The sequence below is a fragment of the Methylobacterium planeticum genome, assembly GCF_008806345.1.
Lineage (GTDB): Bacteria > Pseudomonadota > Alphaproteobacteria > Rhizobiales > Beijerinckiaceae > Methylobacterium > Methylobacterium planeticum.
The window spans coordinates 1-111271 of record NZ_VZZJ01000013.1 but is presented as its reverse complement, the minus strand read 5'-3'; the positions used below and the strand labels follow the sequence as shown (position 1 = coordinate 111271).

Genomic DNA, 111271 nt, shown 5'->3' with positions numbered 1-111271 from the left:
GGTCACGATAGCCGTGGCCGCGGCATCGTCCGAGGCGCGGCAGCGACAAGGCCGAACCACGGCTCGGGCCTGGGTCGCCGGATCGGCCCTCCTCGGAGCTCTCCTGCTCGGCGTCCTCGTCTGGCGCCTGCGAGGCCGTAGGATCGCCCGCTGGCGCCCCTGGCGGACGAACCGCGCGGCCTCCGGGGCGGCAGCGCTGTCGCAGCTGCGCCGGGTGGCGCAGCGTGGCGACCCGGGAGCGACCTACGCGGCCCTGGCGACCTGGCTTGGCCGGATGCCGGCCGACACCCGGCAGCGGATCCGCGCAGACCGACGCATCGCTCCGCTGATCGATCAGCTCGAGCGGGCCCTGTTCGGGCCGGACGGCGGCTGGTCGGCAGAACAGGGACATGCGCTTCGGAACGCCGTCATCGAGGTCCATCGCACCGTGAGGCGACCGTCGGATCATCCGCAACGCGTCGATCTGCCGCCGCTCAATCCGCCATGGCCGAGATCGAAGGCGGGGCACTCCTGAGCGCAGGGCCTCCGCGTCTGCCTTTGGATCCTGAGCGGAGCATCCCGCATGGGTCGCGTCCCCTCATCGCCGATGGGATCGGCGGCGCGGCTGGTTTATCGCCTCTCGACGTTCGGAAGCTGGTACACGCCTGCGAGAACCGCGCTCGTCGGCACGTACGCCCGGACGATCAGCGCGAACTGACCCTCCGGCGCCGGCAGCCAGTTGGCCCGCTCGTCCGCGCCGGCCGGCTGCTCGCGTGACAGGGTGAGGGTGAGCGAGCCATCAGCGGCAAAACGCAGTTCGTTGGCGTCGAGGTCCACGGTCCCGATATTGGTGCGGCCGTTGGGTGGGTTCGGCAGCATGAAGTTGTCCTTGTCGTACATCGTCAGCGACCAGAAGCCGCCACGCGATCGATCCACCGGAGGCAGCGCATCCTTCGGGAACGTCATCGTGTAGGTGTGGCGGCCGTCGAGGAGCGTTCCCTTGGCGTCGGTGCCCCTGATGAAGTAGGTCGCCTCTCGGTAGTCGTTGACGTAGATGTAGATGACGGTCGCCTGGGCGCGGCTGAACCAGTCCGTGCCCCAGCGGCCGGCACCCTCCTGCCGCTGCCAGCCGTTGCCCGCGTCGACGCCCACCTGCACGTAGGTGCTGCTCGCATGCAGGGCCGCGTCGGAGGCCAGCGCCGCCCGGTCGAGGAGGGCCTTGTAGCGCGGGTCGGACCGGCGGAGGGCGATCAGGGTGCGTGCCTGGTCCGCCATCGCCGTGTCCGAGGGACCAACGGTCGGGTTTGCATTGAGCATCCTGGCGAGATCCTCCCAGAAGGTCTTCGGGTTGACCCACTGGGGCCGGCTGGCATCCGGATCGGCCGCGATCATCTGAGCCGTCACGCCCGGAGGGTAGACGGCATTGCGGGCCGCGGCCTGGCAGTCGAAGCGGCGTGGACCGGGCTGATCCTTGCTCAGGGGATACATCCCGATCTGATCGAGAACGGCGACCGCCCTGACCTTCGCCTCCGGCGAGCGCGCCGCGAAGCTGCGCGGGAGGACGCCCGCGATGTTGGTCGGCATCCGCAGGATGCCGAGGAAGCCGTCCGGCGTCGCGCCCTGCCAGTCGGGACCGACCAGCAGGAACTTGCCGCCCGGCGTGGCCGATGCCGAGCCGAACTGGTGGACCACGTTCGTGAAGACGTCGACGATCTGGATGGTCCAGTAGTGACCCTGGGGCGCGCCGACCGGCGTCTGGATGACGGCCGGCTCGACCGCGAGGTTGGCAAATCCCGCCCCGTACACCGTGTCGTTGTTCGGCGTCACGACCCAGCGCTGCGACGGTGAGATGTAGTCCGCGAGGCAGCCCGTCGTGTTCATCGGCGCGCCGGGGAGAAGCCCGAGCATGGCGCCGGGCTTCTCCTTCATGATCTCCCACATGTTGGTGCGGCCGAAGCCGTCGACCGCGGGATAGCCCCAGTAGTAGACGACGCGGGCGAGCGCCTCGACGTATGCCTCGTTGGCGAGCAGGGCCGGGACGCCGGCCGAGCGGGCCAGGTCGGCGTGGGCCGGCGTCAGGGCGCGCACCGGATAGGGAACTTGCGATCCGGGTCCGGCAGGTGCGGCCACGTCCGGTTGCGCCTTGGCAGGCTTCGCGGTCGCCACCCGCTCCACATCGGGCAGCGTCCAGGCCTTCTCGAACAGGGCCTTCGTTGGCGCGTAGAGGCGGAACATCAGCTCGAACTTGCGGGTCGGGTCGGTCGGTATCCAGTTCGCCTCCCGGCCGGCGAGGGGCCGCGGGCCGAAGTCGATGTCGACCGAACCGTCGGCGTTCTTCTGCATCTCGGCGGCATTCGAGGCCCGGCTCGCGCGGTCGACGTTCCTGATGAGCGCATGGGTCTGCCGGTCGTAGGCGGTCACCGACCAGTATTGCTCCACGGGCGCGTCCGGCGGGACGGTCAGGCGGTAGGTCGTCCCGCCGTCGTAGTCCTGGCCGTCCTTGTCCTTGATCGAGATCAGGTAGAACTGACCCGCGCCGAGCCGTTTGATGCCGATATAGGCATAGTGGTAGGCGAGTCCGCGCGCATCGACCGGGTAGCTGTCGGGCGCCGCGAAATTGTCCGCGGCGGCCTGGAGGAGGTCGAGGGGCGCGGGATACGTCCAGCGCGTCCCCGGGAAGTAGGGTGGCAGGCCGGCATCGTATCGCGCCGCGAGGACCGTCTCCGCCTCCTGGATCCCGGCGGCGAGCGCCTGCCTCGTCTCGGGGGCGGGCGCGAAGGGCTTGCCCTTCTCGATGCCGAGCGACTTGAGCGCGTCGATCATCGCCCGGTCGCGTTCGAACCACGGCTCGTCCTGGACGATGCGATTGAGCCCCTCGAAGAAGCTCCCGTCATAACGGATGGTCGAGTCGAAGAGGACGTCCTTGACGTCGGTGAAGACGGTGGACGGCGGCTTGGCGGCTTGGCTCAGCGGATAGACCCTGATCCGCTTGCCGTAGGCCACGGATCTCGCGACGTCGGCGTCGCCGTGGCTCGCCAGGTTCGAGCGGATCAGGGCGTAGCTGCCATGGGTCTGGGGCCGCAGCGTGGTGTAGCCGTCCGGCACCTTGCCCGCATGGTCGGGCGGCAGCACCACGAGCTTGAGACCCGCGCCCTTGTCGACCCCGAGCAGCCCGGCATCCTCCAGTGGCTGCTGCCACAGGTTGACGAAGTTGGCGTTGAGGGATCCATCGGGACCCGCCGCCGGAACCTCGATCACGATGGGTCCGACCTCCCTCGTGTCGAGGAACGTCATGAAGTAGAGCGTGTCGGGATTGGGCGTGAGGGTCTGGTTGCGCCAGTCGAGCGGTCGGCCCCAGTAGATGACCTGGTTCACCTTGCCGGACGTCTTGCTGAGCATCTGCTGCAGCATGAGGTCGTAGTTGACCACCGGCATGCCCCAGATGACGGCCTCGACCGCGCGGCGCTCGGTGGTGCGGCGGACGATCTCGTCCGGAGACGCGACCTGGGCCGATACCGGCAGCAGCGTGACCAGGAACGCGAGCGCCGCAAGGGTTGCTCTTGTCATGACCCTCTCCTTCCCGGTGACAGCCGCGCTCAGAACGGGTTGACGTAGTTCAGGATGGCCGATTGCCGGAGGACGATTTTCCGGACCACGTGCGCCACCTGCACGTGCTCGGTGAAGATCGCGGCCGTGCCGGTACTCCCGGCCGGCAGGCGGCGCGCCAGGGTCTCGTCGTCCAGGCGGAAGCGCACCACGAAGGGCGCGGCCTGAACCTCGCTCGGCGAGACCGCGAACCCGCCCGGCTGCGTCTGCCCGGTCGCGATGGCCTGCAGCACCGCCTCGACGCGGCCGGAATAGACCGCGCCCGGGGATGCCTTGAAGGTGGCCTCGACGGCCTGCCCGGGCTCGACGTAGCGCGCGAAGACCTGCGGGATCTCCGCTCCGAAAATGGTCTCCGAGGTATCGATGAAGGCCATCACCGGCGCCTGGGCGGTGACGCGCGCGCCCTTGCGAAGGGCCAGATTGGTCACGTAGCCGGCCGCGGGCGCACGCACGGTGGTCTTGTCGAGGTTCCACTTCGCGCCGTCGAGCTGCGCGCGCAGCTGATCGACCTCGGCCTGGCGCTGCTCCACGTCGAAGGCCCGCCCCGTTCCCCGGCCCTGCAACTCCGACATCTGGGCGAGACGCAATGCGGCGAACGTCAGCTGCGCCTCGATCGCCTCGACCTGCGCCCGGTAGGTGGTCGGGTCGATGCGGAACAGGACCTCGCCTTCCTTGACGGGCGTGTTGCCCAGGACGGGCACCTCCACGACCTCACCGGCCACCGAGGGCACGATCTGGACCGAGTTGCGCACCACCGCCGCGGGCCCGGCCGGGGCGCCCCACTGCATCGGGATGAACAGCCCCACCAGCAGGATGATCAGGACGATCGCCGGCGACAGCTTCCAGAACAGGTTCCAGCGGACGAAGCCGAGCCAGACGAACAGGACCAGGAGGGCGATGTAGGCGTTCAGCAGGACGACGATCATCGGGACGTCTCCCGCCGGGCCGGAGCGTCGACATAGGCCCAGGTCAGGATGAGCGGCCAGAACACGAAGCCGCAGATCAGGGTGGCCCAGCTCCCGATGGCCACCGCCTCAGCCCAGGGGTGGCCACGCCGGCGGGCGATGCGTCCGGGCATGACCCCGAGCGCGACGACGCACGCGACGAGCGTCGCGGCGACGACCAGCAGGACGATCCAAGCGAAGATGTCGAGGAAGGACATGGCTTCGCTTTCGAAAGCTCACCTGAAGGCCGTGTGCGCGTATCCGCTGAATGGAGCCAGGCAGATCGCGGCAGCCGGGACTAGGGAGATAGCGTGATCTCGCATCGCCGAACCCCTCCTGGCCGGGAACCCCTTGCAGGAGCCAACACTCCGTCGAAGCCGCGCCGAGCCCGTCCTTCATCGACCATCGCACGCGCCGGACGGTCCTCTGAGGCTGTAACCGTTACAGCTCGCCAGCTGCCGGCGGCTCATGAAATCCAAGCACCACCACGCCCGGGGCCGTTACGGTTACGGGCTTGAGCCGTCGTCGAAAGTGTTGCAGTCGATCTCAGCCGGCAGCGGCCGCGACCCTCTGCGCAACGATCTCGGCGAGAGCGTCGATCCTTGCGCCGATGGGCAGGTTCTCATCGGATCGGTCGCAGATGTCCGTGGCCTTGACCTCGCCGCTGCGGAAGTCGGACAGCGACCACGAATAGCGCTGGCCCTCCGCAATGCCATGGACGGCAACATCGAGGGCAAAGACCGCGTCTGATCGCGCGACCAATCCCCTGATGACCTGTACGGAGCCGTTGCGGTCCGGGAGTGGCGTGAGGAACACCTTGATCTCGCGCCCGGCGACGGCCTTCACGATCGCCTCGACGTACAACTCGCCCCGCACCATCGAACATCGATCCCTCCGGTCGGTCCGGTGCGTGACGACGACGGCCACGCCGGCGGGCCCGACCGAGCCGATCCTGCCGGAGGGCGCGGGCGCGGCGCTCTCACCCACCGGCGGCTCCTCCGAGCCTGATGGCGGTCGCGGAAACTCGAAGGTGGGAACGTAGGAACCCGGTCGCAGGACAAACCTGACCGCATCCCGCGCGCCGAAGCCGCCATAATACGCGGCAAGGGCCGCCCGCAGCCTGGTCGCCTCGATGCGGACGATGGGGTCGCTATCCGGGTCGAAGGTCCTGCCGCGCCCGAACACGTCGACGCCGATCGCATAGGCCTTGATGCGTCCGCCGCGGCCGGCCAGCGTCTCGGCCACGACGAAGGACAGGAAGCGACGATTGCGCTCGGACAACCGGATATGGCCGCTTGCGATCAGGGCACCGAGAGCGGTCTCGACTGCCGTTGCCTCGTTCGGCTCCAGGGGCGAAGCCGGTTGACGATCCAAGGCCATGGTCCCCTCGCAGACTGCGAACGAATCAGCTCTGATCATGCTAGGTATTTTAACGCATATCATAGATTAACAGATGTAAGAATTACATATTTGCTGGACAGTCACGAGATCGCGTGGAAGATGTCCTCCTCCGTTGCTGTGGCGAGTTCGCGGTACTCTTCTGTACGGGCAGGTCCGACAGGATCTGACGACTTTGCCCAGTACTCGGCTGCTTCGCATGCAGCCTCGTAGGCCTCGCAGAGTTCCCTGAGCTGGGCGTTCTCGGCGAACTTGCGACGAAGCTCCTGCCGGCGCTCGGGATGGCGCAGCAACAGTCTCGCAAGGCCGCGTTGCTGGGAACGCTCCATCGCAGCCTCCGGGCGCGGCAATCGCGGTCCCCCCGATCGGTCGCCCGCATGATGCGCGCTTCGTCCGGATCCGGGAATTGTAACCGTTACAGGGCCGTGGCTGACAGACGAGATCTCTGTCGCCGGATCGAAAGGCGCCGCACGGATCGGCCCGGCCCGCACGGGCGGGGTTTGCGACGGGATCACCCATGCCTGCGATGGCTGGGATCAGGCGCCGACGGGTCTTGAGGACGGTACCCAAAGGCGCGGGTGCCGGTCGCTAGCCGGATGGGCGCCGGCGGGCCAGCGCCCCCCTGAGGGCCTGGGCGACCCGCTCGGCCGAGTAGGGCTTGCGGACGAGCTCGAAGCCGTGCGCGTCGTCCGTCGCCAGCGCGTCGCTGTAGCCGGTCGTCAGCACCACCGGCAGTTCCGGATGGCTTCCGCGCAGCCGCCGCGCGAGGGCGACGCCACCCATGCCCGGCATGACCACGTCCGAGAACACCGCGTCGAACCCGGCCGGATCCCGTTCCATCTCGTCCAGCGCCGCCTCGGCATTGTGCGCCCAGACCGTCGCGTGGCCGAGATCCTGAAGGAGCTGCACGCAGAAGCGACCGACGTCGAGGTTGTCCTCGACGACCAGGAGGCGCAGCGACCGTTCCTCGTGCCGGATCGCGGGCCTGCCGTCGTCGGCCTCGTCGGTCCGGACCGGCGGCTCGACCTGGGGCAGGTAGAGGACGAAGGTCGTGCCGCGGCCGACCTCGCTCGCGACCTTCACGTCGCCCCCGGATTGCTTGGCGAACCCGATGACCTGGGAGAGGCCGAGGCCGGTGCCCTTCCCGACCTCCTTCGTCGTGAAGAAGGGCTCGAAGATCCGCTCCAGCAGGTCCGGCGCGATGCCCGCGCCCCCGTCCGCGACCGACACCGCCGCGAAGGGCCCGCGCGCACCCGCGTGGCCGCGGATGCCGGGAAGCGCGGCCCCGCATTCCAGCCGAAGCGTCAGCGTGCCCGCGCCGTCCATGGCGTCGCGCGCGTTCACCGCCAGGTTGACCAGGGCTGTCTCGAACTGGCTCGGGTCGGACCGCACGTGGCAGGGCACCTCCGGCAGCTCGGTCACGATGCGGATGCGCGCGCCCGTCACGGCGTTCAGCATGTCCGAGACGCCGCGCAGGCGCACGCCGACGTCGAACACCTCGGGCTGGAGCGCCTGCCGCCTGGCGAAGGCCAGCAGCTGGCTCGTGAGCTTCGAGGCCCGCTCCACGGTGTCGGAGACCGCCTCAAGGTACCGCCTGCGCCGCTCCTCGGCGAGGTCCGGCCGACGCAGGAACTCGACCGACGAGCGGATGATGGTCAGCAGGTTGTTGAAGTCATGCGCCACGCCGCCCGTGAGCTGTCCGACCGCATCCAGCTTCTGGGCGTGATGGAGGGCCTCCTCGGCCCTGGAGAGGCGTTCCTGGTCGCGCAGCCGCTCGGTCACGTCCTGGACGTACTGGAAGGCGCCGAGCCGGCGCCCCTCGGCGTCGCGCAACGTCGTGAACTTGATCTCGTAGCAGGGACGCTTCCTGTCCGGGTCGCCGAACGCCTCGACCACCGTGAACTCCTCGCCCGCCAGCGCCCTTGCCCAGGTCGCGCGCACCGGGGCGACGTGCTCGGGCCTCTGCGACAGGAGGTCGAGGATGTCGTCGCCGACACGGGGGCGGATGCCGAAGACCGCCTCGAACTCCTCGACCCAGGCCCGGTTTGCCGCCAGCAACCGGAAGTCGGTGTCGAGCGCGCCGACGAGGGCGTCGGTGGTCTCGAACACCTCGGCCCAGAGCTTGCGCTGCAGGAGCACCTCCTCGACGCGCCGCTCCAGCGTCTCGTTCATCTCGCGCAGCCGGCCCTCGGCGAGCTTGCGGTCGTGGACGTCCTCGACGACGCCGTACCAGCGCACGATGGCGCCGTCGGGGTCCCGGCGCGGCTGGGCGCGGGCGCGCATCCAGCGGTACTTGCCGGTCGCCGCCATGCGGAGGCGGTAGTCCACGTCGACGGGCTCGCCCGACGAGAGCGCGGCCGCGAACGCGTCCATGGTTCCCGGCAGGTCGTCGGGATGCAAGACCCTGGTCCAGCCGGAGCCGTCCGGTTCGCCCGGGGCCTGGCCCGTGAGTTCGAGCCAGCGGTTCGAGTACGAGGTGACGTTGCCGTGCGGGTCGCAGGTCCACGGCACCTGCGGGTTGAGCTCGACGGTCTGGCGGTAATGCTCCTCGCTCTCGCGCAGGGCCCGGTCGCCGAGCACGCGCTTGGTGGTCTCGTTGGTGAAGATGAACAGCCCCGCGACCACCCCGTCGCGGTCGAGCACGCGCGAGTAGGAGAACGAGAACCAGGTGTCGGCGAGGCCGCGGTCGGTGTCGAGCTTCCACGGCAGGTCGTCGAAGCGGCGGCTGCGGCCCGCGAAGGCATCGTCGATGATGGGCTTGGCCTGCTCCCAGGCATCGGCCCAGACCACGTCGAAGCGCTCGCCCATCGCCCAGGCCAGCCGGGGGCCGAGCAGCGGGAAGTAGGTGTCGTTGAAGAAGAAGCTGAGGTCCGGCCCCCAGGCCAGGATCATCGATTCCGGGGAGTTCAGCACGAGGCTGAGAGCCGTTCGGAGCTCGACCGGCCAGCCTTCTGGCGGCCCGAGGGGATGGTCCGACCAGTCGCGCCCGCGGATCAGGCGCGCGGCCTCGCCGCCGCCCGCCAGGAAGGCCAGGGCGTCGCTCACCGCGTCATGCCCCTTGGGGGTGCCGCCGTCCTTCCGCACGACCCGATTCCCCCGGCCCTTCCCTGAGATGCGTGCCCGCCCGCGGGATGCGGGCATGGTCGCGCGACCGGGACCGGAACCCTTCGGCGCGCCGCCGCGACCGCGGGCCCAGCCGCAGGCACATCGCGCGCAACCTATCAGCGCAGCCTCGCCCGCGGCAATGCCGGGCGGGTTCGATCGAGCCCCCCGCGACAGCTTGTACCTGGCCGCCCTATCCGTCGGCCCTGTTCGCCGCGCGCGGTCCGCCCGAGACGAGCCGCAGGCCGGGCGGGGAGCGCCTCGCGATGGCCTCCGCAGCCTTGCGCGCCGGCTCCTCGAGGGAGCGGGCGAGGGGTCGGCGCCGCACGATCGGGGTGGCCGAAGGTGACACCCGCATGGGCGCCGTGCTACCCGGCCCGATGGCAGCCAAGCACTCCCAGCACGTCGCCCTGACGGCCCCGCTCGCGCGCTTCGTCGCGGACCAGGTCGCCGGCGGCGAGTACGCCTCGGCCAGCGAGGTGATCCGTGCGGGCCTGCGCCTGCTCATGGAGCGGGAGGAGGGCAGGGCCCTGGCGAGGGCGAACCGCGGGAAGCGGCGTCCCGGCGAGGCCGGGCTTTCGCAAGAGGGCGCTTGAGCCGATGCCGTCCTTCGCCGCCTTCGATGGCTCCGACGCCGCCCGCAGGCTGGTCGAGCGCGAGCGGCAGGTCCTGGCGCAGATCGCGTCCGGCGTGCCCCTCGGCGCGGTGCTGGAGGACCTGCTTCGCGCGGTGGAGGAGCAGACCGACCAGCACATGATGACCTCGGTGCTGTTCCTGAGCGAGAACGGGCGATCCCTGCGTCACGGGGCGGCCCCGAGCCTGCCAGCCGCCTACAACGAGGCCATCGACGGCATCGCCATCGGCGAAGGCGTCGGCTCCTGTGGCACGGCCGTCGCCCGGGCCGAAGCCGTCTACGCGAGCGACATCGCCGCGGACCCGCTCTGGGAGGACTTTCGGGACCTGGCCCTGGGACACGGCCTGCGGGCCTGCTGGTCGACCCCGATCCGGGCCGCGGGCGGGACGGTGCTCGGCACCTTCGCGGTCTACTACGCCCAGCCCCGAACGCCGACGCCGTGCGACCTCGAAGCCATCGCGCTCATCACGCAGACCGCCGCCCTCGCCATCGAGCGGCACAGCTCGGACCAAGCCCTGCGCCGGAGCCAGGACGAGTTGCGGCGCCTCAACGAACGGCTCGAAAGGGACGTCGCGGCCCGGACCCATGAGCGCGACCGCGCCTGGGGGCTGTCGCAGGACCTCCTCGTCGTCGCGCGCATCGACGGCAGCCTCGAAGCCGTCAACGAGGCGTGGACGCGCCTGCTCGGCTGGGAGGACCGGGAGTTGCTGGGCGTCCCCTTCGTCGACCTCACGCACCCGGACGACGTCGAACCGACGCTGGCGGCCTTCGCGGACGTCCTGCGCCGGCCGTTGACGACGCCCTACGAGTACCGCCTCCGGCACAAGGACGGCAGCTACCGGTGGTTCGCCTGGACGGGAACCTTCGAGGACGGTCACGTCTACGGCAGCGGCCGGGACGTGACCGCGCACAGGGAGCGGGAGGGCATCCTCCGCGACACCCAGGACTTCGCCCGCCTGGCGCTCTCCGCGGTGGGGGGCGTGGGGGCCTGGACCTACGAGGTCGCGAGCGACCTCTTCTTCTACGACGCCGCCATCGCCGAGCTCTACGCGCTCGATCCGGCGCGGGGGCCGGGCGGCGTGACGCGGGCGGAGTTCCTCGGCAACGTCCACCCCGACGACCGGGCCTCGCTGAAGGCCACGATGGCCGGCGGCTTGGCCAACCCCGGCGACATCGAGCTCGAATACCGCATCCTCCATCCGAACGGGGCGGTCCGCTGGGTGAATTCGCGCGGCCACACCTATCACGACGCGGACGGCACGCCGATCCGGCGGACCGGGGTCGGGGTCGACACCACCGGTCAGCGGCAGACGGAAGAGGCCCTGCGCCAGGCGCAGAAGATGGAGGCCGTCGGGCAGTTGACCGGCGGCGTGGCGCACGATTTCAACAACCTTCTCACCGTCATCAAGTCGTCGACCGACCTCCTCAAGCGCCCGAACCTCTCGGACGAGCGCCGCGCCCGCTACGTCGGCGCGATCTCCGACACGGTCGAGCGCGCCGCCAAGCTGACGGGCCAGCTCCTTGCCTTCGCGCGGCGGCAGGCGCTCAAGCCCGAGGTGTTCGACACTTGCGACAGCGTGCGGGCCATCGGCGACATGATGGGCACGCTCACCGGCTCGCGCATCGTGATCGAGACCGACCTGCCCGGGGAGGCCTGTCACGTCGACGCCGATCCGAGCCAGTTCGACACCGCCCTGGTGAACATGGCCGTCAACGCCCGCGATGCCATGGACGGCGAGGGCCGCCTCACCATCGTCGTGCGGCCCGTAGAGGGAATGCCCGGCCTGCGCCGGCAGCCCGCCATCAGGGGCGCGTTCGTGGCCGTGTCGGTCTCCGACACCGGCTGCGGCATCCCCGCCGACCGGCTCGAACGGATCTTCGAGCCGTTCTTCACCACCAAGGGCGTGGGCCAGGGCACCGGCCTCGGGCTCAGCCAGGTGTTCGGGTTCGCCAAGCAGTCGGGCGGCGAGGTGGCGGTCGCCAGCGTGCTCGGCGAGGGCGCCACGTTCACGCTCTACCTGCCGCGGGTGCCGGGGTCCGAAACGGCGGCGTCCGCGGCGCGGGAACCGGAGTTCCTGGCGGATGGTCACGGCACCTGCGTCCTCGTCGTCGAGGACAATGTCGACGTGGGCACCTTCGCGACCCAGACGCTGGCGGAGCTCGGTTACGGGACCGTCTGGGCCGCGAGCGCCGAGGAGGCGCTGGCCGAGCTGGCGAAGGACGCGGACCGGTTCGACGTGGTGTTCACCGACGTGGTCATGCCCGGCACGAACGGCATCGACCTCGCCCACGAGATCCGCCGCCTGTACCATGACCTGCCGGTGCTCCTGGCGTCCGGCTACAGTCACGTGCTGGCGCAGAACGGCACCTACGGGTTCGAGCTGCTGCACAAGCCCTACTCGGTCGAGCAGCTCTCGCGCCTGCTGCGCAAGGTCGCGACCTGGCAGCGTCGGAAGCGCATCCTGGGCGCGTAGCCGGGCTCGCGTCCCGACGGCGAAGCTTCCGCAAAAGGCCCGCAATCGCGGGGTATCGTGCTAGACAGTGCCTGCAAGCGCGCACGCGACTCCGGGTCATCGGCGTTCGAGCAAGCTCCGCGGCGGCGCGGCCCGACCCGGGCCACGACGCGGGCGGCGGACCTCAAAATCATGTCGAAGCGCATCGTCGCACGCGCGAACCTCCTCGGCTTCGGGGTGCTGCTCGCCATCCTGGCCCTCGTCGGGGCCGTGACCTGGGAGCGTCTCGACGCCTCGCGCGAGGCCCGCGCGTGGTCGCAGCACAGCTATCGCGTGCTCGCCACCCTGAAGGACCTCGCCATCGCCCTGCGCGACGCGGAGACCGGACAGCGCGGCTACATCATCACGGGCAGGGACGATTACCTCGCGCCCTACGAGGCCGCCCGCGACCGGCTCGGCATCCTCCAGGGCGAGTTGCAGAAGATCACCGCCGACAACCCGGCCCAGCAGGAGCGCCTGCATGCCCTGGCGCCGGTCGTGCAGCGTAAGCTCGAGGAGCTCGCCCAGACGGTGCGACTGCGCCGCGACGTCGGCGTCGAGGCGGCCGAGCGCCTCGTCAACACCGATGCGGGCCGCGGCTTCATGAAGGAGGCCGAGGCGACGCTCGGAGCCATGCTGGCCGAGGAGGAGGCGCTCCTCGCCCGACGCCTCCGCGAGAACGACGCACGCGCCACCTGGGTGCACTGGCTGACGCTGGGCGGCTTCCTCCTCGCCGTCCTGACCCTGCTCTGGGCCGCCCGCCTCCTGAACCACGCCGTGTCTCGCTCGAACCGGACCGAGACCGAGCAGCGCACGCTGGCGCTGCGCCTGCGCACGACCCTCGACAGCCTAAGCCAGGGCGTCGCGGTGTTCGGGCCGGACGGGATGCTGAAGAACTGGAACGCGTGCTTCGAGGTTCTGCTCGATCTGCCCAAGGCCCTGGTCCGGCCCGGTACGGCCTACGGGGCTTTCGCCGAGCACACCGCCGAGCCGGGCCGCCCCGGCCTGGAGAGCGAAGACCAGGTCCGGCACGGCGGGCAGGGCCCCCGCGAGGCGGTGACGTACGAGCGCGAGCGATCCGACGGGCACCACCTCGAGATCCGCCGCACCACGATGCCGGACGGCGGCTTCGTCCTGACCATCTCCGACATGACCAAGCGCGCCCAGGCCGAGGGCGTGCTGCGCGAGGCCCAGAAGATGCAGGCCATCGGCCAGTTGACCGGGGGCATCGCGCACGACTTCAACAACCTGCTGCAGGTGATCCTCGGGAACCTGGAGTTCGTCCGCGCAAAGCTGGCGGACGACGCCAAGCTGCAGGAGCGGATCGAGCGCGCCGCCTGGGCGGCCCAGCGCGGCGCGACCCTGACCGGCCAGCTCCTCGCCTTCGCCCGCAAGCAGCCGCTCGCTCCGGCCGCCGTCGACCTGGCGGCGACGATGCCGGACTTGGTCCCGCTGCTCCGGCGCACGCTGGGCGAGCACATCGCGGTGCGCTACGTCGAGACCGCCGGCCTGTGGCCGGCGATGGCCGACCCGGCACAATTGGAGAGCGCGGTCCTGAACCTCGCCCTGAACGCCCGCGACGCCATGCCGGGCGGGGGTCGCCTCACCATCGAGCTCGGCAACACGGTGCTGGACCACGCGTATGCCCGGCACCATGCCGAGGTCGTGCCCGGCGACTACGCCATGCTGGCGGTGTCCGATACCGGCCACGGCATGACGCCGGAGGTGGCGGCCCGCGTGTTCGAGCCGTTCTTCACGACCAAGCCCGACGGCAAGGGCACGGGGCTCGGCCTCGCCATGGTGTTCGGCTTCGTCAAGCAGTCGGGCGGCCATGTGAAGATCTACTCCGAGCCCGGCGAGGGCACGACGGTGAAGATCTACCTGCCGCGCGCCATCGGGACGGCGGCGGTCGGCGGCCGGCACGCCGGCGCACCCGTGGAGCTGCCGCGGGGCTCCGCCACCGTGCTGGTGGTGGAGGACGAAGCGGCGGTCCGGGAGATCGCCTGCGCGATCCTGGGGGACCTCGGCTACCGGGTGCTGGAGGCCGCGGACGGCGAGGAGGCGTTGCGCGTCTTCGGGGCGAACACGGCGTCCATCGACTTGCTGCTCACCGACGTGGTCCTGCCCGGGAAGGTGCGGGGCCGGGAGCTCTCCGAGCGCGTCCTGGCGCTGCGGCCTGAGGTGAGGGTGGTCTTCATGTCCGGCTACACCGAGAACTCCATCGTCCACCACGGCCGGCTGGACGACGGGGTGCAGCTTCTCGGCAAGCCGTTCAAGCGCGAGCAACTCGCCCGCAAGGTCGCCGAGGTGCTGGGGACGGCGGCCGCGCCCGCGCAAGCCGGCAACATCGTTGCGTTGCGTCCCAGGCGGGAATCGTGAGGCTCCGCGCCTAAGGCGCCGGCGATCCCGTGGGAACCACCCGGCGGCACCTGGACCGTTCGTGCGACCCCGTCGAGCGCATCGGAACGGCTTGCCGCGGAGCGCGAAGGATCGGTCGCCCGGTCGCGACATCGCCGGATGGTCCGGGCGGCGGGACGCGCTATCTAGGGACCTCCGTCGAACAAAGGCCGGCCATGGCGGTCGACCGGGCCGGCGCGGGGCAAGGTTGCGGCTTTTGAGGTCAGGTCCCCCGACGTCGCCCGGTCCCTCGGTGCGGTTGCGCCCGGCCCTCGAAGGCGGGGCATGATGCACGGACAAGCCGAGGGTTGGCCCCAGGATCCGCCGCACGAGGCGGGCGCGCTCCCGTCGGATGTGCTCTACCGGTCCGTCTTCGAGAGCCCCGTCGACTTCGCCATGATCGTCACCGGCCCGGAGGGCCGGGTCACCGCCTGGAACACCGGGGCCGAACGCGTGCTCGGCTGGTCGAGATCGGAGATGATCGGCGAGCCGGTCGACCGGTTCTTCACGCCCGAGGACCGTGCCGAGGGGCGTCCGGCCACCGAGATGCGCCTTTCCCTCGCGGACGGTCGGGCCGCCGACGAGCGCTGGCACCTGCGCAGGGACGGGACCCGCTTCTGGGCGAGCGGCGAGATGATGCCGCTCCGGGATGCCCTCGGCGGGCACATCGGGTTCCTCAAGATTCTGCGCGACCGGACCCGGGCACGCGAGTCCGGGAAGGCGCTGCGCGAGGCCGAGAGGCGGCGCACGACCCTGCTGGACCTGAACGACAGGCTGCGCGACATCGCCGACCCGGCCGGCCTCAGCTACGCGGCCTGCGCGGTGCTCGGGACCGCCCTGGAGGTGAGCCGCGTCGGTTACGGCATCATCGACAAGGTCGCCGAGACCATCACCATCGCGCGCGACTGGAACGCCCCCGGCATCGAGAGCCTCGCCGGCGTGCTGCATTTCCGCGATTACGGCTCCTACATCGAGGACCTGAAGCGAGGGGAGACCGCCATCGTCACCGATGCGCGGCTCGATCCGCGCACGCGGGACTCCGCCTCCGCCCTCGAGGCCATCAGCGCCCGGGCCTTCGTGAACATGCCCCTGGTCGAGCAGGGCTCGTCCGTGGCCCTCTTCTACGTGAACCACGCGCTCGCCCGTTCCTGGAGCGAGAGCGAGGTCGCGCTGATGCGGGAGGTCGCCGACCGGGTCCGGGGGGCGACGGAACGCCTGCGTTCGGAACGGGGGCTGCGCGAGAGCGAGGAGCAGTTCCGCGTCTTCGCCCAGGCCGTCCCCAACCAGGTCTGGGCATCCCGGCCCGACGGATACCTCTACTGGTTCAACAGCCAAGCCTACGCCTACGCCGGCACGCCGCTGGGCTCGATGGACGGCGCCACCGCATGGGGCAGCCTCGTCCATCCGGACGACCTCGTCGCGGCGGGCGAGGCCTGGACCCGGTCGCTGGCCGGCGGCGCGGTCTACGAGACCGAGTTCCGCATCCGGCGAGCCGACGGGGCGTACCGCTGGTTCCTGGTCCGGGCCGAGCCGGTCCGGGCGTCGGACGGGGCCATCACGCACTGGGTCGGCACCAACACCGACATCGACGACCGCCGGCGACAGGCGGCCGAACTGGCCGCCCTCAATGCCAGCCTGGAACGGCAGGTCGCCGAGCGCACGACCGACCGCAACGCGTTGTGGCAATTGTCGACCGACATCATGCTCCGTTGCGGCTTCGACGGCCGCGTCGCCGCCGTCAACCCGGCCTGGACGACGATGCTCGGCTGGCGCGAGGACGAGCTCGTCGGCACGTCGCTGTTCGACCTGCTCCATCCCGACGACGTCGAGGCGACCCTGGCCGGGGCGAGCAGCTCCGCCGAGGGACATTCCCTGGCGCGCTTCGAGAACCGCTATCGTCACAGGGACGGGAGCTATCGCTGGATCTCATGGTCTACCCGGCCCGACGAGCGCCTGATCAACGCGGTCGGTCGCGACGTGACGGCGGAGAAGGAACAAGCCGAGGCATTGTGCCGGGCCGAGGAGCAGCTCCGGCAATCCCAGAAGATGGAGGCCGTCGGCCAGCTGACCGGGGGCCTGGCGCATGACTTCAACAATCTGCTCGCCGGCATCTCTGGCAGCCTGGAGCTGCTGCAGACCCGGATGAGCCAGGGGCGGCTCACCGAGATCGACCGCTACATCAACGCCGCCCAGGGCGCCTCCAGGCGCGCCGCCGCGCTGACGCACAGGCTTCTGGCCTTCTCCCGCCGCCAGACCCTCGACCCCAAGCCGACCGACGTGAACAGGCTCGTGGCGGGCATGGAGGAACTCCTCCGACGCACGGTCGGGCCGTCGGTCCATTTCGAGGTGGTCGGCGCGCCGGGGCTATGGCCGGCGCTGGTCGACCCGCCACAACTTGAGAACGCGCTGCTCAACCTGTGCATCAACGCACGGGACGCCATGCCGGACGGGGGCCGGATCACCATCGAGACCGCCAACAAGTGGCTCGACGAGCGGGCGGCGAAGGAACGCGACCTGCCGCCCGGGCAGTACCTCTCGCTGTGCGTCACGGACACCGGCACCGGGATGACGCCCGAGGTGGTCGAGCGCGCCTTCGACCCGTTCTTCACCACCAAGCCCATCGGGCAGGGCACCGGCCTCGGCCTCAGCATGATCTACGGCTTCGTGCGCCAGTCCGGCGGACAGGTGCGGATCTACTCGGAGCTCGGCGAGGGCACCACCATGTGCCTCTACCTGCCCCGGTACTATGGCGAGACCGAGCAAGCCGAGGTGATGCCCTCGCTCGGCGACGCGCCCCGAGCCGGGCAGGACCAGACGGTGCTGATCGTCGACGACGAGCCCACTGTCCGCATGCTCGTCACCGAGGTCCTCGAGGACCTCGGATACACGGCCATCGAGGCCGCCGATGGGCCGTCCGGCCTCAAGGTCCTTCGTTCGGACGTGCGCATCGACCTGCTGGTCACCGATGTGGGCCTGCCGGGCGGCATGAACGGGCGGCAGATGGCCGATGCCGGCCGCGTGTCGCGCCCGGACCTGAAGGTGCTGTTCATCACGGGCTACGCCGAGAACGCGGTGGTCGGGAATGGCTACCTCGAACCCGGCATGGCCGTGCTGACCAAGCCCTTCATCATGGAGGCGCTGGCCTCCCGCATCCGGGACCTGATCGCGGGAGATTAGTGATTGACGTCTGACTGTGGGCACGAACGCCGCTGGCCCGAGGGGGCATCGCAGAGCCGCAGCGACGGAGGCAGCCCCTTGCTGAACCTCCCGAGACAGCCCCCCTGCGCCGGGCTTGAGGCCCTGCCGCGACGGGAACGGGTGACCGGCCTACGGGGCAGGGCGCGCGGGGCAGGGGCAAGGCGGCACCGGGGCGGGGGCGCCGGCCGCGGCATCGCGGAGGACGGTGACGGACCGGTGACCGACACCCTGCCTTTGCGCGGGTCGGGCGCAAGGGTCATGCTCCGCACCGGCTAGCGCGGCCGGTCGTCTTCGCCTTGATGATCTTGAGCGCCCACCGCGCGCCATGCGGGCCGACGCGCGGAAGGAGCCCCGGCCGCTGGCTGTCCAGTGAGGTCGTCGGTCCGGCCGCCCTCAGCGACGTCGCGGAGGGCCTTGCAAGGACCTTGCAAGGGCCTTGCAAGAGTGCGGTGCCTCGTGCTGATCCTACCGCATGGTCATATCTCCTAGGATCGCGCTCGCGGCCGGGCTCGCGAGCATCCCCTCGGCCGGCCTGGCAGAGCCGTTCGTGCAATCGATCACCATCGGGCATGCGAGCTTCGCGGCCTGCGCCTTCAGCGTGCTCGACCGGACTTATCCGACCCGTGTGCGGATGACGGAGCTGCGTCGATCCGATCCCATCCGGATCACGTTGAGTGACGCCATGGAGATGGATGTGCGGAGGGCCGGGCGCGGCGGCACGGTGGAGATCCGCTCGGCCTGGTCGTTCGGCGGCGAGCAATTCTATGCCCAGCGCACCTGGCGCGAGATCCAGGGATGCCTGCCCGCGGGCCCCTGAGGGCGCGGAGATGGCCGGCGCGGCATCTGGCGACCGGGGTGATGGTCGCGGCCGCCCGACCGACAACGGAAGCGGAGGAACCCTGACGTGAAGGGCGGCGCGCTCACCGCCGCGCTCGTTGCGCTGCTGGTGACCGGCGCACTGGCGCAGCAGCCCGCACCGGACGAGGCGATCGAGCGCGGCGTCGGTGCGTTCGCCGCCACCGTCCGGCGCGGCTCCCTGGCCGATGTGACCCGGAAGATCCAGGAATGCTGGGAGCAACTCGCCCACGCGCCGCGCGACCTGCAGGGCGCCTTCTACTGCGCGGCCTTCCACTTCGCCGCGGAGGAATTCGACAAGCGCGCCTCCTCGACCTTCGGCGCTGGCCAGACGATTTCGATCAACGACGCACGGGTGAACGCGCGGCGGGCGCTGAGCGCGGCCGGCATCTCGCCCACGAGCGCGGCCGGTATCATCGAACTCGTCCGTGAGCGGTCGATCGCCGCGACCTCCCGCCATTTCTGAGGACGGCGCGGGTCATCCGGAAGGCCGTGCGCTCCCTCGGCGACGTTCAGGCCGAGACCAGGGACTGCTCGACGTGGAACACCCGCTGCATCACCGGACCAGAGGGGAGGTGCATCCCCTCGCTCGCACCGGAGAACCGCTGGAACAGATAGTAACCCAAGAGGAGCGCAGCCTCGCTCGCCGCCTCGAACTGGAAGCCGAGCGGTGCCGAGACAGGATCGCTCACCGTCCCGTCGAAATCCCAGATCTCGCCCTGGATGAAGCTGGGTACGGGCTGGCTTTGCCTGACGGCGCAGCACATCGTCGGGTTTCGCTTACGATGGAAGACGTTGAATGTTTCGCCCGTCATCACCGATTCGCTCCCGCGAAGATGATTCGTTAGGCTTTTGTTAACCATTTCCACGTCGCTTGTACAGCGAACCACACACCGGGGCCGCGGCGCCGCATCGCCGCGCCCTACGCGGCCGGGGAGCAGGCGTCGGCTTGCCGAGGAGGCAACGGCGTTCCGAGCGCCGCCCTTGCCATGTGACGGACGAGGGCGTCTCGTTGGGCCTGCCGGATGACGATCCAGGCGGCGGCGCGGGCATTGGCCGCGCGTAGCGCCCCGTTCGGATGGCCGTCACGCAACGCTCGCCAGGCCAGGGCACGAAACCATCTCGCGTTGGCGGCGGCCACGGCGCGCCGGCCTGCGAGGCCCTGGGGCTCGATCCGAGGTGGTGCTTGAAGGACAGGCATCGGCTCAATCCTGGACAGCCGACCGGGACTCGTCCGCAAATGGCACGAGGACGGGCGGCGCTTCCCGATATCGGCAACGCTGATGCCAGCGACGATGGACGAGATCGACGCGACGCCGGCAGGCGAACCGCAATGGCTGATCGCCTTGGTGGGCGCTTCGGCGGGCCGGATCTGTGACCGATGTCACACTCCGTCCGTCGCCTCATGCGGATCGCGGGATTTCGGCCGCGGGATCGTCGGTGTCCGACCCGATCCCCGCCATGCTGCGGCGACGCTCTCGAGGGGACCTCCGGCGCGGCTCGGCCGTTCTGCCGCACACGGACACGCCGAGGAGCCAGCGCGCAACGCCGGCCTGCCTGTCCGCGGAAGGCGTTCGTGCACAGGCTGCTGCTCGCCCGGCCTCGCGATGCCGCCCAGCCCTCGGGCGCGGTGCCTCAGGGCAGCGGCGGTGGCAGTGGCGGGAGCGGCGGCGGCCAACGCCGGGCGCTGCCGCGCGCAGCCGGGATGCGGTTCCCGTCGGGGCGATCGATGTCGGGGGGCCGTGACGGCGCTTCCTACCAGCGATAGGTCAGGGTTCCGAATACGCTGCGCCGGAAGCCTTCGAAGACGTAGCCCGTGTAGAAGCCGGAGGTGAAATACCGCTGATCGAACAGGTTGGTCGCGTTCACCGACAGGGTCGCCCCCTTCCACGAGGGGTCGATGCGGGCGAGATCGTAGCTGAGCGAGGCGTCGACCAGGGCGTAGCCCGGGACGTAGTCGACATTGGTCGCATCCGTGCGGGCGCCGACGTAGCGCACGCCCGCGCCCGCGCGGAAGCCGCCGAACGGCGATCCGATCGGGAAGGTGTAGTCCGCGAAGAGCGAGAGGGTGTTGGCCGGGGCGTTGGCGAGCCGGTTGCCGACGAGCGTCGGATCGGACGGGTTCCTGGTCACCTTCGTGTCGAGATGCGCGAAGCCGACGATGAGGTTGAAGCCTTCGAACAGGTTGGCCTTGCCCTCCAGTTCGAAACCCTTGGCCACCGCCTCGCCGGTCTGGATGAAGAAGCCGGGGTTCAGCGGATCCGCCAGCGGAATGTTGGTCTGCGTGATCTCGAAATACGAGGCGGTGTAGAGGGCGTTGCTGCCCGGGGGCTGCCATTTGACGCCGCCCTCCACCTGGGTCGCCTCCCGCGGGCTCAGCGCCGATCCGTCGGCGCGCTGCCCCGCGATCTGCGGGTTGAACGAGGTGGAGTAGGAGGCGTAGGGCACGACGCCGAAGTCGAACTCGTAGCCCAACCCCACGCGGTAGCTCAGGGCCGAGAAGCTCTGCTGGTCGATCGTGGTCCGGTTCAGCGTCGGCAAGGGCAGGTTCGGGAAGTTGAAGGTGCTGCGGATCTCCTGGTCGACCCAGTCATTGCGCAGGCTCCCCGTCAGGATGAAGCCGTTCCACCGCATCTGGTCCTGGGCGTAGAGGCCGGTCTGCTGCTGGAGCGCGCGGGCCGAGAAGTTCGTCCGCTGCGGGAAGGCGATCGCGAGGTTGTAGATCGGATTGTAGAGATCGATCAGGCGGTTGGCCGCGGCCGTGGGATAGCCGTTCGGGTAGGTGCGCGCGTCGCGGCGGTAGTAGTTCTGGAAGTCGACGCCGAAGACCACGTTGTGCTGGATGTCGAGCGTCGCGAACTGGCCCTCGACGTGGTTGTCGGCGAGCAGCCCCTGGCTCGATTGATCCCTGAGATAGGGAAAGACCGAGACGGCGAGGAAGCTCGCGGGGGTCGTGGCCGGGGATGCGCCGACGGCATCGAATTTCGAGGTGGTCTCGAAGGCCCGGAAGGCCGAGTGCAGGAGCCATCCGGGCGCGAAGGTATGGTCGAGGACGTAGCCGATCTCCTTGTTCTCGAGGAAGCCCGTGTTGAAGTTCGGTTGTCCGACGAAGAGGTCGCGCTGGTAGAAGCCCCGGCTGCTCGGGATGATCGAGCCGACGATCGGCAGGCTCTGCTCGGAGCCCCCGCCGCGGAACTCGGCGTATTTGGCCAGCACCGTCAGCGAGGTGTCGGCATCCGGCCGCCACGTCACGGCCGGGGCGATGAAGGTGCGGTCGTCCGGCGTGTAGCGGAACTGGCTGTCGGCGTTCCGGATGAGGCCGGTGATCCGATAGGCGAATTGCGGTGCGCCCTCGACCGGCCCGGTCAGGTCGAAACCGGCCTGGATCCGATTTCGGTTGCCGCCCTGAAGGAACACCTCGTTGAAGGGCGTGAAGCTCGGGCGCTTCGACACGAGGTTGATGATGCCGCCGGGCTGGCCGGCACCGTAGAGCACCGAGATCGGGCCCTTGATCACGTCGATGCGCTCGTAGGCGTAGGGCTCGACGTTCTGGTCGAACGAGTTGAAGCCGTAGCGCAACCCGTCCTCGTAGACATTGTCGAAATTGTTGGCGTTGAAGCCGCGCAGGGTGAAGGTCGGGCCGCCCTGTCCGCCGGGATAATCGACCGCCTGGATGTTGGGCGTGTAGGCGACGGCCGTGTTGAGGTCCTGCACGCCGCGGACGTCGAGCTCCTCGCGGGTGATGACGCTGACGGTGGCCGGTGTCTGCAGGATCGAGTCGTTGCCCTTCATGCCCGCGGTCGAGCGCGTCGCCACGAACCCCGTCGTGCCGAAGGTCGGCTGCTGCGCCTCGACCGACAGCTCGTCGAGCCTGACCGACCCGGCTTCCGCAGCCCCGGCCGCGCTCGGGGTGTTCGAGGTGCCCGGCGGCTTCGAGGCCTGCGCCTCGGCCGAACCGATCCCCGCAAGCAGGACCGCGATCGCGATGCCTGTCGGCAACGTGCGCTGGGCGCGCGGGATTCGGCGGCTGACGCCTTCCGTTGGAAGCATGATGCGAATACCGGTCATGTGGTCGCCACGACGCAACGATGGAAACTAATCTTGTTTCGCTGCTAGTCAGACGTGATTTCATCCGCAACGCCGGTGTTTTAGAGCCGGTATAAACTGGTCTAGATTCGAATCTTTCAAAGAAACGGGTCTGATCGCTTAAGTCTCTGCCCGGCAAGTTGCTTTTATCGAACCGATCGCGTCCGGACCCGGATCTCCCGCAGGGCGGCCGCGTTCCGGATGTGGGGATTGTGGCAAAACTGCAACTGAGCCTTGAGACCTGGGGGCTGGCGGGTTGTCCGCGCTCGGCCCGTCGGTTCAGCGCCGTCGCCAAGCGCGCCTGGGCACCCGCCGGCTGCCGCGCCGTCGGGGCCAACGCGCGGAGGACCGGGGACGGTTTCGACGGCACGTCGCCGGATCGACGCCAAGGCCCTGCGCGATTTGCGATTTTGAAGGGCATGCGAGGATCAGGCGCAGGCCCATCCGCGCCCATGAGGCCGTCCCATGAGGCCGCACGCATGAGGCCGGGGCACCGGGTGGCGCCCTCCGGCCGGTCGGTCGGTGCAGCCGCCGCCACGCGAGTGGCCGAACAAGGCCACCCGACCGTCCGGCATCCGGCGGCCCGTCGCAATCCCGCCTCCGTCGTCCCTTGTCATCGCACGGGGGATTGATCCGGCGAGGGATCTGATGAGACCGGAGGTTGCATCCTCGCCCCACGATCCCGGCCTCTCGAATAGCGGAACAGGAACGATGAGACGTCGCGCGGTCACGCTCCTCGTGGTGGGCCTGGTCATCCTGGGCTCGGCCGCCGCCGCGGCGGTGATCCACCTCCTGCTCGGGCTGCTCACCCTCAGCATCGCGGTGCCGGCGAACCCGGAGGGCCGGCGCGCCGCATCGGCCCTGGCGCAGGTCTTCGCGGCCGAGCACCCGCGCGTGCGGATCCGAACCGCGCCGGTGCCCGACCTCGCGGCCGCCGCGGCGTCGCTCGACACCCGCAGCAGCGATCTCGCCATCGTGCGCAGCGACGGGGCCGGCCAGAACAGCCAGACCCTCGCCATCCTGCGCCGCGACGCCGTGGTGTTCGTGGCCCCGGCCGGCCGCATCGACGGCGTGCGGGCGCTGCGCGGGCACGCCGTCGGCCTGCTCGACGGCCGGCCCCTCGATGCCAAGCTCCTGGATCTGATCCTCCAGCACTACGCCGTCCCGCCGGAGACCGTGCGGCGGCGCGTGTTCACCCTGGAGCAATTGCCGGAGGCCGTGCGGCGGCGGGAGGTCGACGTGCTCTTCGTCGTGGCGCCGGCCGCGAGCGGGGCGTGGCTCTCGCTCTACGCGGCCCTGCGGAAGGGCGGCGAGGACCGGCCGAGGACCTTCGAGATCGACGAGGCTGCGGCCATCGCCAAGGAGCAGCCCGTCCTGGAGACCCTCGACGTCCCCAAGGGCACCTTCCAGGGCTCGCTGCCGTCGCCCGGCGACGACATCACGACGCTGTCGGTGAGCTACCGGCTGGCCGCCACCGCCGCGATGCCGGACTGGTTGGCCGGCGAGATCACCCGCGAGGTCCTGACGGACAAGTCCAGGCTCGCGGCCCTCGACAGGGATTTGGCCGGCATCGAGGCACCGGACCCGGATGACAAGACGCAGGCGCTGCCGATCCACACCGGCACCGCGGCCTACCTCTCCGGCAACCTGCCGAGCTTGTCCGACCAGATGCAGAACGCGGTCTACTGGCTGGGGCTGGTGGCGAGCGGCATGGCCTCGATGGGCGCGGCGGGGGCCGCCCTGTACCAGCGCCTGCGCCCGCGCCAGCCGCCGACCCGCGTCATGCGGCTCCTGGAGATCTGGCTGGCCGTGCCCGATGCGGAGCCGCGCGCGCTGGACGACCTCGTCGCCGAGGCGGACGCGATCGCGGCGGCGGCGATCCGGGCCGAGGCGCTCGGGCGTGCGGAGAGCACGGAGATGCGCCTCGTCACCCTCCTCGTGTCGCATGTGCGCGAGGCCGTGCGGCGGTGCCGGATGCCGGCGCGGGAGCATCCGCAGGAGCGCGAGGCGGCCTCCGCGACCGCACGGTGAGCGAGGATCGATGCTCCCTGTCGTCGCGGCCGTCGCAGCCGGACCTCGGAGCCTGCGCGAGCGGATCCGGCGGATGGCGCGCGGCCGTCTCCGCGCGCCGGGGCCGGCCGCGCCGTCGCGCCCCGGTTCCGGACACATGCGGGCAACGCTCGCCCCCCATGCTGCTGCGCGCACCCCGGCGACGCACCGGGGCGGCAGCCACCGGTCGCGCGCGCTTTCCCCTCAACACGGCGACGCGCGGCCGGTGGCCATGGTGCCCTGCTCGGCCGCCAGGCCGCGATGCCGGAACGCGTGCGGGGACGGGCGGCGCGGCAATCCCGGGCCGACGCTCGGGGGCCTGTGCCGATCCGCGGATGGGCGGAGGAGGCCGCCGGTCCGGTCGCCGTCCGGCGTCGAACTCCGGCGGGCCGCGGCGTGTCCGGGCGCACGGGGATGCGGCCGGCCCGGGCCGGCTCAGGTGAGGATCCGCACAGCGTCACGGCCCCGTCTGGGCCACATCTCGCCGCGTCTCCCCGGAGGACCGGATCATGTCGGACGTCCACGATCAGCTCGTTGCAGCGCTCCGCGTCATCGTCGCCCAGAACGCCGACGCCCACGCGCTCGTCGTCCACGCGCTCGAGGATGTCGAGCGCGAGGCGCCGGCCCCGCAGGTGCCGGCCGACGCCGAGGTGCCGGGCCCCTACGCGCCGAACCCCTGGTCGATGTACGCCGGGCGGACGCACTGAGCCCGCCGCCCGCGATCGGCACGGCGACCTGCCCGGGCATCGCGCGGGTGCCGGCGGGGGCCCTGCCACCACGGGGCGCCCGATCTCCCCGAAGGAGCGGCCGATCCGCATCGTGGTGCCGGGCAGCGCCGCGACGTCCGCGCCGGCCGGTCTCGGGTGCCGGGGTCGGCATCGCCGCGGCCCGGGCACGAAAAAGCCCCGCCGGGAACCCGGCAGGGCCGATCGTCAACCGGGCTGCGGAAAGCCCTTGAAACGCGGCGTCGGCGCGCTCAGGCGGCGCGGGCCGCGGCCGCCAGGGCATTCTCGTTGCCGGCGAAGGCGGGCTTGGCTGCGATGGGCTTGGCCGGGCCGGACGCGGCCCCGTTGAGGGCGACGAGCTCGCCGGCCGCGGCGGACGCGTCGGTCTTCGGGCCGAGGCGGTCGGCCAGGACGGCGACCAGGGCGACGTTGACGGCGCCGGCAGCGACGGTGGCGAGGATGAGAGCGATCATGGTGCGGATCCCGTGAGGCGTTTGCGTTGCAGCATTCATGACAGCCCGCGCCCCGTTTTGGCATACCAGATCCCACATTCCAGTCATGCAGAGCGCGCATGCGATGGCGCGTCAGGACGCCGAGACCTGTCTTCCTTGCATTATGGTGCTTGAGCGGACGTGATCCCGGCGCGCTATTCTGCAGCCCGCGGGGACAGGGTCCGGATCACCCTGGCCCGTGGCGCCCGGATCCCGTCGGACCGGCCGGGAACCTGCCCGATGCCGGCGCGTCGTCGTTGCAGGCCGCACACCAAACCAGGAGGGCCGCCATGCGCGCGCCAACACTCGTCGCCTTCGCGCTTCTCGGTGCCGCCGCGGCGGCCTCGTCCGCCCCGGCCCTGGCCCAGGGCGCGCCGAGCTCGAACCTCAACAGCATCAACAATTCCCTGGCCGGGCAGGCGCAGGGCACGGCGAGCCAGCAGCAGCAGACCTCGGGCGCCAACACCCGGATGATGCAGAACAACCGCAATCGGATGACGCAGCCGGCCCCGACCGGGGCGACCGGCACGATCGTGGCACCCGCGCGCCGCTAGGCCGCCTCGCGGACGGGTCAGGACGGGAGGCGTCTGGGAGGCGCCGGGAACCGGGTGCCGGCCCGGCGGATCACTCCGCGTCGGGCGCGACCTCCGCCGGATCCGGAACGGGGGCGGGCCGCGTCCGCCTGCCGCGGGCCGGGGCCGGCCCGCATTCCGCGCAGACCGAGGCGGTGACGCGCCGCACCTCGGAATCGAAGCGCTTGTTGCGCTGGTCCTGCGCCCGCTGCTCCTTGGCGGCGCGGGCCTCGACCGTCGCGGTCGGGCCGGAATGGATCGCTTCCGCCTGCGCCACGGCGGTGCGGGCCGGCGCGCCGCCGGGCGCCATCGCCATCATGTGGCCGAGGCCGGCGGCCGGGACGGGCTGCTCGGGATCGGCCGAGGCGAGGGCCGAGCCGCTGACGGAGCGCCGCGCGGGCGGGGTGTCGGGCGGGGCCTCGTAGGTCGCCGCCCGGGTGGAGACCCGGGCCTGGATCGCGTCCGCCCGCGACAGGGCGGCGTAGGGATCGACCCCGGCGACGCGGGACGGGGCATTGGCCTGCGGCAGGAGTTGCCCCGGCATGGCGGCGGCCGGCTCCGGCGGCGCGGCCTGTGCCAGGGCGGCCGGGGCCACGCCCGGTGCGCCGCCGCGGCCGAGGGCCAGCGGATCGGAATCGGTGCTGATGCAGCCGCCGAGGAGCAGAATCGGCAGCGCTGCGACGAGTAACGACTTCACCATGAGCCCCCGTTCCGAGGCGCGAGACGGCGCAGCGAACCGCTTCCGCACGCGAAGACCCAGCAATACCCGATCACTCGCGCGCAAAATATGGCGCCGCGCGGGGGGCGGGGCGCGAAATTTCCGCGGTCGCGCCGGCGGCCCCGGACGGGGAGGGCCGGCCGCCCGATCACAGCAGCAGCCAGGCCGCCACGCCGTAGGTGATCGGCGGCAGCAGCAGGAGGAACAGCAGGAGGCCGATGCGGTGCGCCGAGCTGAGGGTCATGGGCGGGCGTGGGAGCAGGAGGGCAGGGCGATTGGGCAGGGTGAGGATTCAAGACGGGGATTCGGGCGGGTGGCGGTCGGCGCAACGGGGCCGCGGCGAATCACCCGCGGCTGCGGTGCCGCCGCGCCGGCGCAGCCGGTCCCGCGGGTCAGGCATCGGTGATCACGGCGTCGAGGGCGATGTCGTGGGGCTGGGGGTAGATCGTCTCCAGCTGCCCCAGCGCGAAGCCGACCCCGAGGGTGCGCGGCCGCGCCGGCATCGCCGCGATGGTGCGGTCGTAGAAGCCGCCGCCGTAGCCGAGGCGGTAGGTCCGGCGATCGAAGCCGACGAGGGGCACGATCAGCAGGTCGGGCTGGACGGTGTCGCCGGCCTCCGGCACCGGGATGTTCCAGACGCCCTCCGTCATCAGGCTCCCGGGCGCCCAGGCGCGGAAGACCAGGGGGCGCCCGCGCTCGACGATCACCGGCAGGGCGAGGTGGGCGCCGCGCTCGCGCAGCGCGGCCAGGAGGCCCCGCGGGTCGTACTCGCCGCGGAAGGGCCAGTAGAAGCCGATCAGCCGGCTGGGCCGGGCCTCGAGGGCGGCGGCGAGGGCCCGGTCGATCCGCTCGCTCCGGGCGGCACGGTCCGGGGCCGGGATTGCGATGCGCTCGGCGATCAGCCGGGTCCGCGTCGCCTTGCGCCAGTCGCGGATCGCGGGCCAGTCCGCGTCCGGGTCCGGGGGGGCCGGATCGTGGTCCGGGGCCTTGGTCAGGTCATCCATCGCGCCGCTCCCATCCCGCCTCTGCGCCCTGCGCGACCGCTTCGTGCGCTCGCAAGCGCCCGCCCGCGACCCGAGGGGCTCCCTATTGTCCGCCGAAGGCCCGCAAGGGCCGCCCCGCCTCCGAGCGGTGCGCCATGACGGCGGCCCCGGCCGCGTCGTCGATCGCGGCGAGCCGCGGTCCCACCGCCGCATGCAGGGACATCTCGCCCCGGTCCAGCACGAGGTTGACCCGCTCGCACCACTCGGCCTCCGCGGCGCCGGACGCCTCCGCCTCCCGGACGGCCTCGACCACGATGCCGCGCACGTCCTCGAGGAGCTGGGGCGTCAGCGGCGGCCGGGTCTGGGCCGCGTAGGCGTCGGCGATGATCCGGCCCCATTCCTCGGCGGATCGACTCGGGTGCGCACTCATCGGCCCTCACCTCGCCGTGCGGCGCGGGGAAAACGCCCCGGCATCGAGGCCGCCAGCCGCGGCCGATCCGGGCAGCCTAGCACCGGCGGCGGGCCTGACAACGTCGCGGCGCATACGCAGGGTGCCGGCGGCGAGGCGCCGCCGCGGGCGAAGAGGCGCCGCCGCGGGCGCAACCTCGGTTTAAGCAGTTCCGCCTACGGTGGACGTCGTTCCTCGGAACCACAGGGATGCGCTGGGCCACGCGATGCGAAACGATCCGGGTTCAGTCGAGGCGGGGCGCTCCCTCCGGCAACACAAGCGGCTCTACGAGCAGGCCGCCCGGCTCGTCCGGATGGGCGCCTGGGAATGCGATCTCGCCACCGAGCGGCTGACCTGGACGGCGGGGGTCTACGATCTCTTCGGGCTCCCGGCCGGCGCCCGCCTGACCCGGTCCGCGATCGTCGACCGCTACGCCGAGGCGTCGCGGCGCGAGCTGGAGCTGGTGCGGGCCGAGGCGATCCGGTTCGGCCGCGGCTTCGTCCTGGACAGCGAGATCCGGACCTGGCGCGGGGAGACCCGCTGGATCCGGATCACGGCCGACCTCGCCTTCGCGGAGGGCCGGCCGGTGCGCCTGTTCGGCGCCAAGCAGGACATCACGGGGGAACGCGAGGCCTGGCACCGCCTGCGCCAGCGCGCCGAGCACGATTCCCTGACCGGATTGGCCAATCGCGGCGTCTTCGACGCGCATTACCGCGCCATGGTCGCCGACGCGCGCGACCATGCGGGCGTCGCCGCCCTGGCGCTGATCGACCTCGATCACTTCAAGGCCGTCAACGACCGGCTCGGCCACGCCGCCGGGGACGAGTGCCTGCGGCAGGTCGCCCTCCGGCTGCAGCGCCTGTTCGGCGACGCGGTCCTGGTCGCCCGCATCGGCGGGGACGAGTTCGCCGTGCTGCTGCGAGGCCCCCTCGGGCCGGGCCGGATCGCCGCGATGCTCGCCCGCGCCTCCGCCGCCCTGTGCCAGCCGATCGCCTGGAACGGCGCCCGCCTGGCGATCGGGGCGTCGATCGGGGCGACGATCCTCGGCCGCCGCCGGGGCCGGGCCGGCTCGGAGGTGTTCGCGGAGGCCGATGCGGCCCTGTACGACGCGAAGGCGGCGGGCCGGAGCGCCGTCCGCATCTTCGGGGCGGTGTCCGCGCCGCACGAGACGCGCGCGCGCCGGAGCGTCGGCTGAACCCTGGCGCCGGGCGCGGGCGCAGGCCGCGACGCCTTCCTGCGCCATGTCCTTGCAACACCTCGCTGCGACGCCTGCCTGCGACGCCTGCCTGCGACGCCTCCCTGCGACACTTGGCTCCGACACCTCGGCGGCGAGGCCCTGCCGCGGCCCTCGATTCGGTGCGGCGCCGGCGGATCGCCGAGGCCCGGATTTTCAGGCATAGTGTCCTCCGCACGAGGCCGTGAGCGCCATCCGGGGAGGCATGCTGATGAGAGCCGATGATCGTTACGCGAGCCTGATCCCGATGGTCCGGGCGGTCCTCGAGACCATGGAGCAGGCGATCGCGGCCGACGAGCGATCGGCGGCCGACATGGCGCGCCTCGCCCACGACGCGGCGGGCCAGCCCGGCGGGGTCGGCGAGATCTTCGCGCAGGCGGGCCGCCACCACGCGGTGCGCGCCCTCGCGGCCCGCGGCCGGCGGGCGGCCCTCCTCGCCCAGTACGGCCTCGCGGCCCCGGACGGGGACGAGACGGATCCCTGAGCGCGCGCCGGCGACGCGGATCCCGCGCGGGCCACCGGCCCGGCGGACCCGGCACGCGAAACGCCGCCGGCATGCAGCGGGATCGCGCCTTCCGCGTTGACGCGCGGTGAGGGGGCCCGCGCCGGTCCCTCGCCCCGCCCCGAGCGCCGGTGCCGCCATGTTCGTCCTCGCGTGATGCCCCTCGCATGATCGCCCCTGCATGATCCTCCCGGCGCGGATCCCCGAAGCCGCCGGCGCGCCGCGCGCATGAGCGCCGCCCCGCCTCCGGGGTGGCGGGGCGCGGTCTTCCGCGCCCTGCGCCTGCTCACCCGCCCCGTCCGCCGGGCGCAGGGCGAGGACGGGCTCGTCCTCGAGCCCTATCGCGGCTACGGCTCGACGACCGAGGTCTTCCTGATCGGCCGCGCCTTCCGGCAATCCCGGCCGGACGGGGCCGGCGAGAGCGGCAGCCTGCGGGTGCTCCTGCGCGACGTCCGGCGCCGCATCACCCGCCGCCCGATCCGGGGGGCGGGCATCACCGCCCGCTTCGGCGGCTCCGAGGCCGCGGTGACGGCGGACCGGGACGGCTACTTCCGCATCCACCTGCATCCGCGCGCGGTTCCGCCGAGCCGGGACGGCTGGCACGCGGTCGATCTCACCCTCGCGGCCGACCCGCCGGTCCAGGCGCGGGGGCAGGTCTTCATCCCGCCGCCGCAATGCCGCTGCGTCGTGATCAGCGACATCGACGACACGGTGATGCGGACGGGCGTCGCCAACAAGCTCAAGATGCTCTGGCGCCTGTTCGTGGCCGACGCCGCGAGCCGCGTCGCCTTCCCGGGCGCCGCGGCCCTCTACCGGGCCCTGCACGCGGGCGCGGCGGGGGACGCGGCCAACCCGATGCTCTACGTCTCGCGGGCGCCCTGGGGCATCTACGAGATGCTCACTGAGTTCTTCCGCCAGCACGCGATCCCGGAGGGGCCGGTCCTGTTCCTGCGCGAGTGGGGCCTGTCCTGGCGCCACCCGCTGCCGCGCCGCGCGGAGGACCACAAGCGCGACCTGATCGGCCACATGCTGGGGCTCTACGCCGACCTGCCCTTCGTGCTGATCGGCGATAGCGGGCAGCACGATCCCGAGGTCTATGCCCGGATCGTGGCGGACCACCCGGGCCGGGTGGTCGCCGTCTACATCCGCAACGTGTCGCGGGACGCGGCCCGGATCCGCGAGATCGAGCGGCTCGCCGTCTCGGTCACGGCGGCGCGGAGCAGCCTCGTGCTGGCGGCCGACAGCGTGGCGATGGCCGAGCACGCCGCGGGGCTCGGGCTGATCGCCCCCGAGGCCGTCGCCGCGGTCGCGGCCGAGCGGCTGACGGCGGACGGGGCCGGACCGGCTGGAGAGATCGCCGGGCCGGCGCTGGAGCGCGTGCCGGGGGAGCGCCTGCGCGACGTCCTCGACGGCGCCCCGGAGCCGCCGAACGTGGTGATCGAGCCGGAGGGACGCAGCCCCCGGGTCGGGCCGGGGACGTAACCGCGCCGGATCCCGGCCGAATAGCCCGGGCATCGGCCAAGTGCGCTTCGGTGCGCCTCGGCGCGCTTCGGTGCGCGGGGCCCCGGAAGGGCGGTCGCGGAGGACCAGGCATGCGTGAGGGGATCGACGGGCACCGGCAGCCCCACCTGCCCGCCGGCGGAAGCGCATGAGTGCGGGCCTGCCGGAGAGCGCGGTCCCGGGCGTCGGGCCGCGAGGGCTGCAGCGGATCGTCCCGTCGCGTAAGACGGCGGGGATGCGCTACCAACGGCTCCGGTTCTGCTTCGTCGCGCCCCTGCTCGGGGCCCTGGCGGGCCTCCTCTACGCGTTCGTCTTCGCCGCCGACACGCTGACGGCCTCGGCCCTGCGCGGCGCCTTCATCGGCGCGCCGATCCTGCTCTACGAGCGCGGCGTCCTCGCCCCGCGCTGGCGCAACCGGATCCGGCAGGCCGCGACCCCGCTCTTCGCCGCCGCGACGCTGGCGACCTACGCGGTGATGATCGTCGTCGGCAACGCGATGGCCGGCACCGTGCTGAACCGCGTCTTCGGCCACATGCGCAGCGCCCGCGAGGCGATGATCATGTCCGAGACCGGCTTCGCCTACGCCCTCGGGGTCTCGGCCGTAATCGTGTTCGTGTTCCGCGTGCGCGACCTGATCGGCCCGAGCGTGTTCACCAACCTGCTGATCGGGCGCTACCATCGCCCGATCAGCGAGGAGCGGATCTTCCTGTTCCTCGACGTCGCCGGGTCGACGCGCTTCGCCGACCGGCACGGCGACCTCGCGGCCCAGGCCTATCTCGGGCAGATCTTCAACGCGCTCGCCCTGCCGGTGCGGCGCTCGGGCGGGTCGATCGACGACTATATCGGCGACATGGCCCTGGTCACCTGGACGCTGACGCGCGGCAGGCGGGACGCCGCCTGCCTGCGCTGCGTCCTCGACTTCGCCGCCACGATCGCCGCGGAGGCGGAGGCCTGGCAGGCCCGGTTCGGGCAGGTGCCGGAATTCCGCGCGGCCCTGCATTGCGGCTCGGTCGTCACCGCCGAGATCGGGTTCGAGCGCCACAAGATCGCGTATTTCGGCGACGTGGTGAACACCACGGCCCGGCTCGAGGCCCTGTCGAAATCCCTCGGGGCCGACCTGCTGGTCTCGGCCGACCTCCTCGCCTGCCTCGGCCCGCTCCCGGACGACCTCGTGGCGGAGGATCTCGGCACCCACGCCATCCGGGGGCGCGACGAGCCCCTCGCGGTGGCGACGGTGCGCCAGCGCTGAGCCCGGCGTTCGAGGGGAGCCGCGGCGGGCGCGGGCGTGCTAGAGGGCCCGGATGGCCCAAGAGTTCCCCGCCTCGCCCCCCGCCGACCGCGAGCCAGGCGCGCGCCCGGCCACGGGCGCCTACACGCTCCTGACCCTGACGGCCCTGATCTGGGCCGGCAACGCGGTGGCGGGCAAGTGGGCGGTCGGTCAGGTCTCGCCCTTCGCGCTGACGAGCCTGCGCTGGCTCGTCGCCTGCGCGGCCCTGATGCCCCTGGCCTGGCGGCAGGTCGCCCGCGAGGGGCGCCTGCTCCTGCCGAGCTGGCGCCGCATCCTGCTCATGGGCGGCTGCGGCTACACCGCCTTCAACGCCCTGTTCTACGTGGCGGGCGCCTATACGAGCGCGACCAACCTGACCCTGTTCCAGGGCTCGATCCCGATCGTGGTCCTGGCCTTCAGCTTCCTCGTCTACCGCACGCCGGTCGGGCTGATCCAGGGCATCGGGGTCCTGTTCACGCTCATGGGCGTCGCCCTCGCCGCCACCCACGGCGACCCCGAGGTGCTGCGCACCCTCGCGTTCAACCGCGGCGACCTGTTCATGCTCGTCGCCTGCCTGCTCTATGCCGGCTACACCGTGGCCCTGCGCTCGCGCCCGGCGGTGTCCGGGATGACCTTCTTCACGGCGCTCGCGGTGGCCGCCCTCCTGACCTCCCTGCCGCTCCTCGCCTTCGAATGGGCCACCGACCGCCTGATCTGGCCGACCCCCCTCGGCTGGGGGATCGTCGTCTTCGTGGGGCTCGGCCCCTCGCTGATCTCGCAGCTCTTCTTCATGCGCGGCGTCGAGCAGATCGGCCCGAACCGGGCGGGCGTGTTCGTGAACCTCGTGCCGGTCTTCGGGGCGTTCCTGGCCGTCGCCCTGGTGGGCGAGCCGTTCCGCCTCGACAACGCCCTGGCGCTGGTCCTCGTCCTCAGCGGCATCTTCATCGCGGAGCGCCTCGGGCGGCGCGGACGCACCTGACCCGGGGCGAGCTTCCCCGGGCCGGGGACCGGGCGGCGGCCGGGACGGCTCTCAGCCCGCGGCGGCGAGGCGGGAGAAGGACGCGATCAGGTTCTCGGCCTCCTCGGCCGAGAGGTCGCTGATGCACAGGCTCGCACCGACGAAGACCGTCCAGACGCCGTCATAGGTGGTTTCCGTGCGGATCTGCAGGGCAGCCCCCCTCGAGGACGGCGTTCACCGAGGGCGCCTGCATGGATCGGGCCACCGCCCGCCGGAGCGGGCCGGAACGGCGCCGGACCCGCGGGCCGGCCCCGGCGCGGGCCGCGGGTCCGGCGCCCGTCAGCCGCCGGCGGCGCGTCCCGCCGGGGCCTCGCCAAGGCCGGCCCGGAGGGCGGCGGCGCAGACCGTCATCGCCGGCAGGCCGCAGCGGGGGCAGGAACCGGACAGGCCGACGAAGCCGGAGGCGTGGACGCGCCCGCACCCCGCCGCGCAGGCGCCGCGCGGGCTGATCCGGACCCGGTAGAGGAACCGGCACTGGCCCTGGTACTGCATCGGGGCTTCCGCGCCGCGGCGGTCGATGCGTCCCGCGCGCATCAGCCCGCGCAGGTCCTCGCGCGCGACGAGCCGCCCGTCGGGGCGCCGGAAGACGTTGATCCAGTAGCCGCCCATCCGCCGCCGTCCGCCCCGCTCGCCGCCCCGGCGCAGGCCTGTTGGCATCCTGCATCCCATGACCGCGATGGCAAGCCGGCGGGCCCGCGCGCAAGGGAGCGTCCGAGAGGGCGTCCGAGAGGGTGTCCGCTCGAAGGATCGTCCGGCGAGAGGTCAGAAGCGGGCGGTGAGGAAGAGGCGGACGTTGCGGCCGGGCAGCAGGATCTCGTCCTTCTTGAACGAGGCGGAGTTGCGGATGTCGTCGTCGAGCAGGTTGCGTCCCTGCAGCCCGAGGGTGACCTCGCTCGCGCCGTAGACGGCCGGGTCGAGGGGCTTGGTGTAGCTGATCTCGGCGCGCAGGTCGTTCCAGCCCGGCGTCGTCGTCTCGAGGGGCGCGATGGCGGTATGCGCGAAGGCGTGCAGCAGGTTCACGCGGGCGAACCAGCCCTCGGCCCGCAGGAAGACGCCGCCCCCGACCCGGTAGGGCGGGATCCGGGGCACGTTGGTGCCGTCGTCGAACTGCGCCCGGACGAAGTCGAACTGGCCCTCGAGCCCGAACCAGCCGTTGCCGACCGGGATCGCATCGTACTGCGCCGCGATCTCGGCCCCGTAGAAGGTCGCGTTCTGCTGCTGGTAGACGATCTGGCGCAGCCCGTCGCCGCCGCCGCAGGAGGCGAAGTCGTCGCCGCAGAGGATGCCGGTGTAGTTCCGGTAGATGAAGCCGGTGTAGCGGGTGTAGTAGCCGGTCGCGTCGAGGCGCAGCGGACCCTCGGCCCGGCGCAGGCTCATCTCGACGGTGCGGGCCCGCTCCAGCTGCAGGTTCGGGTTGCCGATCTCGAAGGTGGCGGTGGCGTCGTGCGGCCCGAACGAGAACAGCTCGTAGCCGGTGGGGGCCCGCTCGACGTAGGAGCCGTTGAGGCTCGCCACGAAGCCGTCGGGCAGGTCCTGCAGGACGCCGAGGCTGAGGCTCTTCGGGGCGAAGCGCCGCGTCCGGGCGGTCTGCGCCGGGTCCTCGCCGGGGATCGGCAGGAAGTCGGCGGGGAACTGCGTGACGCTGCTGCTCAGGCGGTCCCCCTCGATGCGGCCGGCGGCCTGGACGCGCAGGCCGTGCCCGATCGCGAGCTGCTCGAACAGGTAGAGCGCGTCGGCCCGGCTCTCCGTCGGCGGCAGGAAGGATTCGAGCTGCGTCGTGATCACGCGCCGGCCGCTCTGCAGGCCGAGCGCCCCCGTGAGGGTGCCGAGCGCGGTGAAGACCGGCACGTGCTGGAGCTCGACCCGGCCCTCCGCCTCGCGGTTCTTGAACACCGCCTGGATGCCGTCGATCCCGGTCTCGCCGATGCCGATCTCGTCGTGGCGGTAGACCGAATAGCCGGCCCAGTAGCGGATCACCTCGAGGGGGCCGCTCGACGGCCGGTACTCGCCCCGCGACAGCACCCGGTCCTGGCGCGGGTCGAGGCGCGTGCGGTCCCGCTCCGCCTCGCCGCCCGGGATCTGGTAGAGCGCGTCCTCGTGGCTGAACGAGAGGCCGACGAAGCCGCGGTCGCCGATCGCCGAGATCCCGACCGCGCCGCCCTGGGCGGCGGTCGCGGCGTTGCGCTGGATGCCGCCGGGAATCGCGTAGCTGTCCGCCGCGGTCGCGAAGCCGTCGGCGTGGACGGCGATGCCGTCCCGTCCGGCATCGACCGTGGCGGCCCCGAGCCGGCCGTTGTCGACGCTCGAGAACCCCGTGGTGACCTGGCCGCTGAGGCCGTTCGGGGGCATGACGGTCGGCACGCGGTTGTTCTCGGCCGAGACCACGCCGCCGATCGCCCCGGAGCCGTAGCGCAGGGTCGCGGGGCCGCGGATGACCTCGATCCGGTCGTTGACCAGCGGGTTGACCGGCACCGCATGGTCCTCGCCGAGATCCGACACGCCGTTGTTGACGACGCCGTTCTCCTGGATGCGCACCCGGGCCTGGTCGAGCCCGCGGATGATCGGCCGCGAGGCCCCGCCGGGGGCGTAGGTCGAGGCGGAGATGCCGGGCCGGTCGAACAGGGCGTCGCCGAGGGTCCGCGGCTGGTCGCGCGCGATCTGGGCCTGGGTCGCCACCGTCACGGGGGCGTAGGTGCCCGTCACCACCGGCAGCACCCCGGGCGGAAAGGGCGAGCCGGTCCCCGGGCCGCCGCCCTCGCGGAGCGGCCCGATCGGGCTCGGCGAGGTGACCTGCAATTCTTCCAGCGTCACGGCCTGCTGGGCCGCGGCCGGTCCGGGGAGGCCGGTGAGCGCAAGGACCGCCAGGGCGGTGCCGGCGATGGGCGATGATCGACGCATGACGGTCCAAACGATGTTATATCGTTACATTAAGGACCGTCCGGCCGCTCCGTCGCAAGGCCCGAATCCGTCCCGGGGCTCGACGGCGCCGAGACGTAACATTGTTACAACAGCGGATGCGGGCGCCGCGCGGCCTGCGCCTCAGAGGGGCAGGCGGGGCCCGAACGGACCGGCGCAGGCCGGATTGCGGGGATGCCGGGACCAGGCCGGCTCGGGCAAGGCGCCGGCCGGCATGCCGCCGGGCAGAATGACCTCGGCCGAAATGCCGGCATCGTCCGGCATGATGGCCCCACCCGGCGCGGCGCCCGCGCGCAGGCCGTCCCGGGGCCAGACCCGAGCGGGGTTCGGGCGGACGCGGCTCCGGGCGCGCCGGCCGCGGCGGAGCGCGGGGCCGGCCGCGTCCCCGAGGGTGATCGGCTGGTCGCCCGGGGCCGTGAGCGCCGCGAGGGCGGGCGTCCCGGCCTCGGAGCCCGGGCCCGCGTTCTCGCGCAGGAAGGCCGTGATCCGCGGCACGATCTCGGTCCGGAAGCGGGAGCCGTTGAAGATGCCGTAATGCCCGGCGCCGAGCTGGAGGTGGTAGCGCTTCTTCGCCTCGGGCAGGTTCAGCGCGAGGTCGAGGGCCGCCCGGGTCTGGCCGATGCCCGTGATGTCGTCCTTCTCGCCCTCGATCGCCATCAGGGCGCAGCGGCGGATCGCCCCGAGATCGACGCGGGCGCCGTGGTGGCGCATCGCGCCCCGGGGCAGGGCATGGCTGATGAAGACCGTCTCGATCGTCTCGAGGTAGAATTCGGCGGTGAGGTCCATCACCGCGAGGTACTCGTCGTAGAAGGCGCGGTGCTTGGCCGCCGAATCGCCGTCCCCCTCGACGAGGTGGTTGAACAGGTCCCAGTGCGCCGACAGGTGCCGGTCGGCGTTCATGCCCATGAACCCGGCGAGCTGGAGGAAGCCCGGATAGACCGCGCGCCCCTGGCCGGGATGCCCCCACGGCACCGTGTGGATGCAGTGCCGCCGGAACCAGTCGAGGCCCCGCTCGGCCGCGAGCCGGCTGACGGCGGTGGGGGAGCGGCGCGTGTCGATCGGGCCGCCCAGGATGGTGGCGGAGCGGGGCACCAGCGGGTGGTCCTCGGCCTCCATCCGAGCGATGGCGGCGAGCACCGCCACGGCGGGCTGGCAGACCGCCATGACGTGGAGGTCCGGCCCCAGCGCCTCCATCATCGCCCGGCAGACGTCGATATAGGTGTCGAGGCCGAAGCGGCCGGCCGCGGCCGGCACCGCCCTGGCGTCGATCCAGTCGGTGATGAAGACCTGATGCGTGTCGAGGAAGGCCGCGACCGTGCCCCGCAGCAGGGTAGCGTGGTGGCCCGACATCGGGGCGACGAGGAGGAGCTTCGGCTGATCCGAAGGCTCGCCGAAGGCGACGACCCGGCAGAAGGGGTGCTCCCAGACCACGCGCTCGGTCGCGGGCAGGCCGAAGGCGGGCTTGGCGTAGGTCCGGGTCGCGCGCTCGAACATCTCGCACGAGGCCGCCAGAGCGCGGCCGCTATAGATGTAATTGAGAGGGTTGAAGGGATTCTCGCAGGCAAGCTTCGTCACGTCTGCGGCAATGCGGGCCGGGCTCAGCATAAGGTTCCACGTGTCCCGCATAGCGTACATCATGCAGCTACTCCTTGGAGTAGCCCGTCATTCAGACTCTCCGCTCCGGCATCATTGTGCACGGCAACGCCCGGCCTCGGCGAAAAGTTTCCTGAGGTGGCGGAATGTCCCGTCGCCGCTCCGGCCGAGCTTCGGGGCAAGACATAGTTCCGGGCAAGGTTCGCTTCCGGGCAAGGTTCGCTTCCGGGCAAGGTTCGCTTCGGGGCAAGGTTCGCTTCGGGGCAAGGTTCGCTTCGGGGCAGGAACCGCGTCGGGGCGCGAAACCGCGCCCTCCCGCCGATCGGGGGCGGAGCCCATGTTTTGATGTGGCGGGGCGCGCCGCCCGATGGTCACGTCCCCGGGCTCACCTCCGCGGGCCGCGCGCCATGTTCCGGATCCTCGCAGCCTGCGCCGCCCTCCTGATCGCGGCGCGCCTGCACGCCGCCGACGTGCCGCCGGCGACGCCCGAGGCCGCGGCCCGCATCGAGGCGATGGTCAACAGGGCCGCGGCCCTGGTCGAAGCCGAGGGCGCCGCGGCCTTCGCGGCCTTCCGCAAGCGCGGCAGCCCGTGGCGCTTCGACGACATCTACCTGTTCGTCTTCGACCTCGACGGGCGGGTTCTCCTCAACGTCGAGTTCCCGCATCGGGAGGGCACCAACCGGCTCAAGGAGCGGGACGCGGACGGCAAGCTGTTCCACGAGGACTTCATCGCCGTCGTCCGCAGCGACGGCTCGGGATGGGTCGATTACATGTTCCCGAAGCCCGGGCAGAAGCAGGCCTCGGCAAAGTGGAGCTACGTCCGGGCGGTGACGATCGGGGGCAGGCCGGGGCTGATCGGCGCCGGCTTCTACGCCGACTGAAGGCCCGGGCCGGCGCGGCAGGATCACGCCGGCACCCGGGGGGGCGTCGCCGGCCGGCAGGCCGGGGGAGGGCGGCCCCGTGCGGGTCCGGCCTGACCATCTGCTGCTGCGGCCGGCGCCCTGACGGTGCTGCAACCGTCCCCCCACGGCAGCGTCCTTCCCGCCGCGGGCCGGCCCGCTATGGTGCGGTGCATCCAAAAGCAGGCGCCGCGCTCCCCCGCGCCCCGGCCCGACCCTCGCGGGTGCCGGCGCCGCGGGAATGCGCGGCCAGCGATCCGAAGGCTGACCGATGAGCGATCTCCTCACCCGCCCGGACGTCGCGGACGTCGGGGCCGCCGGGCAGGCTGCCGGCACGCCCGTGCCGCCGCTCGCGGCGCCCGGCCGCCATCCCGGCCTCGTCCTGGCGGCCCTGGCGATGGGGGGCTTCGCCATCGGCACGACGGAATTCGCCGCCATGAGCCTGGTGCCGGATTTCGCCCCCGACCTCGGCATCGACGCGCCGACCGCCGGCCACGTGATCAGCGCCTACGCCCTCGGGGTCGTGGTCGGCGCGCCGGTCATCGCGGTGCTGGCCGCCCGGATCGCCCGGCGCACCCTGCTGGTCGGCCTGATGGTGCTGTTCGCCCTCGGCAACGGCCTGTCGGCGCTGGCGCCGAGCTACCACGGGATGCTGGCCTTCCGCTTCCTCGCGGGCCTGCCGCACGGCGCCTATTTCGGCGTCGCCGCCCTGGTGGCCGCCTCGCTCGTCCCGCGCGAGCGGCGCACCCAGGCGGTCTCGCGGGTGATCGCGGGGCTCACGGTCGCCACCGTGGTGGGCGTGCCGCTCGCCAACACCATCGGGCAGCTCGCGGGCTGGCGCTGGAGCTTCGGCCTCGTGGCCCTGCTGGCCGTGATCACCGCCACGCTGGTGCGCATCCTCGCGCCGCTCGGGGCGCCGGCCCCGGGGGCGAGCGCCCTGCGCGAGCTCGGCGCCCTGCGGCGCGGGCAGGTCTGGCTCACCCTCGCCACCGGGGCGATCGGCTTCGGCGGCCTGTTCTCGGTCTACACCTACCTGGCCTCGACGATGCTGGAGGTCACCCATGCGGGGCCGGCCGCGATCCCGCCGGTGCTCGCCCTGTTCGGCCTCGGCCTCACGGTCGGCAACCTCGCCTGCGCCTGGGCGGCCGACCGCGCCCTGATGCCGGCGGCCGGCGCGACGCTGGTCTGGAGCGCGGCGGCGCTCGCCCTCTATCCCTTCGCCACCGGCAGCCTCTGGACCCTCGGGCCCGTGGTGTTCCTGATCGGCTGCGGCGGCGGCCTCGCCACCATCCTGCAGACCCGCCTGATGGACGTGGCCGAGGAGGCGCAGACCCTGGCCGCGGCCCTGAACCACTCGGCCTTCAACGTCGCCAACGCCCTCGGCCCCTGGCTCGCCGGCCTCGCCCTCTCGGCGGGCCTCGGCCTGCCCGCGACGGGCTGGGTCGGCGTCGCCCTGGCCCTCGGCGGCCTCGCGATCTGGGCCGTCTCGGCCCTGGCGGAGCGGGCCGGCCCGCGGGTCGCCGGGCAGGTGTCCTGAGGCGGGCCGATCTTCCGGGGCCAGCAAGTCTTCCGGAGCCAGCAAGTCTTCCGGGGCCAGCAAGTCTTCCGGGTCAAGCGGGCGCGTCCCGATAGGGGGGCGCGCCCGCCTCCGGGCAAGCCCTGCCCCGGGCATAAAAAAGGCCGCCCCGGTGAGGGAGCGGCCCGAAGTCTAGGGAGGAAACGCCCAAGAAGGGCACACCGTCGCGACGCCGTCGCGGCGGTGCATGCGCATCTTCTCCCACGGCGCGCTGCACCGCACAATCCGCCCTCGGCGTAGGGCTGGCATGCCAGCATTGCATGGAAACGTTTCCAGCTTGGCCGAACGGGCGCCCCGGAGGCGCGCAACGCATGCTCGCGAAAAAATCAAGGCGGGATGAGTACTCGTAATCCTTTTGCCTCGGGCGACAAACGGCCGAGCTTCATCGTATGAAGGGCCCGAGATGTCGCGACGGCCGCTGCCGTCCGAGGGGAATCGATGGGCGTGGTGATCCGGACCGCACTCGGGGTCGGCCTCCTGCTGGCGAGCGCATCCCCCTCCTGGTCGCAGGCGAAGCGGTCCCTGATCTGCAAGGAGCAGGTCTCGGTCGGCCTGACCCAGGGCGAGCCCGGCAACGCCCTGAAGGCCGACGCGGTGCCGCGCCGGACCTTCTCGCTGATCCTCAGCCGCGACATGCTGAACATCATCCTGGCGGGCCGGACCGAATTCTACGAGTGCCAGGACGTGACCTACCGGACCGACGGACGGCGCCGGTCGAACACGATCAAGTGCCAGAACGCGACCTACTTCTTCACCCTCGACCTCGTGAAGCTGACCTTCGGCAAGGCGCAGCTCAACCCCGAGGACGAGACCGACGTGAAGTTCAGCTACGGGTCCTGCGCGCCGATCTGAGGCGGGCCCCCGTCACTCGACCAGGATCAGGAGCGTGGCGTAGCCGGCGATCGCCACCAGGACGAGGCCGAGGAGCACGGCGAGACGGCCGAACGTCCTGTGCCGCGCCGCGTCGCCGGGATCGGCCGGGGGGTGATCCTGCCGGCGCTCCCCCTCGGGGCGGTCGCCTGGATCCTGAACCGGGTCATCGCTCATGGCATCGCCCGAGATGTGCCGCGCAAGCTCCACGCCCCCGGCGGGGAGCCTAGCGTCGGCGGGCGCGGCCGGCAGCCTCATTTGAGGGATCGGCGGGGCAGGGCGCCGGCTCGGCCCGGGCGGGGGCCTCAGGCGGCCTGCCCGGCGACGTCCAGGGCGACGCCCTGGCCCCGCAGGACGTTGTGGATGCGCCGCGCGAGGTCGGGGGTGAGGCCCGCGATGCGCAGGTGGATGGTGCTGCCGCGGGCGCTCCCGCTGACCCACAGGACGTAGCGCAGCCCCTCGGACCGGAGTTGCCGCAGCATCTGCTCAGCCCCGATCCGCACCACCTCGTTGTTCATCGCGATCGTCGCTGCGTCCATGCCGGCCTCCGCGCCCCCTTCTGGTGAGAACGGCGGGGCGGGCGGGCTATTCCGGGACCCCGGACCCGCCTCGCCCGGGGCGTCCGCCTCCGGCAGCACCGGGGCCGTGGCAGCGCGGGCGGGGGGCGAGAGCGTCCGGAATCGGACCCGGGCGGGGTCGCCCGCCCGGCTTCCCTCCGGTAAGCCCGGCCCCGTCAACCCTGGAGGGAAGCGCTTGACGTTCATCATCGGCGCGATCACGTCGGACGGACAGGTCGCGTTCCAGACCGCATCGCCGGAGGCGGCGCTCGAGCGGGCCAGATCCCTCGCGGGGGAGGCGGCCCGGGAAATCCGGGTCACGGACATGAACGGGCGGGTCTACGACGCCGCGGCCTTCGACGCCTGCTTCGTGCGCGCAGGAGCCCGGGGATCTCGGGCAGGTCGTCGGGGAGGCCGATCGGGAATCGGGTTGGCGGAGGGTTAAGCCGCCCCGCGGGAGAAGCCCGGGCGGGGTTGGGGCCGCCCGCGCCGCGGCCTCAGCCCGGCGAGCGCAGGTTGAAGCTCAGCAGCGTCGCGACCCGGTCGGCGAGGGCCGTGACGGCGATGCCCGGATTCTCGGCGCCGAAGGCCGCGGCCGCGACGTGCATGCCGAGGACCGGCACGAAGACCAGGGCCATCATGAAAACGATCACGGCGATGCTGCGGTCGCGCCGGGGCCGGACTGCGCCCGCCGCGGCGGGGCGGGCGGAGGCGCCCGCGCGGGATCTCGGGAGAAACATGGCTCACCTCGTTTCGGACCGGCCGCCGAGGCCGGTCGCGGGCGAGCCGGATCGAACGATCAGGCGCGGGTCACGCGGCCAGCCAGGAGCGGCAAGGTCGATCGACTACTGTCGTCGGGCATCGGGTCGTTCGGTTCCTGAGGAGCCCCGCGAGCGGGCGATCGGCGCGCGCGCGGAGACGCTGTTCTGATGATCGGCTGCGATGCGTTCGTCAACCCGTCCCGGCCCGCCCGGCCACATCTTCCGGGCGCTGGGGATCGCCGGCCACACCCGACCGCTCGCCGCCGCTTGCCGCACGCGCCGGCCTTCCGGTGTCGATAACGGCGCCCGGCCCCGGCCTGTTCCCGGCCGTCAGTGCCTCGCGTGGTCGCAGCGGTAGGGTCGCCCGTCCTCCGCCCGGGCATGGGTGACCCGGCCGCCCGCGCTCCGGCACTCGGCCGAGAAGGCCGACAGGGTCCCGCGCTCGGACAGGGCGAGGCTGAGCGGCGTCAGCGTCACGACCAGCAGGAACCAGGCGATGAGGCCGAGCACCCAGCCGTTGGCCCGCCGCGGCGGTCCGGGCGGGTCCTGCCACCCGCGCCGGGGCGGCGGCGGGCCGAGGAAGGCGACGCTGAGCCCGACCCAGACGAGTGCGGTCATGAGCAACCCCGGATGGCGATTCCCGCCAAGAGGACCCGCGCAAGAGTACCCGCCTCCCGGCCGCCCGCACAGGGGTGATCGCGCGGCGGCGGCGCTGCCCGGTCAGGCGAGGTCGAGCTCGAGCGCCAGGTCGGTGAGGTAGGCGGCGATGCGGCGGCCGACCTCGGCATCGGCGCAATCGACCCAGAAGCCGACCGCCAGGGTCTCGCCCTGGTGCTGGCGCAGGACCGATTCTGCCATCAGGGCGACCTCCCGCTCGGTCGCGGCCGAGACGGTCCGCACGGCGTCGCGGATCGCGATGGTGACCCGGTATGCGGTCGTGAACATGGTCGGACGGGATCCCGGTCGCGCCGCGGGATCGGGCTCGGTCGGCGCGAGTCCCCTCAACGGCTGCCCGCGCCGAACGGATCCCCGCTTCGTTCATGATTTCTTCAACGCCCGGTGCCGGCCGGGGACGCCCGAAACCCCGGGGCGGCGCCTGGACATCGCGCCCCGAACGCCCCCTCAATGGAGCCCGGGAGATCCGAGATCCGATGCGACCTGCCCCCTGTCACGCCGCCCTCCTGGCCGCGCTCCTCACCCCCCTCCTGGCCCCCCTCCTCGCCGCCCTCGCCGGGCCTGCCGCGGGAGATGACGGCGCCGGCCTGCGCCGCGGCGCCGACCCGGCGGCGGTCAGCATCTCGGGCCTGTCGTCGGGGGCCGCGATGGCGGTGCAGTACTCGGTCGCCCATTCCGCCTCCGTGACCGGGGTGGGGTCGATCGCCGGGCCGCTCTGGGGCTGCGCCGAGGGCAGCGTGTCCCGCGCGGTCAACGCCTGCATGTGCGGCCGGGGCCCCCTCGCCGAGACCCTCGGGACTGCCCGCCGCCTGGCCGCCGACGGGGCGATCGACGGGCTCGTCTCCGGCGTCCCGCAGCGGCTGCGCCGGGCCTACCTGTTCCAGAGCCCGGCCGACGAGACCGTGGCGTCGACATCGGGTGAGGCGAACGCCGCCTTCCTGGCGGGCTTCATCGGCAGCGCCCCGGAGGTCGACCGGGGCAACGCCCGGGACGGCAGCGACGGGGCGGGCCACGGCATCATCGCGCCCGGCCCCGGCACCGATGCCTGCGCCTTCGACGGCCAGGAAACGCGCTACGTCCGCAGCTGCGGGGCCGCCGACAATGCGGGGGCTATGTTCCGGGCCCTGTTCGGGGATACGGCGCCCGGCGGCGCTCAGCGGGTCGATTCCGTTCCGGAGGGCGAGATCTGGCGCTTCGACCAGCGGCGCCTGATCGAGCGGGTCACGGCGGACGCCCCGTCGATCGCCGATGACGGCCTGAACTGGTTCTGGCTGCCGACGACGAGCCGGCGCCGGCGCAACCTCGACATGGCCGAGGCGGGCTACCTCTACGTTCCGCCAACCTGCCGCGCTGCCGGCAGCGCCTGCCGCGTCCACGTCGCACTGCACGGCTGCAAGCAGGATGCCCGGACCTTCGCGCGGCTGGCGGGCTACAACAACTGGGCGGAGGCCTACCGGACCATCGTGGTCTATCCGGCGATCGCCCCGGGCGAGCCCGTCGCCGGGGGCGTCTGCCGCGCGCCGCCCGTGAGCGGGGCGGTCGACGCCGCCTGGTTCGAGCCCAATCCCAACGGCTGCTGGGATTGGTGGGGCTACCTCGACACCACCTCCCGGAAGGGCCGCTACCTCACCCGGGCGGCCCCGCAGATGCGGGTCCTCGACGCGATCATCGCGGAGGTGACCGCCTCGCGCTGACCGAGCCAAGCGCCCCGCCGCTCCTGCGCGGGGCCGGCTCAGCCCTCCTTGAAGCCGTATTCCGGCACGCCGTCCTCGTTGCCGTAGTACTTGTAGGGCAGGAACTTGCCCGACATGGCGAGCTTCACCCGGTCGCCCTTGTTGTTGGCCTCGCGCTCCATGGTCATGTTGAAGTCGATGGCCGACATGATGCCGTCGCCGAACTCCTCCTGGATCAGCTCCTTCCAGGTGGTGCCGTAGACCATGACCAACTCGTAGAAGCGGTAGATCAGGGGGTCGGTCGGTGGCATCTGCGGGATCGAGCCGCGATAGGGCGCCTCGTTGAGCAGGCGCTCCTCGGCTTGGCTCAGGCCGAACAGCTCGGCGGCCTTCCTGGCCTGCGCCTTGGGCAGCTTCATCTGGCCCATGCAGGCGGCGGTGATGAGGATCGGCGAGATGCCGCCGATCTCCTCCTGGATGTGCTTCCAGCTCCAGCCCTTCTCACGCTTGATGTCGAGGAGCTTCTCGGTGAGGTCGTCGCGCTTCATGGAACATCTCCGGGGTTGAGGAGCGGGCAAGGGGTTCGCGTGCTCCGGGACGGCGCGTCCCGGAGGGGTGAGGCTCGGTGGGGGCCGCCGGGCGTCGAGGACGCCGCCCGGGGCTCCGTGGTGCGGCTCAGGCTCGCTTGGCCGCGGGGCCCGCGCTCGCCACGATCGCGTCCGCGTCCGACGGGCTCAGGCTCCGGCACACCACCGGCGGGTGGCGCTGGTCGTAGCCCTCGGGCTGCGCGTCGCGCAGGGTCTTCGAGCGGGTGACCAGGAAGTTGCGTCATCGCCCGTCGGGGTCGCCGCCGCGTGCTCGGCCTGGCTCGCATGCGCGCCGCAGGACCAGCCGCGGCGGCCCAGGCGACGTCGGGCGTCGAAGGGATTGTCGAACAGGGCCATCAGCGCCTCGCACGGATCGGGACCCGTCCTCTCGAGCAAACCGCGTGCCAGAGATTCCGGTTTTGAAACAGGAGCAAAAACAATGATTTAGAAAACCCGGCGAAATCACGAAATGTCGTGTATACTGAGATTTCGTGATTTCGAACACGAGATGTCGTGATGCTGGAGCGTGCTCGGGCCGACGCGCAGGGATTCGGCCTGGCCTTCGAGGCCTCGCGCGAGCCGATGCTCGTCCTCGATCCCGTGGCCGACCGGATCGTCGACGCCAACGCGGCTGCGGCCCGCCTCCTCGGCTATCCGCGGCCGGCGCTCGCCGGAATGGCGGCGAGCGCGCTGCATCCGGGCCAGCGCCCGGCCCTCATCGTCTTCACCCAGGCCGTGCAGGCGAAGGAGCGCTGGTGGACGCACGCGCTGACGCCTCGCCACGGCGCGGGGCGGGCGCTACGGCTCGAATACGCCGCCTCCCTGCTGCCTGGCCCCGAGCAGCGCTTGCTGGTCACGCTCGCCGACCGCGACGAGCGCCAGCACCGCGGCATCGACCGGGAGGCTGACGCGCATATGCGGGCCGGCCTCTCCGAGTGGCAGCGCATGGAGCGGATCTTTCGCGATATCGAGCGCGAGAATCAGCTGATCCTGCGCGCGGCCGGGGAGGGGATCTACGGCGTCAACGCCGAGGGGGTGACGACCTTCATCAACCCGGCGGCCGAGCGCATGCTGGGCTGGAGGGCCGCCGACCTCGTCGGGCGCGACATGCACGCCACCGTCCACCACACCCATCCGAACGGGGCGCATTACCACCACCACGATTGCCCGATCTACGCCGCCTTCCGCGACGGGGCGGTGCATCAGGTCGACAGCGAGGTGTTCTGGCGCAAGGACGGCACCGCCTTCCCGGTGGAGTACACCTCGACGCCGATCCGGGACCGGGGCCAGCTTCTCGGCGCGGTCATCGTCTTCCGCGACGTCAGCCAGCGCCGCGAGGCCGACGAGCGCCTGCGCACGGCGCTCGCCGAGGTCGATTCGCTGCGCGCCCGCCTCGAGCTCGAGAACGCCTACCTGAAAGAGGAGATCCGGGCCGAGAGCCACCACCAGGGCATCATCGGCCGCTCGCCCGCCATCGAGGCGACGCTGCGCCAGGTCGAGCTCGTGGGCGGCACGGACGCCACCGTCCTGGTCACCGGCGAATCCGGCACCGGCAAGGAGCTGATCGCCCGCGCCATCCACGAGGCCAGCCGGCGCCGGGACCGCCCCCTGATCCGGGTGAATTGCGCGGCGATCCCGCGCGAGCTGTTCGAGAGCGAGTTCTTCGGCCATGCCAAGGGGGCCTTCACCGGGGCCCTGCGCGACCGGGTCGGGCGCTTCGAGCTCGCCGACGGTGGCACCCTGTTCCTCGACGAGGTCGGGGAGATTCCCCTGGACCTTCAGGGCAAGCTGCTGCGGGTGCTGCAGGAGCGCTCCTTCGAGCGCATCGGCGACGAGCACACCCGGGCCGTCGACGTGCGCCTCGTGGCCGCGACGAACCGGGACCTCAAGGAGGCGGTGCGGCGAGGCCATTTCCGCGAGGACCTCTACTTCCGCCTGAACGTGTTCCCGATCGGCGCGGTGCCCCTGCGGGAGCGCCCGGAGGACATCCCGCTGATCGCCCAGCACTTCCTGAAGGGGGCGGCGCGGCGCCTGAACATCCCGGAGCCGCGCCTGACCCAAGGGGACGTGCGCCGCCTCACCCGCTACGCCTGGCCGGGCAACGTGCGGGAACTGGAGAACGTGATCGAGCGGGCCGCGATCCTCGCGGTGCGCGGGCGCCTGCGCCTCGACCTGCCGGAGGCCGACGGCGGGCCGGCGGGCGACCCCGCCGGCCCGCCGGCCGTCACGGGCCGGCCCGCCACGGAGCGCGAGCGCCGGGCCCGCGACCGGGCCGACATCGAGGCGGCCCTCGCGGCCTGCGGCGGCAAGGTGTTCGGCCCGGGCGGGGCGGCCGGACTCCTCGACCTCAAGCCGACGACCCTGGCCTCGCGCATGAAGGTCCTGGGGATCCGGCGGCCGCGCGGGTGAGGGGCGTTGCGGGATCGCCGCGCGGCCCGGCGGATCCGCGGGCCGCTCGGGCATTCTCCGGGATCCCGGCAAACGCCCTAGTCCACCGCCGCCCCGTGCAGCTCGGCCTCGGTGAAGCGCTTCTGCTCCTCCATCACCAGAGCCGCGAGCTCGCGCTTGAGGGCGTTGAACTCGCCCGAGGCCGTGTCGCGCGGGCGCGGGATCTCGACCCTGAGATCGCGCTTGATGCGCCCCGGGCGGTAGGTCATCACCAGGATCCGGTCGGCGAGGTAGATCGCCTCTTCGATCGAGTGGGTCACGAACACGATGGTCTTGCGCGATTCCGCCCAGATCCGCAGCAGCTCGTCCTGCAGGGTGCGCCGGGTGAGGGCGTCGAGGGCCCCGAAGGGCTCGTCCATCAGCATCACGGGCGGGTCGAGGGCGAGGATGCGGGCGATGGCGACGCGCTGGCGCATGCCGCCCGAGAGATCCTTCGGGTAGCGCTTGCGGAAATCCGACAGGCCGAGGGTCGCGACGATCCGGTCGACCGTGACGGTGGCCTCGGCCCGGTTCACGCCCTTGATATCGAGACCGAAGCGGACGTTGTCCTCGACGTTCATCCAGGGGAACAGCGCGTATTCCTGGAACACCATGCCGCGCTCGGGGCCGGGCTCCGCGATCGCCTGCCCGCCGAGGGTGATCGTCCCCTCGCTGAGCGGCGTGAAGCCCGCCACGGCGTTGAGCAGGGTGGACTTGCCGCAGCCCGAGGGGCCGAGCAGGCAGAGGAACTGGCCCTCCGGCACCGTGGCGCTGATGTCCTGCAGGGCCGCGACCGCCCCGCTGCCGCTGCCGAACACCTTGCTGGCATTGGCGATGACGATTTCTGCCGACATGCGGAGGCGTCCGGGCTCAGCGTTCAAGGCCGCGATGCCAGCGCAGCAGGTGATCGTTCAGGCGGGACATGCCGCCGTCGATGATGAGGCCGAGGATTCCGATGGTCAGCATGCCGCCGATGATCTTGTCGGACCACATGTACTCGCGGGCCTCGAGGATGCGATAGCCGAGGCCGTCCGAGACCGCGATCATCTCGGCGACGATCACCACGATGAAGGCGGTGCCGATGCCGATGCGCATCCCGGCGAGCACGAAGGGGCTCGCGGCCGGCAGAATCACCCGCCGGAACATGGTCCAGGAATTCGCCCCGAGGTTGCGGGCGGCGCGGATGTAGATCGAGTCCACCTGCCGCACGCCCGCGATGGTGTTGACGAGCACCGGGAAGAAGGTGCCGAGCGCGATCAGGAACAGGGCCGGCGGGTTGCCGAGGCCGAACCAGACGATCGCCAGCGGGATGTAGGCGATCGGCGGGATCGGCCGCAGGATCTCCAGCAAGGGGCTGAACAGCCCGTAGAGCCGGTCGCTGGTGCCGAGGAGGAGCCCGATCGGCACCGCGAGCCCTGCGCCGATCACGAAGCCGCTGAGCACGCGCGCGAGGCTCGCCACCGCGTCGTGCGGCATCTCGCCGGAGAACAGCCAGGACAGGTAGCTCTGGCTGCCGGGCTCGTAGGGCAGGCCGGGCAGGAGCCCGGAATACCACTTCACCGCCACCGCGCTCGGCGGCGGCAGCACGATCGGGGAGAACACGCCGACGCGGCTGAGGATCTCCCAGAGGATCAGGAGGGCGACCGGGACGATGGCGCCGCGCAGCCGGGACAGGGCCATGGCGCGGCTCAGTTCGTCTTGAGCTCGGCCTTGGCCTTCTCGAGCAGGTCGAGCTTCACCCACTCGTCGTCGCTCTTCGGCGGGTTGACCATCTTACCCAGGCCGTACTTCATCATGTAGTCCGTCGTGGTCTGCATATGCCCGGCCGGGACGTCGTAGGTGTACTTCGCGTTGGCCATGCCGTCGCGGAAGTCCTGGCTCGTGAGCTGGCCCTTGAAGACCTGCTCGCGCACGTACTTCTCGGCGAGCGCCGGGTCGTCGATGAACGCCTTGGTGGCGGCGACGAAGAGCTTGAGCACGCGGGCGGCGACCTCGGGCCGCTCGTTGTACATCTTCTCGGTCATCACGAGGGGGCGCACCGGCACGCCGATCGGCGTGTCGTAGGGTTTCACCACCTCGGCCGCGTAGCCGGCGCTGATCGCCTGGGTCGATTGCGGCTCGCTCTGGCAGATGATGTCGACGTATTTCTGCGCCAGCGCCTGGTTCAGGTCGGCGTAGTTGTTGAAATAGGTCAGCTGAACGTCCTTGCCGGGCCGCTCGGACCAGGTCATGCCGTGCTTGTCGAGCTCGGCGAGGAGCATCAGGTCCTGCGTTCCGCCGCGCACGGTCGCGACCTTGCGCCCCTTCACGTCGGCGAGCGACTTGATCTCGAGGTCCGGCCGGCGGAGGATCCGCACGCCGCCATTGGCGAAGCCCGCGACCACGTAGAGCTTCACCCCGTTGCCCCGCGCCGCCACCGCGCCGTCCGCGCCCGAGGCCGAGATGTCGATCTGGTCGACCGCCATGGCCGGGTAGATGTCGGCACCCTTGGCGAAGACGCGCTCGTCGATCTTGAGACCGAATTTCGGGGCGATCTCCTTCATGTAGGAGATCGCCCCGTAATGGGCGAATTTCAGGTTGCCGAGACGGACGAGGTCGTCGGCTCGGGACGGGACGGTCATCGCGAGGGCGAACAGGGCCGCACAGGCCGCCGTGGCGCGCAAGATCATCGTATTCCTCCGACGGGGGTCGTGCGCCCCCTGTTGTGCCCCCGTGGAAACGGGTGGCCCTACATTGACTAGGCGAGGGCGTTGCTGAAAGTAAAGCGGGCGCAGGGTGTCGGTCGTGACAAACAACAATGGGATCCGCCGCGTGGCGGTGATCGGCTGCGGGACCGTCGGGGCGAGCTGGGCCGCCCTCTTCACCGCCCACGGGCTCGACGTCGCGGCGACCGATCCGGGGCCCGGCAGCGCGGAGCGCCTGAGCGCCTTCGTGGCACAGGCCCGGGTCCAGCTCGCGGAACTCGGGCTGACGGGCGAGGGCCGCCTCAGCTTCCATCCGGAGCTCGAGGCCGCGGTCTCGGGCGCGGAGTTCGTGCAGGAGAACGCCCCCGAGGCCGAGGGGCTGAAGCGGGAGCTCCTCGCCCGCCTCGACGCCCTCCTGCCCGCCGGCGTGATCATCGCGTCGAGCACCTCGGCGATGCTGCGCAGCGCCATCGTGGCGGATTGCGCGCGGCCGGAACGGTTCGTCGTGGCTCACCCGTTCAACCCGCCCCACCTCGTGCCCCTCGTGGAGATCGTGGCGGGGGATGCCGATGTGGCGGAGCGCGCGGCCGCCTTCTATCGCGGGCTCGGGCGCCGGCCGGTGATCCTCACCCGCGAGATGCCGGGGCACATCGCCAACCGCCTCGCCTCCGCCCTCTACCGGGAGGCGGTGAACCTCGTCGCCGAGGGGGTGGCGAGCGTGGCCGACATCGACGCGGCGCTCTGCAACGGGCCGGGCCTGCGCTGGGCCGCGATGGGGCCGCACATGACCTACCACCTCGGGGGCGGGGAGGGGGGCATCCGCCACTACCTCGACCATCTCGGCCCGAGCCAGGTCCGCCGCTGGGCGAGCCTCGGCCATCCCGAGCTCGACGCGGCCCTGAAGGACCGGATCGTGTCGGGCGTCGAGGCGGAGGCGCAGGGGCGCCCGATCGCGGAGCTCGAGGCCCGCCGCGACAGCGCCCTGATCGCCATCCTGAAGGCCCGCACCGAGGTCGCGGGCCGATGAGACGGCCCGGCGGCGGTCCGGTCCGCCGCGGGCCCACGACGCGCTTCCATCCCGAAAGGTGACGTTATGGTCGGCAGGACAGAACCCGAGGCGAGCGCGGCCGCGGACGGCGCCACCGTGCTGCCGATCGAGGATGCGAGCCTCACGGCCTTCTACAAGGACATGACGGTGCCCGAGCGGCGCACCTTCTGGGCCTGCGCCGCGGGCTGGGCCCTCGACGGCATGGACTTCATGATCTACCCGCTGGTGATCGGCACGATCATCAAGCTGTGGGCCGTCGATGCGGGCTCGGCCGGGCTCGCCGCCACCGCGACGCTGCTGGCCTCCGCCGTCGGGGGCTGGGGCGCGGGCTACCTCGCCGACCGGATCGGCCGGGTGCGCACCCTGCAATTCACCATCCTGTGGTTCTCGTTCTTCTCGCTGGTCTGCGCCTTCGCGCAGGATTTCACCCAGCTCCTGATCGCCCGCGCCCTGCTTGGCCTCGGCTTCGGCGGCGAGTGGGCGGCGGGCGCCGTGCTGATGGGCGAGACGATCCGGGCGCAGTATCGCGGCCGCGCGGTCGGCTCGGTGCAGTCCGGCTGGGCGATCGGCTGGGGGCTGGCGGTCCTGGCCCAGGCGATCCTGTTCACCTATCTGCCGCCTGAGGAGGCGTGGCGCTGGATGTTCGTCATCGGCGCGGCCCCCGCCCTGCTGGTGTTCTACCTGCGCGCCTATGTCGAGGAGCCCAAGGTCGCGGCCGAAACCCGCGCCCTCCAGGCCCGCAGGGGCGAGAGCCCGAGCATCTTCGAGATCTTCGCGCCCGGCATCCTCAAGACCACGATCCTGGCCTCGCTCCTCTCCACCGGCTGCCAGGGCGGCTACTACGCCATCACCACCTGGCTGCCGCGCTTCCTCACGACGGAGCGCAAGCTCTCGATCGTCGGCTCGACCGGCTACCTCGCCGCCCTGATCGTCGGCTCCTTCACGGGCTACCTCGTGGGCGCCTGGCTCTCGGACAAGATCGGCCGGCGCAACCTCTTCCTGGTCTTCTCCCTCGGGGCGATCGGCGTGGTGCTGGCCTACACGCAATTGCCGCTCTCGAACGAGATCCTGTGGGTGCTGGGCTTCCCGCTCGGCTTCTTCGCCTCCGGCTACTTCTCCGGCATGGGCGCCTTCCTGACGGAGCTCTACCCGACGCGGCTCCGGGGCTCGGGCCAGGGCTTCTGCTACAATTTCGGCCGCGGGATCGGCGCCCTGTTCCCGGCCCTCGTCGGCTACATCTCGGCGGGGATGACGCTGGCCAACGCGATCGCGATCTTCGCGGTCGGCGCCTACGGCCTGTTCTTCCTCTCGGCCTACGCGCTGCCCGAGACCCGCGGAAAGGTCCTGCACGTCGATGGCTGAAACGAGCGCGCTCGCCCCGAATGCCCGCCCCTGCCCGGGGCCGGACCCGAACCCGCGCGGACCCTCGCGCTACGCGGTGCCGGCAGGCGCCGTCGACACCCACGCCCACGTGATCGGGCTGCCGCCCGACGACCCGTTCGTGGAGGGGCGCAGCTACACGCCGCCGGAGGCGCGCGCCGAGACCTATCTGCGCATGCTCGACGCCACCGGGATGACCTACGGCGTCCTCGTCCAGGTGAGCGTCCACGGCACGAACAACCGGCGCCTGCGCGAGACCCTTCGGGCGCAGCCGGCGCGCCTGCGCGGGATCGCGGTGATCCCCCTCGGGCTGCCGGAGCGGGAGCTGCGGGCGCTCAAGGACGAGGGCGTGGTGGGCCTGCGCCTCAACGTGCTCTACGGCGGCGGCATCGGCTTCGAGCAGGTCGCGGCCTACGGCGACCTCTGCCGCGACATGGGCTGGCACCTGCAGTTCCTGATCGACGCCCGGACGCTGCCGCCGCTGGCGAGCGCCCTCGGGCGGCTGCCGGTGCCCTTCGTGGTCGACCATATGGGCCACATGCCGACCTCGGCCGGCCTCGACGATCCGGGCTTTCGCACCCTGGTGTCGCTGGTGCGCGACGGGGCCTACGTGAAGCTGCAGGGGGCCTCGCGCAACTCGGTCGCGGGGCCGCCCTACGCCGACACGATCCCGTTCGCACGCGCGCTCAACGATGCGGGCCCGGAGCGCTGCCTCTGGGGCTCGGACTGGCCCCACGTGGCCACCTGGGGCCCGATGCCGAATATCGGCGATCTCCTCGACCTGATGGCCGATTGGGTGCCGGACGCGGCGCGGCGCCACCGGCTCTTCGTCGAGAACCCGCAGAGGCTCTACGGCTTCCCGCCCGCGTGAGGGCCTGGGGCGGGACCGAGAGGAGACCGAATGATGGATCGCTGCGCTGACCTCCCGGGCCTTCTGGCGCGCCTCGGCGAGCGGCTCGGGCCCGCGGGCCTCCTCACGGCGGAGGCCGACCTCGCGCCCTACGCGGTCGATTGGCGGCGGATGTTCCACGGCCGGCCGGCGGCGGTGGCGCGTCCGGGGAGCACCGCGGAGGTCGCGGCCGTGGTCGAACTCTGCCGCGCGGCGGGCGCCCCGGTCGTGCCGCAGGGCGGCCATACCGGGCTTGCCGGGGCCGCGACGCCGGACGCCTCGGGAGGGCAGATCGTGCTCTCCCTCGCCCGCATGGACGCCGTGCGGGCGGTCGATCCGGTGGGCCTCACGATCGAGGCCGAGGCCGGCTGCATCCTGCGCGTCGCCAAGGACGCCGCCGAGGCGGCCGGACGGTTCCTGCCCGTGACCCTGGCGGCGGAGGGCTCGGCGATGATCGGCGGGGTCGTGGCGACGAATGCCGGGGGCCTCAACGTGCTGCGCTACGGCATGACCCGCGGCCTCGTCCTCGGCCTTGAGGTGGTCCTCCCCGACGGCACGGTCGTCGACGGGCTGCGGGCGCTGCGCAAGGACAATGCGGGCTACGATTGGAAGCAGCTCTTCATCGGCACGGAGGGGACGCTCGGGATCGTCACCGCGGCGATCCTCCGCCTCGTCGCCCGGCCCCGTCACACCGCGACGGCGCTCCTCGCCGTCGAGGATCCGGCGGCGGCCCTGCGGATCCTGCACGGCGCCCACGATGCGCTGGGCGACACGATCCAGGCCTTCGAGCTGATCTCCCGCGCCTCGATCGACCTCGTGGCCGAGCATGCGGGCCTGCGCAGCCCCCTGCAGGCCGCGGCTTGGTCCGTGCTGATCGAGGCCGGATCGAGCCTCGCGGGCCTGCGCGAGGCCTTCGAAGGCGTGCTCGGGGCGGCCCTCGAGGCCGGTGACGCCGTCGACGGTGTCCTGGCGGAATCCGGACAGCAGGCCGCCGGGCTCTGGGCCCTGCGCGAGAGCATCTCGGAGGCGGAGGGCCGCGCCGGGACCAGCGTGAAGCACGACGTCTCGGTGCCGATCTCGGCGATCCCCGCCTTCCTGGCCGAGACGGCGCGCGCGCTGGCGGAAGGGGCGCCGGCGGCCCGCCGCAACGTCTTCGGCCATATGGGCGACGGCAACATCCACTACAACGTGCTGACGGGTCCCGGCGACACCACGGAGGCGATCAACGCCATCGTGCACGGCGTGGTCGAGCGCTTCGGCGGCAGCATCTCGGCGGAGCACGGGATCGGGCAGTACCGGGTCGCGGAACTCCAGCGCCACCGGCGGCGGGGCGAGCTCGACCTCGCCCGCCGGATCAAGGAGGCGATCGACCCGCAGGGCCTGATGAACCCCGGCAAGGTCCTCCCCCGCTAACGCCCGCCCCCGTCGGGCGACCCTCAGACCGGAGCCCCGGCCCTTTGCGCGAATCGTCCGCCGACCTGCCCCTCGTGGTGATGACGAACCCGATCCATCCGGATGCGGAGGCGCTGCTGCGGCCCCGGGCCCGGCTGATCACCGCCCCCGACACCGGGGCCGGGACGCTCCGCGCCCTCGCGGCCGAGGCGACAGGGCTGATCGTGCGCGCCCAGCTCCCCGACGACATCCTCGACCATGCGCCGCGCCTGCGCGGCATCGTCCGCCACGGCGTCGGCCTCGATTTCGTCCCGATCTCGGCCGCGACGGCGCGGGGCATCCCGGTCGCGAACCTGCCGGGCAGCAACACGCAGGCGGTCGCCGAGCACGTCTTCGCCGCCCTGTTCCACCTGCGCCGGCAACTCGCCCGCCTCGACGCGACCCTGCGGGAGGCGGGCTGGATCGCCGCCAAGTCGCGCGCGAGCGACCTCGACGAGATCGGCGGCACCACGCTCGGCATCCTCGGCACCGGGGAGATCGGGCGCCGCGTCGCGGGGATCGCCCGCCACGGCTTCGGCCTGCGGGTGCTCGGCCACGCGCGCCGCAACCATAGCTTCGACGGGCAGATCGAGCCGGTCGACCGGGAGACCCTGTTTTCCGAGAGCGATGCCGTCGTCATCGCCTGCCCGCTCAACGACGAGACGCGCGGCCTCGTCGATGCCCGGCTGATCGGCCGGATGCGCCGGCGCGCCGTGCTCATCAACGTGGCGCGGGGCCCCATCGTCGAGGCCGCCGCACTCGCCGAGGCCCTGAAGGCCGGCCGGATCGCGGGAGCGGCCCTCGACGTCTTCGCGGTCCAGCCGTTGCCCCCGGACCACCCGCTCTTCGCCTGCCCCAACCTGCTCCTGACGCCCCACGTCGCCGGCACCAGCGCCACGAGCCTGCGCGTCATGGGCCTCGGCGCCGCCGAGGAGATGCTGCGCATCCTGCGGGGCGAGCCTCCGCGGAACCTCGTCAACCCGGAGGCGCTCGCCGGCGGCTGATCCCGCCGCTCCGGACCGGAGAACTGCGCCCAGGATTGACGAACCCTGATCCGGCGCATGCTTCCACCGCATGCGCCCGATGCCGTCGCGGCGATTGCTGCGATGCAGCATCGCGCGCATCTCTGGGGCTCAGGAAGCCGCCGGCTTCGCGTCACACAGCCTTGCGAGATCCCATGTCCTCCTCCGTCGTGCCCTCGATCCCCGCCGCGCAGTCCGGCCGCGGCTCCCTCGGGAGCCTGTTCGACCGCATGATCCAGGCCTGGCTCGGCCATTACCAGCGCATCATCGACGCCGGCAGCCACCCGCTCTGAGGTGGACGATCACGGGTCCGCGCTTACCCCCGGGCCCGTCCCGCACTAAGACAGGAGCGAACGGCGAGAAACAGACGACCGAGGAGACGCCCATGGATCTGGGTCTGCGCGGAAGGACGGCCCTCGTGCTCGGGGCCGGCGGCGGCCTGGGGCGGGCGATCGCGGTCTCCCTCGCCGGAGAGGGCGCCCGGGTCGCGGCGGCCGACATCGACGCGGACGCGCTGCGGCCGACGATGCAGGACATCGCCGCGGCCGGATCCGAGGGCCTCGCCCTGACCTGGGACCTCGCCGATCTGACGCAGATCGAGGCGCATGTGAGCGCGATCGAGGCGCGCTTCGGCCCCGTCGACATCCTCGTCAACAACACGGGCGGCCCGCCGCCGACCCCGGCGGCCGGCCAGCCCCCCGAGATCTGGGCCCGGCAGTTCCAGGCCATGGTGGTCTCGGTGATCGCCGTCACCGACCGTGTCCTGCCGCGGATGCGGGCGCGCGGCTGGGGCCGGGTGATCACCAGCACCTCCTCGGGCGTCGTCGCGCCGATCCCGAACCTCGCGATCTCGAACGCGCTGCGGCTCTCCCTCGTCGGCTGGTCGAAGACCCTGGCGCGCGAGGTCGGGCCCGACGGCGTCACGGTCAACATCGTGCTGCCCGGCCGCATCGCCACGAAGCGCATCCTGTTCCTCGACGAGGCCAAGGCGAAGCGCGAGGGCCGCGAGCCCGCCGCGGTCACCGCCGAGAGCACCGGCGCCATCCCGCTCGGGCGCTACGGCGACCCGCGCGAGTACGGCGACGTGGTGACGTTCCTGGCGAGCGCCCGCGCCTCCTACGTCACCGGATCGGTGATGCGCATCGACGGTGGCCTGATCGCCAGCGTCTGACGCGCCAGGCGGATCCCGGGCCCGAAAACCAGGAGGACACGATGGCTCTGACCAGCGCGATCAAGGGCGTGATCCCGATCGCTCCGACGCCCTTCCACCCCAACGGGCGCGTCGACGAGACCTCCCTCGATCGCATGGCCGACTTCTTCACCGGCGCGGCGGTCGATGGGGTCACGATCCTCGGCCAGCTCGGCGAGGCGCCCAAGCTCGACCATTCCGAGGCCGTCGCGATCGCCAAGCGGGTCATCGGGCGCCTCGACATCCCGGTTCTCGTGGGCGTCTCGGCGCCGGGCTTCGCGGCGATGCGCGCGCTGGCCCGCGAGGTGATGGAGCTCGGCGCGGCGGGCGTGATGATCGGGCCGCCCAACACCCTGCGCACCGACGACCAGATCGTCGCCTATTACCGCAACGCCGCCGAGGCGATCGGCCCGGACGTGCCCTTCGTGGTCCAGGATTACCCCCTGACCTTCTCGGTCGTGATGACCCCCGCGGTGATCCGCCGGATCGTCACCGAGTCCCCGTCCTGCGTCATGCTCAAGCACGAGGACTGGCCGGGCCTCGACAAGATCACGGCGCTCCGCGCCTTCGAGCGGGACGGCTCGATGCGCCACATCGCGATCCTGACCGGCAATGGCGGCCTGTTCCTCGATTTCGAGATGGAGCGGGGCGCGGACGGGGCCAATACCGGCTACGCCTTCCCGGAGATGCTGGTCGACGTGGTCCGGCTCTCGGCCGCGGGGAACCGCGACGCGGCGCACGACCTGTTCGACGCGCACCTGCCCTATCTGCGCTACGAGCAGCAGCAGGGGCCGCTCGGGCTCGCGGTGCGCAAATACGTCTTCCAGAAGCGCGGCATCTTCGCCTCCGACGCGCAGCGCAAGCCCGCCGCCAGCCTCTCCGCGCAGGCGAGGGGCGAGGTCGACTACCTGCTGTCGCGCATCGCCCGCACCGACCCGCGGGCCCGGATCGCGAGCTGATCCCGGGTGCCCGAGAGCGAGGGACCGACATCATGAGCAAGGGGCTGCGCAAGGGTCTCACCAGCTACGGCGATGCCGGGTTCTCCCTGTTCCTGCGCAAGGCCTTCATCAAGGCGGCGGGCTACTCGGACGACGCCCTCGACCGGCCGATCGTCGGCATCACCAACACGGCGAGCGACTACAACCCGTGCCACGGCAACGCGCCGGCCCTGATCGAGGCGGCCAAGCGCGGCGTGATGCTGGCGGGGGGCCTGCCGATGGTGTTCCCGACGATCTCGATCCACGAGAGCTTCGCCCACCCGACCTCGATGTTCCTGCGCAACCTGATGGCGATGGACACCGAGGAGATGATCCGGGCCCAGCCCATGGATGCCGTCATCGTGGTCGGGGGCTGCGACAAGACCCTGCCGGCCCAGATCATGGCGGCAGCGAGCGTCGACCTGCCGACCGTGGTGATCCCGGTAGGCCCGATGGTGGTGGGCCACCACAAGGGCGAGGTCCTGGGCGCCTGCACGGATTGCCGCCGGCTCTGGAGCGCGCACCGGGCCGGCGCGATCGACGAGGCCGAGATCGAGCGGGTCAACAGCCGCCTCGCGCCCTCCGTCGGCACCTGCATGGTGATGGGCACGGCGAGCACCATGGCTTGCGTGACGGAGGCGCTCGGCCTGTCCCTGCCCATGAGCGCGACCGTGCCCGCGCCCCATGCCGAGCGAATCCGGATCGCCGAACTGAGCGGCCGGCGCGCCGCCGAGATGGCGGTGTCGGGCGGCCCGCGCCCGAGCGCCCTCCTGACGCCCGCCGCCTTCCGCAATGCCCAGGTCGTCATGCAGGCGATCGGCGGATCGACCAACGGGCTGATCCACCTCACCGCCATCGCCAACCGCACGCCGCACCGGATCGACCTCGACGCCTTCGACGCTCTCGGCCGGGCGGTGCCGGTGCTGGTCGACCTGAAGCCCTCCGGTGCCCACTACATGGAGCATTTCCACCATGCCGGCGGCGTCCCGGCGCTGCTGCGCCGGCTCGGCGACCGCATCGATCTCGACGCCCAGACGGTGGCGGGCGGGACGCTCCGCGACGTGGTGGCGGCGGCCGAGGAGGTGCCCGGCCAGAGCGTGATCCGCCCGGCCGACGACCCGATCAAGCCCGTCGGCGCCATGGCGGTCCTGCGCGGCAACCTGGCGCCCCGAGGCGCCCTGATCAAGCACAGCGCCGCGAGCCCGGCCCTCCTCCAGCATACCGGCCGGGCGGTCGTGTTCGCGTCGATCCCCGACCTGACGACGCGGATCGACGATCCCGACCTCGACGTCGAGCCCGACGACATCCTGATCCTGCAGAACGGCGGGCCGAAGGGCGCCCCCGGCATGCCGGAGGCGGGCTACCTGCCGATTCCGAAGAAGCTCCTGGCGCGGGGCGTCAAGGACATGGTCCGGATCTCGGACGCGCGCATGAGCGGCACCGCCTTCGGCACCATCGTGCTGCACATCACGCCGGAATCCGCCGATGGCGGCCCCCTCGGCCTCGTCCGCACCGGGGACCGCATCCGCCTCGACACCGCGGGACGGCGGATCGACCTCCTGGTGGACGAGGCCGAGCTCGCGCGCCGCCGCGCCGCGCAAGCGCCCGTCGCGCGGCCTGACTGGGCGAGGCGGGGCTATGCCCGCCTCTTCCACGACACCGTGCTGCAGGCGGACGAGGGCTGCGACTTCGATTTCCTGCGCGCCGAGCCGACGGCGACCTGAGCCGTTCGCGCCGCCTGCGGGGCCTTGCGCAGGCGACGTGGTGGTGCTCGCGCGACCGCTCAGCCGGCCGCCATCCGCTCCGTCCAGCGATAGGCCACGCTCAGGGGCTGCGCCCGCCCCCGGATCGCCACGGAGCGCTCGCCCTCGAAGGGCATCGCGCCGGGCGCGATGCCGCTCGCGGCGACGAGGTCCGCGCTGACCACGAGGGCGGCGCGGAGATCCTTGGCGACCTCCATCAGGCGGCTCGCGACGTTCACGCTGTCGCCCGCCACCGTGATCTGCTGGTGATCGCTCGCCCCGAGGCGCGAGGCGACGACCTCGCCGTGATGGGCGCCGACGCGCAGGCCCACCGGCCGGCCGCGGGTCAGCGTGTGCGTCCCGAGCCAGGACCGGATCCGCGGCACGAGGCTGTCGGCGGCCACGAGCGCCTGCCGCGCGTCGCCGGGCTTTGGGTCGAGGAGGCCGAACACCGCGAGGGCGCCGTCGCCCATGAAGCTCAGCACCAATCCGCCGTGCCGGCCGATCTCCTCGCCCACGACGCCGTGGAAGTCGCGCAGGAACCGGTCGGTCCCCTGCGAGCCGAGCCGTTCGCTCAGGCGCGTGAAGCCGCTGAGATCGAGGAAGACGATCCCGACCTCCTGCGTCACCGGGGCGGCGAGGAAGCCCGGATCCTGCGCGAGGCGCGCCGCGAGCGCCGGCGGGTGGAACAGGCGCAGGGCGCGCTCGGATCGCGCCAGGTCGCGCGCGCGGCGCCGATCGAGTCCGAGGCGGCCGAGAAGGCCGTAGAGCAGCCCCGGGATCATCGCGGCGAGGGGCACGGTGGCGCTCAGCCAGAGATGCGACGAGAAGGCGATCACCGTCGCGGCGAGCCAGGCGAGGGCGGCGAGGATCACGACCGCGACGGCAAGGCCCGCGGGGGCGAGGGACACCGCGAGGGCGGACGCGACGGCCAGGACGATGGCGGCGCCCGCATCGATGCGCCGGGTGGCGGCATCGCGCACGAGGCCGTCGCCGGTCGCGAGGTGGCCGATGGCGGTCGCCAGCACCTCGACGCCGGGCAGGACCGGATCGTAGGGCGTCGCGAAGGTGTCGGCCGCGCCGATCGCCGTGGCCCCGACGACGACGATCCGGTTGCGCAACTCCTCCGCCTCGACCTCGCCCCGCAGCACGGCGCCCGCGCTCACGGTCCGGACCGTTCCGCGGGGCCCGTGGAGGCGGATCGGCAGGTTGAGGCCGAGATCGGGACGCGACCGCACGCCTCCGACGGCGATGCCCCCGGCCTCAAGCACGGGCTCCGCCCGGGCCGCCTGGGCGGCGAGGCGCAGGGGGAAGGAGGGCAGGGCGGTGTCGCCGAGGCGGAGCAGGAGGGGCACGTGGCGCGGGGTGCCGGCATGGTCCGTGGCGATGTTGACGAGGCCGATGCCGGTGCCGTCGCGAAACCGCGCGATCGGCCAGCGCACGCGCTCGGCGACCGGCAAGCCCGGAACCGGCACGGCCTCGGCTGCGCCCGGCGGATCGGCGCGGAACGCGGCCGCGGCCGCCAGGACCGCGCCCGCGTCCTTGAGGGCCTCGGCCAGCGCGGCATCGTCCGGGGCCGGCCCGGGATCGAGGAACAGCAGGTCGAGCCCGAGCGCCCGGGGCCGTGCGCCGGAGAGAATCCGGACGAGCCGCGCCATCGCGGCCCGCGGCAGCGGATACCCCCCGGCCTCGCGGATGGCCTCGTCGTCGAGGGCGACGATCACGAGGTCGGCCGGGGCGGGCTCGGGCCCGACGAGGAGGAAGCGGAGGTCGAGGAGGGGCGATTCGAGCCGGTCGAGGACGCTCGCCCGCCCGTCGCGGTGCCAGGCGGCGGCGAGGAGGGAGGCCGCGAGGGCGAGGGCGGCGGCCACGGCGGCGTGGGTGCGCCGCCCCTCGCGCGGCCATGCCCGCGGCCATGCCCGCATCAGCGGCCGAAACGCGCGAGCAGGCCTGCGGCGCGCTCCGGGCTCCACCGTTGCACGTGGAGCGAATTGCCCCCGGCCTCCACGTCGACGCCCTCGCCCGCCCGCAGCGTCACGGCCGGGCCTCCCGGGCGCGCGACGGCGACGCTGCCCGCGCGCACGAAGACCGCGGTCTTCTGAGCGGAGACGTCGACGGCCCAGACCGTGCCGCGGACCGAGGCGACGGCGTGGGGCGTGAGGATCTGGAAGCCGCCCCGGCGCGGCGGAACGTCGATCAGGAGGCCGCGGCTCGTCACCTCGGCGCTCTCGGGGCGGCCATCGTGGTTTCGGTCGACCAGCTTGTAGGCGGTGCCGGTCTCGGCGCTGACCGTCAGCCCGTCGGCGCAGGACAGAACCTGGCGCGGCGGGTCCGTGTAGGGCGTCACCGTGCAGCCGCGGCTCTGCGCCTCGGCCGCGCCGCTCCCCAGGGCCGCGATCGCCAGCACGGCCGCCGCGGCGGTGATCCGGAGAGGGCCGGTACGGCCGCTCCGGCCCGGAACAACATCCAGCATCCTGTCCTCCGGTCGGGTCCGCGGCAGCGCACGGATCGGCGGCGGCGCGCAAGCCCGGCCACTCCGGTCGGGAAGGGGCCGCGCCCCGTCGCAACGGGCGCCGCCGAGGCCGGCCGCACGGTCGCGACCCTACAGCCTGCGCGGGCGGAGGGCACGGAAACGGGCGGGCTCGGTCGGAATGCGAACCGAATCGCGCAACCTCTAGTCGATGCGGCGCGGGGCCATGTGCGGCGGGTCACATCGCGGACCGGCGCCGGCCCCGCCTCACGGATGGGCGAGGTAATGGGCGAGATCGCGGATGTCGTCGTCCGAGAGGGGCTGCGCCGCCTCGTTCATCGCCGGGTCGTAGCCGGCCCGCGCGTTGGACTTGTAGCCCCGCAGGGCCGCCACGAGGTACTCCTCGCGCTGCGCCCGGATCCGCGGGATCTGGTCGTGGCCCGAGAAGTCGGCGTTGTGGCAGGAGCCGCATTGGTGCCTGGCCACGAGGTCCTTGGCGCGGGCGATCCGGGCGGGATCTCCCCCGCCATCGGATGTCGGCGGCGGAAGCGCCGCGACCGCGTCCGAGATCGTGCGCAGGTCGTCGTCCGAGAGACCCGCCGCCATCTCGTTCATGGGAGGGGCGACCCGCTGCTTCTCCCGGAACAGGTAGAGCTGCGTCAGCACGTAATCGGCCGGCATCCCGCCGAGGGAGGGCACGCCCTCGGTCTCGGAGCGGCCCTGCCCGCCGTGGCAGCCGAGGCAGGCCGGCAGCCGCTCGGCCACCGGCTGGGCGCCGGCCGGCCCGGTCGGCAGACCCGTGAGGGCGAGGAGGCAGAGGGCAAGGCCGTTGGCGAGGCGCCGCATGGGTTCATCCGGATGGTGCGGGGCGCGGGACGCGGGTCCCGCGCCGGGGGCTCAGCGGGCGTAGCTGACGCGGTAGATCGCGCCGTTGTAATCGTCCGAGACGAGGAGCGAGCCGTCCTGCGCCACCAGCACGTCGACGGGCCGCCCGACATACTTGTTGTCCTGCAGGAAGCCCGTGAGGAACGGCTCCAGGGACGTGACCTTGCCATCGGGCCCGAGCTTGGCCACCACCACGTCGCCGCCGATCTTCCGGGTCTTGTTCCAGGAACCGTGGCGCGCGATGAAGACCGCGTTCCGGTACGCGTCCGGGAATTGCGAGCCGGTGTAGAAGCGCATCCCGAGGGCCGCCGCGTGCGCGCCGAGGAGACCGGCGGGCGCGGTGAACTCGGCGCAGGAATGGCCCCAGCCGTATTCCGGGTCGGTGAAGCTGCCCTGATGGCAGTAGGGGAAGCCGAAATGCTGCTTGCCCGGCTCGCTGAGGACGTTCAGCTCGTCATTCGGGATATCCTCCGAGACCCAGTCGCGGCCGTTATCCGTGAAGGTCAGGAGCTTCGTCTCCGGGTTCCAGTCGAAGCCGACGGTGTTGCGCACCCCGCGGGCCACCACCTCGACGTTCTTGCCGTCGAGGTCCATGCGGCGGATCTGGGCGTGGGTCTCGGGCGGCATCAGGATGTTGCCCGGTGCGCCGACCGGCACGTAGAGCTTCTCGTCCGGGCCGATGGCGATGAACTTCCAGCCATGCGCCTCGTCCTTCGGCAGGTCGTCGTAGACCAGGACGGGCTTCGGCGGGGCGTCGAGCTTCGCCTCGATGTCGTCGAAGCGCCAGATCCTGGACAGCTCGGCGACGTAGAGCGCGCCCTTGTGGAAGGCGAGGCCGTTCGGCCGGTGGAGGCCGGAGGCGATCACCTTGACGGTGGGTTTCCCGTCGAGGGTCTGCACCGCGTAGACCTTGTCGAGGGAGCGGGTGCCCGCGAACACGGTGCCCTGGTCGCCCTGGCGCAGCGAGCGCGCATTGGCGACGCCGCTCGCGAAGACCTCGACCTTGAAGCCCGGCGGCACGGAGAGCTTGTCGAGGGGCAGGCGGTTCGCCGGGGTCGGGATCGGCGGCCCCGAGATCGGCGCGAGCTTGGCCGCATCGGCCCCCTCGGGCCGCCCGAACAGGGCCGAGCCGCGATCCTGGGCCGGGGCCGGCGCACCGGCTTGCGCCGGGGCGGCGGGCTGGGCGCTACCGGGGGTCGGCGCGCCGCTCGGGGCCTGCTGCGCGTGGGCGCCGGCCAGGGGCAGGAGGATGCCGAGGGGCATCAGCACCCCGGCGCGCAGCCAGCGCGTCGGGCAGAGGGATCGTGCCGTCATGATGGATCTCCGTTGCGCCCCGGTTATCGGGCGCCCATGCGGGCCGGCAACGCCATCGGAGAGAGATGTTCTCGTGTTTGTCACGCGCGGGCGTTGCATCAACCCGAGGCCGGGGCGGAGGCCGCCCCGGCCAGGACGGCCCGGTAGATCCGGTCCGGCGCGAAGGGCGTCGCGGTGAGGCGCGCGCCGGTGGCGTCGCGGATCGCGTTGGCGAGGGCGGGGACGACCGGGTTGTAGGGGCTCTCGCTCATCGACTTGGCGCCGAGGGGACCGACCGCGTCGTGGGTCTCGGCGAACAGCACCTCGGTGCGCGGCACGTCGGCGATGGCCGGGATGTGGTAGTTCCGGAAGGTCTGGGCGACCACGCTCCCGGCGGCGTCCGGGTGCATGTCCTCGTAGAGGGCCGCGCCGAGCGCCTGGGCGACGCCTCCCTCGATCTGGCCGCGGCACTGCATCGGGTTGATGACCCGCCCGGCATCCGCCGCGTGGACGCTGCGCAGGATGCGGACCTCGCCGCTCGAGGGATGCACCGCCACCCGGAAGCCCTGGACGTTGAAGGCGACCGAGCGCGGGCTGCCGTCGGCGCGTCCCGCGGCCTCGAATCCCTCGCCCGCACGCCCCTCGCCCGCGAGCGCCGCGAGAGCGATCTCGCCCCCCGCCCAGGTGACCCGGTCGGGCCCGAGCGCGCAGGCCCCGGGATCGAGCCCAACGCGGGCGGCCGCCGCTGCCCGGATGCGGGCGGCGAGCGCGGTGGCGGCCCTGAGCGTCGCCTGACCGGCCACCACGATGCCGGTGCTGCCGTAGGCGCCGGTATCGTGGCCGACCGCGTCGGTGTCGGCCTGGCGCAGGGTGATGCGGTCGGGGCTCGTCCCGAGGGCGTGGGCGGCGATCTGGGCGTGGACCGTCGAGGTGCCGTTGCCGAACTCCGCGGTCCCGACGAGGAGCGTGTAGCCGCCGTCCGCCTCGAGGCGGATCCGGGCGTCGGAGACGTGGCCGCGCGGCGGAATCGTGTCGATCATCGCCATCGCCATGCCCTGCCCGACGCGCCAGCCCGGGGGCGCCGCCGCGCCGGCCGGCTCGGCGAGGGCCGCCTCCACGAGATCGAGGCACTGGTCGAGCCCGTAGCTGCCGTAGCGGACGTCGTGCGGCTCGAGGCTCGTGGACACCATCGGATCGCCGGGGCGCACGGCGTTGCGGCGGCGCATCGCGAACGGATCGAGCCCGAGGCCGCGGGCGAGCTCGTCCATCGCGGATTCCACCGCGAAGATGGTCTGGCTGAGGCCGTAGCCACGGAACGCCCCGCTCGGAAGGGTGTGGGTGTAGACGGCGTAGCCGTCGACCCGCTTGTTCGGGCAGCGATAGACCCCGATCACCTCGTTGCAGCCGTGGTGCAGCACCCCGCCCGCGTGGTTGCCGTAGGCGCCGGTATTCGTGACGACGTGCAGCGCGATGGCCGTCAGGGTGCCGTCCCGCCGCGCGCCGAGCTTCACCCGCACCCGCATCGGGTGCCGGGTGGTGGTGCCGATGAATTGCTCCTGGCGCGTCAGCTCCCACCGCACCGGGCGCCCGGTGCGCAGGACCGCCAGCGCCACGAGGTCCTCGGTCAGCATCTCCTGCTTGCCGCCGAAGCCGCCGCCGACCCGGCCGCAGAGAACGCGCACCCGCGCCCGCTCCAGCCCGAACAGGGTGGAGAGCGCGTCGCGGGTCAGGAAGGGCACCTGCGTGGAGGAGCGGATCGTCAGGCGCCCGTCCGGATCGAGCCAGCCGATGGCGCCGTGCGTCTCCAGATGCGCGTGTTGGACGCGCTGCGAGACGTAGGTCGCCTCGTGCACCCGATCGGCCTGCGCGAAGCCCGCATCGACGTCGCCGATGCGGCCGTGCGCCTCGGCCGCGAGGTTCGGGTGGGACTGGTGCGGCGGCGCGTCCTCGCCGGATCGGTCGAGGGCGTCGTGGACGAGGGGCGCGTCGGGGCGCAGGGCCGCCTCGGGCTCGAACACGGCCGGGCGCGGCGCGTAGGTGACGACAAGCGCCCGGCAGCCGGCCTCGGCGGCGGCCTCGCTCTCGGCCACCACCGCGGCGACGCGCTGGCCGACGAAGCGCACCACGTCGTCGAGGAGGCGGGTGTCGGGGGCGTCGTCCGCCGGGTTCTCGTGGCGGCCCGTCGAGAAGCGCGCCCGGGGCACGTCCGCGTGGGTGAGCACCGCGACGACGCCCTGCACCGCGAGGGCCGCGGCGCGCTCGATGTGGAGGATGCGCGCGTGGGCGTGGGGCGAGCGCAGGACCTTGAGATGCAGCAGGCCCGGCACGGCGAGGTCGAGGGTGAAGGCCGCCCGGCCGGACACGACCGCCCGGCCGGCGGGCGCCGGCAGGCAGCGCCCGACCGGATCGCCCGCCGGACGGGCCTCCGCTTCGCCGATCCCCGCGATGGCATCGCGGATGGCGCGGTAGCCGGTGCAGCGGCAGAGGTTGCCCTTGAGGGCCGTATCGAGGTCCCGGCGCTGACCCTGGTCGAGGCGCGCGGCCGTCATCACCATGCCGGGGGTGCAGAAGCCGCACTGGTAGCCCTGCGCCGCCAGGAAGGCCTCCTGCATCGGGTGCAGCGTCCCGGGCACCGGCCCGTCCGGCGCGCAGGGCCCGGCGAGGCCCTCGACGGTGGTCACCTGCCGGCCCTCGGCCCGGAAAGCCGGCACGAGGCAGGCATGGACCGGCTCGCCGTCGAGATGGATCGTGCAGGCGCCGCAATCGCCCGCGTCGCAGCCCTTCTTCACCCCGAACCAGCCGAGCTCGCGCAGGAGCGTGCGCAGGCACTGGCCCGGGCGCGGCTCGGCCTCCTGGGCGGCGCCGTTGACCGTGAGCCTCATCGGGCGGCCTCCCCGCCGAGTTCGGACAGGATCTCGCCGGCCAGGAGCGGGGTGACATGGGCGCGCCAATCGGGCGCTCCGTGGAGGTCGTCGTACCAGAGCGCGGGCGGGATCGCGGCCGCGAGGGCGCCGCGCAGCGCCGCCGCGTCGGGAAGCGCGGGAAACGCGAGGCGGACCGGCCGCCGGGTCGCGGCGGTCACGGTCAGGGCGAAGGCGCCGGAGGGGTCGCGGGTGCCGATCAGCAGGGCGCCCGAGCGCCCCTGCGGGCTGAGGGAGATGCGCCGGAAGGCCGTGCGGCGCCGGAGCGCTTCGGTCGGGAGATCGATCCGGCGCAGGATCTCGCCGGGCGCGAGGGCGGTCTCCTGCGGGCCGCGCACGAAATCGGCGGCGGGCAGGCGCCGCTCGCCGCCCTCCGCCGTCCAGATCAGGCAGGACCCGTCGAGGGCCACCGCCAGGGCGATCATCGGCCCGGCGGGCAGGGCCATGCAGAGGTTGCCCCCGACGGTCGCCATGGTCCAGATCTTGAAGGAGCCGAGCAGGGCCCGGCAGCATTCCGGGACGAGGGGCGCGGCGATCCAGGCCGGGGGAAGCTCGAGCCGGTTCAGCGCCGCGATGGTGCAGGTGGCGGCGATCGACAGGCCGTCCGCGTCGACGACGTGCGGCGTCCAGCCGAGATCCGACAGGTCGACGAGGCGGGCGAGACCGGCCTGGGGCTCGGAGAACAGCCAGGTCCCGCCCGCGAGCCAGGCATCGCCGGGCTGCCACCGGGGCAGCTCCGCGCGCGCCCGCGGCCTGAGAACGGCACCCACCGTGTTGAGGTCCATCGTCGTCCTTGCCGCTGCCTCGGGACGGCGCCGGCAAAGCAATCCGCCTGCCATGCCGCGCCTTCTGTGACCCTGCCGCCTGCCCCGGAGGAACCCGGATCCCGGTCGGACGGCCCGGGCCTCGCGTAACCCTAGCGGAGATCCGCGACCGCCGCCGCTTCACCGGTGAACGCGACACGCGCCCGGGCGCCGGACGACGGGCCGGCGCCTCAGTGGTGGCCCGCCATGTGGCGGCCGATCACGCCGACATCCGCCTGCGCGGCCGGCGTCTCGTAGACGAGCCGGCCCTCGGACATCACGAGGACGCGGTCGGAGAGTTCGAGGATCTCGTCGAGGTCCTCGCTGATCAGCAGCACCGCGGCGCCGGCGTTGCGCGCGGAGACGATCCGGCTGCGGATCTCGGAGACGGCCGCGAAGTCGAGGCCGAAGCACGGGTTGACCACCACCAGGAGGTCGACCGGGTCGGTCAGCTCGCGGGCGAGCACGGCGCGCTGCACGTTGCCCCCCGAAAGGGTGGCGATGGCGGCCTCGGAGGAGGCGGTCTTCACCTTGAAGCGGGCGATCAGGTCCTTGGCCCGCCGGCCCATGGCGCGCCGGTCGAGCCACAGGGTCGGGGGCTTGTCCGGGTCCTCGCCCCGGCGGTCGAAGGCCCGGAAGGCGAGGTTCTCGGCCACCGACATGCGCGGCGCGCAGGCGTTGCGCAGGGGCTCCTCGGGGATGAAGCGGACGCGGTGCGCCCGGCTCTCGGCCCGGGTCCCCGCATAGGGTTCGCCGCCGACGCGGACCTGCCCGCCCGTGGCGCGGATCTGGCCGCCGAGCACGTCGGCGAGCTCCTTCTGACCGTTGCCCGAGACGCCCGCGATCCCGACGATCTCCCGGGCGCGCACCCGCAGGTCCTCGACCGCGATGTGGCGCAGGCCGGAGACGTCGGTCGCCGTCACGCCCGCGACCTGCAGGATCACCCGGTCCGGGTCCGCCGCCCCGAGGCGGGCGATGGGCTGGCGCACGGCGCGCTCGCCCATCATCAGGGCGGCCATCTCGTCCCGGGAGATCGCGCCGACGTCGCCCCCGCCGACGAGGCGCCCGCGGCGGAGCACGCTCAAGGAGCGGGCGAAGGCCTCGACCTCACGGAACTTGTGGCTGATCATCAGCACGGAGAGCTCGCCCCGGTCGGTCATGGCGCGCAGGAGGCCCAGCACCTCCTCGGCCTCGGCCGGCGTCAGGACCGAGGTCGGCTCGTCGAGGATGAGGAAGCGGGCCTTGAGGTAGAGCTGCTTGACGATCTCGAGCTTCTGCTTCTCCCCGGCGGCCAGCTCGGCCACCGGCCGGTCGAGGTTCAGCCGGAACGGCATCCGCCCCATGAAGGCGGCGAAGTCGGCCCGCTCGGCCGCCCAGTCGATCACCGCCGGGGCGTCGGCGCGGGCGATGACGAGGTTCTCGGCCCCCGTCAGCGAGGGCACCAGGGTGAAGTGCTGGTAGACCATGCCGAGGCCCCGGGCCTGCGCGCCCTTGGGGTTGGTGATCTCGGCCTCGCGCCCGTCCACCAGCACGGTCCCGGCGGTCGGGGCGTAGAAGCCCATCACGCACTTCACGAGGGTCGACTTCCCAGCCCCGTTCTCGCCGAGAAGCGCGTGGAAGCCGCCCGCCTCGATCTTCATCGAGACGTCCTCCAGCGCCGCGAAGGCGCCGAAGCGCTTGGTCATGCCGATGGTCTCGACGCCGATGGCGCCCGAGACGGGACGGGTCTGCGGATCGGGGCTCGTGCTCGCCGTCATGGTCCTCGTCAAGCTCCTCGCGCGCGCCGCCGGCGCCCAGGCGGGAATCGCCTCACCCGATCACCCGCAGGATCGCCTCCGAGGAGGCGACCGCGCCGAAGACGCCCCCCTGCATCGTCACCATCCTGAGGGCCGCCGCGTGGTTGCCGGGATCGGTGGCGGCGGTGCCGTCGGAGACGATGACGCACTCGAAGCCACGGTCGTTGGCCTCGCGCATGGTGGTGTGGACGCAGACATCCGTGGTGATGCCGGTGAGGATCAGGTTGCGGACGCCGAGGCGCCCGAGGATCAGCGCGAGGTCGGTGGCGCAGAACGAGCCCTTGCCGGGCTTGTCGATCACGGGCTCGCCGGGGAGCGGCGCCAGTTCGGGGATGATCTCCCAGCCGGGCTCGCCCCGCACGAGGACGCGCCCGCAGGGCCCGGGATCGCCGATGCCGGCCCCGATCCGGCGGGAGCGCCAGCGCTTGTTCTCGGGCAGGTCCGCGAGGTCCGGCCGGTGGCCCTCGCGGGTGTGGATGACGGGGTAGCCCCCCGCCCGCGCGGCGGCGAGGAGCCGGCCGATCGGCCCGATCGGCGCGCGGGTGAGGCCGAGATCGTAGCCCATCGCGTCGACGTAGCCGCCCGCGCCGCAGAAATCCGTCTGCATGTCGATGATGACGAGGGCGGTGTTCCCGGGCCCGAGCGCCCCGTCGAAGGGCCAGGGATAGGGTTCGGCCTCGATGTAGCGGCCGGCGGACGGGCCCCCGGCGGCGGGGAGGGGGTCGGCGCTCATTCGGCCGCCGCCCGGGCCTGCGGCGTCTGGCCCTCGCCGTAGGCCCGGGTCGGGGCCGTGAAGCCGCAGCTCGTGCCGTCGACGACCTTGACCGCGTCCTCCCAGGGCAGGCGGTACCGGCCTGCCGCGAGGTCGTGCATGTAGGTGTAGGGGCAGTCCTGCGCGCCGCCCTTCACCGCCGTGTAGCCGCGGTGGCCGAGCTGGTAGATGTTGTTCTCGACCCCCCAGTGCAGGCGCGCCTCCCGCACGAGGTCGGGCCGGACCTCCGCCGTGATGATCTCGTCGACGCGGCCCGTGGTGGCGTGGGCGATGACCGAGCCGTCGAAATTGACGATCATCCCCTCGCCCATGGAATCGAAGGTCCCGTCCGAGCCGCACATGCAGACATTGGCGGTGACCATCAGGTTGCAGAAGGCGTTGGCCTGATTGGTGAAGCGCCAGGATTCGCGGATCGGCGCGGTGTAGCCCGCCGTGCGGATCATGATCTCCGCGCCCTTGTAGGCGCATTCCCGCGCCATCTCGGGGAACATGCCGTCGTGGCAGATGATCAGCCCGATCCTGGCGCCCTTCGGGCCCTCGATCACCGGGATGCCGCGGTCGCCGGGCTCCCAGGGCTCGACCGGGACCCAGGGGTGCATCTTGCGGTAATAGAGCTTCACCTCGCCCCGGTCGTCGATGATCAGGCCGGCATTGTAGGGATGGCCGTGCGGGTTGAACTCCATGATCGAGAAGCAGCCCCAGATCCGGTTGTCCCGGCAGGCCTTCGCGAAGGCCGCGACCTCGGGGCCGTCGAGGCGGCACAGGATCTCGGGGTTCGTGTCCATCGACAGACCGTGCAGCGCGTATTCGGGGAAGACGACGAGGTCCATGCTCGCCATGTTCGCCCGCGCCTTGCCCACCATCGCGACGATGCGGTCGGTCTGCGCCGCGAGGTCCGCCTTGGTGGCGACGTTCGGCAGCTGAAGCTGCACGAGGCCGAGGACGACACCGTTCGGCGACTTGTTGAGGCCTCCCAAGCCGTTCATGCGCGATCTCCCTGAGGTTTCTACTTTGCGAGCTCGCCGGGGGCGCCCGCCAGCGCCCGGTCGGGCGAGGAGGTGGCGACGAGCAGGATGAGGGTGAGCACGTAGGGCGCGGCGTAGAACAGGTAGTACCCCTGCGTGACGCCCACCGATTGCAGGGCGGGCCCGAGCGCCCCGGCGCCCCCGAACAGGAGCGCCGCCCCGAAGCAGGCCAGCGGGTTCCAGCGGGCGAAGATGACGAGGGCCACCGCCATCAGGCCCTGGCCCGAGGAGATGCCCTCGTTCCACGAGCCCGGATAATACAGGGACAGGTAGGCGCCCCCGACGCCGGCGAGCACGCCGCCGAGGCCGGTGGCGTAGAGGCGCACCCGGTCGACGTCGTAGCCCATGGCGCGGGCGGCATCGGCGCTGTCTCCGGCGACCCGCACCACGAGGCCCGCCTTGGTGTTCCGGAAGGCCCACCACAGGAAGGGCGCGAGCGCGGCGCCCGCCAGGAACAGCACGTTGACGCGCAACGCCGCCTGGACCTGGGGCAGGTCGGACCAGAAGCCGAAGGGAATCGCCGGGAGCGGCGGGGCGGAGGGCTGGATGAAGGGCTTGCCGAGGAAGAAGGCGAGGCCGGAGCCGAACAGCATCAGGGCGATGCCGACCGCGACGTCGTTGACGCCCGGGAACCGGCAGATGGTCCCGTGCAGGAGGCCGAAGACCCCGCCCGCGAGCCCCGCCACGAGGACGCCTGCCCAGGGGGAGCCGGTCACGACGGCGGTGGCGTAGGCCGACATCGCCCCGAACACCAGGGTGCCCTCGAGCCCGAGATTGATCCGTCCGGAGCGCTCCGTGATGGTCTCGCCGAGGCTCACGAACAGGAACGGCGTCGAGACGCGGATCGCCCCGCCGATGACCGCGAGGAGAACGGTCCAGAGGCCGAGATCGCCGCCGGTCTCCGCGCCGCTCATGCCTGCACCGTGGCCGGAACGCCCGCGGCCGCCCGCTTCCCGGCCCAGAGATGCGGGCTGAACACCCGGAAGCGGCCGTAGAGCGTCTCGCTGAGGAGCACCGCGAGGAACAGGATGCCCTCGAGGACGAGGACCGTGGCGTCGGGAAGCTGCATCCGGCGCTGGATCAGCCCGCTCGAGGCCTCGATGCCGCCGAGCAGGAACGCCACGGGCAGGATCGCGAGCGGATTCTGCCGGGCGAGGAACGCCACCAGGATCCCCGTATAGCCGAAGCCCGCCACCAGCGAGGCGTTGGCGTTGCTGTGAACCGCCGCCACCTCGAAGAAGCCCGCAAGCGCCGCGCAGGCGCCCCCGAGGGCCGTGAAGGTCGTCACGAGGCGTCCCACCGGCAGGCCCTGGATCCGCGCCGCCCGGACGTTGCCGCCGGCGATGCGGGCGGCAAAGCCGATGGTGGTGCGCTCCGTCAGCAGGTAGGCGGCGAGGCAGGCGAGGATGCCGATGCCGAGCCCCCAATGCACGTCCATGCCGGGCATCGGGCCGACCGCGAAGGCCTCGCCGATCGGCCGGGTCGAGGGCTTGTTCAGGCTCTGGGGGTCGCGCAGCAGGCCCTCGATCAGGTGATTCGAGAGCGCGATGGCGATGTAGGACATCAGGAGGCTCGCGATGGTCTCGTTGACGCCCCGGTAGGCGCGGAGCGCCCCGACGGCGCCGATCCAGACCGCGCCGGCGGCGGCGGCGGCGAGCGCCATCAGGGGGATCGCCAGGAGGGGCGGGGCGCCGGCGAGGGGCTGGGAGGCGGCCGCCGCCGCGACGCCGCCGAGGACGATCGCGCCCTCGCCCCCGATGACGACGAGGCCGAGGCGGGCGGGGAGCGCGACGCAGAGGGCGGCGAACAGGAGGGGCGCGGCCCGCTGCAGGCTGTTCTGCAGGGCGAAGGGCGAGCCGAAGCCGCCCCGCCAGACGATGTCGAGGAAGCCGAGGGGGCTCTTTCCAAGCGCGAGGAGGAAGAGGCTGAACAGGAGAAAGCCCGCCGCCACCGCCGCGAGGGGGATGGCGACGGCCTCCGACCGCCGTGCGAGCCAGGCCCGGACCTGGAGGGCGGCGGGGGGATTGGCCGGTTCGGATCCGCGCGAGGCCGCCTGGGGCGCGGTGTGCGGAGCGGTGTCAGCGACCATGCCGTCGATCCTCGCCCTTCGGCCGGGTCACCCGTGCCCGGCCCGCCCGCCACGGCAGAAACCGTGCCATCGGCGCAAGGCCCGGCTCAGGCGGAGCCCTTCACGCCCTCGACGAGGTAGTTGGTCTTCTCGAGTTCGATGGCGTTCTCGGCGTAGGTCCTGCCGGCGGGGGCGATCTCGTTGCCCTTGTTGTCCTTGAGCGGGCCCCGGATGATGGCGAAGCCTCCCTTCATCATCTCGGCCTTGACGGCGTCGGCGTTCCGGCGCGCCGCCTCCGAGACCGCGGGGCCGTACGGGCTCATCTTCACGAAGCCGTCGGCGAGGCCGCCGCGCAGGAAGTTCGGGGGCGCCCTGCCGGCCTGCATGTCGGCCACGAAGCCCTTGTAGATCGAGGCCCAGTTCCACTCGGCCCCGGTGAGGTACTTGTCCTTGGCCAGGGCCGACTGGTCGGCGTGGTAGCCGCACGCGAAGGCGCCGCGGCGCGCGGCGGTCTCGACCACGACCTTCGGGCTGTCGACGTGGCAGGTGATGACGTCGGCCCCGCCGTCGATCAGGGCGTTCGTCGCCTCCGCCTCCTTGACGGCCAGCGACCACTCGCCGGTGAAGATCACCTGCAGGGTGATGGCGGGGTCGACGCTGCGGGCGCCGAGCAGGAAGCCGTTGACGTTGTTGAGCACCTGCGGGATCGGCTTGGCCGCGACGAAGCCGAGCTTCTTCGACCGGGAGGCGTGGGCGGCCACGATGCCGTTCAGGTACTGTCCCTGCGCGATGTAGCCGAAATACGAGCCGGCATTCTTCGGGTTGCTCTCGGTCCAGAGGCCGCCGCAATGGCGGAACTGGACCTTGGGGTTCTTCTTGGCCTCGATCAGCACGTGCGGGTCGAAGTAGCCGAAGGAGGTCGGGAAGATCAGGCCGGCCGAGTCCAGGTTGATCATGCTCTCCATGGTCTTCTGGACGTCGGTGGTCTCGCGGACGTTCTCCTCCTCGACGACCTGGATTCCCGGCAACGCCTTCAGGGCGGCCGCCCCTTTTGCATGCGCCTGGTTGTACCCGTAATCGTCCTTGGGGCCGACATAGATGAAGCCGACGGTGAGGTTCCCGGCCGCGCGGGCGCGGACCAGGGGCAGGGCGCTCAGGCCGAGGACGGCGGCGCCGCCGAGGAGGTGCCGGCGCGAGAGGGGAAGGTCAGCCAAGGTCACCGCTCCGTCCGAAGTCGATCTGCACCGATCGGCGGAGTCTAAGCTTGGCCCCGGCACCGGCGAAGCCGAGAATTTCGGCAGCCTGCGCGCTGCGCCCGCGCTCGCGGGTGACGGCGCGCCGCCTAGAAATTCGGCCCAGCCTGCCCGGATCGGCGGCATGCCGGGGAGGGCGCTCGGACGATCCGGGGGGCTCATCCGCCACATCGCCCGGTCACCGCCGCCGATACGGCGACGGGCCGGCAGAGGGGGCTCTCAGAGGGATCTCTGCCGGCCCGTCGCGTCGTGGCCTCGGAGGTGCGGCGGGTGAGGGTCAGCGGCCGTCGAGATGGCGCCCGCGGCGGTCCGCCCGCACGGAGCCCGTGGTCAGGCCGTCATCGGCGAAGCCGCCGCGCACGATGCCGCGCCCGCCATAGCCCTGCAGGGAGCGCCCCTGGTCGGCGGCGAGGTTCGGGCCCGCGGCGCGGCCCTCGAGCCCGCCGGGGGCCGTGACGGCCGGAATGCCGGCGGGTGCCGTGTAGCTCTGCGCGAAGGCGCCGGTGGAGAGGACGAGGCCGAGGGCGGTGCCCCACAGGATGTGTGCGGTCATGGCGGTTTCCCAGGTTCCTGTTCGGTGCTGCACATAAGCGGGAGCGCAACACCAAGTTCCCAAGTTTTGTGCATGCCTGCCGCGTGATTCAACAGGAAATGCCCGAGAGTTGAGCAAGACGTTGCGGGTTTTGGACTTCGGATCTCGCATCGCACGCCTCCGGACGCGCAGATTTCCAGAAAATATATCGACAAATCAATGTGTTGGACTGATATGGCAATTTTCTGCCGCGTCGGCGTGCAGATTGGCACGGATCTTTCGGCCTGCGTGCGAGACGACACGAGTTGGCGCCGGCGCCTCGCCGAGGGCGGCGCCTCACGCATCGCCGGACGCTCAAGCGCGGCGAGCCCGCAGGTGAGCCGTGGCATGGACGCCCGGAATGCGCTCAGTCGATGACGCTGTGCGTCTCGAACGCGGCCTCGATCCGGCTCGCCACCAGGTGGGCCGGTCCGTCGAGGGCCGAGCGGGCGCGCTGCATCAGGCAGGCGGTCTGGGTGACCGCCCGGGCATCGCTCAGCGGCGTGAAGCTGAGGACGCCGCGGCGGATCTCCTCGCTCACGTCCGAGAGGTTCACGAAGGCGATGTGGGGCGGCACCTGCGCGAGCCGCTTCATCAGCTCGATCGAGTTCGTCTCGACCACGGGGGCGAAGTGCTCGCCCTGCGGCACCAGCAGTTCCAGCACCTCGCGCAGGGTCATCGAGTGGTCGGCGACGACGAGAGGGTACTCGAGACAATCGGCCATCCGCACCTGGTAGCGGCCGTTCAGCGGATGCTCCGGCGCCATCACGGCGCCGAGCCTGTGCTCGAAGGCGGCGATGCAGCGCATGCGCGGGTTCGGAGGCAGCCTGTAGGCGAGGGCGAGGTCGGCCTCGCCGGACAGGAGCGCGTCGACGATCCCGTCCGCGGGCAGGACCTGCACCTTCACGACGATGCGCGGGTTGGTCGCCCGGAACTCGCGGATCACCCCCGGCAGGACCCCCGCCGCGAGGCTCGCCATGGTGGCGATCGTCACCTCGCCGCGGGTGAGGCCCCTGAGGGCGGCGACCCGCGCCATCACCCGCTCGTGCTCCTTGAGCGTGTCGCGCACGTGCCGGATCAGCACCTCGCCGGTGGCCGTGAGGCGCAGCCCCCGCGGCAGCCGCTCGAAGAGCGGCGTGCCCATCTCGGCCTCCAGGGCCAGGATCTGCCGGTTGATGGCGCTGGAGGCGACGTTGAGGCGGGTGGCGGCCCGCCGGATCGAGCCGCTGCGGGCAACCTCGTCCAGATAGGCCAGCAGGCGGTGGTGCAGCATGGGCGCGGGCCGTTCCGTCGGGCGAGGGGACAGCGGTGACGGGCTCGGATGGCCTGTGGCGGCTCGTCAGCCCCGGCCGATCGTCGCGACGATCTGTCCGTGCGGCTCGTCGGTCGGCAGGAACACGGTCCCGGGATTGTCGAGCCCGAAGGGGGCGAGGTTGACCGGGATGTAGTGCTTGTTCGGCATCGCGAACGCGACCTCGGCGATCTCCGGGATCGCGGCCAGCACCGCCTCGCCCATGCGGTACATGCTGTCCTGGACGCCGTAGCTGTAGGTCGTGCCGAACACCTCGATCATCAGGGCCAGCGCCCGGGCATTGGCCGCCGCGTGGTCGGCGGGCCCGCCGGACCAGGTCCAGGTGGCGTCCATGCTGGTCGCGGCGATGCGGTCGGTGGTGTCGGGCAGCGTGCGGTACTGGTCATCCACGAAATCGGCCCAGCCCGATTGCGTGGTCTTCATGAAGGTGTAGCCGCGCAGGCCCGACCGCAGCACCGCGCCGCCGCGGCTGGCCTCGAGCCCGACGAAGCCGGAGCCGTTGCCGTCGAGGGTGAAGGTGTGGCCGTGGGGCGTGCCGTCAAAGGCCTGGCGCAGCCAGCGCGTCTCCAGCGCCTCGATCGTGACGGTCTCGACCTGCGGGTAGGTCTCGAGGAACACCGCCGCCACCGCCTGCACGAAGGCCTCCGCCCCGAGGTCGACATGCCGGGCCGCCGTGACGTTGACGATGTTCTTGACGCTGTCGGTCGCCACGCAGGCGCGGTTGTCCCCGCGCGTCCAGGCCGCCTCGAAGGCGCCCGTCATCAGGACCGTCAGGGTCAGCTCCCGCGGGATATGGTGGTCGCCGTCGCGGGCGAGGCGCATCACCCGCACCCGCCCCTTGCCGTAAGTCGATGCCGTCAGGGCCATGGTCGTGTCCTCGAAAATCCGTCCCTCGAGCGCCGCGGCAGCGCGGTTTCCCCTAATGCGCCTCGGCCGCCTGCGCCTGCCGCAGGGCGTGGTCGCGGGCCTCGGCGGTGCTGCCGAGGCCGTTGAAGAACAGGTTCAGGGCGACCGCCGCGATTGCCGAGAGCAGGATGCCGGATTCCAGGAGCGGGTGCAGCGCATGCGGCATCTGCTTGAAGAAGGCCGGCGCCACCAGCGGGATCATGCCGAAGCCCACCGAGATCGCGACCACGAACAGGTTGTTGCGGTTGTGGGCGAAGTCCACCGCGCCGAGGATGCGGGTTCCGGTGGCCGCCACCATGCCGAACATCACGAGGCCGGCGCCGCCGAGCACGCATTGCGGTACGGCCTCGACGAGGGCGGCGAGCTTCGGGATCAGCCCGAGGACCAGCATCAGGGCGCCGCCCACCACCGTGACGATGCGCGAGCGCACGCCCGTGACCCCGACGAGGCCGATATTCTGGGAGAAGGACGTGTACGGGAAGGTGTTGAAGATCCCCCCGATCAGGGTGCCGAGCCCGTCGGCGCGCAGGCCCCTGGTCAGGCGCGCCTCGCCCACCGGGTCCTGGGTGATCTCCGACAGGGCCAGGAACATGCCGGTCGACTCGATCATCACCACGATCATGACGATGCAGAGCGTCACCGCCGAGACGAGGTCGAAGGTCGGCCAGCCGAAGGCGAAGGGGCGCACGACGTCGAACCAGGGGGCGCTGGCCACGCGCCCGAGATCGACGAGGCCGAGGACGGCCGCCACGACCATCCCGACGATGATCCCGATGAGCACCGAGGCCGAGGCGACGAAGCCCGTGGCGTAGCGGGTGATGACGAGGATCAGCACCAGCACGAAGGCGCTGATGCCGAGGAAGACCGGGGCGCCGTAGTTCGGGTTGCCGACCCCGCCCGCGGCCCAGTTGACGCCGACCCGCATCAGCGAGATCCCGATCACCAGGATGATGGTGCCGGTGACGACGGGCGGGAACAACGGCAGCAGCCGCCCGATCAGCGGCGCCACCAGGATGCCGAACAGGCCCGCGGCGATGACAGAGCCGTAGATCGTCGTCAGCCCGAGATCGGGGTTCGCCCCCATGGCGATCATCGGCGTGACGGAGGCGAAGGTGACGCCCATCATCACCGGCATGCGGATGCCGAAGCCGGGCAGGCCCCAACTCTGGACCAGCGTGGCGATGCCGCAGGCGAAGAGGTCGGCGCTCACCAGCATCGCCACCTGCTCGGGCGTCAGCTTCAGGGCGCGCCCGACGATCAAGGGGACCGCCACCGCGCCCGCATACATCACCAGGACGTGCTGCAGGCCGAGGAGCGCGAGGGCCGGCCCGCGGACTTGTCCCTCGCCTCGGCCCTGCGGCGGCTCGAGCGGCACGGGGGGCTGATGGGCGGCGGCGGGGGCGGGCATGCGGGAATCCATGGGCCGGGCCCTCGACAGCGCCCTCCGGACCGATGCGAAGGGGTGCTCCGGAACCGCAAGCCACGTGCCAGGACGCGCCGTCCGGGCCCGCGCGGGGGACGCCCATGCCGGGCCGGGCGACCGGGTGGCCCGTTGTCTGCTATCGGGATGGCCACGAGGCTTTGCGGGGCCAGACAGGCACCGCGACGCCGGGGATTGTGGCGAGTTCCGAGGAGGCCCGCGCGATGACCTGGACCCTCGAGGCCCTGAACGCGGCCTCCGCCGCCGACTTCGTCGCGGCCCTCGGCGGGGTGTTCGAGCACGCGCCCTGGGTCGCCGGGGAGGCCGCCGCGCGCCGGCCCTTCGGGCGGGTCGAGGACCTGTTCGCCGCCATGGCGGCGGCGGTCGCGGCGGCCCCGGAGGCGCGGCGCCTCGGCCTCCTGACGAACCATCCGGAACTCGCCGGCCGGGCGGCGCGGGACGGGCGGATCGCGCCCGATTCCATCGCCGAGCAGGCCTCGGCCGGGCTCGACCGGCTGTCCGAGGACGAGTACGCCCGGTTCGAGGCGCTGAACGCCGCCTACCGGGCGCGCTTCGGCTTTCCCTTCATCCTGTGCATCCGGCGGCACGGGCGCGCCTCCCTCCTGCGCAGCTTCGCCCGCCGGCTCGAAGCCTCCCCGGAGGACGAGCGCCGCAGCGCGGAGGCGGAGGTGCTGCGCATCGCGGCGATCCGCCTGAACGCCCTCGTGGAGGGAGAGGGTCCGCTGCGCACGACCGGGCGCATCTCGACCCACGTCCTCGACACCGCGGTCGGGCGCCCGGCGGCGGGCGTCGCGGTGGAACTCGCCGAGTTCGTCTCAGAGACCGAATCCGTCGTGGTCGCCCGCGCCCGCACCAACGCGGACGGGCGCACCGACGCGCCGCTGATCGGCGGGCGCCCGGTGCCGCTCGCCGCCTACGAGCTGCGCTTCCGGCTCGGCGACCATTACCGCGCCGCCGGCCTCGACCTGCCCGAGCCCCCCTTCCTCGACATCGTCGCCCTGCGCTTCGGCGCGGCGGATCCGGAGGGCCACTACCACGTGCCCCTCGTGGCGAGCCCCTGGAGCTACCAGACCTACCGGGGCAGCTGAGGCCGCCGGGGCCATGCGGGCGCCGTCGCGCCGGCACGGCTCTTGCTGTCGCCGAGGCTCACGACGGCGGCCGTCCGGCCGGATCGCGGAGCCTCCCACGATGCGCCTGCCCCTGGCCGGACTCGGCCTCTTCCTCCCGCTCGCGGCCTGGATCGCCGCCGCCGCCCTCGTCGGCGGCTCCGCGATCGCCACGGCGCCGGGCGCCTCGGCGCAGCGCACCGTGACGCCGCCCGCCGGCCAGCCCCGGGTGACGGCGCCGGGGGGACGGCGCGGACGCGCCGCGCACCATCACAGGCCTGCGCACCGGCATCGCTGAGGGCCACGGAGCCCGCGGCGGCGCCTCCCCCGTCATCCGAAACCCTCGACCCTCACTGGAACTGGAATCGTCCTCATGCGCCTGACCACGACGGCCGCGTTCCTCCTCTGCGGCAGCTTGAGCCTCGTTGGCCCGGCCCTCGCCCAATCGGTGGGCGCCCCCGCCGGGCGCGATCCCGCCACGGCGCCGGGGGGCACCGAGGGCATCGCCGGTCCCCGCAACGAGATGAACGCCGTCCGGGACGGTGACGCGGTACCCGTGCCGCCCGGCCGCGGCGGGATCGAGGTCGATCCGCCGGCCGGCCCCGCGATGGAGCCGGCGCCCCCGCCCCCGCCGCGGCCCTGACCGGCACGCCCGAACGACATGGCGGAGCGGTCGGGCACGGGCCCCCCGCATGACGCCGCAGCGCTATTGCGGCAGCGTGTCGTCGATGCCCTTCACGTACCAGTTCATGCCGAGGATCATCGGGTCGGGGGCGATCTCGCCGTCCTTCACCGCCACGGTGCCGTCCTGCTTCGTCACCGGCCCCCGGAACGGGTGGATCCTGCCCGCCACGATGCCCGCCTTGGTCTCCTCGGCGAGCGCCTTGACGTCGTCCGGCATGTTGGTGAAGGGCGCGAGCACCACCATCCCGTCCTTGATGCCCTGCCAGGTGTCCTGGCTCTTCCAGGTGCCGTCGAGGGCGGCCTTGGCCTCGGCCACGACGTAGTGCGACCAATCGTCGACGATGGAGGTGAGCTGCGCCTTCGGGGCGAAGCGATACTGGTCGGAGGATTGACCGAAGGCGAGCCTGCCCTGCTTCTCCGCCTCCTGCAGGGGCGCGGCCGAGTCGGTGTGCTGGGTCAGGATGTCGGCACCCTGCGCCAGCAGCGCCTTGGCGGCCTCCGCCTCCTTGCCGGGATCGAACCAGGTGTTCACCCAGACGATCTTGAGCTTCAGGTTCGGGTTGACCGACTGGGCCCCGAGCATGAAGGCGTTGATGCCGCTCACCACCTCGGGAATCGGGAAGGAGGCGATGTAGCCGACCGTGCCCGATTTCGAGAGCTTGCCGGCGATCTTCCCGCAGACGTAGCGGCCCTCGTAGAAGCGGGCGGAGTAGGTCGAGACGTTGGCGGCGCGCTTGTAGCCGGTGGCGTGCTCGAACCGCACCTTCGGGAATTTCCGGGCGACCTTCAGGGTCGGCTCCATGAAGCCGAAGGAGGTGGTGAAGATCAGCCCCATCCCGGAGCGGGCGAGCTTCTCGATGGCGCGCTCGCTGTCGGCCTCGGGCACGTTCTCCAGGAAGGTGGTCTCGACCTTGCCGGGCAGCGCCGCGACCAGGGCCTTGCGGCTCTCGTCGTGCTGGAACGAGTAGCCGTAATCGGCCACCGGCCCGACATAGACGAAGCCGACCTTCAGCTTGTCCTCGGCCCGGGCGGGGCCGAGCGAGAGGATGAGCGCGCCGATGAGGGCGCCGGTGATGCTGCGCATGGGTCCCCGGTATCCTTTTGCCATGTCCCCGCTTCTAGCGGTGCGGGGTGAAGTCGCGGCCGAGGGCGGCGGGTGCGAGGGAGCCGCCCTGGCGCCGCCCGAGGGAGAGCAAGACGAGGGCCAGGATCGTGGCGATGTAGGGCAGGGCGGAGAGCGCCTGCCCCGGCAGGCCGAGGCCCGCCGCCTGGGCGTGGAGCTGCAGCACCGTGGTGCCGCCGAACAGGAGCGCGCCGGCCGCGACGCGCAGGGGGCGCCAGGAAGCGAAGACCACGAGGGCGAGGGCGATCCAGCCGCGCCCCGCCGTCATCGCGGGGGCCCAGAACGGCGTGTAGGCGAGCGACAGGTAGGCGCCCGCGAGCCCCGCGCAGGCGCCGCCGAACAGCACTGCCAGGAAGCGGACCTTGCGCACCGGCAGGCCGAGGGCGTGGGTCGCCGTGTGATCGTCCCCGATGGCCCGCAGCGTCAGCCCCGCGCGGGTGCGCCACAGGAACCACGAGACGCCGGCCACGAGGGCGAGGGCAACGTACACGAAGGCATCCGCGCCGAAGAGGAGCCGCCCGACCCCCGGCAGGTCGCTGAGGACGGGGATGTGCAGATGCGGCGCCGGCTCCCGCTTGAGGCCCACATAGGAGGCGCCGGCGAGCCCCGACAGGCCGAGGCCCATGATGGTGAGCGCCAGCCCCGAGGCGACCTGGTTCGCCGCGAGGCCCACCGTCAGCAGGCCGAACAGGGCCGAGAGCGCGAGACCGGCCCCCGCACCGCCGACGGCGCCGAGGAGGGTCGAACCGGTCTCGACCGCGACCGCGAAGCCGACAGCGGCGCCGAGCACCATCATGCCCTCGACGCCGAGGTTGAGCACGCCGGCGCGCTCGGCCACGAGCTCGCCCATCGCGGCGATGATCAGGGGCGTCGCCGCCGAAACCACTGTGACGAGCACCATCTGGACGATGTCGAGGCTCATGCGCGCGGGCTCGCGGGGCCGCCCGGCACGAGGCGGACGTGGAAGCGGGCGAGCACGTCGGCGCCGAGGACGAGGCCGAGGAGCAGGCCCTGGAAGGCACGGGTGAGGTCGAGGGGCAGCTTCAGGTCGATCTGCGCCGCCTCGCCGCCGATCGTCGTGAGGGCGATGACGAGGGCCGCCACGAGGATGCCGGGCGGGGACAGCCGGCCCAGGAAGGCGACGATGATGGCGGTGAACCCGTAGCCCGGCGAGATCGTCGGCTGGAGCTGGCCGATCCTGCCCGCCACCTCGGCGATGCCCGCGAGCCCCGCCGCGCCGCCCGAGATCGCGAAGGCCGCGAAGGTCATGCGCGCATCGCTGAAGCCCGCGAAGCGTGCGGCGCGCGGGCTCGCGCCGACCACCCGCACCGCGAAGCCGAACAGGGTGCGGGTGAGGACGAGCGTGGCCAGCGCCACCGCCCCGAAGGCGATCAGCACCCCCGCATGCAGGGTCTCGCCCTCGGCGAGGTAGGGCAGGCGGGCGGCCCCGTCGAAGGCGACGCTCTGGGGGAAATTGTAGCCGGCGGGATCCCGCAGGGGGCCGCGGGCCATGTAGTCGAGGAGAAGCTCGGCCACGTAGACGAGCATCAGGCTCGTGAGGATCTCGGAGACGCCGAGGCGCACCTTGAGCAGGGCCGGGATCATCGCGTAGGCGACCCCGGCGAGGGTCCCGACGAGGAGCATCAGGGGCAGGATCCAGAGGGTGAAGCCCTCGCTGCCATGCGTCGCGACGCCGACCCAGCCCCCCGCGAGCCCGCCGACCACGAACTGGCCCTCGGCCCCGATGTTCCAGAGATTTGCCCGATAGCAGAAGGCGAGCCCCGTCGCGATCAGGGCGAGGGGCGCGGCCTTGAGCGCCACCTCCTGCAGGGACCAGACCTCGCTCAAAGGGGTGACGAAGTAGGTGAGGAAGGCCGCGGCCGGCGAGACGCCGAGGAGCGCCACCGCGATGCCGCCGATGAAGACCGCGCCCGCGAAGGCGAGGACGGGCGAGAGCGCCGCCAGGAGGGGCGAGCGCCGGCTGCGGGGGCGAAGGTCGAGGCGCATCAAGATCAGGCCGCCTGTCGATCAGGGAGGGTCGCGCTCATGAGACTTCGGCGTGCGCCGGCTCCGGGCGGCCGGCCGGCGCGCCGAGGGCCGGGGGTGGGCCGGCAGGATCGGCGGAGCCGCCCATCAGCAGGCCGATCGCCGCGCGGCTGGTCTCGGCCCGGGGCATCGCCCGCGACAGGCTGCCGGCATGCAGGACCGCGACGGAGCCGGCGATCTCGAACAGCTCGTCGAGGTCCTGGCTGATCACCAGGACGGCGGCGCCGCGGGCGGCGAGATCGAGGAGGGCCTGCCGGATATGGGCGGCGGCCGCGGCGTCGACCCCCCAGGTCGGCTGGTTGATCACCAGGATGCCGGGCTCGGCCAGGATCTCGCGGCCCACCACGAATTTCTGAAGGTTGCCTCCCGAGAGGGTGCCGGCGGCGGGGTCGGGGCCCGCCTTGCGCACGTCGAAGGCCGCGATGACGGCCTGCGCGAGGGCGCGGGCTCCCCGGCGCCGCAGCAGGCCGAACCGGGTCAGCGGCGCGGTTGCGTGCCGCGACAGCACCGCGTTCTCGGACAGGCTCAGGCCGGGCGCCGCGGCGTGGCCGTTGCGTTCCTCGGGCACGAAGGCCGCGCCGAGGCGGCGGCGCGCGTTGATGCCGAGATGGCCGACGGCGCGCCCGTCGATGCGCACGGCCTCGGCCTCCGGCGCGCGGACCTCGCCCGAGAGGGCGGCGAAGAGCTCGGCCTGCCCGTTGCCGGCGATGCCGGCGATGCCCAGGATCTCGCCGCCGGAGACGCCGAGCGAGACGTCGCGGAGGTCCGTGGCGTGGAGCCCGGGGGCGGGCAGGGCGAGGCGCTCGAGACGGAGCCGCTCCCCCGCCCGCGCGGCGGCCGCAGGGGGCTTCAGCGCGCTCACCTGCGCGCCGACCATCATGGCGGCGAGGGAGCGGGCGCTCTCCCGGCGCGGGTCGCAGGCCCCCACGACCTTGCCGGCCCGCAGGATGGTGGCGCGGGCGCAGAGGCGGCGCACCTCGTCGAGCCGGTGCGAGATGTACAGGAGGGCACGCCCCTCCGCGCGCAGGCGCTCCAGCACGACGAACAGGGTCTCGGCCTCGCCGGAGGTCAGCACCGAGGTCGGCTCGTCGAGGATGACGAGGCGCGGGTCCTGCAGCAGGCAGCGCACGATCTCGATGCGCTGGCGCTCGCCCGCCGAGAGCGACCAGACCGGGCGTGCGGGGTCGAGGTGGAGGCCGTAGGTCTCGGCCAGGGCCGCGATGCGCGCCGCGAGCGCCCGCCCCGAGAGGGCGCGGGGCATCACCAGGGCGATGTTCTCGGCGACCGTGAGGTTCTCGCAGAGGGAGAAATGCTGGAACACCATGCCGATGCCGAGCCGGCGGGCGGAATCCGGATCGGGCAGCCGGACGACGTCGCCCCTGTGGGTGATCACGCCCTCGGTCGGCTCGAGGAGCCCGTAGAGGATCTTCATGAGGGTCGACTTGCCGGCCCCGTTCTCGCCGAGCAGCGCGTGGATCTCGCCCGCGCGGATCTCGAGGTCGATGCCGTCATTGGCCGTGAAATCGCCGAAGCGCTTGACGATGCCGTAGGCGCCGTAGAGCGGCGTCGGCCCGGACGACAGGGGCGGGATGGCCGGGGCCCGCATGGTCAGGAGGAGCCGAACAGGTCCAGGGCGAGGCGGGTGTGGTCCTCGCGCAGGCGCCCGGTCTCGATGCCGAGGGGATGCCCGTCGATCACCCGCCAGCGCCCCGCCACCATCACCCGGTCCGCCCGATAGGCGCCGCAGAGGACGAGGGCCGCCAGCGGGTCGTGCGCGCCCGAGAAGCGCAGCTCGTCCAGGGTGAACAGGGCGAGATCCGCCTCGCGCCCCTCCTCGATCCGGCCGATGTCGCTGCGCCCGAGGCAGCGCGCCGAGCCCTCCGTCGCCCAGCGCAGGGCGTCGAGATGGGTCACGGTCTCGGCCCCGTAGGTGAGGCGGTTCAGCATCAGGGCGTGGCGCACGCCCTCGATCAGGTTCGAGTTGTCGTTCGAGGCCGAGCCGTCGACGCCGAGGCCCACGGGGCTGCCCGCCGCCTCCAGCTCGCAGGTACGGCATCGGCCCGAGGCGAGGGTCATGTTCGAGGTCGGGCAGTGGCACACCCCGACGCCGGCCCGGCCGAGGCGGGCGACCTCGTCGTCGTTGAAGTGGATGCCGTGGGCGAGCCAGGCCCGGGAATTCATCCAGCCCACCTCCTCGAGGTAGTCGACCGGGCGCTGCCCGAACGCCACCAGGCAGTAGGCGTCCTCGTCGAGGGTCTCGCCGAGATGGGTGTGCAGCCGGCAATCGTGGCGCTCGGCGAGCGCCGCGCTCTCGCGCATCAGGCGCTTGGTGACGTTGAAGGGCGAGCAGGGGGCGAGGCCGATCTGCACCATCGCGCCGGGCCGGGTGTCATGGAACAGCCCGAGCACGCGCTCGCTGTCGGCCAGGATGGTGTCGTCGTCCTGCACGAGGGTGTCGGGCGGCAGGCCGCCGTCGCGCTCGGACAGGCTCATCGAGCCGCGGGTGACGAAGGCCCGGATGCCGAGCGCGCGCGCTTCCTCCACCTGGATGTCGACGGAGGCCTCGAGTCCCTTCGGGAACAGGTAGTGGTGGTCGCCCGCCGTGGTGCAGCCCGAGAGCAGGAGCTCGGTGTAGGCGAGCCGGCTCGCCAGCCGGAACGCCTCGGGGGTGAGCCGGGGCCAGACCGTGTAGAGGGCCTTCAGCCAGGGGAAGAGCGGCTTGTTGATCGCGACCGGGTGGGCCCGCGTCAGGGTCTGGAAGAAGTGGTGGTGGGTGTTGACGAGGCCCGGGACGACGACGTGGCGCCCGGCCTCGAAGGTCTCGTCCACCGGACCCGCGGGCCTCGCCCCCGCGGGCACGCGCTCGACGATGCGCGTGCCCTGCACCACGATGCCGCCGCCGGCTCCCTCGGCGAGGATCGCCAGTGGATCCCGGATCCAGAGGCGTGGCGCGGTCTCGGCATCCGTCATCCGGTCTCTCGTTCTCTCGGAAGGTCGCGCGCCCGGAAGCGCCGGGCACTCAGAAGATGTGGAAGGCGACGCCTGCCAGGAAGCTCTTCTCCTCGGTGCCCTTGAAGTTCACCCGCTCGACGTTGCCGAACTTGTTCAGCCAGTACTGGAAGCCCACGAACACGTCGACCTTGTTCGGCTGGTCGTAGACGAGCTTGCCGAGGTCGAGGACGAGGTTGGTGCGCGACAGGAATTCGAGCCCGGTCTTCGGGTTGAAGGCGAAGGCCGCCGGGTTGTCGACGCCGCGCCCCTTGGGCAGCACGATGTTGTTGAAGCCCGCGAGGCTGAGCGGCAGCCCGGTGAAGCTGAGGGGGAAGTTGTACACGATCTCGAATTCCGGGACCGTGTTGAAGCTGACGTCGCGATCCGGCTGGACGTTGAAGCCGTTGCGGTTCCACTCCTTGTAGGCGTGGACCGAGATGTTGAGGAAGCCGGCCGGGACATCGACCGAGAAGTTCAGGCCGCCGACTATGTCGCGCTTCTTCGAGCCGAAGGCGTCGTTCTGCGAGTTCGCGTCGAAGCCGAAGGCCAGCGACACGTCCTTGATCAGGCCGGGAATCGCGAAGGCCTTGGTGTTCGTGAGCGCGTTCAGGCTCAGCGTGCCGCGATAGAGGCCGTAGGCTTCGGTATTGCCGTAATCGGCCTCGAAGAACCCGCCCGGTACGTTGGTGGTGCCGGCCGGGGCCTGCGAACCCGATTTGAGGATGTCGAGGGAGAAGAAGTTCGTGCCGTAGGCCCAGGCATCCGCGTGCGAGATGTTGAGGATGTGCTTGGGGATGTCGCGGCCGCGGAAGCTGCCGTCGGGCTGCTGGATCTGCACGCCCGGCGAGGCGGCCGGGAACTGGTAGCGATAGCTGACCTGCGTGTCGGCGAACAGGAAGAACGGCGTCTCCTTGCCCGGAGCCGCCTCGACGGGGGCCTTCTCCTGGGTGGCGAGATCGGCCGCAGCGGCGGCGCCGATCATTCCCAACGACAGCGCCGCAGCTGCGAGCCCCCTGAACATCATCACGGTCTCTCCTCAACCGATCCACGGATGGGCAAGCCTGGCAGCAACCGATGTGCCAGCGGGGGAAGGCCGGGGAGCGCGGGTGGAGACCGTCATAAATCAGCAACAGATTTGCCGGGCTCCCAGGTCGCGGGCCGCGCGCATGCGCCGAATGTCTGAAAAAATGCGTGTCCGCTCAGGGCCGGAAATCTGTGCGGGTGAGGTGCGGTGCCCTTGGTTTCTGCTCCGGATCACGACGCGTCTGCGCGATTGCTCGCCGTGATGCCGAAAGGGCGGCGGGCCGCTGACCATTCGCGCGCGCTGCCTCTCCGCAAGGATCGGCGCGCCCCCCCCTCGCGCGGAGCCGGCGGACACGGGCCCGGCCCGGGCATGCCCGCCGAATCGCCAAGCCCTGCAGCAACTTCGCGCAGCCAAGTGCGGGCTTTGGGCAGGCATTTTCCGCCCGATGCCGACATGATCAGGGCGGATGGAACCCGATTCCCGGCCTGCGGAAGAGGTGCGCATGCCCATCGTTCTCGAGGCCGAGCCCGCCCCCCTGGCCTTCGATCCGGCCAGGACGGCGCTGATCATCATCGACATGCAGCGGGATTTCCTGGAGCCCGGCGGCTTCGGCGAAAGCCTCGGCAACGACGTCTCGCTCCTGGCCGCCGCCGTGCCTCCGGCGCGGGCGCTCCTGGCGGCGGCGCGCGAGGCGGGGCTCCTCGTCGTGCACACCCGCGAGGGCCACGAGCCCGACCTCTCGGATGCGCCGCCGGCCAAGCGCGAGCGCGGCGCCCCGACCGTCCGCATCGGCGAGCCGGGCCCGATGGGCCGCATCCTGATCCGCGGCGAGCCCGGCCACGACATCATCCCGGCCCTGAGCCCCCTGGACGGGGAGCCGGTGATCGACAAGCCCGGCAAGGGCGCGTTCTACGCAACCGGCCTCGGGGACCTCCTGCGGGCAGGCGCCGTCGAGACGCTGCTGATCTGCGGCGTCACCACGGAGGTCTGCGTGCACACGACCACCCGCGAGGCGAACGACCGGGGCTACCGCTGCGTCGTCGTGGGCGATGCCTGCGCCTCCTACAATCCCGCGTTCCACGCGGCCGGCCTCGCGATGATCACGGCGCAGGGCGGCATCTTCGGCTGGGTCTCGAACGCGTCCGCCGTGATCGCCGCCCTCGCGGGCGGGCGTTGAGGCAACCCCGATGACCGATTCCCCGACGCCCACCCCGCCCCCCGACCTCGACGCCTACGCGGCGCAGGCCGCCACCCTCCTGGGCCTGCCCCTCGACCCGGCCTGGGCCGGATCGGTCGCGGCGAACCTTCGGGTGCTGCGGGCGGCGGCGGATCTCGTCGAGGGCTTCCCGCTGCCGGACGAGGCCGAGGCGGCCCCGGTCTTCGCGCCATGACACCCCCGAGCACGAGCGAGGCGACGGATTGGAGCCGGGCCCCGGCCAGCGCGATCGCGGGTGCGGTCTCGGCCGGGACGGTCGGCGCCCGCGCGGTGGTGGCGGCCTGCCTCGACCGCATCGCCCGGATCGATCGGACCGTGAACGCCTTCACGGACGTCCTCGCCGAGCGGGCTCTCGCCCGCGCGGACGCGGTCGACGCGGCCCGCGCGTCGGGACGGGCCCCGGGGCCGCTCGCCGGCGTTCCCTTCGCGGTCAAGAACCTGTTCGACGTCGAGGGCCTTGCGACCCGGGCGGGGTCGCGGATCAACCGCGAGCGGGTTCCGGCCGCCCGGGACGCCACCCTGATCACCCGCCTGGAGGCGGCCGGCGCGATCCTGGTCGGCGCCCTCAACATGGGCGAGTACGCCTACGACTTCACGGGCGAGAACATCCATGACGGGGCCACCCGCAACCCGCACGACCTCGGCCACATGTCCGGCGGCTCGTCCGGCGGCTCGGGCGGCGCGGTGGCGGCCGGGCTCGTGCCCCTGGCGCTCGCCTCCGACACCAACGGCTCGATCCGGGTGCCGAGCGCCTTCTGCGGCTGCTTCGGCCTCAAGCCCACCTACGGGCGCCTGAGCCGGGCCGGAAGCTTCCCCTTCGTGGGCAGCCTCGACCATCTCGGGCCGATGGCGCGCTCGGCGCGCGACCTCGCCCGCGCGTACGACGCGATGCTGGGGCCCGACCCGGCCGATGCGGTCGCCACCGCGCGCCCGCCCGAGCCGGCCCTGCCCGGGCTCGAGGCCGGGATCGGGGGCCTGCGCATCGCGGTGGCGGACGGCTACTTCGCCCGCGGCGGCGACCCGGAGGCCTTCGCGGCGGTGGCGCGGGTGGCGGAGGCCCTCGCCTGCACGCGCGTCGTGGACCTCCCGGAGGCCGCCCGCGCCCGCGCGGCGGCCTACCTGATCACGGCGGCCGAGGGCGGCGCCCTCCACCTCGATCGCCTGCGCCGGCGCGCCGGGGATTTCGACCCGGCCGTGCGCGACCGCCTGATCGCGGGGGCGATGCTGCCCGCGCCCTTCGTCGAGCGCGCGCAGCGCTTCCGGCGCTGGTACCGCGCCGCCGTCCTCGACCTGTTCGGCGATGTCGACGTCATCCTGGCTCCGGCGACCCCCTGCCGGGCACCGAAGGCCGGACAGGCCACCTTCGTGCTCGACGGGGTGACGTTGCCGGTGCGGCCGAATATCGGGGTGTTCACGCAGCCGATCTCCTTCATCGGCCTGCCGGTCGTCGCCGTGCCGGTCTGGCTCGACGGCGGCCTGCCCCTCGGCGTGCAGGTCATCGCGGCGCCCTGGCGCGAGGACGTGGCCCTGCGGGTCGCCCATCACCTCGAGGGCCGCGGCGCCGTGCGCGCGCCCGTCGCCGATCTCGGCTGAGGATCGGGGCACAGCCGGGATCGGTGCCAGAGGCACTGCGCCCGGCGTGCCGGTGCGCAGCTGGCCGAAGCCGGGCGGTCAGGCGCGGGTCAGGGCCGGGCGCCGCGGCGAGGCGCCGAGCCGGGCGGGCGCGCCCTCGTTCCGGCCGGCCCGGCGGGCCTCCGCGGTTCCGGGGGCGCCGGATTCCGGTTGGGCGAGGGCAGGTTCGGCGGCGCGCGCCAGGGCGTGGTAGCGCCGGTCGGCATAGACCAGGGCGTCGCCGCCGCCGGGATCTGCGAGGCCCGCGACCTCGCAGAACAGGACGTCATGCGTCCCCGCGCTCACGCGGCGGACGATGCGGCAGGAGAAGGCGGCGAGCGCGCGGTCGAGGACCGGCACTCCGGCCGCATCCGGGCGCCAGGCGGCCGCCGCGAAGCGCGCGCCCATCGGGGTGCGGCCGCCGAAGGCCGCCGCCACGCCTTGCTGATCCGCCGCGAGGGTGTTGACGCAGAGCCGGTCGTTCCGGGCGAAGGCCGGATAGGCCGAGGAGGCGCGGTTGAGGCAGACGAGGAGCGTCGGGGGCGTGTCGCTGACGCTGCACACGGCCGAGGCCGTGAAGCCGGCGCGGCCCCCCGGGCCGTCGGTGGTGACGAGGTGCACGGCGCTGACAAGCCGCGCCATGGCCGCCCGGTAGGCCTCCGCCGCGACCGGGGTGGCGTCCGCCGTGTCTCGCATGTCCGTCGCCTGTTCGGGAGGGGAGGGCGCCGCGCTCACGGCCGGGCCAGGAAGGCCAGGAGCGCGCGGTTGAACGCCTCCGCACGGGTGAGGCTATGGGCATGCCCGCCCTCGGGGGCGAGGTCGAGCCGGGCATTGGGCAGGCCGGCGGCGAGGCGCTCGGAGGCGGCGTAGGGCACGAGCACGTCGTCGCGCGCGGCCATCACCAGGGTCTCGTGCGGGATGGCGCCGAGGCTGCCGCTCAGGTCGCAGGCTTCGAGGGCGGCGATCCGGGTGAGCACGGTCTCCACCCCGGGGAAATGCGCCAGCGCCTGCGCCTCGTCGGCACCGAGCCGCGCCTCGTTCCGGGCGATCCAGGCGGCGGGGTAGAGGAAGATCGCCTGCGCGGCCACGAAGGCCTCCGGGCCGGCCCTCGTCAGCAGGGCCTTGCGGGCGGAAAAGCAGCGCTTCGTCGCCGCCTCCATCCGGTCCCAGCCGTTGATCACCACGATGCGGCCGACGCGCGCCGGGTGGTCGAGGGCGAGGTGAAGCGCGATGAGGCCGCCGAGGGCGTGGCCGACGATGTCGGCGGTCTCGATCCCCAGCCGGTCGAGCACGCCGAGGGCATCCCGGGCCATGGCGGCGATGTCGTGGCCGGGCTCCAGGGGGCCGGGCGAGCGCCCGGTGCCGCGGTGATCGTAGGTGACGACCCCGAAAGCCGCCGAGAGCGCGTCCATCTGGGGCGCGAAGTAGCCGGCCGAGCCGCCGAGGCCCGGCGAGAGCAGCACGGGTCGGCCGGTGGGCAGCCCCTGGACCGCGTGGTGGACCGGAGCGCCCATCACCCGTCCCGGCCCAGATGCGCGACCGAGGCGATCTCCACCAGGGCGTCGGGCTTCACGAGGCCGCACTGGATGCAGTAGCGGGCCGGCTTCTCGCCGGGGAAGTACTCCGCGTAGACGGCGTTGATGGCGGCGTAGTCGGCCCAGTCCTTGAGGAAGACGTGATTGAAGGTCACGTCGTCCATGCTGCCGCCCGCGGCCTCGACCACACCCTTGATGGTCTCGAGCACGTGGCGCGCCTGGGCGCCGGCATCGCCCACGTGGACGACGTTGGCCTCGGCATCGAGGGGCAGCGTGCCCGAAACGTACAGCACCCCGTCCGCCAGCGTGCCGGGCACGTAGGGGGCGAGGGGCTTGCCCGTCCCGGGCGGGATCACGACGGTCTTGGGCATGTGCGCGGCTTCCTGGGATGGGGCGGCGAGGGGAACGCTCCCGCGGGGACGCAGATCACTCGGCCGCGAGGGCCGAGGGCTTCAGGGCCGCCGCGAAGGCGGCGACGTCCGAGACCCATCCGAAGAAGGTCTCGATGTTGTAGAGCGCCGCCGCCTGCATCTCGGGCGGCCCGGCCTGGTGCGTGGCGTCGGCCAGGACGATGCCGAAATATTCGAGGAAGAAGCCGTCGCGCAGAGTCGATTCCACGCAGACATTCGTGGCGATCCCGGTGAAGGCCAGCGTGCGGATGCCGCGAGCCCGCAGCATGCTGTCCAGCGCCGTGTTGAAGAAGCCGCTGTAGCGGGGCTTCGGCAGCACGATGTCGCCGGGCTCCGGCCTCAGGGCGTCGACGAGGGCGTAGTCCCAGCTTCCCTTGGCGAGGAGGCGCTCGTTCATCTCCGGGCGCCGCCGCATGGTCTTGAGGGCGTTCGACTTGTGCCAGTTCGGCGAGCCCGGCCCCCCCGCCTCCACGTAGTCCGGATCCCAGCCGTTCTGGAACCATACGATGGTCAGCCCCGCCGCCCGGGCGGCGGCGACGGCCTCCGCGATCCGGGCGATGACGGGACCGGTGCCCGACACGTCGAAGCCGGCGCGGTCGAGATAGCCGCCCTTCGTCGCGTAGGCGTTCTGCATGTCGACCACGATGAGGGCGGTGGCGGCGGCCTCGAAGGCGATCGGCTCGGGGCGTGCGGCGAGGATCGTCTCCCCGTGCCGGCCGGCCGGGTCGCGGTAGCCCGCGGGCGCGTCCATCAGGCGACCTCCGCCAGGGGGGCGTCCGTGACGTGGCGGCGGCTGTCCATCAGCGGCTGGATCCGGGTGCCGAAATCGTCGAGGCCCTTGAGGAAGTCGTCGAAGACGAGGAGCACGCCGCCGGTCCCAGGCACCGTCACCACCGCGTCGAGCATTTGGGCGACGCTCTCGTAGGAGCCGACCAGGGTGCCCATGTTGATGTTCACCGCCGAGGTCGGGTCGGCCATCTGGCGCACATTGGTGTCGCCGCCCGACTTGGTGTCGGCCGCACCCTGGACCCCGAGCCAGGCGATGGCCTCCGCATCCGCGCCCGCCTTGTAATGCTCCCACTTGGCGTGGGCCGCCGCGTCGGTTTCGTCGGCGATGATCATGAACAGGACGTAGGAGGAGACCGCGCGGCCCGTCCGGGCCTTGGCCTCCTCCAGCCGCGCCACCGTCGGGGCGAAGGCGGTCGGCGTGTTGACGCCCTTGCCGAAGCAGAAATTGTAGTCCGCGTAGGTTGCCGTGAAATCCATCCCGGCCGTGCTCTGGCCCGCGCAGATGATCTTCATCGGCGCCTGGGGCTGCGGGCTCAGGCGGCAATCGTCCATCTGGAAGAACTCGCCCTTGAGGTCGCTGCGGCCCGTCTCCCACAATTCGCGCAGGATCTGGGCGTACTCGGACAGGTACGTGTAGCGGCGGGCGAAATAGGCGTCGCCGGGCCAGAGGCCCATCTGGGAATATTCGGGCCTCTGCCAGCCGGTGATCAGGTTGAGGCCGAAGCGTCCGTGCGAGATCGAGTCGATGGTGGAAGCCATCCGGGCGGTGATCGCCGGGGGCAGGCACAGGGTCGGGGCGGTGGCGTAGAGCTTGATCCGGCTCGTGACCGCGGCGAGGCCGGCCATCAGGGTGAAGGATTCGAGGTTGTGGTCCCAGAACTCCGTCTTGCCGCCGAAGCCGCGCAGCTTGATCATCGACAGCGCGAAGTCGAGGCCGTAACCCTCGGCCTTGAGGGTGATCTCCTTGTTGAGATCGAAGGTCGGCCTGTATTGCGGCGCGTTCTCGGACAGCAGCCAGCCGTTGTTCCCGATCGGGATGAAGACGCCGATATTCATGGGATTGGTCATGACACCCTCGCGTGCTGACGAGACCGCGGCGCGCTCACTGGGAACGCCACTCCCGCCGGCCACCGGCATCCGTTGAGGGGCGGTGACCGGCGGCGCTGAGGGAAGGCTATCGGATCGGACCAGACGGTCAAACTTTGCGAGGCAGATTTTGACCGTTTGCACAAACTCTCCGCGGTCTGCCCGCGCCCGGGGCGGGATCTGCCCAGAGGCGCGCCGCCGCACGGGGAGGGCGGGGCGTTTGCGCGGGTTTTCGGCGCGGGCCGGTCAGCTCGGCGCGAATCAGGCGAGGCCGACGCTTGCCAGGATCAGCTTCTGGGTGCCCTCGACGGTCGCCTCGAAGAAGGCAGGGTCCTGCAGGTTGCGCCCGGTGATCGCCTCGACCTGCGCGGCGAAGTCCGCGTAGTGCTGGGTGATGGCCCAGATCGCGAAGATCAGCTGATGCGGGTCATGCGCGCCGATCCGCCCGGCCGCGATCCAGCCGCGCAGAACCGCGGCCTTGGCCTCGACGCGGTCGCGCAAGGGCCCGGCGAGTTCCGCCCGCAACAGGGGCGCGCCCTGGACGATCTCGAGGCAGAACAGGCGCGAGGCCTGGGGCGCGTCCCGCGAGAGGGTGACCTTGCGGCGGATGTAGCGGCGCAGGGCGTCCGCCGGCTCGCTCCCGGCGCTGAGCGTCTGGAGCGGATCGAGCCAGACATCGAGGACGCGGCGCAGGACCGCGACGTAGAGATCCTCCTTCGAGGGGAAGTAGTAGAGCAGGTTCGTCTTCGAGAGCCCGGCCCGCTCGGAGATCTGGTCGATGCTCGCCCCGTGCAGGCCGAGTGTCGAGAACACTTCGAGGCCCGCATCGAGGATCGCCTCGCGGCGCAGCTCCCCGTCCCGACGACGACGCCTCACCGGCGCGGTCGTGGCGCTTCCCCCCGTGTCTCCCGCCCCGTTGCCCGCCACGACTGCCCCCTGGCCCGCGTGCCGGTCGTCCGAGGACCGGCCGGCCCGGCTGTCGTTCTAGAGGGTTTTCGCGCTCGGTGGATCCGGTTCAAGCGCGATCACGCGAACGGAGCGTCGATCCGCGAGAACGGGAGCGGCGCGCGGAGGCTCCGTCCGCCCGTGATCGCCGCTCGACCGGGGAACCGGACGGACATCGTGGCCTGATCCCGACGAACCGGAGCCGTTCGGGCGCGTTGGCCCGCGCCCTCTCCACCGGAAAGCCCTGATGTCCCCTCGCCACCTGCGCGCCGCCCTGCTTCCGCTCGCGGCCGCCCTGTTCGCGGTCGCCGCACCGATCGGTGCCGCTCCGGCGACCGCCGGAAGCGCCGCGAAATCCTACCTGTTCGGCGAGAAGCGGTTCCGGAACGCCTGCCGGCCGCCCCTGAAATACGCGGCGGGGACCTGCGTGCGCCGCTGCCCGGCCGGCTACCGGGACACGGGGCGCTGTTGCGGCTTCCGCCGCATGCGGCGCTAGGCCGGCCACGGTGCGGATCGATCCCTGACGACGCCGTGCCGATCGGTGCCGAACGGGTCCGCGGAGGAGATGCGCCAGGACGGTCAGCCGCGAGCCTCGGCGGCCGTCCCGGGATCGGACGTCGCCCGCGGCCTCAATGGGCCGCGGTGTAGATCGCCAGGACGTCGGCCTCGGCGAGGGGACGGGGATTGTTCACGAGAAGGCGCGTCTGCTTCATCGCATCCCGGGCGAGGCGGGGGAGCGCCTCGGCCTCGATGCCGACCTCGCGAAGGCGCTGCGGCAGCCCGAGCTCGCGGCTCAGGTGGCCAAGCCCGTCGATCAGCCCTTGCACGCGCCCCCGGACGGGGAGGGCGGCGAGGTCCGGAAACAGGTCCGGGGCGATCTCTGCATAGGCCGCGTGGGCCGCCTCCTGGTTGAAGCGCAGGACGTGGGGCAGCACCAGCGCGTTCGAGAGGCCGTGCGGCACGTGGTAATGGCCGCCGATCGGGTAGGCGAGGGCGTGGACCGCCGCGACCGGGGCGTTGGCGAAGGCTTGGCCGGCCAGCAGCGAGCCGAGGAGCATCCCGCTCCGCGCGGCCTCGTCCCGTCCCACGAAGGTCGCCTGCCGGATATGGGCGCCGAGGAGCCGCAGCGCCTGCCGGGCGAGGCCCCGCGAGATCGGGTTGTTGTTCGGCGAGGCCGAGGTGTAGGCCTCGATCGCGTGCACCATGGCGTCGATGCCCGTGGCCGCCGTCACCGCGGGCGGCAGGCCGAGGGTGAGCGCGGCATCGAGCACCGCGATGTCCGGCAGAAGCAGAGGCGAGACCACGCCCTTCTTCTCCGCCTCGCCGGTGGTCACGATGGCGATCGGCGTCACCTCGGAGCCGGTCCCGGCGGTGGTGGGTACGAGCGCGAGGGGCAGGCGCGGGCCCTTCGCGAGACCGACGCCGTAGATCCCGCTCAGCGCCTCACCGCTTCGGGCGAGGAGGGCCACGAGCTTGGCGACATCCATCGGCGAGCCGCCGCCGATCGCGAGCACGCCGGTCGCCGCGTGCGCTTCCGCGACGGCCAGTGCCGCATGGATGTTCGATTCGGGCGGATCGGCCTCGACGCCGTCGAAGATCGCGGTGCGGATGCCGGCCGCCTCGAGGCTCGCGAACGCCGAATCGAGGAGGCCGATCCGGCGCAGGCCGGCATCGGTGACGAGGAGAATTCGCGCGCCGAGTTGCGGGCCGACGATCTCGGCGATCCGGGCGCTGGCCCCGGATCCGGACACGATCGTCCGGACCGTGCTGAAGCTGAATGTCATCGGGACCTCCGGGGGCGGGCCAGGAACGGGACCGAGGCCGAGTATGGCCCGGCTCCGGGCGGTATTCAGCCGGAAAGGTGGGCGCGCATCGCGGCCAGGAAATTTTCCGCGATCGGGCCCGGCTCGGCGCGGGCGAGGGCGTAGACGTCGGCGCTCGGGGCTGGGGCGTCCAGGGATCGGTAGGCGATGCCCGGATAGGGCAGGCGACCGACGAATTCCGGCACCAGGGCGAGGCCGAGCCCGGCCGCGACGAGGCCGAGGAGCGAGTGGGACTCGACCACCTGCTGCGACAGGCGCGGGACGAACCCGCTGGCGAGACAGGCCTCCCACAGGACATTGGCGAAGCGCGAATCGGCGAGGCGCAGGGAGAGGTAGCGCTCGTCGCGCAGGGACGTCAGCGGCAGGCTGGCACGGGCGGCGAGAGGATGGGCCTCGGGCAGGACCACCCCGACCCGCTCGCGCCACGCGAGATCGGCCGTGAGGCCGGAATCCTCCGACGGGCTGCGCAGGAAGCTGAGATCGGTGCGCCGCGCGTGGAGCGCCGCCTGCTGCTCCTCCGGCGGCATCTCGTGCAGCCGGATGTCGACCTCCGGGTAGCGCTCGCAGAACCGTTCGATCACGCGCCCGAGGGGCCCCGTCAGGATCGATCCGGTGAGCCCGATATTGAGCGTGCCGGTCCGGCCGCCGCCGATGGCCCGGGCTTCGTCCGAGGCCTGGCGCACCTGCGCCAGGATCGCGCGCGCCTGCTCGAGGAACGCGACGCCCGCCTCCGTCAGCGCGACGCGGCGGCTCGAGCGCACGAACAGGTCCGTGCGCAGTTCCGCCTCGAGATCGCGGATCTGCTGGCTCAGCGGCGGCTGCGAGACGCCGAGGCGCTCGGCGGCCGCGGTGAAGCTCAGCTTCTCCGCGACGGCCACGAAGTAACGCAGGTGACGCAGTTCCACGCCGGTGCTTCCTTCGGACGATTTTCGTCTCGATCAGGTCGAACAAGATATTGGACGTCTGAATACGAGGCCAGCATGGTGGGCATCAACCGCCTCCATCGAACGGCGGGGCCGGGAGCGCCGGCATTGGCAGCGGGCGTGCTCCATGGGAACCCCCGTCCGGAACCACCAGGAGACCGATTCCGATGCGCAGCCCGGACCCTTCCCCGTCCGTCGCGCCCTCCCTCGGCACCGCCGTCATGGGGCGGCTCGACATCGTCGCCGGGCTCACGGACGAGCCGGGCGCGCTGACGCGCCTGTTCCTGAGCCCGGCCCACAAGGCGGCAGCGCGTCAGGTCGGCGCCTGGATGGAGGCGGCGGGCATGCGGGTGGCGCTCGATGCCGCCGGCACAATGGTCGGGCGCTACGAGGGTGACCGGCCCGGCGCGCCCGCCCTGCTCCTCGGTTCGCATATCGATACGGTGCGCAATGCCGGCCGATACGACGGCAATCTCGGCGTCGTCACGGCGATCGCGGCGGTATCCGAACTTCATGCGCGGGGGATCCGCCGGCCCTTCGCCGTCGAGGTGCTGGCCTTCGGGGACGAGGAGGGCGTGCGCTTCCCCGTCACGCTGACGGGCTCGCGGGCGCTCGCCGGGGGCTTCGACCCGAAGGCCCTCGAGTGCCGGGACGGCGACGGGATCAGCCTGCGGCAGGCGCTGCGGGATTTCGGCCTGACGCCCGAGGGGCTCCCGCTCCTCGCCCGCAGCCCCGCGGACGTTCTCGGGTATCTGGAAGTCCATATCGAGCAGGGACCGGTGCTGGAGGCCGAGGATCTGCCCGTTGGCATCGTCACCGCCATCGCGGGCGCTGCGCGCTACGGCGTCGTGGTCGAGGGGGCGGCGGGCCATGCCGGGACCGTGCCGATGGGTCTGCGCCGGGATGCGGCGGCGGCCACCGCCGAGATGATTCTGGCGGTCGAGGCGGTCGCCCTTGCGGAAGCCGGCCTGGTGGCCACCGTCGGCACGGTCGAGGTCCCGCGCGGGGCGGTGAACGTCATCGCGGCGGAGACCCGGTTCACCATCGACATCCGCAGCCCCGACGACACGATCCGGGGCCGGGCGCTCGCCGAGATCGTCACCCGGTTCGATGCCATCGCGGCGCGGCGCGGCGTCTCCTACGCCAAGAGTTCCTTCTACGAGACCCCGGCCGTCGCCTGCGCGCCCGGCCTCGTCGCGGCGATCGAGGCCGGGATCCGGCGCCTCGGGATCCGCCCGCGCAGGTTGCCCAGCGGAGCCGGTCACGACGGCCTCGCCCTCGCGGCCCTGTGCCCGATCGGCATGATCTTCGTGCGGTGTGCCGGAGGCATCAGCCACTCGCCGCGCGAATCCATCACGGCCGAGGACGCCGACGCCGCCGCGCGTCTCCTCGTCGACATCCTCAGCCACTTCGATCCGGCTACCCGCTGAGGCGGGACGGCCGCAGCGTTCCCACAAGAAAGGACCGACTCCGATGACCGAGCTCAAGATCAAGGCAGGCCCCTACGACCTCATCGGCCGCCTGGAGACCGAGAAGGCGCCCCAGACCTGCGCCGCCTTCCTCAAGGCGCTGCCCTTCGTCAGCGAGATGGTCCATGTCCGCTGGAGCGGGGAGGGCGTGTGGATGCCCCTCGGCGATCTCGATTTCGGCGTCGGCTACGAGAACCACACCAGCTACCCGGCTCCGGGGCAGATGATCCTCTATCCGGGCGGGATCAGCGAGACCGAGATCCTGCTCGCCTACGGCGGCGTCCACTTCGCCAGCAAGGTCGGGCAGCTCGCCGGAAATCACTTCCTGACGATCACGAAGGGCCTGGAGAACGTCTACGATCTCGGCCGCATGACCCTCTACAAGGGTGCGCAGCCGATCCGCTTCGAGCTGCCCTGATCCGCTCCGACCTGAGCGCTCGCCGGCGGCGGCGGGCGTTGCTGCGGTGGTGGACGGCGACGTCGCGCCGCCGAATGCGTTGCAAAACCGTCGTCGCGGGCCCATATGCACGACATGCCGGTCGCGACGCCCTGCGTCGCTGGACCGGGAATGGCCACGGTGCCGGGAGGAGGTGACGCCGGATGTACGCGCACCCGATCCCGCCATCAGTGGCCGTTGATATTTCTACGCGGCCGTCAGGCCCGTCCGAGTCTCGGAGAGACATGAGCAAGCGTATCAAGTCCAAGCCGCTGGAGCGCGGCTCCGTGCTGTTCGACGTCGTGTACGAGGATGGATCACAGGCCTCGAACCGCCGGGTTCCGGCCGAGGTGCTCGGAGGACTCGACGGCGATGCTCCTGCGCGCGAGATCATCGCGGCGCAGGACGAGGCGATCGCCCAGAAATCCGGCCGGCCGCAGCGCGCGATCCAGAGCCTGACGCGATCCCCCTTCCCCGATCCGAAGCCCGCACGGGGTCCGCACGGCAACGTCTGATCCCGCGACCGGAGAGAGCCGGCATGCCCCACAAGTTTCGGCTTGGCCAGCTCGTCCGCCTGCGCAGTCAGGCGGCCGCGCGCAATGCCAACCGGATCTACGAGATCGTGAGCCTGCTGCCCGACGCCGCCGAGCAGCCCGGCTACCGCATCCGCAGCACGGAAGCGGGCACCTGCGAAGCGCGGGAGCCCGAACTCGTGGCAGCCTCGCGGACCTCGAACCCGGCCTCCTGAGGGCCGGATCCCAGACGAGCCCGGGCGCATCCTGCGCGCTGGGCAGCACGGAGGCCCAGATGGCAAACGACAACCGGAGCGGCCATGCGCGCTCGATCTCGATGAGCGACTTCAACGCCCGGGCCAAGCGCATCGCGGAGCAGACGGCGGCGATCGAGAAGCCCGAGAAGGCGCCCTCGAACCGGTCGCGCCGAACCCCGTTCAAGCCCGAGCCGCAGAAGCCGGAGACCGAGGCCGAGGCGCAGCCGGCCGAAGAGGCCGAGCGCGAGGCCTGAGCGCAAGGGCGGCTTGGTCGGCCCGTAAGTCGGCGCGGGCTCCCGGCCCGCGCCTACGGCTTCGCCGTCGCCCGAATGTCGAGACCCGTCCCGTGCCGGCAGTGCCTGAATCGCACGGCGATCTCCGGGGTCAGGTCGCGCACGCCGACCGGGTCGATGGTCGTCGCCTCGGGCCCGATCGCGAGGCTGTCGCGCAGACCCTCGTTCGCCAATCGCCGCGGCAGGCATCCGCAGGCCGCCGTCATCGCGGCGATGTGATCCGGGACAAGCTGCGCCGTCACGCGCCGGCCCGGTCCGGCGCGATCGACGAATCCCCTTCGCCCGTCCCGCCTCGCTCGTCCCCCCGTTCCCGGTCCGCGGGCGCAGGGACCGGCGGGAACAATCGCCCGAGCCCCTCCGCAACCCCGTGGGCGACGGCGCCGAAGGCAGAGCCCGACAGGTTCGAATGGGGGGCGATCTCAATCTCGATCACGGCTTCGGCTCGATCTGTCGGGGACGGTCGGGATCGGTGTTCTGCGACGCAGCCTCCGACCGAGGGCGATGCCGGGCGATCGGAATGGTTCAGCACCTTCGGCGCAAGAAAGTTCCCGCCGGCGACGATTTAAGGATGCCGGGCCGGTAGCGGGGGGCGCCCGCGTGGGCCATATCGGTGGCATGAGCACTGATACGAGCTACCCCTACTCCCTTGAGATCAAGCCCTGCGAGAAGCCCGAGGGGCATTTCACCTGGGTCATCCGCGAGCGCGGCAAGCTCCTGCAGCGGTCGGACAAGCCCCATGCCTCGGAGGCCCTCGCGCGCCGGCGCGGAGAGGCCGAGATCGAGCGCCTGCTCGGTCCGGGCATCGGCGGACGCTGACGCGCCCGCGGCGGGACCGGGTCTAGATCCGTCCCGCCGCGCTGCCCCTCAGGCTTCCCGCATGAAGCGCTTGTTCAGTGCGAGCGCCGACAGCGTCGCGACCGCGCCCGAGAGCAGGTAGACACCGACCCAAGCGAGGCCGAAGCGGCTCGACAGGCTGAGGGCCACGAGCGGCGCGAATCCTGCTCCGACGAACCAGGCGAGGTCGGAGGTCAGGGCCGAGCCGGTATAGCGGTAGCGGTTGTTGAAGTTCGACGACACCGCGCCGGCGGTCTGGCCATAGGACAGGCCGAGCAGCCCGAAGCCCACCACGACGTAGATCGTCTGGCCGATCTCGCTGTCGCCGAACACGAGTGGCGCGATGATGCTGCCGAGGGCGAACACCCCGATCAGGGCCGCCGAGATCCCCACGAGGGTGCGCCGCCCGATCTGGTCCGCGATCAGCCCCGAGGCCACGATCGCGCCCGCGCCGATCAGCGCGCCGGCGAACTGCACCATCAGGAATTCGCCCGCGGACCGCTGCGTGAACAGCGTGATCCAGCTGATCGGGAAGACCGTGACGAGGTGGAAGAGCGCGTAGCTCGCCAATGGCACGACGGCACCGATCATGATGTCGCGGCCATGCACCCGAACCACTTCGAGGACGGGGACGGGGGCAAGCTCCTGCTTCTCGAGGAGCGCCGAGAACTCGTCGGTGCCGACGAGGCGCAGGCGCGCGAAGAGGGCCACGACGTTGATCGCGAACGCGACGTAGAACGGATAGCGCCAGCCCCAGTCGAGGAAGTCCTCGGACGTCAGGTTGACGAGGAAGAACGAGAACAGGGCGCTCGCCAGCATGAAGCCCAGCGGGGCGCCGAGCTGGGGCATCATCGCGTACCAGCCGCGCCGATCTTCTGGCGCGTTCAGGGCCAGCAGCGAGGCGAGACCATCCCAGGCCCCGCCGAGGGCGAGGCCCTGTCCGATCCGGAAGGCCGCGAGCAGCACGATGGCGGTCGCGCCGAGATGGTCGTAATTCGGCAGGAAGCTGATCGCCGCCGTCGAGCCGCCGAGGAGGAAGAGGGCGATCGTCAGCTTGACGCCGCGTCCGTAGCGCCGGTCGATCGCCATGAAGATCACGGACCCGATCGGCCGCGCGATGAAGGCGAGGGCAAACACCGCGAAGGCGTAGAGCGTCGCGCGCAGCGGATCGACGAAGGGGAAGAAGACCTTCGGGAAGACCAGCACCGAGGCGATGCCGTAGGTGAAGAAGTCGAAGAACTCCGAGGTGCGGCCAATGACGACGCCGATGGCGATCTCGCTGGGGGCGACCTTGTGGTCCGTCGAGACCAGTCGCGCGTCGCGTTCGAGAGGCGTCGAGGAGGGGAGGGCGTGATCTGAACTCATCGTCGGCAATTCATGTCCTGGGCCGCGAGGCGATGGGGCCGCCGCGTGCGGTCGATCGGGCCTGTGGCGGCGGGTTATGGCGCAGGCGTGCGCCGCAGCAAAGCAGGGCGGGGCGAGACCCCGTGACGCGAGCCCCCCGCCTCCGGCCGGCGCCGGCCTGATTCGAGGGTCTATCGACCGAGCGCTTCCGTCATCCACTCCCCCGGATCAACCCTGCCATGCTCGGTGCGCCGGTGGGTGAGACATCTCTTGCACTTGTCACGACGCCGTGCTGCAGCGCAGAAAACCGCGCCGTTCCCGAGGCGTGCCGATCGACGGCGCATGAGGGGAGGGCGATTCGGGCGGGGCCTCCTCATGAGGCCCGACACTTCGCACCCGAGTCCCTGCCCCCGAACCTTTTGTCCCACGCCCCTGCACCGATTGATCTGATGTCCCTCAGACTTCTTCGCGGCCTCGCACTGGCTCCCCTGTTCGGCCTGCTGTCCGGCTGCAACCTGGTGGTGATGCAGCCCTCGGGTGACATCGCGGCCCGACAGCGCGACCTGATCCTCGCCTCGACCGGGCTGATGCTGCTCATCATCGTGCCCGTCATCGCCCTGACGCTGCTGTTCGCGTGGCGCTACCGCCACTCGAACACGGACGCGGCCTACGATCCCGACTGGCATCACTCGACGCAGCTCGAGGTGGTGATCTGGTCGGCGCCGCTCGTCATCATCATCGCTCTCGGGGCGCTCACTTGGATCAGCACCCACACGCTCGATCCCTATCGGCCCCTCAGCCGCCTCGACGCGTCGCGGCCGCTGCCGGCGGACGTCAAACCGCTCATCGTCGAAGTCGTCGCACTCGATTGGAAATGGCTGTTCTTCTACCCAGACCAGGGCATCGCGACGGTCAACGAGCTCGCCGCGCCCGTGGACGTGCCGATCACGTTCAAGATCACCTCCGCGTCGATCATGAATTCGTTCTACATCCCGGCCCTGGCCGGCCAGATCTACGCCATGGCCGGCATGGAGACGAAGCTGCACGCCGTGGTGAACAAGGAGGGCGTCTTCGACGGCTTCTCGGCCAATTACAGCGGGGCCGGCTTCTCGCGCATGAACTTCAAGTTCCACGGGCTCACCCGGGACGGCTTCGATCTGTGGGTCGCCAAGGCCAGGGCCAGTGAGACGGAGCTGAGTCGCGAGGCCTATCTCAAGCTCGAGAAGCCGAGCGAGCAGGAGCCGGTGCGCTACTTCTCGGGCGTCGACCAGGGGCTCTACGGCGCGATCCTCAACATGTGCGCGGTGCCGGGCAAGATGTGCATGAGCGAGATGATGCACATCGACGCGAATGGGGGCGCCGGCAAGCACAGCCAGGAGAACCGCGCCAGGCTCGAATACGACAACCGGCACGCCGAGCAGGGCGACGAGGCCCAGGGCGCGACCTTCCCGGCCTCGGGCCGCCCGCCGCGCGGCGACGTGCAGCCCCAGGGCATGAAGCCCGACGCGCTGGATCCGAGGGTGAACGGCCCGGCCCAGCATCCCGACGCGCATCAGGGCCACTCCATGCCCGGCCCGAAGCATGACGGTCCCGCCCCCGCACAGATGAACCACTGATCCCAGGGGCACCGAGCGCCCGTACGTCGCCGGCAGGCGGCGCCTCGACAAACCCTCGGCCTCAGCGGGCCCGCGCGTGCGCAGAGCCGTGCCGGCCCGCCGAGGTTGCCGACATCCTCGAACGAGCAGAACCCATGTTCTCCAATCTGGATCTCCAGAAGCTTGTGTTCGGGCGCCTCACGCTCGAAGCCATCCCGTATCACGAGCCGATCCTGCTCGTGACCTTCGCGGCCGTCGCCCTCGGCGGCCTCGGGGTGCTCGGCGCGCTCACGTATTTCCGCCTCTGGGGCACCCTGTGGCGGGACTGGCTGACGAGCGTCGATCACAAGAAGATCGGCATCATGTACATCATCCTCGCCCTGGTGATGCTGCTGCGGGGATTCGCCGACGCGCTGATGATGCGTGCGCAGCAGGCGATCGCCTTCGGCGCCAACGAGGGCTACCTGCCGCCGCACCATTACGACCAGATCTTCACCGCCCACGGCGTGATCATGATCTTCTTCGTGGCGATGCCGCTGGTCACGGGCCTGATGAACTTCGTGGTGCCGCTGCAGATCGGCGCCCGCGACGTCGCCTTCCCGTTCCTCAACAATTTCAGCTTCTGGATGACCGTGAGCGGCGCCCTCACGGTGATGGCCTCGCTCTTCGTCGGCGAATTCGCCCGCACCGGCTGGCTCGCCTACCCGCCGCTCTCCGGCCCGGCCGCGAGCCCGGGCGTCGGCGTGGACTACTACATCTGGGCGCTGCAGATCGCCGGTATCGGCACCCTGCTGTCGGGCATCAACCTCATCGCCACGATCGTGAAGATGCGGGCACCCGGCATGAGCATGATGAAGATGCCCGTCTTCACCTGGACGGCGCTCTGCACCAACATCCTGATCGTCGCCGCCTTCCCGATCCTGACCGCCGTTCTCGCGCTGCTGTCGCTCGACCGCTACGTCGGCACGCACTTCTTCTCGAACGACCTCGGCGGCAATCCGATGATGTACGTGAACCTCATCTGGATCTGGGGTCACCCGGAGGTCTACATCCTGATCCTGCCGGCCTTCGGCGTCTTCTCGGAGATCGTCTCGACCTACTCGGGCAAGCGCCTCTTCGGCTACGCCTCGATGGTCTACGCCACCGTCGTGATCACGATCCTCTCCTACCTCGTCTGGCTGCACCACTTCTTCACGATGGGCTCGGGGGCCTCCGTGAATTCGTTCTTCGGCATCACCACGATGATCATCTCGATCCCGACGGGTGCCAAGATCTTCAACTGGCTGTTCACCATGTACAAGGGCCGCATCCGGTTCGAGGTGCCGATGCTGTGGACGGTCGGCTTCATGGTCACCTTCGTGATCGGCGGCATGACCGGCGTGCTCCTGGCGGTTCCCCCCGCCGACTTCGTCCTGCACAACTCCCTGTTCCTGATCGCGCACTTCCACAACGTGATCATCGGCGGCGTGCTCTTCGGCATGCTGGCAGGCATCACCTACTGGTTCCCCAAGGCCTTCGGCTACAAGCTCGATCCGTTCTGGGGGAAGATGTCCTTCTGGTTCTGGCTGACCGGGTTCTGGTTCGCCTTCATGCCGCTCTACCTGCTGGGGCTCATGGGTGTGACCCGGCGCCTCAACCACTTCGACGATCCCTCGCTCCAGATCTGGTTCGTGATCGCGGCCTTCGGCGCGTTCCTCATCCTGCTCGGCATCGCCTCGTTCGGCGTCCAGCTCGTCGTCAGCTATCTCAGGCGCGAGGAACTGCGGGACCTGACCGGGGATCCCTGGAACGGCCGGACCCTGGAATGGTCCACCTCCTCGCCGCCGCCCGAGTACAACTTCGCCTTCACGCCCGTGATCCACGATCACGACGCGTGGTGGGACATGAAGCGCCGCGGCTACAGCCGTCCGCTGGAGGGCTTCCGGGCCATTCACATGCCGAGGGGCACCGGCACCGGCGTCATCCTGGGGGCGCTCAGCGTCGTCTTCTCCTTCGCGATGATCTGGTACGTCTGGTGGCTCGCCGCGGCGACGTTCCTGGCGATGCTGGTCGTCACGATCGGCCACACCTTCAACTACAACCGCGACTTCTACATCCCGGCGGACGAGGTCATCCGGGCCGAGGGCGAGCGGACGACGATGCTTTCGGGACGGGCCTGAGACCATGGCGACGCACGCACAGACGGCCCTGAGCCCCAGCGAGGCTCCGGAATTCCACCTCACGGAGGACCACCATCCGGAAGGCAGCACGATGCTGGGCTTCTGGATCTACCTGATGAGCGATTGCCTCATCTTCGCGGTCCTGTTCGCGACCTACGCGGTGCTCGGCCGGAACTACGCGGCCGGACCCTCGCCCAAGGACCTGTTCGAGCTGCCGCTGGTGGCCCTGAACACCTCGATGCTGCTCCTCTCCTCCATCACCTACGGTTTCGCCGTGCTGGAGATGGAGCGGAACCGACAGGGCGCGACCCTCGGCTGGCTGGCCGTCACCGGCCTGTTCGGCCTCTGCTTCGTCGGAATCGAGCTCTACGAGTTCGCGCACCTGATCCATGAGGGCGCCACGCCCCAGCGCAGCGGGTTCCTGTCGGCCTTCTTCACGCTGGTTGGGACCCACGGGCTGCATGTCAGCCTCGGCATCGTCTGGCTCGTGACCCTGATGGTTCAGGTGCGCCAGCGCGGGCTCATCCCCGAGAATCGGCGCCGACTCCTGTGCCTGTCCATGTTCTGGCACTTCCTCGACGTGATCTGGATCGGCGTCTTCACCTTCGTCTACCTGATGGGAGTCCTGCAATGAGCGCGGCAGCGGAGACGGCCCATCACACCGATGGGCAGGGCCACGGCGAAGCGGGCAGCCACGGCACCTTCAAGAGCTACATGACCGGCTTCGTGCTGTCGGTCGTCCTGACGGCGATCCCGTTCTGGCTCGTGATGGCCGACGTCCTCGGCGACAACCGCACCACCAGCCTCGTCATCATGGCCTTCGCGGTCGTGCAGATCGTGGTCCACATGATCTACTTCCTGCACATGAACACGAAGTCGGAGGGTGGCTGGACCTTCCTGGCGCTGATCTTCACCCTGACGCTGGTGGTGATCACGCTGATCGGCTCGCTCTGGGTGATGTACCATCTCAACGCCAACATGATGCCGATGTCGGCTCACGACATGCAGCATCACATGCCCGCGGCGGCCTCGCGCTGAGCCGGGCCCATGAATCGCGATCGGCCGGCGCCGTTCCCGTCATGGCGGAAACGGCTCTGCCGGTTTTCGACGGCTTGCATTCGCCGTAACGCGGTGGCTCTGCCGGGGTGGGGCCGGCCTTCCCTGGCGTTCCCTGTCCTTGGATCCCGGCCACCTGCGGTCCCCACATGTGCGATCCCGAGCCGGAAGCTCCTTCCCAGTCGCCCCGCTCACGCCCGGCGCGGATCCTCGTTGGCGCTCTTGCCGGCGCCCTTGCGGTGCTCGCCTTCGCGGGTCTCCTCGGCCTCGGCTCCTGGCAGCTCGAGCGGCGGGCCTGGAAGCTCGACCTGATCGCCCGCGTCACGGAGCGCCTCCGGGTAGAACCCGTTCCAACTCCGCCGCGGCCGGACTGGCCGGGGGTGACGGCCGACGACACCTACCGACGCGTGCGCGCGACGGGCACATTCCTGAACGAGCGGGAGACGCTGGTGCAGGCCGTCACCGAGTTCGGTGCCGGGTTCTGGGTCCTCACGCCCCTGGCTCTGCGCGACGGTGACGTCGTGATGGTCAACCGCGGCTTCGTGCCCACGGAGCGGCGCGACCCGGCATTCCGCTCAGCCGGGTGGATCACCGGGGAGACCACGATCGTGGGCCTGCTGCGCCTGAGCGAACCCGGGGGCGCCTTCCTGCGGGCGAACGATCCGACGGCGGGCCGTTGGTATTCGCGCGACATCGCGGCGATCGCCGCGGCGCGCGGCCTCGGCAACGCCGCACCCTACTTCATCGATGCCGACGCGACCCCCGTGCCGGGTGGCCTGCCGGTCGGCGGCCTCACCGTGATCGCCTTCCGCAACGATCACCTCGTCTACGCGCTCACGTGGTACGCGCTGGCGCTCATGCTCGCGGGTGCCGGAATCTACCTGATCCACGACGCGCGCCGCTCCCGCCGGCGCAACCCGGGGCAGGGCTGAGCGGAACGTTCCCCCGAGCAGCGCCCCGGGAACGGCTCCCGGGGCGCGTCCGGCTTGGCGGCCGGATGCTGGAGCCGCGACCCGGACGTTCCGCCTCGTCCTGGCGCTAGCCCGCGAGGGTCGTCAGCACGGTGCCGTTGGGGTAACCGCGAAGGCGCCGTTGTCGCGGTTGCGGCCGACATCGACGGCCTCGACGCCGTTGACGACGCCGGCGTGACGACGCCCGCGAGCGAAAGCATCGCGGCGCCCGAACGTGGTTCAGGGCAAGACAGGGGGCGCCCTGTCACACGGGTGTCGGGAAGGGGTGGTTGAGATTGGGGTTCGGATTCTTGGGTTGACGGGCCGGGGCGGGCTGCGTATACCGCTGCTCATAGGCGCCGGCCGCGGAAGCGGACCGGTCGCCGAAACATCTCTTGGACAATCTGGGCTGATGAGCTCGGCTTCGGTCGGGTGAGGCGCTTA

General features: G+C 71.9%; 103 protein-coding genes (1 of these 103 cut by a window edge). 47 read left to right on the top strand and 56 right to left on the bottom strand.

Annotated elements, in window-relative coordinates:
• A protein-coding gene (locus tag F6X51_RS15985; protein ID WP_246696831.1) for a BatD family protein crosses the window boundary here: on the top strand, nucleotides 1–514 show its 3' end. 785 nt of this gene lie to the left of the window's left edge; 514 of the gene's 1299 nt are visible here — the last part of the coding sequence; the start codon falls outside the window, past its left edge; its stop codon occupies nucleotides 512–514.
• Between the two features lie 95 nt (nucleotides 515–609).
• Here F6X51_RS15985 and F6X51_RS28975 read toward each other — a convergent pair whose 3' ends face one another.
• The 6 genes from F6X51_RS28975 to F6X51_RS15955 all read right to left on the bottom strand — a co-directional run bounded on the left by F6X51_RS28975 (nucleotide 610) and on the right by F6X51_RS15955 (nucleotide 9011).
• Entirely contained in the window at nucleotides 610–3546 is a 2937-nt protein-coding gene (locus F6X51_RS28975) for a DUF1254 domain-containing protein (RefSeq protein ID WP_191970141.1), read from the bottom strand.
• 29 nt (nucleotides 3547–3575) lie between these two features.
• Complete coding sequence (locus tag F6X51_RS15975; RefSeq protein WP_150964672.1) at nucleotides 3576–4511, bottom strand: HlyD family secretion protein; 936 nt, start codon at nucleotides 4509–4511, stop codon at nucleotides 3576–3578.
• On the bottom strand, nucleotides 4508–4747 hold the full coding sequence (locus F6X51_RS15970) for a DUF3302 domain-containing protein (protein ID WP_150964671.1): 240 nt from the start codon (nucleotides 4745–4747) through the stop codon (nucleotides 4508–4510). The genes F6X51_RS15975 and F6X51_RS15970 overlap by 4 nt, the downstream gene beginning before the upstream one ends.
• Nucleotides 4748–5075: 328 nt before the next feature.
• Nucleotides 5076–5909 (bottom strand): hypothetical protein, encoded by an 834-nt coding sequence (locus F6X51_RS15965; protein WP_246696830.1) that lies wholly within the window; start codon nucleotides 5907–5909, stop codon nucleotides 5076–5078.
• Between the two features lie 101 nt (nucleotides 5910–6010).
• A complete protein-coding gene (locus F6X51_RS15960) occupies nucleotides 6011–6256 on the bottom strand; it encodes a hypothetical protein (RefSeq protein WP_150964670.1) in 246 nt (81 codons plus the stop codon).
• A gap of 259 nt (nucleotides 6257–6515) precedes the next feature.
• Nucleotides 6516–9011 carry a PAS domain-containing protein gene (locus F6X51_RS15955; protein WP_407658572.1) on the bottom strand — a complete coding sequence of 832 codons (2496 nt, stop codon included), beginning with the start codon at nucleotides 9009–9011 and terminating at the stop codon, nucleotides 6516–6518.
• A gap of 353 nt (nucleotides 9012–9364) precedes the next feature.
• Between F6X51_RS15955 and F6X51_RS15950 the strand changes: the two genes are divergently transcribed.
• From F6X51_RS15950 to F6X51_RS15915, 6 genes are all read left to right on the top strand, one after another.
• The gene (locus F6X51_RS15950) at nucleotides 9365–9625 is read left to right on the top strand and encodes a type II toxin-antitoxin system ParD family antitoxin (RefSeq protein ID WP_246696829.1); all 261 of its coding nucleotides are present in this window, start codon (nucleotides 9365–9367) and stop codon (nucleotides 9623–9625) included.
• A 4-nt stretch (nucleotides 9626–9629) separates the two neighbouring features.
• The gene (locus tag F6X51_RS28615) at nucleotides 9630–12137 is read left to right on the top strand and encodes a PAS domain-containing protein (protein ID WP_246696828.1); all 2508 of its coding nucleotides are present in this window, start codon (nucleotides 9630–9632) and stop codon (nucleotides 12135–12137) included.
• 171 nt (nucleotides 12138–12308) lie between these two features.
• Nucleotides 12309–14534, top strand: a complete 2226-nt coding sequence (locus tag F6X51_RS15930) for a CHASE3 domain-containing protein (protein WP_150964668.1) — start codon at nucleotides 12309–12311, stop codon at nucleotides 14532–14534.
• 303 nt (nucleotides 14535–14837) lie between these two features.
• Nucleotides 14838–17729 carry a PAS domain S-box protein gene (locus F6X51_RS15925; protein WP_150964667.1) on the top strand — a complete coding sequence of 964 codons (2892 nt, stop codon included), beginning with the start codon at nucleotides 14838–14840 and terminating at the stop codon, nucleotides 17727–17729.
• 493 nt (nucleotides 17730–18222) lie between these two features.
• Entirely contained in the window at nucleotides 18223–18567 is a 345-nt protein-coding gene (locus tag F6X51_RS15920) for a hypothetical protein (RefSeq protein WP_150964666.1), read from the top strand.
• An 87-nt stretch (nucleotides 18568–18654) separates the two neighbouring features.
• Nucleotides 18655–19071 carry a hypothetical protein gene (locus F6X51_RS15915; protein WP_150964665.1) on the top strand — a complete coding sequence of 139 codons (417 nt, stop codon included), beginning with the start codon at nucleotides 18655–18657 and terminating at the stop codon, nucleotides 19069–19071.
• Nucleotides 19072–19117: 46 nt separating this feature from the next.
• Here the strand turns inward: F6X51_RS15915 and F6X51_RS15910 are convergent, their stop codons facing one another.
• A complete protein-coding gene (locus F6X51_RS15910) occupies nucleotides 19118–19420 on the bottom strand; it encodes a hypothetical protein (protein WP_191970140.1) in 303 nt (100 codons plus the stop codon).
• Nucleotides 19421–20360: 940 nt separating this feature from the next.
• Entirely contained in the window at nucleotides 20361–22655 is a 2295-nt protein-coding gene (locus tag F6X51_RS15900; RefSeq protein WP_246696827.1) for a TonB-dependent siderophore receptor, read from the bottom strand.
• 747 nt (nucleotides 22656–23402) lie between these two features.
• Between F6X51_RS15900 and F6X51_RS15895 the strand changes: the two genes are divergently transcribed.
• Both F6X51_RS15895 and F6X51_RS15890 read left to right on the top strand, forming a co-directional pair.
• On the top strand, nucleotides 23403–24722 hold the full coding sequence (locus F6X51_RS15895; RefSeq protein ID WP_150964663.1) for a TAXI family TRAP transporter solute-binding subunit: 1320 nt from the start codon (nucleotides 23403–23405) through the stop codon (nucleotides 24720–24722).
• 527 nt (nucleotides 24723–25249) lie between these two features.
• Nucleotides 25250–25447, top strand: coding sequence for a hypothetical protein (locus F6X51_RS15890; protein WP_150964662.1), 198 nt, complete (start codon nucleotides 25250–25252; stop codon nucleotides 25445–25447).
• Between the two features lie 269 nt (nucleotides 25448–25716).
• Here F6X51_RS15890 and F6X51_RS15885 read toward each other — a convergent pair whose 3' ends face one another.
• Nucleotides 25717–25938, bottom strand: a complete 222-nt coding sequence (locus F6X51_RS15885) for a hypothetical protein (protein WP_150964661.1) — start codon at nucleotides 25936–25938, stop codon at nucleotides 25717–25719.
• 308 nt (nucleotides 25939–26246) lie between these two features.
• On the opposite strand from F6X51_RS15885, the gene F6X51_RS15880 reads away from it, so the two are divergent.
• Nucleotides 26247–26510, top strand: a complete 264-nt coding sequence (locus F6X51_RS15880; protein ID WP_150964660.1) for a hypothetical protein — start codon at nucleotides 26247–26249, stop codon at nucleotides 26508–26510.
• Nucleotides 26511–26580: 70 nt separating this feature from the next.
• On the opposite strand, the gene F6X51_RS15875 is transcribed toward F6X51_RS15880, so the two are convergent.
• The 3 genes from F6X51_RS15875 to F6X51_RS15865 all read right to left on the bottom strand — a co-directional run bounded on the left by F6X51_RS15875 (nucleotide 26581) and on the right by F6X51_RS15865 (nucleotide 28659).
• Entirely contained in the window at nucleotides 26581–27228 is a 648-nt protein-coding gene (locus F6X51_RS15875) for a hypothetical protein (protein WP_150964659.1), read from the bottom strand.
• Between the two features lie 410 nt (nucleotides 27229–27638).
• Nucleotides 27639–28250: a 5-formyltetrahydrofolate cyclo-ligase gene (locus F6X51_RS15870; RefSeq protein WP_150964658.1), complete on the bottom strand. Its 612-nt coding sequence runs from the start codon at nucleotides 28248–28250 to the stop codon at nucleotides 27639–27641.
• An 82-nt stretch (nucleotides 28251–28332) separates the two neighbouring features.
• Nucleotides 28333–28659, bottom strand: a complete 327-nt coding sequence (locus F6X51_RS15865; protein WP_150964657.1) for a hypothetical protein — start codon at nucleotides 28657–28659, stop codon at nucleotides 28333–28335.
• Between the two features lie 244 nt (nucleotides 28660–28903).
• Here F6X51_RS15865 and F6X51_RS15860 point away from each other — a divergent pair, with 244 nt between their 5' ends.
• The 5 genes from F6X51_RS15860 to F6X51_RS15840 all read left to right on the top strand — a co-directional run bounded on the left by F6X51_RS15860 (nucleotide 28904) and on the right by F6X51_RS15840 (nucleotide 34159).
• Nucleotides 28904–29872, top strand: coding sequence for a GGDEF domain-containing protein (locus F6X51_RS15860; RefSeq protein WP_150964656.1), 969 nt, complete (start codon nucleotides 28904–28906; stop codon nucleotides 29870–29872).
• 250 nt (nucleotides 29873–30122) lie between these two features.
• Entirely contained in the window at nucleotides 30123–30395 is a 273-nt protein-coding gene (locus tag F6X51_RS15855; RefSeq protein ID WP_150964655.1) for a hypothetical protein, read from the top strand.
• A gap of 246 nt (nucleotides 30396–30641) precedes the next feature.
• The gene (locus F6X51_RS15850; protein ID WP_150964654.1) at nucleotides 30642–31895 is read left to right on the top strand and encodes an App1 family protein; all 1254 of its coding nucleotides are present in this window, start codon (nucleotides 30642–30644) and stop codon (nucleotides 31893–31895) included.
• Between the two features lie 253 nt (nucleotides 31896–32148).
• Nucleotides 32149–33162: an adenylate/guanylate cyclase domain-containing protein gene (locus tag F6X51_RS15845; RefSeq protein WP_150964653.1), complete on the top strand. Its 1014-nt coding sequence runs from the start codon at nucleotides 32149–32151 to the stop codon at nucleotides 33160–33162.
• Nucleotides 33163–33214: 52 nt separating this feature from the next.
• Nucleotides 33215–34159: a DMT family transporter gene (locus tag F6X51_RS15840; protein WP_150964652.1), complete on the top strand. Its 945-nt coding sequence runs from the start codon at nucleotides 33215–33217 to the stop codon at nucleotides 34157–34159.
• Between the two features lie 318 nt (nucleotides 34160–34477).
• Here F6X51_RS15840 and F6X51_RS15835 read toward each other — a convergent pair whose 3' ends face one another.
• From F6X51_RS15835 to F6X51_RS15825, 3 genes are all read right to left on the bottom strand, one after another.
• Nucleotides 34478–34855 carry a hypothetical protein gene (locus F6X51_RS15835; protein ID WP_150964651.1) on the bottom strand — a complete coding sequence of 126 codons (378 nt, stop codon included), beginning with the start codon at nucleotides 34853–34855 and terminating at the stop codon, nucleotides 34478–34480.
• Between the two features lie 105 nt (nucleotides 34856–34960).
• Nucleotides 34961–37096 carry a TonB-dependent receptor gene (locus F6X51_RS15830; RefSeq protein ID WP_150964650.1) on the bottom strand — a complete coding sequence of 712 codons (2136 nt, stop codon included), beginning with the start codon at nucleotides 37094–37096 and terminating at the stop codon, nucleotides 34961–34963.
• A gap of 141 nt (nucleotides 37097–37237) precedes the next feature.
• Nucleotides 37238–38752: a polyhydroxyalkanoate depolymerase gene (locus tag F6X51_RS15825; RefSeq protein WP_246696826.1), complete on the bottom strand. Its 1515-nt coding sequence runs from the start codon at nucleotides 38750–38752 to the stop codon at nucleotides 37238–37240.
• A gap of 362 nt (nucleotides 38753–39114) precedes the next feature.
• Here F6X51_RS15825 and F6X51_RS15820 point away from each other — a divergent pair, with 362 nt between their 5' ends.
• The 3 genes from F6X51_RS15820 to F6X51_RS15810 all read left to right on the top strand — a co-directional run bounded on the left by F6X51_RS15820 (nucleotide 39115) and on the right by F6X51_RS15810 (nucleotide 42034).
• Nucleotides 39115–39588 carry a cache domain-containing protein gene (locus F6X51_RS15820; RefSeq protein WP_150964649.1) on the top strand — a complete coding sequence of 158 codons (474 nt, stop codon included), beginning with the start codon at nucleotides 39115–39117 and terminating at the stop codon, nucleotides 39586–39588.
• 289 nt (nucleotides 39589–39877) lie between these two features.
• Complete coding sequence (locus tag F6X51_RS15815; protein ID WP_150964648.1) at nucleotides 39878–41143, top strand: MFS transporter; 1266 nt, start codon at nucleotides 39878–39880, stop codon at nucleotides 41141–41143.
• Nucleotides 41144–41620: 477 nt separating this feature from the next.
• A complete protein-coding gene (locus F6X51_RS15810) occupies nucleotides 41621–42034 on the top strand; it encodes a hypothetical protein (RefSeq protein ID WP_150964647.1) in 414 nt (137 codons plus the stop codon).
• Between the two features lie 12 nt (nucleotides 42035–42046).
• On the opposite strand, the gene F6X51_RS15805 is transcribed toward F6X51_RS15810, so the two are convergent.
• From F6X51_RS15805 to F6X51_RS15785, 5 genes are all read right to left on the bottom strand, one after another.
• Nucleotides 42047–42229 (bottom strand): hypothetical protein, encoded by a 183-nt coding sequence (locus F6X51_RS15805; RefSeq protein ID WP_150964646.1) that lies wholly within the window; start codon nucleotides 42227–42229, stop codon nucleotides 42047–42049.
• A gap of 128 nt (nucleotides 42230–42357) precedes the next feature.
• A complete protein-coding gene (locus F6X51_RS15800; RefSeq protein ID WP_150964645.1) occupies nucleotides 42358–42591 on the bottom strand; it encodes a hypothetical protein in 234 nt (77 codons plus the stop codon).
• Between the two features lie 515 nt (nucleotides 42592–43106).
• Nucleotides 43107–43349 (bottom strand): hypothetical protein, encoded by a 243-nt coding sequence (locus F6X51_RS15795; protein ID WP_150964644.1) that lies wholly within the window; start codon nucleotides 43347–43349, stop codon nucleotides 43107–43109.
• Nucleotides 43350–43700: 351 nt separating this feature from the next.
• Nucleotides 43701–43988, bottom strand: a complete 288-nt coding sequence (locus F6X51_RS15790) for a hypothetical protein (RefSeq protein ID WP_150964643.1) — start codon at nucleotides 43986–43988, stop codon at nucleotides 43701–43703.
• A 102-nt stretch (nucleotides 43989–44090) separates the two neighbouring features.
• A complete protein-coding gene (locus F6X51_RS15785; protein WP_150964642.1) occupies nucleotides 44091–44315 on the bottom strand; it encodes a hypothetical protein in 225 nt (74 codons plus the stop codon).
• 206 nt (nucleotides 44316–44521) lie between these two features.
• Here F6X51_RS15785 and F6X51_RS15780 point away from each other — a divergent pair, with 206 nt between their 5' ends.
• Nucleotides 44522–45739 (top strand): PHB depolymerase family esterase, encoded by a 1218-nt coding sequence (locus tag F6X51_RS15780; protein ID WP_150964641.1) that lies wholly within the window; start codon nucleotides 44522–44524, stop codon nucleotides 45737–45739.
• Between the two features lie 38 nt (nucleotides 45740–45777).
• Here F6X51_RS15780 and cynS read toward each other — a convergent pair whose 3' ends face one another.
• Nucleotides 45778–46266 (bottom strand): cyanase, encoded by a 489-nt coding sequence (cynS, locus tag F6X51_RS15775; protein WP_150964640.1) that lies wholly within the window; start codon nucleotides 46264–46266, stop codon nucleotides 45778–45780.
• 555 nt (nucleotides 46267–46821) lie between these two features.
• Between cynS and F6X51_RS15765 the strand changes: the two genes are divergently transcribed.
• A complete protein-coding gene (locus F6X51_RS15765) occupies nucleotides 46822–48714 on the top strand; it encodes a sigma 54-interacting transcriptional regulator (RefSeq protein WP_150964639.1) in 1893 nt (630 codons plus the stop codon).
• A 77-nt stretch (nucleotides 48715–48791) separates the two neighbouring features.
• Here F6X51_RS15765 and F6X51_RS15760 read toward each other — a convergent pair whose 3' ends face one another.
• The 3 genes from F6X51_RS15760 to F6X51_RS15750 are packed head-to-tail and all read right to left on the bottom strand — an operon-like array spanning nucleotide 48792 to nucleotide 51401.
• Nucleotides 48792–49586 carry an ABC transporter ATP-binding protein gene (locus F6X51_RS15760; RefSeq protein ID WP_150964638.1) on the bottom strand — a complete coding sequence of 265 codons (795 nt, stop codon included), beginning with the start codon at nucleotides 49584–49586 and terminating at the stop codon, nucleotides 48792–48794.
• A 16-nt stretch (nucleotides 49587–49602) separates the two neighbouring features.
• On the bottom strand, nucleotides 49603–50412 hold the full coding sequence (locus tag F6X51_RS15755; RefSeq protein ID WP_150964637.1) for an ABC transporter permease: 810 nt from the start codon (nucleotides 50410–50412) through the stop codon (nucleotides 49603–49605).
• A gap of 8 nt (nucleotides 50413–50420) precedes the next feature.
• Nucleotides 50421–51401, bottom strand: coding sequence for an ABC transporter substrate-binding protein (locus tag F6X51_RS15750; RefSeq protein WP_191970139.1), 981 nt, complete (start codon nucleotides 51399–51401; stop codon nucleotides 50421–50423).
• A gap of 115 nt (nucleotides 51402–51516) precedes the next feature.
• Here F6X51_RS15750 and F6X51_RS15745 point away from each other — a divergent pair, with 115 nt between their 5' ends.
• From F6X51_RS15745 to F6X51_RS15710, 9 genes are all read left to right on the top strand, one after another.
• Nucleotides 51517–52443 (top strand): 3-hydroxyacyl-CoA dehydrogenase NAD-binding domain-containing protein, encoded by a 927-nt coding sequence (locus tag F6X51_RS15745; RefSeq protein WP_150964636.1) that lies wholly within the window; start codon nucleotides 51517–51519, stop codon nucleotides 52441–52443.
• A 66-nt stretch (nucleotides 52444–52509) separates the two neighbouring features.
• Entirely contained in the window at nucleotides 52510–53826 is a 1317-nt protein-coding gene (locus tag F6X51_RS15740) for an MFS transporter (RefSeq protein ID WP_150964635.1), read from the top strand.
• Nucleotides 53819–54715 carry an amidohydrolase family protein gene (locus F6X51_RS15735; protein WP_150964634.1) on the top strand — a complete coding sequence of 299 codons (897 nt, stop codon included), beginning with the start codon at nucleotides 53819–53821 and terminating at the stop codon, nucleotides 54713–54715. Before F6X51_RS15740 ends, F6X51_RS15735 begins: the two co-directional genes overlap by 8 nt.
• A gap of 33 nt (nucleotides 54716–54748) precedes the next feature.
• Complete coding sequence (locus F6X51_RS15730) at nucleotides 54749–56146, top strand: FAD-binding oxidoreductase (RefSeq protein WP_150964633.1); 1398 nt, start codon at nucleotides 54749–54751, stop codon at nucleotides 56144–56146.
• A 44-nt stretch (nucleotides 56147–56190) separates the two neighbouring features.
• Nucleotides 56191–57168 (top strand): NAD(P)-dependent oxidoreductase, encoded by a 978-nt coding sequence (locus tag F6X51_RS15725; RefSeq protein ID WP_246696825.1) that lies wholly within the window; start codon nucleotides 56191–56193, stop codon nucleotides 57166–57168.
• Nucleotides 57169–57341: 173 nt separating this feature from the next.
• The gene (locus F6X51_RS27955) at nucleotides 57342–57479 is read left to right on the top strand and encodes a hypothetical protein (protein WP_191970138.1); all 138 of its coding nucleotides are present in this window, start codon (nucleotides 57342–57344) and stop codon (nucleotides 57477–57479) included.
• Nucleotides 57480–57571: 92 nt separating this feature from the next.
• Nucleotides 57572–58357, top strand: coding sequence for an SDR family oxidoreductase (locus tag F6X51_RS15720; protein ID WP_150964632.1), 786 nt, complete (start codon nucleotides 57572–57574; stop codon nucleotides 58355–58357).
• A 41-nt stretch (nucleotides 58358–58398) separates the two neighbouring features.
• A complete protein-coding gene (locus F6X51_RS15715; protein WP_150964631.1) occupies nucleotides 58399–59334 on the top strand; it encodes a dihydrodipicolinate synthase family protein in 936 nt (311 codons plus the stop codon).
• Nucleotides 59335–59366: 32 nt separating this feature from the next.
• Nucleotides 59367–61076 carry an IlvD/Edd family dehydratase gene (locus tag F6X51_RS15710; protein ID WP_150964630.1) on the top strand — a complete coding sequence of 570 codons (1710 nt, stop codon included), beginning with the start codon at nucleotides 59367–59369 and terminating at the stop codon, nucleotides 61074–61076.
• Between the two features lie 59 nt (nucleotides 61077–61135).
• On the opposite strand, the gene F6X51_RS15705 is transcribed toward F6X51_RS15710, so the two are convergent.
• The 16 genes from F6X51_RS15705 to F6X51_RS15630 all read right to left on the bottom strand — a co-directional run bounded on the left by F6X51_RS15705 (nucleotide 61136) and on the right by F6X51_RS15630 (nucleotide 80577).
• On the bottom strand, nucleotides 61136–63019 hold the full coding sequence (locus F6X51_RS15705) for a CHASE2 domain-containing protein (protein WP_150964629.1): 1884 nt from the start codon (nucleotides 63017–63019) through the stop codon (nucleotides 61136–61138).
• On the bottom strand, nucleotides 63019–63567 hold the full coding sequence (locus F6X51_RS15700; protein ID WP_150964628.1) for a FecR domain-containing protein: 549 nt from the start codon (nucleotides 63565–63567) through the stop codon (nucleotides 63019–63021). Before F6X51_RS15700 ends, F6X51_RS15705 begins: the two co-directional genes overlap by 1 nt.
• A 264-nt stretch (nucleotides 63568–63831) precedes the next feature.
• Complete coding sequence (locus F6X51_RS15695) at nucleotides 63832–64410, bottom strand: c-type cytochrome (RefSeq protein ID WP_150964627.1); 579 nt, start codon at nucleotides 64408–64410, stop codon at nucleotides 63832–63834.
• A gap of 51 nt (nucleotides 64411–64461) precedes the next feature.
• Nucleotides 64462–65763 (bottom strand): PQQ-dependent sugar dehydrogenase, encoded by a 1302-nt coding sequence (locus F6X51_RS15690; protein WP_246696824.1) that lies wholly within the window; start codon nucleotides 65761–65763, stop codon nucleotides 64462–64464.
• 98 nt (nucleotides 65764–65861) lie between these two features.
• Nucleotides 65862–68624 (bottom strand): molybdopterin-dependent oxidoreductase, encoded by a 2763-nt coding sequence (locus F6X51_RS15685; protein WP_150964626.1) that lies wholly within the window; start codon nucleotides 68622–68624, stop codon nucleotides 65862–65864.
• The gene (locus tag F6X51_RS15680; RefSeq protein WP_150964625.1) at nucleotides 68621–69448 is read right to left on the bottom strand and encodes an FAD binding domain-containing protein; all 828 of its coding nucleotides are present in this window, start codon (nucleotides 69446–69448) and stop codon (nucleotides 68621–68623) included. Before F6X51_RS15680 ends, F6X51_RS15685 begins: the two co-directional genes overlap by 4 nt.
• Nucleotides 69449–69657: 209 nt before the next feature.
• Nucleotides 69658–71223: an ABC transporter ATP-binding protein gene (locus tag F6X51_RS15675; protein ID WP_150964624.1), complete on the bottom strand. Its 1566-nt coding sequence runs from the start codon at nucleotides 71221–71223 to the stop codon at nucleotides 69658–69660.
• A gap of 52 nt (nucleotides 71224–71275) precedes the next feature.
• Nucleotides 71276–71995 carry a biuret amidohydrolase gene (biuH, locus tag F6X51_RS15670; protein WP_150964623.1) on the bottom strand — a complete coding sequence of 240 codons (720 nt, stop codon included), beginning with the start codon at nucleotides 71993–71995 and terminating at the stop codon, nucleotides 71276–71278.
• Nucleotides 71992–73020: a formamidase gene (locus F6X51_RS15665; protein ID WP_150964622.1), complete on the bottom strand. Its 1029-nt coding sequence runs from the start codon at nucleotides 73018–73020 to the stop codon at nucleotides 71992–71994. The genes biuH and F6X51_RS15665 overlap by 4 nt, the downstream gene beginning before the upstream one ends.
• 20 nt (nucleotides 73021–73040) lie before the next feature.
• Complete coding sequence (locus F6X51_RS15660) at nucleotides 73041–73973, bottom strand: ABC transporter permease (RefSeq protein ID WP_150964621.1); 933 nt, start codon at nucleotides 73971–73973, stop codon at nucleotides 73041–73043.
• Nucleotides 73970–75148 (bottom strand): ABC transporter permease, encoded by a 1179-nt coding sequence (locus F6X51_RS15655; protein ID WP_150964620.1) that lies wholly within the window; start codon nucleotides 75146–75148, stop codon nucleotides 73970–73972. Before F6X51_RS15655 ends, F6X51_RS15660 begins: the two co-directional genes overlap by 4 nt.
• An 86-nt stretch (nucleotides 75149–75234) precedes the next feature.
• A complete protein-coding gene (locus tag F6X51_RS15650) occupies nucleotides 75235–76347 on the bottom strand; it encodes a BMP family ABC transporter substrate-binding protein (RefSeq protein WP_210250313.1) in 1113 nt (370 codons plus the stop codon).
• Nucleotides 76348–76657: 310 nt separating this feature from the next.
• Nucleotides 76658–76933 (bottom strand): hypothetical protein, encoded by a 276-nt coding sequence (locus F6X51_RS15645; RefSeq protein ID WP_150964618.1) that lies wholly within the window; start codon nucleotides 76931–76933, stop codon nucleotides 76658–76660.
• Nucleotides 76934–77318: 385 nt separating this feature from the next.
• Nucleotides 77319–78224, bottom strand: a complete 906-nt coding sequence (locus F6X51_RS15640; protein ID WP_150964617.1) for a LysR family transcriptional regulator — start codon at nucleotides 78222–78224, stop codon at nucleotides 77319–77321.
• Nucleotides 78225–78290: 66 nt separating this feature from the next.
• On the bottom strand, nucleotides 78291–79130 hold the full coding sequence (pucL, locus tag F6X51_RS15635) for a factor-independent urate hydroxylase (RefSeq protein ID WP_150964616.1): 840 nt from the start codon (nucleotides 79128–79130) through the stop codon (nucleotides 78291–78293).
• Between the two features lie 52 nt (nucleotides 79131–79182).
• On the bottom strand, nucleotides 79183–80577 hold the full coding sequence (locus F6X51_RS15630; RefSeq protein ID WP_150964615.1) for a nucleobase:cation symporter-2 family protein: 1395 nt from the start codon (nucleotides 80575–80577) through the stop codon (nucleotides 79183–79185).
• A gap of 236 nt (nucleotides 80578–80813) precedes the next feature.
• On the opposite strand from F6X51_RS15630, the gene uraD reads away from it, so the two are divergent.
• The 3 genes from uraD (at nucleotide 80814) to F6X51_RS15615 (ending at nucleotide 82359) form a co-directional block, all read left to right on the top strand.
• Nucleotides 80814–81698 carry a 2-oxo-4-hydroxy-4-carboxy-5-ureidoimidazoline decarboxylase gene (gene uraD / locus F6X51_RS15625; protein ID WP_150964614.1) on the top strand — a complete coding sequence of 295 codons (885 nt, stop codon included), beginning with the start codon at nucleotides 80814–80816 and terminating at the stop codon, nucleotides 81696–81698.
• A gap of 100 nt (nucleotides 81699–81798) precedes the next feature.
• Nucleotides 81799–82014, top strand: a complete 216-nt coding sequence (locus tag F6X51_RS15620; RefSeq protein WP_150964613.1) for a hypothetical protein — start codon at nucleotides 81799–81801, stop codon at nucleotides 82012–82014.
• Between the two features lie 75 nt (nucleotides 82015–82089).
• Complete coding sequence (locus F6X51_RS15615; protein ID WP_150964612.1) at nucleotides 82090–82359, top strand: hypothetical protein; 270 nt, start codon at nucleotides 82090–82092, stop codon at nucleotides 82357–82359.
• A gap of 63 nt (nucleotides 82360–82422) precedes the next feature.
• Here F6X51_RS15615 and F6X51_RS15610 read toward each other — a convergent pair whose 3' ends face one another.
• Genes F6X51_RS15610 through F6X51_RS15585 form a run of 6 tightly spaced genes read right to left on the bottom strand, consistent with a single transcriptional unit; the run spans nucleotide 82423 to nucleotide 89584 of the window.
• Nucleotides 82423–83484 (bottom strand): BMP family ABC transporter substrate-binding protein, encoded by a 1062-nt coding sequence (locus F6X51_RS15610; protein WP_150964611.1) that lies wholly within the window; start codon nucleotides 83482–83484, stop codon nucleotides 82423–82425.
• 34 nt (nucleotides 83485–83518) lie between these two features.
• Nucleotides 83519–84445, bottom strand: a complete 927-nt coding sequence (locus F6X51_RS15605; RefSeq protein ID WP_150964610.1) for an ABC transporter permease — start codon at nucleotides 84443–84445, stop codon at nucleotides 83519–83521.
• Nucleotides 84442–85530, bottom strand: coding sequence for an ABC transporter permease (locus tag F6X51_RS15600; RefSeq protein WP_150964609.1), 1089 nt, complete (start codon nucleotides 85528–85530; stop codon nucleotides 84442–84444). The genes F6X51_RS15605 and F6X51_RS15600 overlap by 4 nt, the downstream gene beginning before the upstream one ends.
• Before the next feature lie 37 nt (nucleotides 85531–85567).
• A complete protein-coding gene (locus F6X51_RS15595) occupies nucleotides 85568–87175 on the bottom strand; it encodes an ABC transporter ATP-binding protein (RefSeq protein WP_150964608.1) in 1608 nt (535 codons plus the stop codon).
• A gap of 2 nt (nucleotides 87176–87177) precedes the next feature.
• Nucleotides 87178–88539 carry an 8-oxoguanine deaminase gene (locus F6X51_RS15590; RefSeq protein ID WP_150964607.1) on the bottom strand — a complete coding sequence of 454 codons (1362 nt, stop codon included), beginning with the start codon at nucleotides 88537–88539 and terminating at the stop codon, nucleotides 87178–87180.
• A 49-nt stretch (nucleotides 88540–88588) separates the two neighbouring features.
• On the bottom strand, nucleotides 88589–89584 hold the full coding sequence (locus tag F6X51_RS15585; RefSeq protein WP_150964606.1) for a hypothetical protein: 996 nt from the start codon (nucleotides 89582–89584) through the stop codon (nucleotides 88589–88591).
• Between the two features lie 502 nt (nucleotides 89585–90086).
• Here F6X51_RS15585 and F6X51_RS15580 point away from each other — a divergent pair.
• The 3 genes from F6X51_RS15580 to F6X51_RS15570 are packed head-to-tail and all read left to right on the top strand — an operon-like array spanning nucleotide 90087 to nucleotide 92393.
• The gene (locus F6X51_RS15580; RefSeq protein WP_150964605.1) at nucleotides 90087–90761 is read left to right on the top strand and encodes a cysteine hydrolase family protein; all 675 of its coding nucleotides are present in this window, start codon (nucleotides 90087–90089) and stop codon (nucleotides 90759–90761) included.
• A gap of 10 nt (nucleotides 90762–90771) precedes the next feature.
• Nucleotides 90772–90975, top strand: coding sequence for a DUF4089 domain-containing protein (locus F6X51_RS15575; protein ID WP_150964604.1), 204 nt, complete (start codon nucleotides 90772–90774; stop codon nucleotides 90973–90975).
• Nucleotides 90972–92393 (top strand): AtzE family amidohydrolase, encoded by a 1422-nt coding sequence (locus F6X51_RS15570; RefSeq protein ID WP_150964603.1) that lies wholly within the window; start codon nucleotides 90972–90974, stop codon nucleotides 92391–92393. Before F6X51_RS15575 ends, F6X51_RS15570 begins: the two co-directional genes overlap by 4 nt.
• Nucleotides 92394–92471: 78 nt before the next feature.
• On the opposite strand, the gene F6X51_RS15565 is transcribed toward F6X51_RS15570, so the two are convergent.
• The 6 genes from F6X51_RS15565 to rutR form a co-directional block, all read right to left on the bottom strand.
• Entirely contained in the window at nucleotides 92472–93107 is a 636-nt protein-coding gene (locus F6X51_RS15565; protein WP_150964602.1) for a flavin reductase, read from the bottom strand.
• Between the two features lie 35 nt (nucleotides 93108–93142).
• Nucleotides 93143–93925, bottom strand: a complete 783-nt coding sequence (gene rutD / locus F6X51_RS15560) for a pyrimidine utilization protein D (RefSeq protein ID WP_150964601.1) — start codon at nucleotides 93923–93925, stop codon at nucleotides 93143–93145.
• Nucleotides 93925–94317 (bottom strand): pyrimidine utilization protein C, encoded by a 393-nt coding sequence (gene rutC / locus F6X51_RS15555; RefSeq protein ID WP_150964600.1) that lies wholly within the window; start codon nucleotides 94315–94317, stop codon nucleotides 93925–93927. Before rutC ends, rutD begins: the two co-directional genes overlap by 1 nt.
• A 55-nt stretch (nucleotides 94318–94372) precedes the next feature.
• Nucleotides 94373–95107: a pyrimidine utilization protein B gene (rutB, locus tag F6X51_RS15550; RefSeq protein ID WP_150964599.1), complete on the bottom strand. Its 735-nt coding sequence runs from the start codon at nucleotides 95105–95107 to the stop codon at nucleotides 94373–94375.
• Complete coding sequence (gene rutA / locus F6X51_RS15545; protein WP_150964702.1) at nucleotides 95107–96201, bottom strand: pyrimidine utilization protein A; 1095 nt, start codon at nucleotides 96199–96201, stop codon at nucleotides 95107–95109. The genes rutB and rutA overlap by 1 nt, the downstream gene beginning before the upstream one ends.
• A gap of 291 nt (nucleotides 96202–96492) precedes the next feature.
• On the bottom strand, nucleotides 96493–97107 hold the full coding sequence (gene rutR, locus F6X51_RS15540) for an HTH-type transcriptional regulator RutR (RefSeq protein WP_246696823.1): 615 nt from the start codon (nucleotides 97105–97107) through the stop codon (nucleotides 96493–96495).
• Between the two features lie 316 nt (nucleotides 97108–97423).
• Here rutR and F6X51_RS15535 point away from each other — a divergent pair, with 316 nt between their 5' ends.
• Complete coding sequence (locus F6X51_RS15535; RefSeq protein ID WP_150964597.1) at nucleotides 97424–97672, top strand: hypothetical protein; 249 nt, start codon at nucleotides 97424–97426, stop codon at nucleotides 97670–97672.
• Nucleotides 97673–97805: 133 nt separating this feature from the next.
• Here the strand turns inward: F6X51_RS15535 and F6X51_RS15530 are convergent, their stop codons facing one another.
• Nucleotides 97806–98960: an iron-containing alcohol dehydrogenase gene (locus tag F6X51_RS15530; protein ID WP_150964596.1), complete on the bottom strand. Its 1155-nt coding sequence runs from the start codon at nucleotides 98958–98960 to the stop codon at nucleotides 97806–97808.
• A 65-nt stretch (nucleotides 98961–99025) separates the two neighbouring features.
• Nucleotides 99026–99904 (bottom strand): LysR substrate-binding domain-containing protein, encoded by an 879-nt coding sequence (locus tag F6X51_RS15525; protein WP_150964595.1) that lies wholly within the window; start codon nucleotides 99902–99904, stop codon nucleotides 99026–99028.
• A 185-nt stretch (nucleotides 99905–100089) separates the two neighbouring features.
• On the opposite strand from F6X51_RS15525, the gene F6X51_RS15520 reads away from it, so the two are divergent.
• The 5 genes from F6X51_RS15520 (at nucleotide 100090) to F6X51_RS15500 (ending at nucleotide 102850) form a co-directional block, all read left to right on the top strand.
• On the top strand, nucleotides 100090–101352 hold the full coding sequence (locus tag F6X51_RS15520; protein ID WP_150964594.1) for an allantoate amidohydrolase: 1263 nt from the start codon (nucleotides 100090–100092) through the stop codon (nucleotides 101350–101352).
• A 43-nt stretch (nucleotides 101353–101395) separates the two neighbouring features.
• Nucleotides 101396–101809: a DUF3830 family protein gene (locus F6X51_RS15515; RefSeq protein ID WP_150964593.1), complete on the top strand. Its 414-nt coding sequence runs from the start codon at nucleotides 101396–101398 to the stop codon at nucleotides 101807–101809.
• A gap of 263 nt (nucleotides 101810–102072) precedes the next feature.
• A complete protein-coding gene (locus F6X51_RS15510; RefSeq protein ID WP_150964592.1) occupies nucleotides 102073–102342 on the top strand; it encodes a hypothetical protein in 270 nt (89 codons plus the stop codon).
• A gap of 23 nt (nucleotides 102343–102365) precedes the next feature.
• On the top strand, nucleotides 102366–102575 hold the full coding sequence (locus F6X51_RS15505; RefSeq protein ID WP_150964591.1) for a hypothetical protein: 210 nt from the start codon (nucleotides 102366–102368) through the stop codon (nucleotides 102573–102575).
• 59 nt (nucleotides 102576–102634) lie between these two features.
• On the top strand, nucleotides 102635–102850 hold the full coding sequence (locus F6X51_RS15500) for a hypothetical protein (RefSeq protein WP_150964590.1): 216 nt from the start codon (nucleotides 102635–102637) through the stop codon (nucleotides 102848–102850).
• A gap of 53 nt (nucleotides 102851–102903) precedes the next feature.
• On the opposite strand, the gene F6X51_RS15495 is transcribed toward F6X51_RS15500, so the two are convergent.
• The gene (locus tag F6X51_RS15495) at nucleotides 102904–103131 is read right to left on the bottom strand and encodes a hypothetical protein (RefSeq protein ID WP_150964589.1); all 228 of its coding nucleotides are present in this window, start codon (nucleotides 103129–103131) and stop codon (nucleotides 102904–102906) included.
• 373 nt (nucleotides 103132–103504) lie between these two features.
• Between F6X51_RS15495 and F6X51_RS15490 the strand changes: the two genes are divergently transcribed.
• A complete protein-coding gene (locus tag F6X51_RS15490) occupies nucleotides 103505–103705 on the top strand; it encodes a hypothetical protein (protein ID WP_150964588.1) in 201 nt (66 codons plus the stop codon).
• Between the two features lie 48 nt (nucleotides 103706–103753).
• On the opposite strand, the gene F6X51_RS15485 is transcribed toward F6X51_RS15490, so the two are convergent.
• Nucleotides 103754–105088, bottom strand: a complete 1335-nt coding sequence (locus tag F6X51_RS15485) for an MFS transporter (protein WP_150964587.1) — start codon at nucleotides 105086–105088, stop codon at nucleotides 103754–103756.
• 428 nt (nucleotides 105089–105516) lie between these two features.
• Between F6X51_RS15485 and cyoA the strand changes: the two genes are divergently transcribed.
• The 5 genes from cyoA (at nucleotide 105517) to F6X51_RS15460 (ending at nucleotide 110809) form a co-directional block, all read left to right on the top strand.
• The gene (cyoA, locus tag F6X51_RS15480; protein ID WP_150964586.1) at nucleotides 105517–106683 is read left to right on the top strand and encodes a ubiquinol oxidase subunit II; all 1167 of its coding nucleotides are present in this window, start codon (nucleotides 105517–105519) and stop codon (nucleotides 106681–106683) included.
• A 134-nt stretch (nucleotides 106684–106817) separates the two neighbouring features.
• Nucleotides 106818–108821, top strand: coding sequence for a cytochrome o ubiquinol oxidase subunit I (cyoB, locus tag F6X51_RS15475; protein WP_150964585.1), 2004 nt, complete (start codon nucleotides 106818–106820; stop codon nucleotides 108819–108821).
• Nucleotides 108822–108825: 4 nt separating this feature from the next.
• Nucleotides 108826–109455 (top strand): cytochrome o ubiquinol oxidase subunit III, encoded by a 630-nt coding sequence (cyoC, locus tag F6X51_RS15470; protein ID WP_150964584.1) that lies wholly within the window; start codon nucleotides 108826–108828, stop codon nucleotides 109453–109455.
• Complete coding sequence (cyoD, locus tag F6X51_RS15465; protein ID WP_150964583.1) at nucleotides 109452–109859, top strand: cytochrome o ubiquinol oxidase subunit IV; 408 nt, start codon at nucleotides 109452–109454, stop codon at nucleotides 109857–109859. The genes cyoC and cyoD overlap by 4 nt, the downstream gene beginning before the upstream one ends.
• 167 nt (nucleotides 109860–110026) lie before the next feature.
• A complete protein-coding gene (locus tag F6X51_RS15460; protein WP_150964582.1) occupies nucleotides 110027–110809 on the top strand; it encodes an SURF1 family protein in 783 nt (260 codons plus the stop codon).
• Nucleotides 110810–111271: the final 462 nt, after the last annotated feature.

Excerpts from the sequence above, each read along its gene's own strand:
- F6X51_RS28975 (WP_191970141.1), bottom strand. The coding sequence starts at position 3,546 with ATGACAAGAGCAACCCTTGCGGCGCTCGCGTTCCTGGTCACGCTGCTG.
- F6X51_RS15975 (WP_150964672.1), bottom strand. The coding sequence starts at position 4,511 with ATGATCGTCGTCCTGCTGAACGCCTACATCGCCCTCCTGGTCCTGTTC.
- F6X51_RS15970 (WP_150964671.1), bottom strand. The coding sequence starts at position 4,747 with ATGTCCTTCCTCGACATCTTCGCTTGGATCGTCCTGCTGGTCGTCGCC.
- F6X51_RS15965 (WP_246696830.1), bottom strand. The coding sequence starts at position 5,909 with ATGGCCTTGGATCGTCAACCGGCTTCGCCCCTGGAGCCGAACGAGGCA.
- F6X51_RS15960 (WP_150964670.1), bottom strand. The coding sequence starts at position 6,256 with ATGGAGCGTTCCCAGCAACGCGGCCTTGCGAGACTGTTGCTGCGCCAT.
- F6X51_RS28615 (WP_246696828.1), top strand. The coding sequence starts at position 9,630 with ATGCCGTCCTTCGCCGCCTTCGATGGCTCCGACGCCGCCCGCAGGCTG.
- F6X51_RS15930 (WP_150964668.1), top strand. The coding sequence starts at position 12,309 with ATGTCGAAGCGCATCGTCGCACGCGCGAACCTCCTCGGCTTCGGGGTG.
- F6X51_RS15925 (WP_150964667.1), top strand. The coding sequence starts at position 14,838 with ATGATGCACGGACAAGCCGAGGGTTGGCCCCAGGATCCGCCGCACGAG.
- F6X51_RS15920 (WP_150964666.1), top strand. The coding sequence starts at position 18,223 with ATGGTCATATCTCCTAGGATCGCGCTCGCGGCCGGGCTCGCGAGCATC.
- F6X51_RS15910 (WP_191970140.1), bottom strand. The coding sequence starts at position 19,420 with ATGACGGGCGAAACATTCAACGTCTTCCATCGTAAGCGAAACCCGACG.
- F6X51_RS15900 (WP_246696827.1), bottom strand. The coding sequence starts at position 22,655 with ATGCTTCCAACGGAAGGCGTCAGCCGCCGAATCCCGCGCGCCCAGCGC.
- F6X51_RS15895 (WP_150964663.1), top strand. The coding sequence starts at position 23,403 with ATGAGACGTCGCGCGGTCACGCTCCTCGTGGTGGGCCTGGTCATCCTG.
- F6X51_RS15890 (WP_150964662.1), top strand. The coding sequence starts at position 25,250 with ATGTCGGACGTCCACGATCAGCTCGTTGCAGCGCTCCGCGTCATCGTC.
- F6X51_RS15885 (WP_150964661.1), bottom strand. The coding sequence starts at position 25,938 with ATGATCGCTCTCATCCTCGCCACCGTCGCTGCCGGCGCCGTCAACGTC.
- F6X51_RS15880 (WP_150964660.1), top strand. The coding sequence starts at position 26,247 with ATGCGCGCGCCAACACTCGTCGCCTTCGCGCTTCTCGGTGCCGCCGCG.
- F6X51_RS15875 (WP_150964659.1), bottom strand. The coding sequence starts at position 27,228 with ATGGTGAAGTCGTTACTCGTCGCAGCGCTGCCGATTCTGCTCCTCGGC.
- F6X51_RS15870 (WP_150964658.1), bottom strand. The coding sequence starts at position 28,250 with ATGGATGACCTGACCAAGGCCCCGGACCACGATCCGGCCCCCCCGGAC.
- F6X51_RS15865 (WP_150964657.1), bottom strand. The coding sequence starts at position 28,659 with ATGAGTGCGCACCCGAGTCGATCCGCCGAGGAATGGGGCCGGATCATC.
- F6X51_RS15860 (WP_150964656.1), top strand. The coding sequence starts at position 28,904 with ATGCGAAACGATCCGGGTTCAGTCGAGGCGGGGCGCTCCCTCCGGCAA.
- F6X51_RS15855 (WP_150964655.1), top strand. The coding sequence starts at position 30,123 with ATGAGAGCCGATGATCGTTACGCGAGCCTGATCCCGATGGTCCGGGCG.
- F6X51_RS15850 (WP_150964654.1), top strand. The coding sequence starts at position 30,642 with ATGAGCGCCGCCCCGCCTCCGGGGTGGCGGGGCGCGGTCTTCCGCGCC.
- F6X51_RS15845 (WP_150964653.1), top strand. The coding sequence starts at position 32,149 with ATGCGCTACCAACGGCTCCGGTTCTGCTTCGTCGCGCCCCTGCTCGGG.
- F6X51_RS15840 (WP_150964652.1), top strand. The coding sequence starts at position 33,215 with ATGGCCCAAGAGTTCCCCGCCTCGCCCCCCGCCGACCGCGAGCCAGGC.
- F6X51_RS15835 (WP_150964651.1), bottom strand. The coding sequence starts at position 34,855 with ATGCCAACAGGCCTGCGCCGGGGCGGCGAGCGGGGCGGACGGCGGCGG.
- F6X51_RS15830 (WP_150964650.1), bottom strand. The coding sequence starts at position 37,096 with ATGCGTCGATCATCGCCCATCGCCGGCACCGCCCTGGCGGTCCTTGCG.
- F6X51_RS15825 (WP_246696826.1), bottom strand. The coding sequence starts at position 38,752 with ATGATGTACGCTATGCGGGACACGTGGAACCTTATGCTGAGCCCGGCC.
- F6X51_RS15820 (WP_150964649.1), top strand. The coding sequence starts at position 39,115 with ATGTTCCGGATCCTCGCAGCCTGCGCCGCCCTCCTGATCGCGGCGCGC.
- F6X51_RS15815 (WP_150964648.1), top strand. The coding sequence starts at position 39,878 with ATGAGCGATCTCCTCACCCGCCCGGACGTCGCGGACGTCGGGGCCGCC.
- F6X51_RS15810 (WP_150964647.1), top strand. The coding sequence starts at position 41,621 with ATGGGCGTGGTGATCCGGACCGCACTCGGGGTCGGCCTCCTGCTGGCG.
- F6X51_RS15805 (WP_150964646.1), bottom strand. The coding sequence starts at position 42,229 with ATGAGCGATGACCCGGTTCAGGATCCAGGCGACCGCCCCGAGGGGGAG.
- F6X51_RS15800 (WP_150964645.1), bottom strand. The coding sequence starts at position 42,591 with ATGGACGCAGCGACGATCGCGATGAACAACGAGGTGGTGCGGATCGGG.
- F6X51_RS15795 (WP_150964644.1), bottom strand. The coding sequence starts at position 43,349 with ATGTTTCTCCCGAGATCCCGCGCGGGCGCCTCCGCCCGCCCCGCCGCG.
- F6X51_RS15790 (WP_150964643.1), bottom strand. The coding sequence starts at position 43,988 with ATGACCGCACTCGTCTGGGTCGGGCTCAGCGTCGCCTTCCTCGGCCCG.
- F6X51_RS15785 (WP_150964642.1), bottom strand. The coding sequence starts at position 44,315 with ATGTTCACGACCGCATACCGGGTCACCATCGCGATCCGCGACGCCGTG.
- F6X51_RS15780 (WP_150964641.1), top strand. The coding sequence starts at position 44,522 with ATGCGACCTGCCCCCTGTCACGCCGCCCTCCTGGCCGCGCTCCTCACC.
- cynS (WP_150964640.1), bottom strand. The coding sequence starts at position 46,266 with ATGAAGCGCGACGACCTCACCGAGAAGCTCCTCGACATCAAGCGTGAG.
- F6X51_RS15765 (WP_150964639.1), top strand. The coding sequence starts at position 46,822 with ATGCTGGAGCGTGCTCGGGCCGACGCGCAGGGATTCGGCCTGGCCTTC.
- F6X51_RS15760 (WP_150964638.1), bottom strand. The coding sequence starts at position 49,586 with ATGTCGGCAGAAATCGTCATCGCCAATGCCAGCAAGGTGTTCGGCAGC.
- F6X51_RS15755 (WP_150964637.1), bottom strand. The coding sequence starts at position 50,412 with ATGGCCCTGTCCCGGCTGCGCGGCGCCATCGTCCCGGTCGCCCTCCTG.
- F6X51_RS15750 (WP_191970139.1), bottom strand. The coding sequence starts at position 51,401 with ATGATCTTGCGCGCCACGGCGGCCTGTGCGGCCCTGTTCGCCCTCGCG.
- F6X51_RS15740 (WP_150964635.1), top strand. The coding sequence starts at position 52,510 with ATGGTCGGCAGGACAGAACCCGAGGCGAGCGCGGCCGCGGACGGCGCC.
- F6X51_RS15735 (WP_150964634.1), top strand. The coding sequence starts at position 53,819 with ATGGCTGAAACGAGCGCGCTCGCCCCGAATGCCCGCCCCTGCCCGGGG.
- F6X51_RS15730 (WP_150964633.1), top strand. The coding sequence starts at position 54,749 with ATGGATCGCTGCGCTGACCTCCCGGGCCTTCTGGCGCGCCTCGGCGAG.
- F6X51_RS27955 (WP_191970138.1), top strand. The coding sequence starts at position 57,342 with ATGTCCTCCTCCGTCGTGCCCTCGATCCCCGCCGCGCAGTCCGGCCGC.
- F6X51_RS15720 (WP_150964632.1), top strand. The coding sequence starts at position 57,572 with ATGGATCTGGGTCTGCGCGGAAGGACGGCCCTCGTGCTCGGGGCCGGC.
- F6X51_RS15715 (WP_150964631.1), top strand. The coding sequence starts at position 58,399 with ATGGCTCTGACCAGCGCGATCAAGGGCGTGATCCCGATCGCTCCGACG.
- F6X51_RS15710 (WP_150964630.1), top strand. The coding sequence starts at position 59,367 with ATGAGCAAGGGGCTGCGCAAGGGTCTCACCAGCTACGGCGATGCCGGG.
- F6X51_RS15705 (WP_150964629.1), bottom strand. The coding sequence starts at position 63,019 with ATGCGGGCATGGCCGCGGGCATGGCCGCGCGAGGGGCGGCGCACCCAC.
- F6X51_RS15700 (WP_150964628.1), bottom strand. The coding sequence starts at position 63,567 with ATGCTGGATGTTGTTCCGGGCCGGAGCGGCCGTACCGGCCCTCTCCGG.
- F6X51_RS15695 (WP_150964627.1), bottom strand. The coding sequence starts at position 64,410 with ATGCGGCGCCTCGCCAACGGCCTTGCCCTCTGCCTCCTCGCCCTCACG.
- F6X51_RS15690 (WP_246696824.1), bottom strand. The coding sequence starts at position 65,763 with ATGACGGCACGATCCCTCTGCCCGACGCGCTGGCTGCGCGCCGGGGTG.
- F6X51_RS15685 (WP_150964626.1), bottom strand. The coding sequence starts at position 68,624 with ATGAGGCTCACGGTCAACGGCGCCGCCCAGGAGGCCGAGCCGCGCCCG.
- F6X51_RS15680 (WP_150964625.1), bottom strand. The coding sequence starts at position 69,448 with ATGGACCTCAACACGGTGGGTGCCGTTCTCAGGCCGCGGGCGCGCGCG.
- F6X51_RS15675 (WP_150964624.1), bottom strand. The coding sequence starts at position 71,223 with ATGACGGCGAGCACGAGCCCCGATCCGCAGACCCGTCCCGTCTCGGGC.
- biuH (WP_150964623.1), bottom strand. The coding sequence starts at position 71,995 with ATGAGCGCCGACCCCCTCCCCGCCGCCGGGGGCCCGTCCGCCGGCCGC.
- F6X51_RS15665 (WP_150964622.1), bottom strand. The coding sequence starts at position 73,020 with ATGAACGGCTTGGGAGGCCTCAACAAGTCGCCGAACGGTGTCGTCCTC.
- F6X51_RS15660 (WP_150964621.1), bottom strand. The coding sequence starts at position 73,973 with ATGAGCGGCGCGGAGACCGGCGGCGATCTCGGCCTCTGGACCGTTCTC.
- F6X51_RS15655 (WP_150964620.1), bottom strand. The coding sequence starts at position 75,148 with ATGGTCGCTGACACCGCTCCGCACACCGCGCCCCAGGCGGCCTCGCGC.
- F6X51_RS15645 (WP_150964618.1), bottom strand. The coding sequence starts at position 76,933 with ATGACCGCACACATCCTGTGGGGCACCGCCCTCGGCCTCGTCCTCTCC.
- F6X51_RS15640 (WP_150964617.1), bottom strand. The coding sequence starts at position 78,224 with ATGCTGCACCACCGCCTGCTGGCCTATCTGGACGAGGTTGCCCGCAGC.
- pucL (WP_150964616.1), bottom strand. The coding sequence starts at position 79,130 with ATGGCCCTGACGGCATCGACTTACGGCAAGGGGCGGGTGCGGGTGATG.
- F6X51_RS15630 (WP_150964615.1), bottom strand. The coding sequence starts at position 80,577 with ATGCCCGCCCCCGCCGCCGCCCATCAGCCCCCCGTGCCGCTCGAGCCG.
- uraD (WP_150964614.1), top strand. The coding sequence starts at position 80,814 with ATGACCTGGACCCTCGAGGCCCTGAACGCGGCCTCCGCCGCCGACTTC.
- F6X51_RS15620 (WP_150964613.1), top strand. The coding sequence starts at position 81,799 with ATGCGCCTGCCCCTGGCCGGACTCGGCCTCTTCCTCCCGCTCGCGGCC.
- F6X51_RS15615 (WP_150964612.1), top strand. The coding sequence starts at position 82,090 with ATGCGCCTGACCACGACGGCCGCGTTCCTCCTCTGCGGCAGCTTGAGC.
- F6X51_RS15610 (WP_150964611.1), bottom strand. The coding sequence starts at position 83,484 with ATGCGCAGCATCACCGGCGCCCTCATCGGCGCGCTCATCCTCTCGCTC.
- F6X51_RS15605 (WP_150964610.1), bottom strand. The coding sequence starts at position 84,445 with ATGAGCCTCGACATCGTCCAGATGGTGCTCGTCACAGTGGTTTCGGCG.
- F6X51_RS15600 (WP_150964609.1), bottom strand. The coding sequence starts at position 85,530 with ATGCGCCTCGACCTTCGCCCCCGCAGCCGGCGCTCGCCCCTCCTGGCG.
- F6X51_RS15595 (WP_150964608.1), bottom strand. The coding sequence starts at position 87,175 with ATGCGGGCCCCGGCCATCCCGCCCCTGTCGTCCGGGCCGACGCCGCTC.
- F6X51_RS15590 (WP_150964607.1), bottom strand. The coding sequence starts at position 88,539 with ATGACGGATGCCGAGACCGCGCCACGCCTCTGGATCCGGGATCCACTG.
- F6X51_RS15585 (WP_150964606.1), bottom strand. The coding sequence starts at position 89,584 with ATGATGTTCAGGGGGCTCGCAGCTGCGGCGCTGTCGTTGGGAATGATC.
- F6X51_RS15580 (WP_150964605.1), top strand. The coding sequence starts at position 90,087 with ATGCCCATCGTTCTCGAGGCCGAGCCCGCCCCCCTGGCCTTCGATCCG.
- F6X51_RS15575 (WP_150964604.1), top strand. The coding sequence starts at position 90,772 with ATGACCGATTCCCCGACGCCCACCCCGCCCCCCGACCTCGACGCCTAC.
- F6X51_RS15570 (WP_150964603.1), top strand. The coding sequence starts at position 90,972 with ATGACACCCCCGAGCACGAGCGAGGCGACGGATTGGAGCCGGGCCCCG.
- F6X51_RS15565 (WP_150964602.1), bottom strand. The coding sequence starts at position 93,107 with ATGCGAGACACGGCGGACGCCACCCCGGTCGCGGCGGAGGCCTACCGG.
- rutD (WP_150964601.1), bottom strand. The coding sequence starts at position 93,925 with ATGGGCGCTCCGGTCCACCACGCGGTCCAGGGGCTGCCCACCGGCCGA.
- rutC (WP_150964600.1), bottom strand. The coding sequence starts at position 94,317 with ATGCCCAAGACCGTCGTGATCCCGCCCGGGACGGGCAAGCCCCTCGCC.
- rutB (WP_150964599.1), bottom strand. The coding sequence starts at position 95,107 with ATGGACGCGCCCGCGGGCTACCGCGACCCGGCCGGCCGGCACGGGGAG.
- rutA (WP_150964702.1), bottom strand. The coding sequence starts at position 96,201 with ATGAATATCGGCGTCTTCATCCCGATCGGGAACAACGGCTGGCTGCTG.
- F6X51_RS15535 (WP_150964597.1), top strand. The coding sequence starts at position 97,424 with ATGTCCCCTCGCCACCTGCGCGCCGCCCTGCTTCCGCTCGCGGCCGCC.
- F6X51_RS15530 (WP_150964596.1), bottom strand. The coding sequence starts at position 98,960 with ATGACATTCAGCTTCAGCACGGTCCGGACGATCGTGTCCGGATCCGGG.
- F6X51_RS15520 (WP_150964594.1), top strand. The coding sequence starts at position 100,090 with ATGCGCAGCCCGGACCCTTCCCCGTCCGTCGCGCCCTCCCTCGGCACC.
- F6X51_RS15515 (WP_150964593.1), top strand. The coding sequence starts at position 101,396 with ATGACCGAGCTCAAGATCAAGGCAGGCCCCTACGACCTCATCGGCCGC.
- F6X51_RS15510 (WP_150964592.1), top strand. The coding sequence starts at position 102,073 with ATGAGCAAGCGTATCAAGTCCAAGCCGCTGGAGCGCGGCTCCGTGCTG.
- F6X51_RS15505 (WP_150964591.1), top strand. The coding sequence starts at position 102,366 with ATGCCCCACAAGTTTCGGCTTGGCCAGCTCGTCCGCCTGCGCAGTCAG.
- F6X51_RS15500 (WP_150964590.1), top strand. The coding sequence starts at position 102,635 with ATGGCAAACGACAACCGGAGCGGCCATGCGCGCTCGATCTCGATGAGC.
- F6X51_RS15490 (WP_150964588.1), top strand. The coding sequence starts at position 103,505 with ATGAGCACTGATACGAGCTACCCCTACTCCCTTGAGATCAAGCCCTGC.
- F6X51_RS15485 (WP_150964587.1), bottom strand. The coding sequence starts at position 105,088 with ATGAGTTCAGATCACGCCCTCCCCTCCTCGACGCCTCTCGAACGCGAC.
- cyoA (WP_150964586.1), top strand. The coding sequence starts at position 105,517 with ATGTCCCTCAGACTTCTTCGCGGCCTCGCACTGGCTCCCCTGTTCGGC.
- cyoB (WP_150964585.1), top strand. The coding sequence starts at position 106,818 with ATGTTCTCCAATCTGGATCTCCAGAAGCTTGTGTTCGGGCGCCTCACG.
- cyoC (WP_150964584.1), top strand. The coding sequence starts at position 108,826 with ATGGCGACGCACGCACAGACGGCCCTGAGCCCCAGCGAGGCTCCGGAA.
- cyoD (WP_150964583.1), top strand. The coding sequence starts at position 109,452 with ATGAGCGCGGCAGCGGAGACGGCCCATCACACCGATGGGCAGGGCCAC.
- F6X51_RS15460 (WP_150964582.1), top strand. The coding sequence starts at position 110,027 with ATGTGCGATCCCGAGCCGGAAGCTCCTTCCCAGTCGCCCCGCTCACGC.